The sequence below is a fragment of the Bosea vestrisii genome (assembly GCF_030144325.1).
Classification (GTDB): domain Bacteria; phylum Pseudomonadota; class Alphaproteobacteria; order Rhizobiales; family Beijerinckiaceae; genus Allobosea; species Allobosea vestrisii_A.
Genome location: NZ_CP126307.1, coordinates 2,416,418 through 2,528,656, shown reverse-complemented (window position 1 = coordinate 2,528,656; position 112,239 = coordinate 2,416,418). Strand labels below are relative to the sequence as shown.

Genomic DNA, 112,239 nt, shown 5'->3' with positions numbered 1-112,239 from the left:
CGCGCCGGCATCGAGACGGCTTTGCTCGACCACGGCTTCACCACGGTCTGGAACGACAACAACGAATACGAGATCTGGGACGAGGACGCGGTCTGCGACGGCGATGGGCGGCCCTTCCGGCAGGCGCTGGCACGCCCGGCGCAGCCGCTCTTGATGACCAAGCTGTCCTATGAGGCGCAAGCCGCGCGCGAGCCGGGCAAGCGCCAGTACTCGATCACGCGCGGCGGCTGCGCCGGCATCTCGCGCTACGCCCAGACCTGGTCGGGCGACAACGAGACCGCCTGGAAGACGCTGCGCTACAACCTGACCCAGGGGCTCAACATGAGCCTGTCGGGTATGTTCTCGATCGGCCACGATGTCGGCGGCTTCCATGGCCCGACGCCCGGTCCCGAGCTCTTCGTCCGCTTCAACGAGTTCTGCGCGCTCTGGCCGCGCATGGTGATGAACTCCTGGAACGATGACGGCGTCGTCAACCTGCCCTGGATGTATCCGGAGATGGTGCCGCAGGTGCGCGAGGCGATCTCGCTGCGCTACCGGCTGATGCCCTATCTCTACACCCAGATGTGGCGGGCGAGCCGCGACGGCATCCCGGCCGTGCGCCCGCTGCTCTATGATTTCCCGCAGGATGCGGCGGCTGTGGCGGTGGACGATGTCTTCATGCTCGGCCCGGACGTGCTGGTCGCGCCGGTGCTGGAAGAGGGCGCGCGCGAGCGTGCGGTCTACCTGCCGCAGCATGAGGGCGGCTGGTATGACTGGCATGATGGCAAGCACTATCCCGGCGGTGTCACCGTGACGGTTGCGGCGCCGCTCGGCCGGCTGCCGCTGTTCGTGCGGGCCGGCGCGCTGATCCCGCTCGGTGATGCCAAGGGCATCAGCAATGAGCGCGAGGTGCTGGTCTGCGGCGTGGTCGAGGGCGCCTCGGGCGAGCTCTACGAGGACGACGGTGAGACCGCCGACTGGCGCGGAGCGGGGGCGACGCTGATCCGCTTCCATGTCCGCAATGGCGAGGTCGCGATCGAGCAGCAGGGCGAAGCCAAGCCGCGCTTCAACAAGATCGCGATCCGGCAGATCGGCGGCTGAACGCGCCCAGCGACGCCGGCTCGGCCAGCCGGCGCTGTTGCGCCGTTAGGTGCAATCTGTATTTGTCATGTCGACAATGGATGGCGACATGACCGACAGGACCACGGCGGCTCCGGCCGAGCGCAAGCGGGGCGAGGGCGTCAAGCTCGTCTACGACATCCTGCGCGACGACATCATCGACCTCGTGCTGCCGCCCGGCAGCCCGATCGACGAGATCCAGCTCGCCGAGCGGCTGTCGATGTCGCGCACGCCGATCCGCGAGGCACTGGTGCGCCTGGCGAGCGAAGGGCTGGTGACGACGCTGCCCAACCGCTCGACGGTGGTGTCGAACATCGACTTCCTCAACCTGCACACCTTCTTCGACGCGATCACACTGATGTATCGCGTCACCACAAGGCTGGCGGCGCAGTTCCATGTGCCGGCCGATCTCGACGCCATCCGTGCCCGGCAGGCCGCCTTCGCTGGGGCTGTCGCGGCGCAGGACGCGCTCGCCATGATCGCCACCAACCGCGATTTCCATGCCGCGATCGCGAAAGCCGGGCGCAATCCCTACTACACCGGACTGTTTTGCCGCCTGCTCGACGAAGGCCGGCGCATCCTGCGGCTCTACTACTCCTCCTTCGACGACCGTTTGCCGCAGCGCTATGTGGCGGAGCATGAGGAGATGATCGCGGCGATCGCGGCCCGCGACGTCGAGGGCGCCGACCGGCTGGCCAAGGCCCATGCCGACCAGATCGTCCAGCAGATCCAGCAGTTGATCGCGCGCGACCGCCGCCAGACGGTAGCGCTGTAGCACCGAACCGTCCGTCATTCCGGGACTTCGCGTAGCGAAGGGCCCGGAATCCAGAGCCGATGCCGGCGGTCCAGAAACCGCGGCAAAGGCCAGGCTCCCTCTGCCATGGCATCGGTTCTGAGTTCCGGGCTCAGGCCTTCGGCCTGCCCAGGAATGACGGGCTCTTGCGTGTCAAAATTTCTTGTCGACAAATAAAATACAAAGAGTATTATGGCTGTCGATCAAGGCGGCGAGACAGGCCGCCCATGGAACCGCCAGCCCGAGGAGCGCGTGATGAAGGCCCAGATCTTTTCCGGCTGCATGCCGGCGCTGATGACCCCCTGCAAGGATGACCGCAGCCCCGATTTCGAGGCGCTGGTGCGCAAGGGCAAGGAGCTGATCGCCGCCGGCATGTCGGCCGTGGTCTATTGCGGCTCGATGGGCGATTGGCCGCTGCTGACCGATGCGCAGCGGATGGAAGGCGTCGAGGCCCTGGTTAAGGCCGGCGTGCCTGTGATCGTCGGTACCGGCGCGGTCAACACCGCCTCCGCCGTCGCCCACGCCGCCCATGCCCAGAAGGTCGGCGCCAAGGGGCTGATGGTGATCCCGCGCGTGCTCTCGCGCGGCTCGGTGGTCGAGGCGCAGCGCCACCATTTCAAGGCGATCCTCGCCGCCGCGCCTGACCTACCGGCGGTGATCTACAACAGCCCCTATTATGGCTTCGCTACCCGCGCCGACCTGTTCTTCGCGCTGCGGGCCGAGCATCCGAACCTGATCGGCTTCAAGGAGTTCGGTGGTGCCGCCGACATGCGCTATGCGGCCGAGACCATCACCAGCCGCGACGACGACGTCTCGCTGATGATCGGCGTCGACACCTGCGTCTTCCACGGCTTCGTCAACTGCGGCGCGACCGGCGCGATCACCGGCATCGGCTGCGTGCTGCCCAGGGAAGTGCTGCACCTCGTCAGCCTGAGCCGGGCGGCGGCGACGGGCGATGTCGAGGCGCGCCGGCTCGCGCTCGAGCTCGAGGCGGCGCTCGCCGTGCTCTCTTCCTTCGACGAGGGGCCGGACCTCGTCCTCTATTTCAAGCACATGATGGTGCTGAAGGGGGATGCAGAATATGCCCTGCACTTCAACCCGACTGACGCGCTCGGCCAGGGCCAGCGTGGCTATGTCGAGGCGCAGCTGAAGCTGTTCGACGCCTGGTATGCGCAATGGTCGAAGCAGGCCGGCGCGATGCAGAAGCGCGCTGCCTGAGGGTTGTTTCGCGAGAGGTTGATCGCCTCAGCTCCTCCCTTCCCCCTTGTGGGGAAGGGTATGGGGATGGGGGCGAACGACCGGGTGCGAGGCAGATTATAGGAACAGGCTGGTTCTATCGATCAAGGAGAGCTCTGACTTTCCGCCCCCCACCCCTGCCCCTCCCCACAAGGGGGAGGGGTTTGCGCGTGCGCTCGTCGCAGTCTTTCTCAAGCGACCGCGTCGAGGCCTAGCGCCTCCAGCCGGTCCAGTTGCTCGACCTCGGCGGAGGTCAGGGCGATGCCATCCGCCAGCGAGCCCTCGCGGGCCTTGAAACGGCGCTGCGAGGGCAGGCGCGCGCCCTGTCCGGCGATCGCCTCGAACAATGTCTCGGCGCGCGCGAACGGATCGCCGGGACGTCCGGCGGCGAAGCGCTCCGGCGAGAACGCCAGGATCAGCTCGCCATGCTGCGGCGCCAGCGTCGTGGTTCCCAGGAAATCGAGCGCGCCCTGGCTGGTCAGGTCGCCGATCATCACACCGGCGAGCAATTCGATCATGGTCGAGATCGCCGAGCCCTTGTGCCCGCCGAAGGGCAGCATCGCCCCGGCGAGCGCCGCGGTCGGATCGGTGGTCGGCTCACCCTGGGAGTCGAGCGCCCAGCCCTCCGGCAGGGGCTTCCCGGCGCGGCGATGCAATTCGATCTCGCCGCGGGCGGCGACGCTGGTGGCGAAGTCGAAGACGTAAGGATGGCCGTCCTTGCGCGGCCAGCCGAAGGCGAGCGGGTTGGTGCCGAGCAGGGCGGTCGTTCCGCCAGAAGGGGCGACGGTGGCGTAGCTCGGGCACATCGCCAGCGCGGCGACGCCCATCCCCGCGAGCGCCTCGACCTCCGGCCAGAGTGCCGAAAAATGGGTGCAGTCGTTAATCACCAAAGCGGCGAGGCCGAGCTTCCTGGCACGCTCGGCCAGCACCGGTGCGCCAAGTTCGAAGCCGGCGCAGGAGAAGGCGCCGCCTGCCGCGACGCGCAGCACGGCCGAGCCGTCGTCATGCAGGATAGGCTCAGCGTCGGGCGAGACCTTGCCCGCCTTGATGGTGCGCAGGCAACCCTCGACCCGGAAGACGCCATGCGACTTGCAGCCGTCGCGTTCGCCGGCTGCGATCACGCGGGCCAGCGCCGCGGCATGAAGCGGCGACAATCCACCCTTGCGGAAGACCGCCTCGATCCGGCGCGTCAGCGCCTCCATGCTGAGGATCGTCATCTCGCTCATGGCGCGCTTCCCGCTCGTTGCAAATCTGCATACTTGCTGTATTCAAAAAGCCGACACGACTTCAAGCAGGCTTTGCGCATCTCAGGAAAGTTCTGAACCATGGCCAGCCATACCTTCTCCTGCATTGACGGTCATACTTGCGGCAATCCGGTCCGGCTGGTCTCGGGCGGCGGCCCGCGCCTCGAGGGCGCGACCATGCTGGAGAAGCGCGCCCATTTCCTGCGCGAGTTCGACTGGATCCGCACCGGCCTGATGTTCGAGCCGCGCGGGCACGACATGATGTCGGGCTCGATCCTCTATCCGCCGACACGGCCCGATTGCGATGTCGGCGTGCTGTTCATCGAGACCTCCGGCTGTCTGCCGATGTGCGGCCATGGCACGATCGGCACGATCACCATGGGCATCGAGAACGGGCTGATCACGCCGCGCGAGCCGGGCAGGCTCTCGATCGACGCGCCGGCTGGCAAGGTCGACATCAGCTATCGCCAGGAGGGTCGCTTCGTCGAGGAGGTCCGTCTCACCAACGTCCCGGGCTTCCTCTACGCGGAAGGCCTGACCGCCGAGGTCGAGGGCCTCGGCGAGATCGTGGTCGACGTCGCCTATGGCGGCAATTTCTATGCGATCGTCGAGCCGCAGAAGAACTTCCTGGATATGGCCGATCATACGGCCGGCGAGCTCGTCGGCTGGTCGCCGAAGCTGCGGGCGGCGCTGAACGCCAAATACGAGTTCGTCCATCCGGAGCACCCGGAAATCCAGGGCCTCTCCCATATCCAGTGGACCGGCAAGGCGACGCAGGATGGCGCCCATGCCCGCAACGCGGTGTTCTATGGCGAGAAGGCGATCGATCGTTCGCCCTGCGGCACCGGCACCTCGGCGCGGATGGCGCAGCTCGCCGCCAAGGGCAAGCTCAAGGTCGGCGACGAGTTCGTACATGAATCGATCATCGGCTCACTGTTCAAGGGCCGGGTCGAAGCGGCGACGACGGTCGCGAACCGCCAGGCGATCATCCCCTCGATCGCCGGCTGGGCCCGGATGACCGGCTACAACACCATCTTCATCGACGACCGCGACCCGTTCGCGCATGGCTTCGTGGTGAAGTAGAGCGGGGGCGCCCGACGCGCTGGCTGCTCGCGGCCCCGACGATGTTGGCGGGTCGGCGCGATCCCATTCCAGACTTCGACCTGCTCAGAACCTGATTGCGACGTGTCGCTTGACACGCCGGAGGCATCGTCATACCCCTATTAGAAATAGATACCAGTATATGAAATAAATTTCAAGCTGGTCATGACGACGCCGGAGATCGGTCCAGCGTCAAGCTCTGGAGGGGAAACATGCGCATCAAGGCACTGGCTCGTAATCTGACGCTGACGGTTGCTGCGGGCCTCGGCCTGTCGCTCGCTCTGGGACATGGCGCGACAGCGCAGACCCCGGCGCAGTTTCGCTGCAAGGAAGGCGAAACCTACTACATGAACGTGATGGTCTCGGGGGTGGAATACTGGTTCCCCGTCTACGAGATGTTCAAGCAGGCGGCGCAGTCGCTCGGCTGCAAGACCGCCTACACCGGCACGCCGGAATACGACGTCACCAAGCAGATCGCGAGCTTCGACCAGATCCTGGCGAAGAAGCCGGCCGGCATCCTGGTCCACCCGATGAACTCGGACCCGTTCATCGAGCCGATCAACCGGGCGACCGCATCCGGCGTTCCGGTCGTGACCTTCGCGGCCGACTCGCCGAACAGCAAGCGCGTCTCCTACGTCACCTCCGACAATGATCGCGAGGGCTCCTATGCCGCCGACGTGATCGCCAAGGCGATGGGCGGCAAGGGCGAGTACGGCATTCTCGAGAACCCCGGCCAGGACAATCACGACCGGCGCGTCGCCGCCTTCGTCAAGCGGATGGGCGAGAAGCATCCGGGGATCAAGCTGGTCGCCCGCGCTCCTTCGAACCAGGATCCGACCAAGGCTTACAACGCCGCGCTGAGCATGGCGCAGGCCAATCCCAATCTCGGCGCGCTGTTCATGCCGGAGGCCAATTCCGCCCTCGGCGCGGCGCAGGCGGCGCAGGAGCTCGGCGGCAAGATCAAGGTCATGAACGCCGACGTGAACGGCAAGATCCTCGACATGATCAAGAGCGGCCAGGTCTTCGGCGCGATCAACCCGAACCAGGGCATGCAGGGCTATATGGGCTTCATGCTGCTGTTCATGGCGGCCCATCCCGAGCTGATCGACCCTATGAACGATTACAAGCGCTCGGGCTTCAACCCGATGGGCGTGCCCTTCGTCGACAACGGCTTTGCGGTGGTTACCAAGGACAATGCCGACGACTTCTACTGGGACGCCTATCTGAAGCGTCGTGGCACCAAGGGCATCAAGGAATAAGCTTGACCCCTCTCCCGGCGGAGCGCGCTGCGCTCCGCCGATCTCTTCCCTCGCGCCGAGCCGAGCCATGCAGCCTCTCGCTCTCGAAGTCCGCAGCGTCAGCAAGAATTTCGGCCCGGTGCGTGCGCTCGACGGCGTCAGCTTCTCGCTACGCAAGGGCGAGGTGCATGCGCTGATGGGCGAGAACGGCGCCGGCAAGTCGACGCTGATGAATATTATCGACGGCATCCTGAGACCCGACGGAGGCGAGATCCTCGTCGATGGCCGCCCCGTCGAGATCGCCTCGCCGCAGAAGGCGCATGAGCTCGGCATCGGGCTGGTGCATCAGGAGATCGCGCTCTGCCCGGACATCACGGTCGCCGAGAACATCTCGATGGCGGCGACCAACAGCCGGCGCGCCTGGCTGATGGATTATCGCGATTTGCGCCGCCGGGCCGACCAGGTCCTCGCCTCGCTCGCTGAGATCGATCCGCAGGCGCTGGTCGGCGAGCTCTCGATCTCGGAGCAGCAGATCGTCGAGATCGCCAAGGCGCTGGCGCTCGACTGCTCGATCCTGATCCTGGACGAGCCGACCGCGGCGCTGACCGAGCGCGAAGCCGGCAAATTGTTCGGGATCATCGCGCAGCTCAAGGCGCGCGGCATCAGCATCATCTATATCAGCCACCGCATGGCCGAGGTCTTCGCCCATTGCGACCGGATCAGCGTGCTCCGCGACGGGCGCTATATCTGCACCGAAGAGGTCGCGACCACCACGCAGGAGGAGATCGTCCGGCGCATGGTCGGTCGGCATCTCGGCGACATCTTCCCGCCGAAGAATCCCGGCAGCGCCACGGCGCCGGTCCTGATGTCGGTCGGCGGTCTCAGTGACGGCGACCGCGTCCGCGACGTCTCCTTCGAATTGCGCCGCGGCGAGGTCCTCGGCATCGCCGGCCTGATCGGCGCTGGCCGGACCGAGATCGCGCTTGGCATCTGCGGCCTCAGCCGGCTGACCGCGGGCAAGATCGTGTTCGAGGGCAGCGAGGTGACGCCGAAGAGCTATGCGCAAAGCATCGCCAACGGCATCGTCTACCTCTCCGAGGATCGCAAGGGTGCCGGCGTCTTCGTCGACCTGCCGATCGCGATGAACATCTCGGCACTGGACATCCACCGCGTCTCGGCTGCCGGCTTCGTCAGCCGGGCCAAGGAACAGGCGCAGGCGAAGAGCCTCGCCGACCAGCTCCGCCTGAAGCGCGGCTCGCTCGACGATGCCGCATCGACCCTATCCGGTGGCAACCAGCAGAAGGTCGCGCTCGCCAAGCTGCTCTCGGTCAACCCGAAGGCGATCATCCTGGACGAGCCGACGCGCGGCGTCGATGTCGGCGCCAAGGCCGAGATCCACCGCATCCTGCGCGAGCTCGCCAGCGGCGGCACCGGCATCATCGCGATCTCGTCGGAGCTGCCGGAGCTGATCGGCCTGTGCGATCGCGTTCTCGTCGTGCACGAGGGCAGGGTCGCAGGCGAGGTTTCGGGCGAGGATCTCAACGAGGAAACGATCATGCGGCTCGCCTCCGGGCTTACGATCGCGACCTGTCCTCTCCACCCTTGTGGGGGGAGAGTTAGAGAGGGGGGTAGTCAGCTGTGAGGCTGATCGCGAGCAGGCAAGCGACGCCGCTCACCCAGTCACCCCCCTCCCAACCCTCCCCCACAAGGGGGAGGGCTAGAGTCTGCCGGCAACGGCGATGAACGCTTTCAAGCAATTGCCCTGCGAGAAGAGAGATGAGCGTGGCCAGCGGATTGGACGAAGAGCTGCGCCCGACCGCAGCGCGGGAAGCGACCAGCGGCGGCTGGCGCAGCATCGCCAGCATGCGCGAATTCGGCCTGGTGCTGATCATCCTGGCGCTCTGCGTCGCGATGAGCTTCGCCTCGCCCTATTTCCTGAGCTGGGGGAACTTCCGGGCGATGCTGATGTCCTTCTCGATCGAGGGCATCGTCGTGGTCGGCATGACGGTCCTGCTGATCGTCGGCGCGATCGATCTCTCGGTCGGCTCGGTCGTCTGCTTTGCCATGGTGGTCGCCGGCACCGCGTTCCTCGCCGGCATCGATCCCTGGACGGCGAGCCTCGCCGGCATTGTCGCCTGCGCCCTGATCGGCGTGGCGATGGCTTCCTTCGTCACGCTGATCGGGCTGCACTCCTTCATCGTCTCGCTCGCCTTCATGGTGATCGTGCGGGGCTTGTGCCTCGCCATCACCGACGGCAGACCTTTATCGCTGTTCTCCCTGCCGCCGGGCTTCAAGTTCATCGGCCAGGGCACGGTACCGCTCGACCTGCGCTCCCTCGGCTTCGCCCAGGTCTACGACGTGCCGGTCGTCATCCTGATCTTCCTCGCCGTGGTCGTGGTCTTCGACCTGCTGCTGCGCAAGGCGACCGTGTTCAGGAAGGTGTTCTACACCGGCAGCAACGAGAAGGCGGCGCAGTATTCGGGCATCCGCACCAACCGGGTGAAGTTCTTCTGCATCGTGCTGTGCTCAGGCCTTTCCGGCGTCGCCGGGGTCCTCTACATGGCACGCTTCGGCGCTGCGCCGCCGACCTTCGGCGTCGGCATGGAGCTCAACATCATCGCCGCGGCGGTGATCGGCGGCGCCAGCCTCAAGGGCGGTTCCGGTACCATTCTCGGCGCGATCCTCGGCATCGCGCTGCTCTCGGTGGTCTCGAGCTCGCTGACCCTGCTCGACGTGCCGCCGGTCTGGCAGGACGTGATCCGCGGGATGATCCTGCTCGCGGCGGTCACGATCGACCACCTGCTCCATACCCGCAAGCGCGCTCGCGGCGCCGTCCGCGCCGGCTGAACGAGCTCGTCATGGCCTCCCATTCCAACGACGATTTCGAGCGGCTGCGGAAGATCCACCGCGTGCTGGTGATGCATTACGTGGAGGGCCTCAGCCAGGCCGAGATCGCCAAGCGCACCGGCCTCTCGCATCCGACGGTCAACCGGCTGGTCAAGGAGGGGCATGAGCGCGGCTATGTGCAGATCTCGGTGCGCTCGCCGCTGCAATCGCTGTTCGCGCTCGAAGGTGAGCTTGCGGCAGCGGGCGCGCTGAAGGAGGCGATCGTCACGCCGACGGTCTCGGATCAGGAAGAGGTCAACCTGACCACGGTGGGCCGGGCGGCGGCCGAACACCTGCTGTCGAACCTCAAGGACGGTGACACGATTTGCGTTTCCGGTGGACGCGGCGTCGATGCGATGATCCAGGCGCTGGCGCCGAACCGGGCCTATGACGTCACCGTCGTCCCCGCGACCGGCGGCATCCAGGGCGAATACTTCACCGATGTGAACCATCTGGCGGCGCAGCTCGCCCACAAGCTCCAGGGCAAGGCCTTCCAGATCCATGCCCCGGTCTTCGCTGCCTCGCGCGAGGAGCGCGACGTCTTGCTCTCGCTGCAGTCGGTGCGCGAGGTCCTGGCTCGGGCGCGCGACGCCGCGATCGCTGTGACCGGGATCGGCTCGGTCCTGGCCGACCGCTCGACCTATCTCAGCCTGCGCGCCACCGGTCCCGGCACCGAGAGCGAATTGTCGCGGCTGGGTGCGGCCGGCGAGCTCGTCGCGCATCTGCTCGATCGCCGCGGCCGGCTCTGCGACTACCCGCTCAACGAGCGCGTGATCGGACTGACGCTGGACGAGCTCAAGGCGATCCCGCTGGCGATCGGCGTCTGCGCCGGGGCCCGCAAGGCGGCGCCGGCCGCCAGCGTCCTGCGCGGCGGTTTTCTCGACGTGCTGGCGACCGACGAAGCGACCGGCAACGCGATCCTCGACGTATTGAAGGACGAAACCAATGGGAATTAACCAGCAACTGCGCCCGATGGGCACAAGCGCGGTAAGCGCGAGCGCCGTCGGTCTCGGCACCTGGGCGATGGGCGGCTGGATGTGGGGTGGCACCGACGAGGCCAAGGCGGTCGAGGCGATCCGCGCCTCGCTCGATGCCGGGGTCAGCCTGATCGACACCGCGCCGGCCTACGGTCTCGGCAAATCCGAGGAGATCGTAGGTGAGGCCATTGCCGGCCGACGTTCCGAGGTGGTTCTGGCGACGAAATGCGGCCTCGTCTGGCATACCGACAAGGGCAACCATTTCTTCGACGAGCATGGCCAGCGCGTCCATCGCCATCTCGGGCGCGATTCGATCCTGCATGAGCTCGAGCAGAGCCTGCGCCGCCTGCGCACCGACTATATCGACCTCTACATCACCCATTGGCAGGACCCGACGACGCCGGTCGCCGAGACCATGGCCACGCTGCTGGAGCTGAAGCGGCAGGGCACGATCCGGGCGATCGGGGTAAGCAATGTCAGTCCCGAGGAGCTCAAGGCCTATCTCGCCATCGGCCCGGTCGATGCCATCCAGGAGCGCTACAACATGCTCGATCGCGAGATCGAGACGACGCTGCTGCCGATCTGCCGGGCGCATGATGTTGCGACGCTGAGCTACTCCTCGCTGGCGCTCGGCCTGCTCTCCGGCAAGATCGGTCCGGAGCGGGTCTTCTCCGGCGACGACCTGCGCAAGGACGATCCGCGCTTTTCGCCTGAGAGCCTGAAGCGCATCGCCGCTTTCCTTGCAGAGATCCGTCCGATCGCCGAAGCCAATGACGCCACCCTCGCGCAACTGGTGATCGCCTGGACCATCGCCCAGCCTGGCATCACCTACGCGCTGTGCGGCGCCCGCGACCGGACGCAGGCCGTCGAGAACGCTGGCGCCGGCAGGATCGCATTGTCGGCCGCGGAACTGCGGCGCATCGGCGAGGCGATCGTGCGGCACCTCGGCAAGACAGCCTGAGAAACGTCCAGAGACCGTCATGGCCCAGGATCGTGCAGAGCGGATCGATGCCTTGCGTCGCAAGGGGCGGGTGCAGGTGCTCGTCATCGGCGGTGGCATCAATGGCATCAGCACCTTCCGCGAGCTTGCGCTGAACGGCGTCGATGTCGTGCTGGTCGAGCGCGGCGACTTCATGAGCGGTGCGAGCTCCGCGCCCTCGCGGATGATCCATGGCGGCCTGCGCTATATGGAGAACGGCGAGTTCGCGCTGGTGAGAGAATCGCTGCGCGAGCGCAATCTGCTGCTGGCAAACGCCCCCCATCTCGTCAGCCCGCTGCCGACGCTGATCCCGGTGGTCGACCGCTTCTCCGGCTTGGTCGGCGCCGTGCGTCGCTTCCTCGGCGGAAAGGAGACGGCTGGCGCCCGTGGCGCACTGATCATCAAGCTCGGTCTCTGCCTCTACGATCTCTACGCCGGGCGGGCTAGCGGCGTGCCGCGCCACAGCTTCTTCGGCGGCCGCGAGACGCGGCGGCGCTGGCCGGCACTGCGCTCGGACATCGTCGGCAGCGCGCTCTATTACGATGCCAGGATCAGCCATCCCGAGCGGCTCGGCGTCGAGCTCATCCTCAACAGCGAGCAGGGCTCGCCCAAGGCGCTGGCGCTCAACCATCTCGGTCTCGTCGGGCTGGAGCCGGGCGGCGCCGTGCTCGAGGATAGCCTGACCGGCGAGCGCTTCACCCTCGACGCCGAGATCATCGTCAACGCCACCGGCGCCTGGATCGACCTGACCAACCAGGAGCTGGCCGGCAAGGCGCCGCGCCTGATCGGCGGCACCAAGGGCTCGCATCTCGTCATTGCCAACCGCAAGCTCTATGAGGCGATCGGCGAGACGATGATCTACTTCGCCAATCGCGAAGGCCGCGTCTGCATCCTGTTCCGGCATCTCGGCCAGGTGCTGGCGGGCTCGACCGATATCAGCGTCGAGACGCCGGACGGGGTGCGCTGCGAGCCTGACGAAGCGGCCTATATCCTGGCCTCGATCGCCGAGGTCTTCCCGGACATCCCGATCGCGCCGGACGAGCTGATCTATCGCTTCTCCGGCGTGCGGCCGCTGCCGCGCAGCGACCATAGCCTCACCGCCAGCATCTCGCGCGACCATAGCTGCGAATGGCTCGACCCAGCTGCGAGCGCAGCCCAGCCGGTGCTCAATCTCGTCGGCGGAAAATGGACGACTTTTCGCGCCTTCGGTGCCGCCGCTGCCGACATGGTCCTGACCAAACTGGGCCTTCCGCGCCGAATGGCGACCGAGCACAGCGCCATCGGCGGTGGTCGCGACTACCCCGCATCTGAGCGGCGGCAGGCCTGGATCGAGGGGCTCGCCGAGGCGACAGGGCGGGCGCGAGAGACGGCGGAGCGCCTGCTGGCGCGCTACGGCACAAGAGCGGTCGAGTACGCACACACGCTTGCCGGAGGCGGCGACGAGGCTCTGCTCTCGCTGCCAGCCTATGGCCGCGGCGAGATCGCCTGGATCATCGAGGAGGAGCATCCGGAGACGCTGGCCGACCTCGTCCTGCGCCGCCTGACCATCGCCTTCACCGGCGAGCTCTCGCATGCCGCAGTGCTCGAATTGTCGAAGGTGATGGCCGCGGCCCGCAATTGGGACGAGCGCCGGCGCGCAGCCGAATGCGCCGCCCTCTTCGCCGAACTCAACACCAACCACGGCGTCAGCGAAGCGATGCTTCGCCGGCGCGATACCGACCAAGGGAACAGCGATGTACGATTCGAAGAAGGCCCGCATGAACCGGCTGTTCCACAACGGCAGATGTCTTGATGTCGCGATCGACCACGGCGTCTGCAACGAGCCGTCCTTCCTCGGCGGGCTCGAGGATATGGGCGGGATCGTCGACGTGCTGGCGCAGGCCGGACCGGATGCGATCCAGATGAATTACGGCCAGGCCGACCTGCTGCAGGGACGGCCCGGCAAGAACAAGCCGGCGTTGGTCATGCGCATCGACATGGGCAATCCCTATAATGCGCTGCGCCATCGCGAGATGTGGGCGGTGCTGCAGAACGCGCATGATCCGGTCGTGCCGGCCCTGAAGCTCGACGCCGCCTGCGTCGTGGTCAACCTGTTCATGCTGCCGGACGAGCCGGCGCTGTTCCGGCAATGCGTCGAGAACATCGCCCGGGTCCGGCAGGATTGCGAGCGCTATGGCATGCCGCTGATGATCGAGCCCCTGGTGATGCAGCCCAATAGCGGGCGCGGCGGCTATCTCGTCGATGGCGATGCCGAGAAAATCGTCACGCTGGTGCGCCTCGCCCGCGAGATGGGCGCCGACATCATCAAGGCCGATCCGACCAGCGACCCGGCCGATTTCGGCCGCGTCGTCGAGGCGGCGCGCTGCCCGGTCCTGGTCCGCGGCGGCGGAAAGGCCGATCTACGCCAGGTCTTCGCCAACTCCTATGCGCTGATGCGGCAGGGCGCGCATGGCATGGTCTATGGCCGCAACATCTATCAGCATGCCTCGCCGAGCCGGGTCGTCAGGGCACTGATGGCGATGATCCATGACGGCATCGACGACAAGGCCGCCTGGCGGCTCTATGAGGACGGCGAATGACCGAGCTGCTTCTCGGCCTCGATGCCGGCAACACCGTCGTCAAGGCGGTGCTGTTCGATCGAAGCGGCAGGGTCGTTGGCAAGGCGGCGCGCGATGGCCGTTCGAGCAAGCCTGAGCCCGGCCATGTCGAGCGCGAGATCGGCGAACTCTGGGACAATGCCGGCGAGGTGATCGCCGCCTGCCTGCGCGATGCCGGGGCAAAGGGCAGCGATGTCGCGGCCATCGGTACGGCCGGCCATGGCAACGGCCTTTATCTGCTCGACAAGCAAGGCGGCCCGCTGCTCGGCATCCAGTCGCTCGACACGCGCGCCGCCGAACTCGCGGCCGAGTGGCGGGCAGATGGCACTGCCGACACGCTCTATCCGCTCTGCCTGCAGAAGCCCTGGCCCTCGCAGACGGCGACGCTGCTCGCCTGGGTCAAGCGCAACCGGCCGGAGATCTATGAGCGGGCCGGCACCGCCTTCCTGTGCAAGGATGCGCTGACCTTCATGCTCACCGGCCAGCGGGTAAGCGACTATTCCGACATGAGCGGTTGCGGGCTGATGCGCCTGCCTGAGCGCGATTACGACACCGAGCTGCTCGCGGCCTATGGTCTCACCGATGCGCGGGCGCGGCTGCCCCCGCTGGTGCAATCCGATGCTGTCGCCGGGACGGTGACGGAGGAAGCAGCCCGGCGCACGGGACTTGCCGTCGGCACGCCGGTCGCCGCCGGCTTCTTCGACATCATCGCAAGTTCCGTCGGCGCCGGGGCGGCCGAACCGGGGCAGGCCGCGATCGTGGTCGGGACCTGGGGCATCAATCAGATCATTCTCGACCGGCCGCTGGTCGACGAGCGCATCTTCCATGCCTGCACCTGGCGACCGGACCGCTATGTCGCGGTCGAGTCCAGCGCGACCTCGGCGGTCAATCTCGAATGGTTCGTGCATGAGATTCTGGGCGATCATGGCCCCGAAGCCTTCGCGCGCTGCAACGAGCTCGTCGCCTCGGTGCAGCCGAGCGCCGACAGCCCGCTGTTCCACCCCTTCCTCTACGGCTCCGGGCCTGAGCCCATGGCGCGTGCCGCCTTCCTCGGCGTCGCCGGCTGGCATGGTCGGGCCGAGATGCTGCATGCGCTCTATGAAGGCGTCGTCTTCGAGCATCGCCGCCATATCGATCGCTTGCGCGCCAACGGGGTGAGCTTCGACCGCGCGGTCCTGTCGGGTGGCGGCTCGCGCAGCACGGCCTGGTGTCAGATGTTCGCCGACGGCATCGGCGTGCCGGTCACGGTCGCTGAATGCGAGGAGACCGGGGCGCTCGGCGCCGCCATCGCCGCCGGCGTCGCGGCCGGGCTGTTCCGGGATATCGAGGCCGGCGTCGCGCAGATGGTCAGGCCGAAGCGCAGCTTCGTGCCGATCTGCCAAGACCGGACCTTGAGCGATGCGCGCTACCGGCTCTACGCCGATCTTGCTACGACTCTGGCAGCACAGTGGCAGCGTTATCGATCGGAGGTCGCGTGAGCGTCCGTCGCCATCTCGGATCCTGGGATTATGTCATCGTCGGCGCGGGCTCGGCGGGTTGCGTGCTCGCCAATCGCCTCAGCGCCGATCCCACCAAGCGCGTGCTGCTGCTCGAGGCCGGCGGCTCCGACAATTATCACTGGATCCATATCCCGGTCGGCTATCTCTACTGCATGGGCAATCCCCGGACCGACTGGGGCTACAAGACGGCGCAGGAGCCGGGCCTCAACGGTCGCTCGCTCGCCTATCCGCGCGGCAAGGTGCTTGGCGGCTGCTCCTCGATCAACGGCATGATCTACATGCGCGGCCAGGCCGCCGACTATGATGGCTGGCGCCAGCTCGGCAATCCGGGCTGGGGCTGGGGCGAGGTCCTGCCGCTGTTCCGCAAATCCGAGCGGCATCACAGCCTCAATGAGCCGTTCCATGGCCGGGATGGCGAACTGCATGTCGAGCGCCAGCGTCTGTCCTGGCCGATCCTCGATGCCGTGCGCGAGGCCGCCGAGGAGATCGGCGTGCCGAAGATCGACGACTTCAACGGCGGCGACAATTTCGGCTCGTCCTATTTCGAGGTCAATCAAAAGGCTGGGTTCCGCTTCAATGCGGTGCGTGCCTTCCTCAGCCCGGTGCGTGGCCGCAGCAACCTGACCGTGCTGACCAAGGCGCAGGCCGAGCGCATTCTCTTCTCGGGCAAGCGCGCGACCGGGCTCGAACTGCGCCTCAACGGCGAACCCGTCCAGGTCGATGCTGCCGGCGAATTGATCCTCTCGGCCGGGGCGATCGGCACGCCGCAATTGCTGCAGCTTTCCGGCGTCGGTTCCGGCGAGCTTCTGTCGCAGCACGGCATCGCCGTTCAACATGAACTGCCAGGCGTCGGCGAGAACCTGCAGGACCATCTCCAGATCCGCACGGTCTTCAAGATCACGGGCGCGTCGACGCTGAATGAGCGGCAGGCGAGCCTGCGCGGCAAGATGGGCATCGCGCTCGAATATGCGCTGCGCCGCTCCGGGCCGATGGCGATGGCGCCGAGCCAGCTCGGCATCTTCATGCGCTCCGACGAACGCTTCGCCACGCCGAATATCGAGTTCCACGTCCAGCCGCTGTCGCTGGAGCGTTTCGGCCAGCCGCTCGACGCCTTTCCGGCGATCACGGTCTCGGTCTGCAATCTCCGCCCGGATTCGCGTGGCCATGTCCGGATCGCCTCGGCCGATCCGTCGGCACATCCCAGCATCGCGCCCAATTATCTTTCGACGCAGAGCGATCGCGAGGTCGCCGCCGCCTCGATCACGGCGGCGCGCCGGCTGATGCAGACGCAGCGGATGCGCGCGTTCCAGCCGGAGGAGCTTAAGCCCGGTGCCGACATCCAGGACGCCGCAGCGCTGGCACAAGCGGCGGGCGACATCGCAACGACGATCTTCCACCCGGTCGGTACGGCCAAGATGGGCACCGATGCGATGGCGGTGGTCGATCCCGAGCTGCGCGTGCACGGTCTCGAAGGCTTACGCGTCGTCGACTGCTCGATCATGCCGACGATCGTCTCGGGCAACACCCACGCCCCGGCGGTGATGATCGCCGAGAAGGCGGCGCAGCTGATCGCCGCTACGGCGGCGACCGTCCCAGTCGGGCGCTCATCGGGTGCCGGCCTTTCGCTGGCGGGCGCTTAGCTCCGCCAGGGTAGGGGGCACAGCCAGTCCGGCTCAATCGACGTCGGCTGGCGTGAGGCGCTGGACGTAGCGCCGCAGCAGCGTTTCGAACGTCGCAAGCGCGGGTGTCACCGAGCGGCCGCTGGGCCGGATCATGACGATGTCGCGTGCGATCGTCGGATTAGCCAGCGGCCTGGCGATGACCCTGCGATGTGGCGCCGCGGCGCGTGCATAGGTCGGCAGCACGGCGACGCCGAGCCGTGCCTCGACCAATGCCAGCGCCGTCGTGATCTGCGAGACCTCATAGGCCGGCGTCAGCGGCATTCCGACCGTCTCGTAGGCGACCTCGACCAGGAGGCGGATGCCGCTGTCGCGCGTCAGGGTGATCAGCGGCTCGCCTTGCAGCTCGCGCCAGTCGACCGTCGCCGTGGCGAAGCGGCTGCTGGGGCTGCAGAACAGCATCAGGCTGTCGCGCGCCATGGGGATGCGCTCGATGCCGTCCTCCACGGCTGCGAAGGTTCCGAGGCCGCAATCGGCCCGGCCGATCCGGACGGCCTCGACGATCGTGTCCGTGCGCGCATCGATCAGGGCGATCCGGATGCCGGGATAGCGCTCGCGCATCTCCGCGATCGCCTCGGGCAGGATCGCCGCGGCGAGCAGTGGCGGGGCGGCCACGGTGATCCGGCCGCGCCGGCGCTCGGCGAGGTCGTTGGCGTTCTGGATGGCGAGGTCGAGATCGTGGACGATCTTGGCCGATGCGCCCTGGAACTCCCGCCCGCCTTCCGTCAGCTCGACCCGGCGCGTCGTGCGGTCGAAGAGACGGACGCCGAGGGCGTGCTCCAGGTCGCGTACCAGCTGTGACAGCGCCGGCTGCGCCATGTGCAAACGCTCAGCCGCCTTGGTGAAGGTGCCCAGCTCGGCAACGGCGAGGAAGGCCTGGATTTGTCGCAATGTGACTGCCATGGCCAATTTATAATCAGATCATCTGAATTAAGACAAATAAGCTGAATTCCATATGATCCAGGCTCCGGACATCATGCCTCGACATCGCGCCGCTGGCCGCTTCGTTCGAGGCTCTTCATGACCGCCTATCCCGATCTGCAGCTCTATATCGGCGGCGCCTGGCGCAAGACCTCCGACAGCCTGCCGGTGCTCAATCCGGCCGATGAGAATGTGATCGGGGCCGTCCCTGTGGCGACGCGCGCCGATCTCGATGACGCGCTCGCGGCGGCCAAGGAAGGTTTCAGGGTCTGGAGCCGGACCTCGCCGCGCGCCCGTGGCGAGATCATGCTCAAGGCGGCGGCGCTGATGCGGGGCCGCATCGACGAGATCGCCCATGCGATCACGCTCGAGCATGGCAAGCCCTTCGCCCAGGCACAGCTCGAGGTCATCCGCGGCTGCGAGTTCTTCGAATGGGACGCGGCCGAGGGCCAGCGCACCTATGGCCGGGTCATCCCGAGCGAGCCCGGCATCAAATACGTCGTGATGCACCAGCCGATCGGCATGGTTGCGGCGTTCTCGCCGTGGAACTTCCCGATGAGCCAACCGGCGCGCAAGATCGCCGGCGCGCTGGCGGCCGGCTGCTCGATCATCCTGAAGGCGGCGGAGGAGACGCCTGCCGGCGCCATGCACATCGCTCGCGCTTTGCACGATGCCGGCCTGCCGCCCGGCGTGTTCAACCTGGTCTTCGGCATCCCGGCCGAGATCTCGCGATATCTGATCCCGCAGGAGCAGACCCGACTCATCGCCTTCACCGGCTCGACGGCGGTCGGCAAGCATCTGACCCGGATCGCCGCCGACCATATGAAACCGGTGCTGATGGAGCTCGGCGGCCATGCTCCGGTGATCGTCTGCGACGATGTCGATCCGGTCGCGGCCGCAACGGCCTCGGCGATCCGCAAGTCGCGCAATACCGGCCAGGTCTGCACCTCGCCGACACGCTTCTTCGTGCAGAAGCCGATCTACGAGGCTTTCGCCAGGACCTTCGCCGAGAAGGCGCGCTCGGTCGTCGTCGGCAACGGTCTCGACGCTGCGACGCAGATGGGCCCGCTCGCCAATCATCGCCGCATCGAGGCGATGGAGACGCTGGTCGCCGACGCCAAGGCCAAGGGCGCGCGCGTGCTGGCCGGCGGCGAGCGCATCGGCAATCGCGGCTATTTCTTCCCGGTCACGGTCCTTGCCGACGTGCCGGACGAGGCCCGTGCCATGCGCGAGGAGCCATTCGGACCGCTCGCCCTGATCAGCCCGGTCTCGTCGCTCGACGAGGCGATCGAGAAGGCGAATTCCTTGCCTTTCGGCCTGGCGGCTTATGCCTTCACACACTCGGCAAGCAATGCCGACCGCATCGCGGATGGGATCGAGGCCGGCAACGTCTCGATAAACACGCTCGAGGCCTCGGTCGCCGAGACGCCCTTCGGCGGCGTCAAGGATAGCGGCTATGGCCGCGAGGGCGGCGCCGAGGGGCTCGCGCACTACACGGTCATCAAGAACGTCTCGCATCGCATGGCGATCTAGCCAGCGAACGCGGAGGAGGCAGTCGCATGAACTACGCCAGGAAAGACGCCAAGGCTTACGCCCGCGCCAATATGAAGGGCATCTGGGCGGCGGCGCTGACGCCCTTCACCCAGTCGCTCGCCATTGACGAGGATGGCGTGCGCGAGAACATCCGGCACTGGACCGAGGACCTGAAGATCGACGGCCTGTTCATCGCCGGCAAGCAGGGTGAGTTCTTCTCGATGTCGGTCGAGGAGCGCAAGCGCAGCTTCGAGCTCGCGGTCGAGGCCTCGGCAGGCAGAGGCCAGACGATCATGTCCTGCTCCGACCAGAACATGGACGTCGTCATCGACCTCGCCAGGCACGCCCAGAAGGTCGGCGCCGATTACATCGTCGTGCACGCGCCGCTGCTGCACTTCTTCAAGGCGCAGGACGAGACACTCTACGAATACTACCGGACGATCGCCGAAAAGGTCGACATCGGCATCGCGCTCTGGAGCCATCCGGATTCGGGCTATCTGATGAGCCCGCAGCTCTGCAACCGCCTCGCCGACATCGAGAACGTCGTCGCGATCAAGTACAGCGTGCCGCGCGCCATGTATGCCGAACTGACCCGGCTCGCCGGCGACCGCATCCTGGTCAGCACCGCCTCCGAGGAGGAATGGCTCGACAACATCGTCGAGCTTGGCTGGCAGCTCTATCTCTGCTCCTCGCCGCCCTATCTGATCCAGAGCGCAAATGATCTGCGCATGCGCGAATACACTGATCTCGCCTTTGCCGGCGAGGTCGAGAAGGCGCATGCCGTGCGCGACAGTCTCCATCCCGTGCGCGAGGCACTGCGCGTGACCCGGCCGGCCGAGAAGCCGCACGCGCATCAGAAATACTGGCAGGAATTGCTTGGCCAGGTCGGCGGGCGCGTACGGGCGCCCCTGCTCGAGCTGACAGAAACCGAGAAGGCGGCGACGCGTGCTGCCTTCGAGAGCTGCGGGCTGAAGCTCGCCGCGGGCCGGCCGTTGGCGAAGGCCGGCTGAAACTCAGGCAGGACGGCATTAACGGGAGAGTGAAGCGATGGCGACCGAAGGACGGCTCAAGGCCTTCAACTTCAAGAAGTGGATCGAGGAGAACGAGCACCTGTTGAAGCCGCCGGTCGGCAACAAGAAGGTGTTCTCCGACGGCCAGATGACCGTGATGGTGGTCGGCGGTCCGAACCAGCGCGCCGATTTCCATGACGACCCGGTGGAAGAGTTCTTCTACCAGCTCAAGGGCGACATGATGCTGAAGCTCGTCGACAACGGGAAGCATTACGACGTGACGATCCGCGAGGGCGACGTCTTCCTGCTGCCGCCGCATGTGCGCCATTCGCCGCAGCGCCCGCAGGAGGGCTCGATCGGGCTCGTGGTCGAGCCGGCGCGCCATGCCGACCAGGTCGATGGCTTCGAATGGTACTGCTTCGAGTGCAACGGCCTGGTGCATCGCATCGAACTGAAGGTCGGGGATCTCGTGAAGGACCTGCCGCCGCTCTACGAGGCCTTCTTCGCTGACGAGAAGGCCCGCACCTGCAAGCAGTGCGGCGCCCTCCACCCCGGCCGGAAGCCGCCGGCCGGCTGGGTCGCGCTCTGAGCGATGAGAGAGGCGCCGGTCCGCCCGGCGCCTCGACGCGCTTGCGCTGCGATCCAAAATTGTTTTAAGCTTAAAATAATTTCGTACATTCCGACGCACAATGATCGGAGGAGGGGAACCATGCAGCACCGCAAATCAGTATGCCTGGGATTGATGCTGGCAGCCGTCGCCTTGCCGGCGCTCGCCCAGCAAGCGCCGGTCAAGATCGGCATGGTCACCACGCTGTCGGGGCCGGGCGGCTATCTCGGCCAGGACATCCGCGACGCGTTCAAGCTGGCCATCGACATGAACGGCGGCAAGCTCGGCGGCGCGCCGGTCGAGCTCGTCGTCGAGGACGATGCGCTGAAGCCCGGCCAGGGCAAGCAGATCGCCGAGAAGATGCTGAAGACCGACGGCATCAAGATCATGACCGGCATCGTCTTCTCGAACGTCGCCGGCGCGACCGTGCCCGATATCGTGGATGCCGGGGCGCTCTATGTCAGCCCCAATGCCGCGCCGTCGAACTTCGCCGGCAAGGAGTGCAACGAGAACTATTTCGTTGTCTCCTGGCAGAACGACAGCCTGCACGAGAGCGCCGGCCAGCACGCCACCAATCTCGGCTACAAGAAGGCCTTCATCCTCGCCCCGAACTACCAGGCCGGTAAGGATGCGCTCGCCGGCTTCAAGCGCCTGTTCAAGGGCGAGGTCGCCGGCGAGGTCTATACCAGGCTCGACCAGACCGATTTCGCGCCGGAGATGGCGCAGATCCGCGCGGCCAATCCGGACGTGGTTTTTCAGTTCCATCCGGGCGGGCTCGGCATCGCCTTCCTGCGCCAGTACCAGCAGGCGGGTCTGCTCGGCAAAACCCCGATGGTGCTGGCCGAGCCGTCGCTCGACGCCACCACGCTGAAAGCCGTCGGCGACGCTGCGCTCGGCCTCAGCGTCACCGCGCACTGGAACACCGACTTCGACAACGCCTCGAACAAGGCTTTCGTCGAGGCCTTCACCAAGGCCTACAATCGCGTGCCGACCTATTACGCCAGCCAGGGCTACGACACCGCGCTCGCCATCGCCTCGGCGCTGAAGGCGACCGGCGGCAAGACCGACGTGCCGGCGCTGCGCAAGGCGCTCGCCAAGGCCGATTTCCAGTCGGTGCGCGGCGCCTTCAAGTTCGGCACCAACCAGCACCCGGTCCAGGATTGGTATGCGCTCAAGGTCGAGAAGGGGGCCGACGGGACGCCGGTGCTGAAGACCTCGGGCAAGGTGCTGAGCAATCACGGCGATGCCTACGCCAAGGATTGCAAGCTCTGAGTCAGCGCGTCTTGCGTACTGACCACGGCGAATAGGGCGCGGGAACCCCTCTCCTGGAAGGAGAGGGGTAGGGGTGAGGTGTTCGGGAGAGACATCATGAGCCTGAACTCAACCACACCGCTCGCGTCGCTGGTCCAACGGCCTACACCTTGCCCTGCCCTCTCCTTACAGGAGAGGGTTCCCCGCGCCCTTGTCGGGGCTGTCCGGTTCCCGCAACCATGACCCTCGTTCTCGAACAATTGCTCAACGGCCTGCAGTTCGGCGTGATGCTGTTCCTGCTCGCGGCCGGGCTGACGCTGATCTTCGGCATCATGGGCGTGATCAATCTCGCCCATGGCTCGCTCTACATGGTCGGCGCCTATGCCGCCGCCTTCGCCGCGGCGCAGACCGGCTCGGTCCTGCTCGCGGTACTGGCTGGCCTTGCGGCGGCCGCCCTGGTCGGTATGGCGATGGAGCTTTTCGTGCTGCGCCGGCTCTATACCCGCGACCATCTCGATCAGGTGCTGGCGACCTTCGCGCTGATCCTGATCTTCAACCAGAGCGTGACCATCCTGTTCGGGCGCCAGCCGCTCTTCGTCTCGGTGCCCCCGGCGCTCAACGGCTCCATCGAATTGCTGCCCGGCCTGATCTACCCGGTCTACCGGCTCATCATCATCGCCGTCGGCCTCGCCGTCGCGCTCGGGCTCTATCTGCTGATCAACCGCACACGCATCGGCATGCTGGTCAGGGCCGGCGCGACGCATCGCGAGATGGTCCGGGCGCTCGGTGTCGATATCCGCCTGCTCTACACTGCCGTCTTCGGCCTGGGGGCTCTGCTCGCCGGCCTCGCCGGGCTGATGGCCGGGCCGATCCTGGCCGTGCAGGTCGGCATGGGCGAGCAGATCCTGATCATGACCTTCGTCGTGGTGGTGATCGGCGGCGTCGGCTCGATCCGCGGCGCCTTCTTCGGCGCCCTGCTCGTCGGTCTCGTCGACACCTCTCTGCGCGCCTTCCTGCCCGGCCTGCTGCGCCAGGTCATGGCCGGCTCGGAGGCCGATGCGCTCGGCGCCGGCCTCGCCTCGATGGGCATCTACATGCTGATGGCCGTGGTGCTGCTGGTGCGGCCCAAGGGACTTTTCCCCGCCAATGTCTGAGGACGCCATCATCCACACCGGCTCCCCCGCGCCGAGCACTGGCCGCGCCCTGGCGCTGCTCGCGCTGGCCCTCGGCCTCGTCGCACTGCCCTTCCTGGTCCAGGCGCTCGGTCAACCCGCGCTGGTGCCGCTCGCGACCCGCGTGCTGATCTATGCGATCGCCGCGGCCAGCCTCAATCTGGCGCTCGGCTTCGGCGGCATGGTCTCGTTCGGGCACGCCGCTTTCTTCGGCGTCGGCGGCTATGTCGTCGGCATCCTTTATCGCAATTACGTCGACGACAGCCTCTTCCTCGGCCTGATCCCGGGCACGAGCCAGCTTCTGATCACGCTGCCGGCTGCGATCCTGGTCGGCGGCCTGCTGGCCCTGACGATCGGCGCGCTATCCTTACGCACCAGCGGCGTGCAGTTCATCATGATCACGCTCGCCTTCGCGCAGATGCTGTTCTTCCTCTTCGTCTCGCTCAAGGCCTATGGCGGCGATGACGGCATGACGATCCGCCGCCGCAATGAGCTCTTCGGCCTCAACACCCGCGACGACATCACCTTCTATTTCATCTGCCTTGCGGTCGCGGCGCTGATTTTCCTCGCTCTCTGGCGCATCATCGGCTCGCGCTTCGGCATGGTGCTGGCCGGTATCCGCCAGAACGAGCGGCGCATGGCGGCGATCGGCATCGCGCCCTATCGCTACAAGCTCGCCGCCTTCGTCATCTCCGGCATGGGCACCGGCCTCGCCGGCGCGCTGATGGCGAATTATCTGCGCTTCGTCAGCCCGGACATGCTGCATTGGACCAAGTCGGGCGAGCTGATGATCATGGTCATCCTCGGCGGCGTCGGCACCTTGCTCGGGCCGCTCTTCGGCGCCGCCGCCCTCGTCATCCTGGAGACGGTGCTGACCTCCTGGACCGAGCATTGGCAGCTCATCCTCGGGCCAATCCTGCTGCTGGTGGTCCTGTTCACGCAGGGTGGGCTCAACGGGCTGTTCAGCCGCCTCGGCATCGGCAGGAGCGAGCGATGACCCAGCCGCTCCTCTCGGTCCGGGGCCTGCGCAAGCGCTTCGGCGGCCTCATCGCCACCGACAGTGTCGACCTCGATGTCGTCGAAGGCGAGATCCACGCGCTGATCGGCCCCAACGGCGCCGGCAAGACCACGCTGCTGACCCAGCTCTTCGGCGAACTCAGCCACGATGCCGGGCAGATCCGGCTTGACGGCGAGCCGATCGACGCGCTGGCGACGCCGCAGCGCGTCCACCGCGGTCTCGCCCGCACCTTCCAGATCAACCAGCTGCTGCCGGATTTCACCATGCTCGACAATGTCGCGCTCGCGGTGCAGGCGCGGCAGGGACACAGCTTCCGCTTCTTCGCCGATGCTCGCCACGACAAGCGCCTGCGCCAGCGCGCCCGCGAGCATCTGACCGCCGCCGGCCTCGCGCACCGGGCCGAGGTCAAGGTCGCCGACCTCTCCCATGGCGAGCAGAAGCAGCTCGAATTCGCCATCGCGCTCGCCTGCGAGCCGCGTTTGCTGCTGCTCGACGAGCCGATGGCGGGTCTCGGCCATGCCGAGAGCGAGCAGATGGTCGCGATGCTCCTGGGGCTGAAGGGGCGCGTCACCATGCTGCTGGTCGAGCACGACATGGACGCCGTCTTCGCGCTTGCCGACCGGATCTCGGTGCTGGTCTATGGCCGGATCATCGCGACCGGCACGGCGCAGGAGATCCGCGACAACGCGGACGTCCGCACCGCCTATCTCGGCGAGGGGGACGCCTGATGCTGAGCGTGCGCAACCTGCAATCGGCCTATGGCGCGAGCCAGGTGCTGTTCGATGTCGGCCTCGACATCGGCGAGGGCGAGGTCGTCACCCTGCTCGGCCGCAACGGCATGGGCAAGACCACGACGGTGCGCTCGCTGATGGGGCTGCTCGCGCCCAAGGGCGGCGAGATCAGATTCGACGGCCGCGCGCTCAAGGGCAATACGCCGGAGGCGATCGCCCGCTGCGGCATCGGCCTGGTGCCGGAGGGGCGGCAGGTCTTCCCGACACTCACCGTGCGCGAGAACCTCGTCGCCACCGCCGCCAACCGGCTCGGGCGCTCTTCGCCCTGGACGCTGGAGCGGGTTTACGCCCTGTTTCCGCGCCTTCAGGAGCGCGCCGGCCAGTCCGCCCGCACCCTCTCGGGCGGCGAGCAGCAGATGCTCGCGGTCGGCCGGGCGCTGATGACCAATCCCAAGCTCCTCATCCTCGACGAAGCGACCGAGGGGCTGGCGCCGGTGATCCGGGCCGAGATCTGGCGCTGCATCGAGGCGCTGAAAGCGCAGGGCCAGTCGATCCTGCTGATCGACAAGAACATCGCCGTGCTCAAGCGCCTCGCCGACCGGCACTACATCATCGAGAAGGGGCGCACGGTCTGGTCCGGCTCCGGCGCCGAGCTCGCGGCCCAGGCGGAGATGGTGCATCGCTATGTCGGCGTCTGAGACCAATGTGCTGGAGCTCGTGGCGGAGAGCGCCGAGGCGGATCCCGTCGAAGCCCTGCGCGATGCGCTGAGTGCCCTTCTCGACGGCATGATCGCAGCCGGCCGCGGACCGCATCATCTGCTCGAGATGAGCTGGGCCTCGGAGCAACCCGCGGCGTTTCATCTGTCCCGTCACGAGATCGAACTGGCCTATCGCGAGGTCCTCATCGGCTTCCGGCCGCCGATCCGGCTGCTGCCTAAGGACGGGCCCGGCCTGACGGTGCGCGCGCGCCTTGCCGAGCCGGGGCCGCTGCCGGATGTCGAGGTCGACGGCTATGGCCTGCGCGAGCTCGCGCGCCAATACAGCCCACGCCTGCAGGCCAACATGACCGCACTGTTCCGACAGTGGAGCCGCGACGGCGCGGCCTTCCGCGCCGGCCATGCCGGGCTTGATCTCGCCTATGGGCCGGGCCGTTTCGAGACGCTTGATCTCTATCGCCCGGCCGGCGTGCAGCGCGCTCCGATTTTCATATTCATCCATGGCGGCTACTGGCAGGCTTCCGACAAGATCCAGCACGCTCAGTTCGCGCAAGGCCTGCTCGACGCGGGTTTTGCAGTCGCCCAGCCGAATTATGGGCTGGCGCCGGATACGCCGCTCGAAGCGAGCATCGCCCAGACCGTTACCTCGCTGAACCTCCTCGTTCGCGAAGCCGATGCGCTCGGCCTCGATCCGACGCAGTTGCATCTCTGCGGCCATTCCGCCGGCGGCCACCTTGCCGCGATGGCGCTATGCGATCCGGCGGCGCCGCCGATTGCCTCGGCGCTGCTGCTCTCGGGGCTCTATGATCTGAAACCGCTGGGGCATCTGCCGATCGGGCGGTTGCTCGGCCTCGACGATGTCGAGCGCGCCGTGCGCCTCAGCCCGCTCGGGCGGCCGCGCCCAACCGGCACTCGCATCGCCTTTGCCGTTGGCGAGGGCGAGAGCGAGGCGTTCAAACGGCAGTCGGCGATGCAGGCTGCTTCCTGGCATGCGCCTGAGCCGCTGATCTGCGCGGGGCATCATTTCAGCATGCTCGACGGGCTGAACGGCGGCGCGCTGCTCGATCTCGCCTTGCAGACGGCGAAGAGCTGATGGTGAGCCGCATGCGCAAGCCGCTTCGGATCGCACTCATCGGTTGGGGCGCGATCAGCCGGCGTGTCGCAGAACTGCTGGCGAGCGCGCAGGACGCTCGCGGTATCGCCATCGTCGCTGTCGGCGTACGTTCAAGCGCGCGAGCACACGATATCCCCGCTGGTGCGGAGCTCGTGACCGATCCTGGGCAGCTTGCCGGATTGGAGCTCGATCTCGTGGTGGAGGCCGCCGGCCGGGAGGCGGTGGCGATCTGGGGCGAGGCGGCTCTGCGCTCCGCTCCGGCTTTCGCGATCGCATCGGCCAGCGCGTTGACCGATGCCGCATTGCTCGAGCGCCTCCTGGCGACGGCAGAGGCCAACGGTAGCCAGCTCATTCTTCCCCCGGCGCGCTTGCCGGGGTCGACGCCATCGCGGCGGCATCAACGCTGCCGCTCGACGAGGTCGTCCACAGCATCGTCAAGCCGCCCGCGGCCCGGCGCGGCACGCCGGCGGAAGAGATGGTCGCGCTCGACGAACTAACCGCAGCGGTCACCTTCTTCACCGGCTCGGCCCGCGAGGCGGCGGTTCGTTTTCCTCAGAACGCCAATGTCGCGGCGATCTCGGCGCTCGCCGGCATCGGACTGGACAGAACCCGTGTCGAGCTCGTCGCGGACCCCGGCGTAGCCACAAACTGTCATCGCCTGAGCGTCTCCGGCGCCTTCGGGCGTCTCAACCTCACGATCGAGAACAAACCGCTCGCCGGTAACCCGAAATCGTCGGAGATGGCGGCACTCAGTCTCGTCAGGGCGATCAGGAATAGGATCAGCCCGCTTTCTCAATGATCTGCCCGCCTAGATTGGGATTCGGCCCGTCCCGCAGCGGTCAACCGGATCGAGGCGACATCTGTGCCTCGATCAGTTCCGCTGTCCTGCGATAATGCGCGGCGAGAAGATCCTGGGCCTTGTCGGCATCTCTCGCGAGAGCCGCGTCCATGATCTGCCGATGCTCGAACGCGACGTCGCGCGGGCCCGTCGGCATCTTTCCGGCGAGCGCTGGCAGGCGATAGCGCTGGGTCTCGACATGGAGCTGGTCGGACAGGTTGATCAGCCGGCGCGAGCCACATTTGGCGATGAGCGCCCTGTGGAACTCCTGATGGCGGATCTCGAGCGCTGAAAGCTCGTCGACGCTGAGCTCTCGGCCAAGCGGCGCGAGCCGGCGCACCTGCAGGTCGAGGGCGTGGAAGGCCGCGACGATGCCCGCCTCCCAGTCATCGTCGCCGCGAGCGATGGACCGCTTCAGTGCCTCGCATTCGATCAGCGTTCTTGTCTCCGTCACATCCCACATCTCCTCGATCGAGACCGGAGCGACTGAAAAGCCGCGCAGTGCCGCCGCGAGGACGAGCCTTTCGGTCTGCAGGCGGTTCAAGGCCTCGCGCAGGGGCGAGAAGCTCAGCCCGTAGCGCTGGCGCAGGAATTCGAGCCGTAGCGGCTGCCCGGGCTCGAAGACGCCCGCGACGATGTCGCTCCGCAGCTTCCGATAGGCGGTTTCGGCGGCCGTGAACGACGCCTCGGGGGACGCCGTCTCCTCATGGCTCGCCATAGCTGCCGCATTCCGCTTCACGCGCACGATTCGATCCCATTCCTCGGTTCCGGGTCGACCGTACACGAATACACATCTAACGCAAAAACATCTTTCTTTCGAAAATCCTGCATGCTAACCAAAATCAATAGTTTGAGAGGAGGTCGCCATGTCAACTCCGAAGCAGAACCACCGAGAGGACGTCGCCGGCCGGGCGAACGTCGAGGACACGCCAGAGCTGCTGGCCTATTACGAGCAGCTGGAGGCGCTCGAAGCAGGCGCGCTCTGGACCGTGGCCAACAAGATCGAGCCTTGGGCGCCCAAATCGGCCTCTGTCCCCGTGCTCTGGCGCTATCGCGACCTGCGCGAGCATGTGCTGCGCTCGGTCGAGCTGGTCACGCCCGAAAAGGCCGGCCGCCGCGTGATCTATCTGAACAATCCCGGCCGTCGGGACGTCTCCGCCGCCGTCGGCTGGCTCTATTCGGGCCTGCAGGTCATGCACCCCGGCGAGACGGCGTCCGCCCACGCGCATTCAGCCTCGGCGCTGCGCTTCATCATGGAAGGCGCCGGCGCGTACACGATCGTCGACGGCCACAAGATGACGCTCGGAGCCAATGACTTCGTGCTGACGCCGAACGGCACCTGGCATGAGCACGGCGTCTCGTCCGATGGCTCGACCTGCATTTGGCAGGACGGTCTCGACATCCCGCTGGTCAACACGCTCGAAGCAAATTTCTACGCGGTCCATTCCGATCTGCGCCAAGCGGTCGGCTATCCCGTCGACGACATGACCGGCGCCTGGGGCAATCCCGGCTTGCGGCCGGCCGGCCATGACTGGGGCAAGCCCTATTCGCCGCTGCTGAAATACGAATGGGCTCCGACCTACGAGGCGTTGACGCGGTTTTCCAAGGTGACGGACGGCTCGGCCTTCGACGGCGTCCTGATGAACTACGTCAATCCCGTCACCGGCGGCCCGGTGATGCAGACGATCGGCGCCTCGATGCAGATGCTGCGGCCGGGCGAGAAGACCAAGGCGCATCGCCATACCGGCAGCTTCATCTACCAGGTCGCCAAGGGCAGCGGCCACTCCGTCATCGACGGCAAGCGCTTCGATTGGCAGGAGCGCGACATCTTCTGCGTGCCATCCTGGGCCTGGCACGAACACGCCAACGCATCTGCCAGCGACGATGCCTGCCTCTTCGCCTTCAACGACATGCCGGTGATGAACTCCCTCGGCCTCTATCGCGAGGAAGCGTTCGGCGACCATGGCGGCCACCAGCCGCTCGCACTCTGAGGGCTGCCGATCATGCGTCTTGTAACCTATCGCAGCACGATCGAGGCCGCAGCGCGGCTCGGCGTCATCGAGGGTGATCTCGTCATCGACGTCGCCACGCTCGGCGCCGGTGCCGGCCTCGATCTGCCCTCGACGATGCTCGGCCTGATCGATCTCGGCCCCGCCGGGCAGGCGTCGCTGAGCGCGCTGCTGGACCAGCATCGTGGGCGCTGGCCTGCCCATTTCGCCTTCCCGCTCGCCAATGTCAGGCTGCTGGCGCCGATCCCGCGTCCGCGGAAGAACATTTTCGGCATCGGTCTCAACTATGTCGAGCACGTCGCGGAATCGGCCGCCGCGCTCGACACCTCAAAGGACCTGCCGAAGCAGCCCGTGATCTTCTCGAAGCCGCCGACCAGCGTCGTCGGCCCCGGCGAAGCGATCGAGCACAACGCCAAGATCACGCAGCAGCTCGACTGGGAGGTCGAGCTCGCGGTGGTCATGGGCCGGACCGCGCGCCGCGTCACGGAGGCCGAGGCGATGGGCTTCGTCTTCGGCTACAGCGTGATGATCGACGTCAGCGCCCGCGACAACCGCCGGGCCGGCCAGTGGATCTACTCGAAGGGGCAGGACACCTACGCGCCCTTCGGCCCCTGCATCGTGACGGCCGACGAGATCACCGATCCGCATGCGCTCGACCTCTGGCTGACCGTCAACGGGCAGACCAAGCAGCGCTCCAACACGCGCCACATGCTGTTCAAGATCCCGACCCTGATTGCGGACATCAGCGCGGCGATCACGCTGGAACCCGGCGACATCATCGCCACCGGCACGCCGGACGGCGTCGGGGCGGGCCGGACGCCGCAGGAGTGGCTCTGGCCGGGCGACGTGGTCGAGGCCGGCGTCGACGGCATCGGCCAGATCCGCCACCCCGTCGTGGCGGCCTGACATCCAAACGACAAAGGGCAGCGGCGACAGCCGCGCCGCAACGGAGGGGAATTCGATGAACAGGTCAGCATTTACGCGCCGGATGATCGTCGCCAGCCTCGCATCGGCAGCGGCAATGCCGATGACGCAATCGGCCTTCGCCCAGGCCGGCGCGAGCGCCCCGGTCACGATCGGCTTCATCACCACACTGTCGACGCCGGCCGGCTATATTGGCGAGGATATCCGCGCCGGCTTCCAGCTTGCCTTGACCGACGGCAAGCTCGGCGGCGTCCCTGTCAATCTCGCGATCGAGGACGACGCGCTGAAGCCGGCGAACGCCAAGCAGGCCGCCGACCGGCTGATCCAGTCCGGCGTCAAGCTCTTCACCGGCGTGAACTTCTCGAATGTGCTCGCTGCCGTGGTTCCGGGCGTGCTGGAATCCGGCGGCTACTATGTCAGCCTCAATCCGGGCCCCTCTTCCTTCGCCGGCGAACGCTGCCACCGAAACTATTTCGTCGCCTCCTACCAGAACGACGCTTTCCACGAGGCGGCCGGGCTCGCCGCCAACCGGCTCGGCTACAAGCGGGTCGCACTGCTGGCGCCGAACTATCAGGCCGGCCGCGATGCGCTTGAGGGCTTCAAGCGCACCTTCAAGGGCGAGATCACCGGCGAAATCTACACCAAGCTCGACCAGACCGACTTCTCGGTCGAGCTTGCACGCGTCCGCTCGCTCGCGCCGGAGGCGATCTACCAGTTCCACCCGGGCGGCGCCGGCATCAACTTCGCCAAGCAATATGCCAATGCCGGCCTGGCGAAGAGCATTCCCATGCTGATCCCGGCCTTCTCGATGGATGCGCACATGGTCGGCGCGACCGGCGATGCCGCAGACGGCATCTACGCCTCCGCGCTGTGGACGCCGGAGGCCACCACGCCTGCCTCCAAGGCCTTCGTGGAAGCCTTCCGCAAGGCCTATTCGCGGACGCCGACCATGTATGCCCAGCAGGCCTACGATACGGCCAACCTGATCGGCAGCGCCCTCAAGGCGGTGAATGGCGATATCGCCAAGCAGGACGAATTCCGCAAGGCGCTGCGGGCGGCGCAGTTCACGGCCGTGCGCGGGAAGTTCTCCTTCGGGCCCAATCAGCACCCGGTCCAGGACTACTACCTGACGAAGTTCGAGAAGCTACCGTCCGGCGAGATCGTGCAGACGATGGTCCGCAAGATCGCCGAGGACTACGGCGACGCTTATGCAGCGCAGTGCAAGCTCAACTGAGCGCTGCGAAACAACCGACAGTTTTTGACGCCTGATTCACCGCGCAACAAGGGCGTGTGGAGATGATCCTCTTTGTCGAGCAGGCTCTCAATGGCCTGCAATACGGATCGATGCTGTTTCTTCTGGCATCGGGGTTGACGCTGATCTTCGGCATCATGGGAGTGATCAACCTCACCCATGGCGCCTTCTACATGGTCGGCGCCTATAGCGCGGCTTTCGCCGTCCTCTCCACCGGCTCCTTCCTGGTCGGCATCGCGGCCGCCCTGATCGGCGCCGGGCTCTATGCGGTGCTTGTCGAGGTCGCGGTGGTGCAATGGCTCTATCGCCGCGATCACCTCTACCAGGTGCTGGCGACGCTCGGCCTGATCCTGTTCACCAACGAAGCGGTGAGCCTGATCTTCGGGCGCCGTCCGCCGCTGATGGACATTCCGCCCTTCCTGCAGGGCTCGGTTCCGCTGCTTCCTGGCCTCGACTACCCGCTCATGCGCATCGCCTTCATCGTGACCGGGGCGCTGGTCGCGATCGGCCTGTGGGCGCTGGTCAATCACACCCGCGTCGGCATGTTGATCCGGGCCGGTGCAGACGACCGCGAAATGGTCGATGCGCTCGGCGTCAACATCCGCCGGCTCTACACGCTGGTCTTCGGCCTCGGCGGCGCGCTGTGTGGCCTCGCCGGTGTCATGGCGGCGCCGCTGCTGGCCATCGAGATCGGCATGGGCGAGCGGGTGCTGATCACCACCTTCGTGGTCATCGTCGTCGGCGGCGTCGGCTCGGTTCGCGGCGCGCTCGTCGGAGCCCTGCTCGTCGGCATGGTCGACAGCCTGGGGCGGGCCTACATTCCGCAGCTCCTGCAATTATCGCTGCCGGCCTCGACCGCCGACACGCTCGGCGCCGGGCTGGTGTCGGCCAGCATCTACGTGCTGATGGCGATCGTCCTCCTCGTGCGGCCGAACGGCTTGCTGCCGGCCAGGGGATGAGCGCGATGATGACCTCCCGTCTCCGCCTCGCCGTCATCACCGGCGGACTCCTACTCCTGCTGACGGCCCCTTTTCTCGCGCAGCTGACCGGCTCGGCAGGGCTGCTCGGCCTCGCCAACCGTATCGCCATCTACGCCATCGCCGCCGTCAGCCTCGATCTCATCCTCGGCTATGGCGCGCTGGTCAGCTTCGGCCACGCCATGTTCTTCGGGCTCGGCGGCTACGCCGTCGGCATCATTGCCTTCCACACCGGCGCGGGCGAGCCGCTCCTTGGTTGGCAGGGCTCGAATGCGGCGCTGATCGTCTGGCCGCTGGCGCTGGTGGCCTGCGCGCTTCTGGCCGCGATCGTCGGGACGCTCTCGCTGAAGACCAGCGGCGTCCAGTTCATCATGATCACGCTGGCCTTCGCGCAGATGGTCTTCTTCGTGCTCGTCTCGCTGCAGAGCTATGGCGGCGATGACGGCCTGCTCCTCGACCGGCGCAATACGCTGCCTTTCGTCGACCTCTCGCGGCCGACGACCTTCTACTATGTCTGCGTCGCGCTGCTGATCGGCTGGACGGCCTTCTGCGCCCGGGTCGTGAACTCCCGTTTCGGCTTGGTTCTCCAAGCGCTGCGGCAAAGCGAGCGACGCGCGATCAACCTTGGCGTCGATCCGTTCCCGTTCCGGCTCACCGCCTTCGTCATCTCCGCGATCGGGACCGGCCTCGCCGGCGTGCTCTGGGCCAATTACGCCCGCTTCGTCTCGCCCGACATGGCCGCATGGAGCAAGTCGGGCGAGTTCATCGCCATCGTCGTGCTCGGCGGGCTCGGCACGCTGCTCGGCCCGATCGCCGGGGCCGCCGTCTTCATCGCGCTCGAACAGATCCTCTCGATCTGGACCGAGCATTGGATGATCGTGATGGGCCCGATCCTGACGCTGGTCGCTCTGTTCGGCCGCCGCGGCATCGCCGGGCGCCTGTTCGGAGAGCGCAATGGCTGAATTGTCCTCTCAGCAGCAGGCGCCGATCCTGGCGATCGACGGGCTGCGCAAGGCCTTCGGAGCCCTGGTCGCGACCGATGACGTCACACTCGACATTCGCGCAGGCGAGCTCCACGCGCTGATCGGCCCGAACGGCGCCGGAAAATCGACGCTGATCACCCAGATCTGCGGGGAATTGAAGCCGGATGCCGGCCGCATCCTGTTCGACGGGCAGGACGTCACCCGGCTGCGCCCGCATCTGCGCTCGCGGCTCGGGCTTGGGCGGACCTTTCAGATCACCCAGCTCTGCCCGGACTTCAGCGCCATCGAGAACGTGCTGCTGTCGATCGAGACCCGCCGCGGCGGCTCGTTCGACATGATTTCGAACCCGCGCGGCAATGCCGGCGCGATCGCCAGCGCGCGGGAGCGGCTCGCCGAAGTCGGCCTCGGGGATCTCGCCGACAGGCGGGCGGAGACGCTCGCCCATGGCCGGCGCCGGCAGCTCGAGATCGCGGTCGCGCTCGCACGCGAACCGAAGCTGCTGCTGCTCGACGAGCCGATGGCCGGGCTCGGACCGGAGGAATCGGCGGCGATGACCCGCCTGCTCGACGGGCTGAAGCGGCGCTACGCCATCCTTCTGGTCGAGCACGACATGGCCGCCGTGTTCGCGCTGGCGGACCGTGTCAGCGTCCTGGTCTATGGGCGCGTCATCTTTACCTGCACGGTGGCGGAGGTACGCAGCGACGCGCAAGTCCGCGCCGCCTATCTCGGGGAGAGCCGGCATGCTGAGCGTACGCGACCTCGCGGCGGGCTACGGCCAAGCGCGGGTCCTGTTCGGCTTGTCCTTCGAGGCCCGCGCCGGCGAGGTCGTCTCGCTCATCGGGCGCAACGGCATGGGCAAGACCACCACCATCCGCGCCATTATGGGGCTGACGCAGCCCACCGGCGGCGAGATCGTCTTCGACGGCCGGCGGCTGTCCGGCCTGGCGCCGAACGCGATCGCCCGGCTCGGCATCGGCCTCGTGCCGGAGGGGCGGCGAGTGTTCCCCTCGTTGACGGTGGAGGAGAACCTGGTCGCCACTGCGCGCGGCAGCAGCGCCGGGCACTGGACGCTGCCGCGCGTCATCGACCTGTTCCCGCGCCTCGGCGAAAGGCGGCGCCAGTCGGCGAGGACCTTGTCGGGCGGCGAGCAGCAGATGCTGGCTGTCGGCCGGGCCCTCATGACCAATCCGCGCCTGCTCATCCTCGACGAGGCGACCGAGGGGCTCGCGCCGCTGATCCGCGCCGAGATCTGGCGCTGCCTGCAGATGCTCAAGCAGGCCGGGCAGACCATCGTCGTCGTCGACAAGAATCTGGCGGAGATGGCGTCCCTGGTCGATCGCCACCACGTCGTCGAGAAGGGGCGGATCGTCTGGGCCGGCACGCCGGCCGCGCTCCACGACGATCCCGATTTCGCCAGCCGCTATCTCGGTCTGTGAGGACACCGCCATGGCACAAACCGCCAGCGAACCGGTCTATCGCGGCTTCGACCGCGCCACGCTCGACCGTGAATACAATGCCCGCGAAAGCGTCGCCTCCTTCGACGCGGAATATGCCAAATACGTCTCCGTCAGCGCAGAGGTGCAGCGAGAGAACGAACGCATCGCCGACATCGTCTATGACGAGGCCAGCGGCGAGACGCTCGACTTCTATCCTGCCGAACCCGGCGCACCGCTCTTCCTCTGGGTCCATGGCGGCTATTGGCGGGCGAGCTCGAAGGACGACAACGCTTTCGTCGTGCCGGGTCCGAAGGCGCATGGCTTTGCCGTCGCGGTGATGAACTACACGCTGGCGCCGCAGGCTTCGCTCGACGAGATCATCAGACAGACGCGCGCCGCCGTCGCCTTCCTCCATGCCAGGAGCGCGCAATACGGCATTGGTAGCCTTGCCGTCGGCGGCTCCTCGGCCGGCGGTCATCTCGTCGGGATGCTTCTGGCCGGCGGCTGGCAGGCCGGTTTCGGGCTGCCGGACGACGCGATCACGGTCGGCCTTGCTTTGTCGGGACTGCACGACATCGCGCCGCTGCGCGCCACCCATGTCGATGCCTGGCTCGGGCTGGACGATGCCGCGATCACCCGCAACAGCCCGATCCGGCACATCCCCGAGAGCTCGGCCACGACGTTGCTGGCCTCGGTCGGCGGCCTGGAAACCAGCGAGTTCCGGCGACAGACCGCCGATTACGCCGCGGCCTGGATGGCGGCGGGGCACGCCGGCAAGGTGATCGCCATGCCGCGGCACAATCATTTCGACATCGCGCTGGACCTGGCCAGGCCTGATGGCGTGTTGGCGCCCGCCCTCGCAAAGGCGATGGGCAGCTCCGGACCGAAGGACTGAGGCCCGGACATGTTCTTCGACATCGGCGCGCTGCCACCGCAGGACCGCTACAAGATCATGACGGCGACGATCGTGCCGCGGCCGATCGCCTGGATCACCACACTGTCGCGCGATGGCGTGCTCAACGCCGCTCCATTCAGCTTCTTCAACATGATGGGCAACGATCCGCCGACCGTCGCCATCGGCATCATGCCGAGGGCCGGCCTGCTCAAGGATACCGCCGCCAACATCCTCGAAACCGGAGAGTTCGTCGTCAACCTGGTGGCGGAAACCGACGCATCGGCGATGAACACGACCTGCATCGATGCGCCGCCTGAGGTCGACGAGCTGGCGCTGGCCGAGCTGGAGGCTGCGCCGTCACGTTTCGTCGCTCCGCCGCGTATCGAGACAGCGCGGGTCGCGTTCGAATGCCAGGCTCTCACCTCGCTGGTCACCGGACCGCTGCAGACCATCGTTATCGGCCGCGTCCTGTGCGCCCATGTCGAGGACCGCTTCGTGCTGGATGCCGAGCGCTGCCATATCGATACCCCCTCACTCGAGCTGATTGCCCGCATGCATGGCGGAGAGGCCTATCTCCGGACCTCCGACCTGTTTCACCTGAAGCGGCCGATCTGGGCCGAATGGCGAGAGCGGGTACTGCGAGACGAGGCCGGTGCCGAATCCTGAACGTTCGAGCGCTTGGGCAGGTCGATCGCGCAACTAGCGCTCAAGCCTTGTGTTGCGGTGCTGCGTCTCGCGCATATCTACCGGTGATGGTCATAATTCCCTTCGACAATTCCTATGCTCGCCTTCCGGAGCGCTTCTACGCACCGGTCCGTCCGACCGGCGTCGCAGCGCCCCGGCTCGTTCGGTTGAATATTCCCCTGGCATCCGAACTTGGTCTCGACCCCGATTGGCTGAGTGGGCCCGAGGGCATTGCGATGCTGGCAGGCAACAGCGTTGTCGCGGGGGCTTTTCCGATCGCGACAGCTTACGCGGGTCACCAGTTCGGCGGCTTCAGCCCACAGCTTGGCGATGGGCGTGCCATCTTGCTTGGGGAGGTGGTGGACCGCCACGGCCAGCGCCGCGACATCCAACTCAAAGGCGCAGGCCCGACCCCGTTCTCCCGGCGAGGAGACGGCCGGGCCGCATTGGGCTCGGTTCTGCGCGAGTATATCGTCAGCGAGGCGATGGCAGGATTAGGCGTGCCCACGACGCGAGCCTTGGCTGCGGTCCTAACGGGCGAGGGCGTCAGGCGAGAGACAGTTTTGCCAGGCGCGATCCTGACCCGCGTCGCCTCCAGCCATATCAGGATCGGCACTTTCCAGTTCTTCGCAGCGCGCGGCGATGTCGAGGCTTTGCGCCTTCTCGCCGATCACGTCATCGCTCGGCACTATCCGGACCCGGCCGGCAGTGGCAATCCGTACCTTGGCTTGCTTGAGGCCGTCATCGCCGCGCAGGCCGCACTCGTCGCACGTTGGATGTTGATCGGTTTCATCCATGGCGTGATGAACACGGACAACATGTCGATCGCGGGCGAGACCATCGACTATGGGCCGTGCGCCTTCATGGACACCTACGACCCAGGTACCGTGTTCAGCTCCATCGATGAGTACGGACGTTATTCCTATGGCAACCAGCCACCGATCGCGCGCTGGAATCTGACCCGGTTCGCCGAAGCGCTGCTGCCGCTCCTGGCGGACGACCAGGACAAGGCCGTGTCGATCGCGCAGGATGTGCTCAACCATTTCGATGGGCTGTTTCAAAGTAGTTTGGTCGCTGGGTTTCGCCAGAAGCTCGGCCTTGTCACCGACGACCCTGACGACGTCGAGCTCATCAAGGCGTTGCTCGAAACGATGCAGCGCGGGCAGGCCGATTTCACACTGGTGTTCCGGCGGCTGAGTGAGGATGCCCTACAGGCCGCGAATGGCTCCGCTTGCCGCGACCTGTTCGGCAACCCCGCCGAGTTGGACGACTGGGAGAGCCGGTGGCGCGAGCGCTTGCTCAAAGAGCCCGTCCCAGCCGAGACGCGGCAGAATGCGATGTGCCGAATCAATCCGCTGTTCATTCCAAGAAATCACCGCGTGGAAGCGGCGATCCAGGCAGCCGTCGAGCAGGGTGATCTCGGCCCCTTCGAGGAACTGATTGCTGTTCTGGCCAGGCCATACGACAGGCAGCCAGGACGCGAGGACTACGCGCTGCCCCCAGCTTTCCATGAACGAGTGACGGCGACGTTCTGCGGTACGTAGCACTCGGCCAACCGTGGCAATACGAGCGACCGTCAGGGTTCGCGCGCGACCCGGAAACCGTTTGTGTAGAAACGCACATCGGCCTCGTATTTGAAGCGGGCCGCCGAGCGCAGATAACGGGGATCGTTGTTGAAGGAGCCGCCGCGCAGCACGCGCTCGCGGCAACCGGGCACCACTTGGACGCTGCCGTCGCGTGGTGCGGCACGATAATTCTCGCTCCAGCAATCCGCGACCCATTCGGCCGCGTTGCCAGCCATGTCGTAGAGGCCGAAGGCGTTGGGCGGATACTGGCCCGAGGCGACGGCGCTGCGGCGCGGCTGATCGTTGCAGCCCAGGCAGTTCGCGCGGTCCTTCTCCACGGCCTGGCCCCAGGGATAGGTCGTCGCCGTGCCGGCACGCGCGGCATATTCCCATTCGCTCTCGCTCGGCAGCCGATAGCGCTTTCCCGTCTTGGTCGATAGCCAGGCGAGATAGGCATTGGCGTCGTTCCAATGAATATCGGTGACGGGGCGCTTGCCACGCCCCAGCCCGCGATCGTCAGGCCGGTAGTTGCAGCCGCCCTCGTTTACGCAGCGGTCCCATTCCTCGAAATTCACCTCCCGCGTGCCGAGATAGAAGCCGCGCACGGCAACGGGGTGAACGGGCTTCTCGAACTCGTAAAGATCGTTCGAACCCATCTGGAAGGAGCCCGGCGGTATCGCCGTCAGTTCGGGACAGTCGCTGCAATCGCGGATCGAGCCTGTCTTCGGCCCCGGTGCGGCGGGCGTTGCAGCAGGTGGTGGGCGACTGGCCGAGGCTGCAGGCGAAGCCACTCCGGGCTTGCCGCGGTAGAGCTGCTCGCGGGCGCGCGCCAGCGCCGAGAAACGGCCATTCGGATAGGCGTCGAGATAGGCGCGGTATTCGCTGGCGTTCTCGCTGTTGCGGATCGATTCCCAGAAGGCGAGTTCAAAGGCGTCCGGCGAGGTCTCGGAACCAGGTGGTGACAGGATGACGGCGCGGTTCGCCTGCGCGACTGCGACAGGCTGGCCAACAGGCGTCACGACGAGCCCCTTCGGTGGCGCGGATGAGAGCCAGATTTGCTGGCTGCGCCGGCTCGCCTTCGCCACCGCGTCGCGTACGCGCTCGACTGCCGCCGCCATGTCGAGACCGGGCGTGCGGATCGCCTTCAGCCATTCCTCGACCGCTGGGTTGCCACGGGGGCCGGAGTCGGCGACGGTTTTTCCCGGCGAGGCGGTGAACATCACAGCGACGGTCTCGAGCCGCTCGGTCGCACGCAGGCCCTTGCCTCGCGCCTGCCAGGGATTGTCGCGGCTGGCGTCGATCAGCACGAGCGCACTGGACGGCTTGGCAATGATCAGGGGGTCGATGATCTCGTCGAGATCGACTGCATCCTGTACCGGATTGGGCGAGATCGGCACGAGGAAATCGCGGTCGCGCTGCTGCACGGCGTGGCCGGAATAGAACACCACGGCCGCAGCGCCGGGGCGCAGCTTGCCGGCAAACTGGGCGATGGCCTGCCGCATGTCCGCCCGGGACCCATTTTCTACCGCGATCACCTCGAAGCCGCCTTCGCGCAAGGCGGCGGCAACGGCACGGCCCTGCGCCGGCACTTGGGCGATGGCCGCGTCGGGGTAGGTACCGTTGGCGATCACCAGCGCAATGCGGGTGGGCAGCGCAGTCTCCTGCGGCAGGGCAGGGATTGCCGCGAGCGCGACGAGCGGGACGGCGAGGAGGAAGGAGCGCAACCAGCCCATGTAGCGACCATTCGTCATCGGTAGCACCTCGGGGCGCGGGCTGCCGCAGTCTCAGCGCACATAGATCGTGATCTTCGGCGACATCACGGGCGGATCATGCGGCGTATGGGTGTGGTCCCCCAGCAATAATTGCAGCGTATGAGGCCCTTTCGGCAAGGTGACGACAACCTCCGTTTGACCGTTGCCAAGATGGATATTGTTGTAATCGGACGGGATCGGCTGGCCGGGCGGGCCGGGATCGGTATCGATCAGCAGATGGTGATGGCCGGTCGCCGTGTGCTCGACACCAGCCGGCGCGACACCCATGTTGCGCAGCCCGATCCGGACGGTGAAGCGCTCCGGCACGCGCAAGCCGTCGAGGGGATAGTGAAAATAGACGAGCGCGCCGGGTGGCGGCTTCTGCCGCTTCACGGCCTGCGCCAGCCCATCGGCTGACCGGAAGGGGCCGGCCATTACGCAAGAGGCGGCCAGGAGGCCAACCAAGCTACGGCGCGAAGGTCTCATCGGCGCCTCGCCGGTCTGCGGCCGCCCGCCATCACCGTGACGGTGATGCGCTCCGTCATGACTGGGGGATCGTGCGGCACATGGTTCGCGTCCGCGAGAAGGAGCTGCAGCGTATGCTTGCCGGGCGGCAAGGTGATGCGCCGCTCCGTCTGGCCGCCGCCAAGATGAATGTGGTTGAGGTCGGACGGTATCGGCTCGCCGAGCGCAGGTGTCGGCACGTCGACCAGCAAATGATGGTGCCCGGTGTTCGGTTTGGCGACACCGGCCGGAGCGACGCCCATGTTGCGCAGTCCGAAGCGGATCGTGGAACTCGGGAAGATCGTCGCGCCATCCTTCGGATAGATGAAGTAGACGGCGGCGTCGTTCGGTGCAGCCGTACGCGGGCGGCCCGCTCCAGCCGCCGGGGCTGCGGATGCCACGGAGCCAGCCTGCGCGGTGTCGACGACGCGCACGCGGATCCGCTCGGACATCACCGGAGGATCATGTGGGACATGCTCATGATCGCCCAGGAGAAGCTGTAGCGTATGCTCGCCGGGCGGGAGCGAGAGCTCGACCTCGGTCTGGCCGCGCCCGAAATGCAGATGGTTGAAATCGCTGGGGATCTCGCGGTCGAGCGCCGGCACCTCCGCATCGACCAGCAGATGGTGATGGCCGCCATTGGCGCTCACCGTGCCGGCGGGCGTGATGACGATGCCCTCGATGCCGAAGCGGATCTTCGCGCGGGTGGGAATCGTGGCGCCGTCCTTGAGGTCGACGAAGAAGACCCGGCCGCCACGGGCCGCAGCGGAGCGCGGCTTGTCTGCCGGATCGGCCGCGACCTCGACGGTTATCCGCTCGGACACGACCGGCGGGTCGTGCGGCACATGGTTATGGTCGGCGAAGAGAAGCTGGAGCGTGTGCCGGCCTGGCGTCAGCGCAATCTCGGCCTCGGTCTGTCCGCCGCCGAAGTGGATGTGGTTGAAATCGCTCGGGATGGGTTGGTCGAGCGCCGGTAGCCCGGTGTCGATCAGCAAATGATGGTGCCCGGCATTGCGCTTGGCCTGCCCGGCGGGCGCGATCTCCATGCCGCTGATCGCAAAGCGGACCGTCAACTTGCCGGGAACTCGGTCATTGTCGGCGAGGCCGATGAAGCTGAGCTTGGCGGTTGCCGGGGCCGGGCTGCGCTGCATTGCGCGCGCCTGGGCCACAGCCTCGCCAACCGGAAGAGCAATGGCCATGGCGCACGCCAAAGCCGCCGGTACCAGGGCGGGTATAAGGCGAAGCGCCCTCGATGGCATTGACGTCCCCCCATCCATGAGACGAATGCAGGCAGGCTACCAGCGCGGCTGCATGTCTACAAGCGGAACACTTGGTGCTGACGTAGCTGGAGTGGCTTTGTTCTGGCGTCCGGCGAAGTCATGCGGTAGCTTGTGACGGTAGGAAGGGGGCCATGATCCTCATCGCCAGACTCTGCGGGCTGATCATGCTCATGCTGACGGGGCTGGCCATGGCCGCGCCGGCTTCAGAGCGCCGCGTTGCGCTCGTCATCGGCAATTCCAGCTATCGTAATGCGCCCGTCCTGCCGAATACGGTCAACGACGCCCGCGACATGGCTGCGGCGCTGCGCAAAGTCGGCTTCGAGGTGATCGACGGCCTCGATCTGGACAAGCGCGGCATGGATGCGGCGCTGACCCGCTTCGCCCGGCTGGCGCAGGATGCCGATTCCGTGATGTTCTATTTCGCCGGCCACGGCTTCCAGTTCAACGGCGAGAATTATCTCGTGCCGGTTGAGGCCAAGATCGAGGACGAGGCCGGCGTCCAGTACGAGACGACGCGGCTGAACGACGTCGTCACGGCGCTGAACTTCGCCAAGGGCGTCAAGATCATGGTGCTGGACGCCTGTCGTAACAATCCTTTCGTCAATCAGCTCGCCAAGAGACAGGCGACACGCGGCTTCTCGGTCGGCTCGGGCCTTGCCCCCGTGGCGCGGGCACAAGGCATGGTCATCGCCTATGCGACGCAGGCCAACGATGTCGCCGCCGACGGCACCGGCCGCAACAGCCCGTTCACGGCGGCGCTGGTGCACGAGATCGACCAGCCGGGACTCGAGGTGGCGGCCCTGTTCCGCCGCGTCCAGAAGAGCGTCTATGATGCAACCGCAGGACGGCAAACGCCGGAGCTCTCGCTGTCGTTGCTCGGCGATTTCTACCTTAATCTCGCGGAGACCGATGCCAGCGTCTGGCAGCGCATCCGCTCTGCTGACGAGCCCGACGTTCTCCGGGATTTCATGCAGCGCTATCCCACCAGCTCTTTGTCCATCGACGCACGCACGCGCCTCGATCTGATCGAGCGCCGCTCGGGTGCGGCCACTGAACGCGACAGGTTGGTGCGCGAGTTCGCAGAGCGCGAGCGGGCGCTGCTTGAGCGGCTCGAACAGGCCGAGCAGGGGCGCAAGCAGGCCGCGACCGACCTTGCCCGGCAGGAACCCGGCGAGCCGGTGCGGCCGCCGGCCGCGACCAACGACACCACACAGGTGAAACCGGTCCCGAGCCCGCCCAAGCAAGCGGCCAGGGATCCGGCCGAGCGCTCCCGTCTCGCGGACGAACTGGCCCGCCGCGAGAAGGAGCTGGCCGCGCTCGAAGTCGAGAAGCGGCGCCTGGCCGAAGAACGTCGCAATGTCGAGCAGGCGATGGCGGCGCGACTTGGCACGCTGACGCCCTCGCCGCCCGATCGCTCGACACAGCCCCAGGCCGCGCCGGCGAGTGCACCGCGTCCGGTCGAGCGTCGCGTCGATACTCCGGCTGCGACGATGCAGACCAAGACGCAGTGCAGCGAACTTCTGCTCCGGGCTCAGCTCGGAGAACTGACGCCGGCAGCGCGCGAACAGCTTCAGCAATGCCGTTGAGCGGTGCTGAGAGGTCGGCGGACGCCTGACACGGGGAGGAATGAAGCATGTCGATCCTCACGCGCTTCGGCCGCATTCTGATTCCGCTGACGCTTCTGGCGAGTGCCGCCGCCGCATCGGCCCAATCGGCGCCGCCACCCACGCCAGTGCCCTTCCAACAAGCTTTGCAGAAGGCGGCCGACGACCTCTTCGGCAAGGCGGCGCTCACTGACCAGCAGGTCGATCTCGTCATCGATCCGCTGATCGACGCGGCTTCCGGCTCGCAATCGACCGCCACCCGCTCGATGCAGCAGACGCTGATCGAGATCGTCCGCAAATCCTATCCGCGTTTCACCGTGCGTTCCTTCGACAGCGGTTGGCTGGCGCGCAAGCCGGTCGTGCTGGTCGGGACTTTCACGGCGGTGAACAACAACGGAGCGACGGACGGCGCGCGTGACGCCTACCGGATCTGCCTGACGCTTGCGGACCTGAAGTCGAACAGCGTCGTCTCGAAGGGCGTGGCACGTGCCCGGATCGAGGGCGTCGACACAACGCCGACCCTATACTATCGCGACGCGCCGCTCTGGACGAAGGACCAGGCCACCGACGTCTATATCAAGACCTGTCAGGGCACGAAGCTCGGCGAGACCATCGACCCGGCCTATGTCGAACGGCTGACTGCCAACGCCTTTGTCAATGACGGCATCCTTGCCTATGAAGCCCAGCGCTTCCGCGAGGCGCTGGCCTATTATCGGGCAGCGCGTACGTTGCCGGGCGGCGAGCAGCACCGGGTCAGGATCGGGACCTATCTCGCCGCCAGCAAGCTCGCGAGGCGTGACGACATGGTCGATGCCTTCGGGGATCTCATCGATTACGGCCTGGGCGCCAACCAGCTCATGGTGAAGCTGCTGTTCAAACCCGGGACCACGCAGTTCATCGATGATCCTGGGATCACCGAACCCTATCCGATGTGGCTCAGCCAGATTGCGACGCGCGCGCGCCAAAAGGGAGCTTGCCTGGAGGTCGTCGGGCACACCTCGCGCACCGGGCCACCTCAGGTGAATGAGCGTCTCTCTGCGCTTCGCGCCCAGTTCGTCATGGATCTGCTGTTGACCGGCATGCCGGAAGACCGCACCCGCATGATCGCGAGCGGGCGCGGCTTCAAGGAAAACCTTATCGGAACCGGCAAGGACGACGGCAGCGACGCGCTCGACCGGCGGGTAGAATTCAAGGTGATCGGCTGCTGACAGATACGAAGCAGTTTGGGCAAGCCCGGTGCTTTTCGCTCACCCGCTATCTTAATGGCACTCGGTTTCGAGCCACCGGCTCTCGCCTGGCTAGGCATTCGCGATTTGATGGATTGCGAGCGGCTCTATTCAGCCGGAAGTCATGCCTGAAGGGTTGATAGAGATCTAGCGCTGACAGATAAAGTTGAAATCAGGTGCCTTGGAGAGCTCATCCGCTGCCTTCAACCACGGTATATTATGTGCCCCTCTCCAGCCTTGCCGGAGAAGGTAAAGCCTCCTGTAGGCGCCGCGGCAATGATACGGAACGCTGAGGCCGGCACCATCATCGACCTGCAGAAGTGGGCGCTCAGCGCTCATGAAGCTGAACTCCAAGTTCGCCGGTCATTTGCCGAGCCGGCCAAACCCGCGCTCAAGCCGCCGTCAGGAAGCCTGTTACTGCGCTGAGGAACTCTGCCGGCTGCTCTACATTAAGCATATGCACACCTGGCAGCAGTATTAGCTTGGCACCAGGAATAGTCGCCGCGATCTCTTCGCTGTGGCTGGCCAAGGTGACTTTGTCATCCTTGCCGCCGATCACCAGGGTCGGTGCCTTGATCAGTGCGATCGTCCGGCGCAGGTCGCTATCACGCAGCGCCGCATAACATCCCGCGAGGCCTCGCGGTGGCGTCGCCAAGACCATGGCGCGGAACGTATCGACAATCTCGTTCGGGCCCGCCAGCATCGAGGCCGGAAACCAGTTGCGCATGAACTGGTCCGCCGTGTCCGACATGTCCTCGACCGCAAGCACGGTTCGGATCTGCTCGTCGAAATTGGACGGCGGCCCAAGATACGGCGTGGTGTTGGAGAGAATGAGCCGCGCGATGCGGTCCGGTGTATGGACACCCAACCACTGCCCAACCCATCCACCCAGCGACAGGCCACAGAAATGCGCCCGTGCGATCTCAAGTGAATCGAGCAACTCGATCACATCACGACCCAGTCGGTCGATCGAGTAAGCACCGATCGGTGTATCGGACTTGCCGTGACCACGAGAATCGTAACGCAGTACACGGAATTGCTTCGAAAGCTCCTTAACCTGCCCGTCCCACATGCTGAGGTTTGTGGCGATGGAATTCGAGAGAACGAGCACGGGGAGGTTTTTTGCTCCCTCCAGGCTATAGGCGATCCGGCAGCCGTCTCCAGCCGTGAAATGACGCAAGTCAGTCATTTTATCCTCTTTCTTCTGCGGGTTTGAGTTGGCGACCTTCTGGATCGCGCCGATCCCCGGAGATCGGTTGTCGGCTTGGGCGATTGCAGGGCGCGGAAAAAACAAGGCCGAGCCGCCGAGCGCCATTGCGCCGCGTCGCGTGACGAGAAATGTCATGCTTCGTGTCCTCCGCTGCTGACAAGACGAATGCTCCAGCGCGGTGGCCCGGAGATCGGCTTCCCGTGGACGCTGGGCAGTACAGCTAGACCACGCCAGCGTTGGGTAATATTACTATGGTGCGACAATCTCTGTAGGATTTAGCAACAATGAATGGCCTTAAACACCACGACCTGCGGTGTTTCGATGCTGTGGCGATCAAAGGCAGCTTCCAGGCCGCCGCCCTTGCCCTGAATCGGTCGCACCCATCCGTCTTCGCCGCTGTCGCGCGCCTCGAGCACGTCCTGAAGCTGACCTTGCTCGACCGCAGCGGCTATAGGGTGAGCCTGACCGAGGCGGGAGAGCTGTTCCATGCGCGCACTCGGCTGACGCTCCGCCAGCTCGACCATCTGCACAGCTATGCCGAGCAACTGGCGAGCGGGGAGGAAACGATCCTCCGCGTGGTCCTGGGCGATGTCTGCCCGCGGCCACCTGCTCTGCGCCTACTCAGCCAGTTCTTCTCCAGCCGCAACCGGACACGCCTGCACCTAGATTATGAAACGATCAATGGGCCGATCGAGCGCCTGCTGGATGGCCAGGCGGACCTGATCTTCCACCGCGCTGACCCGTCGGACCCGCGCCTCGAGCGTGTCGATCTTTGCGCAGTGGAATTCTTGCCAGTCGTGGCACCAGGGTTTCTGTCGTTCGCCCCGGGAGCTGCAGTCACACCCGAGCAGATGCGGCCCTACACCCAATGCGTCATCCGGGACACGGCGCGGCGGCCCTCGCCGGACGGCTATTTCCTGGTCGAGGGCTCACAGCGCTGTTCCGTTCCAGACCATCAGATGAAGAAGGAGCTGATCCTGCATGGGCTGGCCTGGGGACATCTGCCGGCATGGCTCATCGCAGATGAGCTCCGGGACGGCAGGCTGCTGTCGATCACTGGCATAGATCTGCCCGGTCGGGCCGAAACCGTAGCGGCCATCCGCCGGCGGGATCGGCCGCATGGCCCTGTTGCGGAATCGCTGTGGCAGCACCTGCAGATGCAGGCTCTGTCGATCACGGGCGACTTCTAGGGGCGGGCAGGGCGTCACGCACGCTCGGCCGTCTCGAAGCCCGACAACGGAAAAGCGGGCAACTCCAGATTGGCGCGGAAAGGTCGGCGCTCGGCATCTAGCGCATCCAGGAAAATTGGGGCAGCTTTCCTCCGAGTTTAAGCACGAAGGGCGGCACGAACTCGGCAAGAGAAACCAGGCAGTCAGTCGAATTCTTTGCGGAACTTCTCGCTAATCGTCGCTGTGGAACGAAAGCGCCCGATCGAGAAGGGCTCCAGAGGCGTCTGTGTCGCTCCGTCCATGATCATCTCGCTCAGGCAGAGCCCGACGCCTGGGCCGATCTGGAAGCCATGGCCGCAGAAGCCGAAGGCATGGAACAGTCCGGCCGTCGTCTCGCTTTGCCCGATCACCGGGATCATGTCGGGCAGATAGGCCTCGATGCCGGACCAGACGCGGATGACATGGCACTGCGCGAGCATTGGCGCGACACGCGCCAATGCCCGCATCGCCGCGAGCGTCTTGGCGGGAGGGACCGGCGCGCGGTTGTTCACCGGATCTGCCGCCGTACGTGGATAGCCGGCCAGGATGATGTTGCCGCGCGGGATCTGGCGGAAGATCACCGAACCGTCGATCGCCTGGACCGACGGGCCGATCAGATAGGGAAACGGCTCCGTCACGAACTGGGGCGGGCCGGCCGGAAAGACCGGCGCCGTTTCGCCGAACCTCTCCGCGATCTCGAGTGCCCAGGCGCCGGCGCAGTTGACGAGCGCGCCACAGCTCAACTTTTCTCCGTCGGCCAGTGTCAGCACAAAACCGTCGCCCGAGCGCTCGACTGCCGTGACAGGCGTGTTCTCGCGGATGACGGCTCCGTGCCTTGCGGCGGCCCGCGCAATGGCCGGGGTGGCGAGACGCGGATTGGCGGTGGCGTCGCGCGCCGAGAAGGTCGCCGCGACCGCGCGCTCGCCGAGCCAGGGCCAGCGCCGCTTGAGCTCGGTAGATCCAAACCGTTCGATGGCGAGTCCGTGGGATTCGGAGACCTTGGCGTAGCCTTCGAGCCTAGCGTGCTCGTCTTCATCATAGGCGAGATAGAGGTGGCCGGTCTGCTCGAACTCGCAACCCTCGCCGATCAGTGCCTCGAAATCCTCCCAGAGCGCCTGAGAGCGCAGGGACAGCGGATACTGGCCCGGAAAGCGGCCCTGGAGACGCAGGTTCCCGAAATTGACGCCGCTCGACTGCGCGCCGACCACGCCCTTCTCGATCAAGGTCACGCGTTGTCCGCGCCGGGCGAGGAAGAAGGCGGTCCAGGCGCCGATCAGCCCGCCACCGACGATCGCGACATCGCTGGTGTGGCCGCTCATGCCGGGTTCCCGGCGGCGGCGAGCGCGATTGGCTTGATCGGAGCCTGGCCGCGCAATCGCCCGACCGCAGCGCCGTCACACCCAGCCTTCGCCGCGACGATCTCCTGCAAGGCAGGACCGCAGACCCGGCCCTGGCAGCGCCCCATCCCGCAGCGCGTCATCGCCTTGACCCGGTTGACCTCGATCGGGCCGAGTTCCTTGGCCATCACCGTGCGGACCTCGCCGATCCTCACGTTCTCGCAGCGGCAGAGCATGACGGAATCCGGCAGGGCAGCGATCTGCGCCGCCGGCCAGGCGAAAGCACGCGCCAGGCCACGCTGGAAAGCGCGCAGGCGCTCGACCTGTCGTGCCAATCGCCTCACAACCGCGATATCCTGCGGCTGGCCGAGATCGGCGAGGATCGCGTGAGCGGCGAGCGCGCCGCTCGCCTCGGCTGCGTCGGCGCCGCCGATCCGCACCCCGTCTCCGGCGAGATAGAGGCCGGGCCGGGCCCGTCCGAGGCCGTCGATCTTCGGCAGATACAGCCTGAAATCCAGATCATAGGCGAACTCGGCCTGCGCCAGGTCAGCGAGCTGCGTCTCCGGCTTCAGGCCGTAGCCGAGCGCGACCGCATCGCAGGCGAAACGCCGTTCGCGGCCCTGCGCATCGCGCAGCAGCAGGGCCTCGACGCGGCCTTCGCCCTCGACGGCGACCGGCGTCACGCCGTGCAGCATATGCGTCCCGGCACGCAGCGACGCGCCCATATACGAGATGCCACGCAGCAGCGTCCGCGGCGAGCGCAGCAGCGCCGGCAGCGTGGCGACCTTGGCGGCAAACGGCGTCGTATCGGCGATCACGGCGATCTCCGCACCCATGTCGCGATACTGCTTCGCCGCCAGCGCCAAGAGAGGCGATGAGCCCAGGAAGGCGACGCGGCTTCCAATCAGGCAGCCCTGATCCTTCAGCGCGACCTGCGCGCCACCGAGGGTGAACACGCCGGGCAAGGTCCAGCCGGAAAGCGGCGCCACCCGGTCCATCGCCCCGCTGGCGATCAGCAGCTTGTCGAAGGCGAGCGTCTCGGCCCGCCCCTCCTGCAGTAGGTGCAGAGTGTGGCCGTCGACGGCCCAGACCAATGTCCGCGGACGATAGTCGATTTTCGGCCTCAGCGCCTCGAAGCGGCGATGCAGCGCCGCGTATTTCCCGGCCTCCGAACCCATCAGCCGGTTCATGTCGAGCGCGAGATCGTCGGCCGGCCGGCGATAGCCTTGGCCGCCCGCCCGTGCTCCCTCGTCGATCAGGACCGGCCTCAGCCCCTTCGCGCACAGCACCTCGGCAGCGCTGATGCCGGCCGGGCCGGCTCCGACGATGACGATGTCAGCCATCTGCACCGACCAATGGCTGCGGCTCGGCGAACAGGATCATGCCGTCGGCGACCTCGGTGGTGCACGCCCTGATCCGGCCGCCTTCGGCACTCCAGACCCAGCAATCCTGGCAAGCGCCCATCAGGCAGAAGCCGGCACGCGGCTCAGCCCCGAACTCCAGCCGCCGGATCAGGGCACCGCTCTCCAGCAGCGCGGCAAGGACGCTATCGCCGGTCGTCGCACGGATCGCCGCGCCCTCGAAGCTGAGCTTCACCTGTCGTCCCGCGCGGGCCGCGACACGGCGGAACTGGGCCCTCGGAGCGTCCATGCGAATCTCAAAGTTATTTCAATGCGATAATAGTTCTCGAATATTGATAAAACAGCGGCCGACGCTGTCAAGCACCTCCTGCTTGCGGCTCAGACCCGCGAGATCGCGTGCGCGGTGGCGATGACCAGGGAGGAAAAGCGCGAGACGACCTCGGCATGGCTGAAGCGCGAGGTCGAGGTCGCGATGTTCACGGCGCCTTCCGGGCGGCCGTGGTGATCGACGACGACGGCGGCGATCGAGGCATCGCCGAGATAGACCTCCTCGAAGGCGGTGGCGTAGCCCTGCGCCGCGGACTGGCGCAGTTTCTCGCGCAGCGCATCGCGCTGCCAGGTCGTCGAGGGCGTGTGCGCCTTGAGATCGGAAGCGTCGATGATCGCCATCGCCTCCTCCTCGGGCAGGCGCGAGAGCATGGCGATGCCGGGCGCGGTGCAATAGGCCGGCATCCGCGTGCCGATGATGACGTCGGTGTTCAGCACATGGCGGCTGAGGAAGCGCGAGACGAAGATGATCTCCGGCCCCTCGCGCACGGTGAGATTGACCGTCTCCTCGGTCTCCTTGCTCAGATGCATGAGATAGGGCATCGCCCGGTCGAGCAGGCGGCTGCTGCGGACGAAGTGGTAGCCGAGATCGAGCGTCTTCGCGGTCAGCTCGAAGCGCTTGGTCTGCACGTCCTTGCGCAGATAGCCGAGCTTGGCGAGCGTGTGGGTGAAGCGCTGCGCGGCGCTGACGTCCATCCCCGTCTCTGAGGCGACCTGCGACAGGTTGAGCGTCTGGTGTTGGCGGCCAAAGGCGGACAGCACCCGGAACGCCTTCTCGACCGAGTTGACCATCAGCGCGTCGTCCTTGCGCCCGGCCGGGTCGGCCGGCGCCGCGGCATTCCTGCGGCCGTTCTGTTTCGCTTCGGGCATCGTCATCGGGGCCTGTTCTCCTGGCTCGATCAATGGCTGCGGCCAACGCCCTTGACAAGGTGAGCCTTTCGCGCAGAATATTCAATAGAACTTATCGTATTGTAACAAAAACTCATCGGAGGGCGGTATGAAGGACTCTGTTCTGGTCGAGGTGCGCGGCGCGGTCGGCATCCTGACCCTCAACCGCCCGCAGATCCTCAATGCCTGGAATGCGCCGATGCGGTCCCGGCTCGTCGAGGGCCTCGACGAGCTCGAGGCGAATGAGGCCGTGCGGGCCATCATCCTGACGGGCGCCGGCGACCGCGCCTTCGGAGCCGGCCAGGACCTCAACGAGACCAAGACCTTCGATCCCGACCGCGCCGAATTGTGGATGGGCGAATGGGAGCGGCTCTACGACCGCATCCGCTCGCTCTCAAAGCCGATCATCGCCGCCTTGAACGGGGTCGCCGCCGGCTCGGCCTTCCAGGTCGCGCTGCTCTGCGACCTGCGCATCGGCCATGACGGCGTCACCATGGGCCAGCCCGAGATCAACTCCGGCATCGCCTCGGTGACCGGCCCCTGGATCATGCGCGAGATGATCGGGATCGCCCGCACCATCGACCTGACCCTGACCGGGCGAATGATGGATTCCGACGAATGCTACCGGATCGGCCTGATCAACCGGATCGTGCCGAAGCAGAAGGTGATGGAGGCGACCCTGGCACTGGCCGGGGAACTCGCCGGAAAGCCGCCCGTCGCCATGCGCCTCAACAAGGCCCGCTTCCGCGAGGTCACGGAGGAGAGCTTCCGCGAGTGCCTCAAGGCCGGCATCCGCAACCAGCGCGAGGCCTACGGCACCGGCGAGCCGGCGCGGATGATGGAGCAGTTCCTGGCCGTTCGCGCCGCGCGCAAGAGCGCCTGACGAGACCATGCGCCTGACGGGAAAACGCGCCTGACGATCTGATCACCCACGGGGAAATGCGGAAAACCGCTTGAAAGGGGAGAAGACGATGACGACCGAAACGACGAAGCCGACCCGACGCACCCTGCTGCAGCTGGCCGCTGGCGCCCTCGCAGCGCCCTATCTCACCGGGGCCGCACGAGCCGCGACCCAGATCACGGTCGCCGATCCCGGCGGGCCGTTCGGGCCCGCCTTCCGCAAGGCCTTCTACGACCCCTTCGAGAAGGCGACCGGCAACAAGGTCGTCAACGTCGCCCGCGAAGCGGAGCCGACCGCCCAGTTCAAGGCGATGGTCGAGACCAAGTCCTATACCTGGGACGTCTGCACGCTGACGCTCTCGGCCCGCGACATCCTGAAGACGCAAGGGCTGCTCGATCCGATCGGCTTTGCGCACGCCGATGTGCCGAAGTTGATGCCGCAGGCGATCTCGCCCGAGTTCATGGGCACGGACGTCTATTCGACGATCTTCGCCTACCGCACCGACCGGGTGAAGAATGCCCCGGCGAGCTGGGCCGATTTCTTCAATGTCGAGAAGTTCCCGGGCCGGCGCGCGCTGCGCAAGAATCCGATCGACACGATCGAGCAGGCGCTGCTCGCCGACGGCGTGCCGCTCGACAAGCTCTACCCGCTCGACATCGACCGCGCCTTCAAGGTTCTCGACAAGATCAAGCCGCATGTCGCGGTCTGGTGGACCGGCGGCGCGCAGTCGACCCAGCTGCTGCAGAGCGGCGAGGTCGACATGCTGCCGGGTTGGAATGCGCGCCTGCAGGCCGCGATCGACGGCGGCACGCCCGCCAAGATCGTCTGGAACCAAGGCCTCTACTCGATCGAGGGCTGGGGGCTGCCGAAGGGCGGACCGAAGGCGGATGTCGCCCGCCAGTTCATCCGCTTCTGCTCGGACCCGAAGGCACAAGCCGCCTTCACCGAGGCTCTCGCCTATGGCCCAACCAATCTCGACGCCTATCAGACGATCTCGCCCGAGCGCGCCAAAGTGCTGCCGACCTCGCCGGAAAACCTGAAGCAGATGGCGATCGCCAACGAGGATTGGTGGAGCGCCAATCGCTCGAAGGTCACCGAGCGCTTCAACTCCTGGCTCCTGACCTGATGCCGATGGCGACGAGCGCCGAGATGTCCGCAATCGAGCCGAAGACAGCCAACCTCGTCGTCGAGGGCAAGCTCGTCATCGAAGGACTTTGCAAGCGCTATGGTGCGACCACGGCTCTCGAGCCGAGCTCGCTCAGCGTGGCCGAGGGCGAGTTCCTCACCTTGCTGGGGCCTTCGGGCTCCGGCAAGACGACACTGCTGCAGCTGATCTGCGGGCTGGTCGAGGCGAGCGAGGGGCGGGTCGTGATCGACGGCCGCGACCAATCGGCCACGCCGGTTCACCAGCGCGATATCGGGCTCGTCTTCCAGCATTATGCGCTGTTCCCGCATTTGACCGTGGCCGAGAACATCGCCTTCCCGCTGAAGATGCGCGGACGCCCCGGTGCGGAGGTCGCAAGCCGTGTCTCGGCGACGCTGGAAATGGTCCATCTCGGCCATCTCGCCGGGCGGTTCCCGCGCGAACTGTCCGGCGGTCAGCAGCAGCGCGTCGCGCTGGCCCGCTGCTTCGTCTACCAGCCCTCGATCATCCTGATGGACGAGCCGCTCGGCGCGCTCGACAAGAAGCTGCGCGAGCACATGCAGATCGAGATCAAGCGGCTGCATCGCGAGAGCGGCGCCACCATCGTCTACGTCACGCATGACCAGGAGGAGGCGCTCGCAATGTCCGACCGCATCTGCCTGATGAACCATGCCAGGATCGAGCAACTCGGCACGCCACGCGAAATCTACGAGCGCCCGCGCACCGCCTTCGCGGCCGATTTCATCGGCATCTCCAACATCTTCCGCGGCCGTTGGGACGGCAACGGCGCGATCGACACGGCGCATGGGCGCTTCGCCCTGCCGATCGGCGCGCGCTGCCAGAGCAAGGATGCCACCCTCGTCATTCGGCCGGAGAACCTGCGTCTCGGCGCCCGCGACGGCAACGCCGTGAGCGGCCGCGTCAGCGAGGTCGTCTATGCCGGCTCCGAGACGCGTGTCATCGCCGCGCTCGACGACGGCAGCCCGCTGGTGCTGCGGCTCGGCCCCGACGATCTGGTGCCCGCGATCGACGAGAGGATCGTCGCCGGCTGGTCGCGCGACAAGGCGGTGCTGGTCGCATGAGCGCGGTAACCCTCAGCAGCGCGCCGGCGCGCCCCAGAAAATTGCGGTTCGGCGCGCTCTGGCTGGCCGTGCCCGGCCTCCTATTCCTGGCGGTCTTCTTCGTCTATCCGGTCGCGCAGCTGCTCGGCCTGAGCATCGTCGATCCGGAGAGCGGCGCCTTCTCGGCCGGCGCCTATCAGCGCATCGCCGCGACGGACGTCTATCTCCGCGTGCTCGGCATCACCTTCCGCATCGCCGGCTGGACGGCGGTCTGGTCGCTCCTGATCGGCTACCCGCTCGCCTACTGGATCGCACGCCTGCCCGACCTGTTTCGCGGCCGCATGCTGCTCTTCGTCATGGTGCCGTTCTGGACGAGCTATCTCGTCAAGACCTTCGCCTGGATGATCGTGCTCGGGCGCAGCGGCATCATTAACTCGCTGGCGACCGGCTCCGGCATCGTCGACCAGCCTTTGCCGCTACTGCACAACCAGTTCGGCGTCATGGTCGGTATGGTGCACGCGATGGTGCCGCTGGCGGTGATGACCATGCTCCCGGTGATGACCGGCATCGACCGGCGGCTGGTCCAGGCGGCGCAGACGCTCGGCGCCGCACCGGCACGCTCCTTCTGGCTGGTCTATTTCAAGCTCTCGCTGCCGGGCGTGGCGGCGGCGGGCCTGCTGGTCTTCATCTCCTCGCTCGGCTTCTTCATCGTGCCGGCCTTCCTCGGCGGTCGCCAGGAGACCATGCTCGCGCAGCTCATCATCACGCAGGTGCAGGAGCTGCTGAACTGGTCCTTCGCCGGCGCGCTGTCTGCGATGATGCTGGCGGCAGCGCTGGTCTCCTGCGTGATCTATGACCGGCTCTTCGGGCTCTCGACCATCGCCGGCGGCTCTGCTCAGGTCGGCACCGGGCGCATCCGCGACCTCGGCCTGGCGGTCCTGTCGGGCGTCGCGACCCTTGCGGGCCATCTCGCGACGCTGGCGCGATCCCTGCTCGGCAAGCGCGCTTCTGCGCTTCTGCTGCCCGGCTTCTGCTGGCTGGTCATCGCCTTCCTCGTGCTGCCGACGCTGCTCGTGATCCCGCTCGCCTTCACCTCCTCGCAGTTCCTCGAATTCCCACCGCCAGGCTATGGCCTGAGCTGGTTCCAGGCCTATTTCAGCTCGCCGCTCTGGATCCAGGCGACGATCCGTTCCTTCGCGGTTGCCTTCGTCACGGCAATTGCCGCAACTGCCATCGGTGGCTTTACGGCTCTGGCGCTGGCGAACAGCCGCACGCGCTGGGGCGGGCTGATCTTCGCTTTCTTCCTCGCGCCGATGATCGTGCCGCGCATCGTCATCGCCGTCGGGCTGTTCTACCTCTTCGCGCGGCTCGGGTTGATCGCCACCGATCTCGGCCTCGTCATCGGTCATACCGTGCTGGCGATCCCGTTTACGTTGGTCACCATCGCCGCCGTGCTCAAGACCTACGACCAGCGCCTCGATCAGGCGGCGGCGACGCTCGGCGCCAACCGGCTGCGGACCCTGACCGGCGTCACCATCCCGCTCGTGAAGGGCGGTCTCGTCGCGGCCTTCCTGTTCGCCTTCATCACCTCCTTCGACGAGCTGACGATCGCGATCTTCGTCTCGGGCGGCATCAAGACCACGCTGCCGAAGCAGATGTGGGACGACATGATCCTGCAGCTCAACCCGACGCTCGCGGCGGTCTCCGTGGTCGTCTTCGTCGTGGTGACGGTGATGCTGCTGCTCGCGGAACGCTTCCGCTCCTCTTCCTGATCGACCGAGCATGACCTCCTTCAACGACGACGGCTTCGTGAGCCTTCTGACCACGCGTGCTGCCGCTGAGCCAGACAGCGTCTATGCGCGCTTCTGCGGCAAGCCCGTGACCTATGCCGGGCTCGAACGCCGCTCGGCCGCCTTCGCCGCGCATCTCAGGGCGCGCGGCATCAAGCCTGGCGACAGGGTCGCCGTGATGATGCGCAATTCGATCGCCACGATCGCGGTGGTGTTCGGCTTGGCGCGCGCTGGCGTCGCGTGGGTGCCGGTCAACGCGCAGCAGCGCGGCGAGGGGCTGCGTTACCTGTTGACGCACTCGCAGCCGCGGCTCGTCGTCGCCGATGCGGAGCTGGCGCCGCAGATCGCCGAGGCGATGGGTTCGGAGCCGGAGCTGCCACAGCTATTGCATGCGCCGGGCGGCGGGCTCGACGGTGTTCTGGCCCGCAACGAGCGCTTCGACGAGCCGGCGCCGGCCGCCGACGCGGTCTTCGCCATCATGTACACATCGGGCACCACCGGCCGGCCGAAGGGTGTGATCGTCTCACATCGCATGCTCCGGCTCGCGGCGGAGAGCGTCGCGCGGCTGTCCGATGCGAGACCAGCGGATGCCTTCTTCGTCTGGGAGCCGCTCTACCATATCGGCGGCGCTCAACTCCTGCCGCTACCGATGATCAGCGGCATCACGCTCGCCATGGTCGAGCGCTTCAGCGCCAGCCGCTTCTGGGATCAGGTCAGGGATGAAGGCGCCAGTCATATCCACTATCTCGGCGGCATCCTGCAGATCCTGCTGAAGCAACCGCCGTCGCCGCGTGATCGCGAGCATGGCGTGCGCATCGCCTGGGGCGGCGGCTGTCCGCCCGACATCTGGCCGCAGTTCCGCGACCGCTTCGGCATCGATATCCGCGAATGCTACGGCATGACCGAGGCCTCCAGCCTCACGACCTGCAATGTGACCGGCGTGCCGGGCTCGGTCGGCCGGCCGTTGCCCTGGTTCACAGTGAAGCTCCTGGGTACCGACGGCAGGCCGGTGGCCACTGGCGAGCGCGGCGAGATCGTGGTCGAGACCAGCATCCCCGGTGCGATCTTCCCCGGCTATCTCGACAACCCGGAGGCGACGACGAAGGCCCTGCGCGAAGACGGATTCCACACCGGCGACCTCGGCTCCTTTGATGCCGACGGCAATCTCTATTTCCACGGCCGGATGACCGACAGCGTGCGCTGCCGGGGCGAGAATGTCTCGGCCTGGGAGGTCGAGCACGTCGCTGCCGAATACGAGGCGGTCGAGGATTGCGCGATGATCGGCGTCGCTGCCGATGTCGGCGAGCAGGACATCAAGCTTTTCGTCAAGCCGCGCGACGGCATCGTCATCGATCCCCACGCGCTCTCCGGCTGGCTCGGCCTGCGCCTCGCGCCCTACCAGAACCCGCGCTACATCGCCGTCGTCGACGAATTCGAGCGCACGGCGAGCCAGCGCATCATGAAGCACAAGCTCTCGCCCCGGCTCGATGATTGCTGGGACCGGGCGGCGATGGCGGCGAGGCTCTGACATGGCCGGCTGCGACATCCTGATCTCGGGGACCGGCGGCTTTGCCGCGCGCATCGCCTTCGACATCGCCGCAACGGCCGACGAACCGGTCGAGGTGATCATCGCCGGGCGCAACCGCGAGCGCCTGAACTGGTTGCGCACTGCTGCGAACGCCCGCAGCGCGCTGTTCGGCAAGAAGGCGCGCTTCACGACACATGCGGTTGATCTGCTCGTTCCGAACGCGTCGGACGAGATGCTCGCGGCGACCGTTCCGCACATCGTTGTGCAGGCGGCCTCGATCCAGACCTCGCAGGTCATCGCCCAGAGCGGGAACGCCTGGACGCAGCTCGTCGCCGAAGGCGGCCTGAGCGCTACGGCTGTCTTTCAGGCCCTGCTCAGCTCGCGGGTCGCAGCGGCGATCACGCGCAGCGGCAAGCCCGTGACGCTGGTCAATTGCGGCTTCCCCGACGTGGTCAACGGCATGATCCGGGCGATGGGCCACGAGGTCGCGTGCGGCATGGGCAATGTAGCGATCCTCTCCAATGTCTTCGCCGGCTCAGCCGCCACGCCGCCGGGGGCCGAGGTCAAGGTCCTCGCTCACTACCAAAACCTTGCCGCCTGGCGCCGCCGGCCGGAAGAGCGCCGGGGGCGGCCACCGCGCGTCTGGCTCGACGGCGTCGAGATCGAGGATGTCTATGCACGCTTCGCCGATATCCAGCTCACCCCAGAACCAGTCATCGAGATCTCGGGCGCAAGCGGTGTTCCCATGCTGCTCGCCATGGCGGTCGGCCGCCCTTGGCGTGGCCATGTCCCTGGCCCGAACGGCCTGCCGGGTGGCTATCCAGTCCGGCTCGTCGACGGTAGCCTCGAACTGGAGCTTCCGGATGGCGTCAGCGAGGCTGAGGCGATCGCCTGGAATGCCTCCTTCGAGGAGCAGAATGGCCTGATCGTCTCTCCCGATGGTTGGATCAAGTTCACGGGCATCCTGAACACCAAACTCGGCGAGCACGTTCCCGGCCTTCGCATGGGATTTGCGGTACGGGAGCTGGAATTAATCTGCGATGAACTGCTCAAGCTACGCGCCGCGCTGATTAACGAGGCCTAGGCAAAGCTTGCATCCACGCACCATTCGTACCGTGGTGAGTCCGCTTCCAGGAAGGACGCGAGAGTCAGCTCTTGACGCAGATCGGTAGCTTCAGAGCTCTCAATACGCAGCTACTCGTTGGCCTGGCGAGACGCAGATCCGCAGGCTACTCAGTGCCTGCCTGCACCGACGAAGTTGCGCAGCTCGGGCGTCTGCGGTTCGGCAAAGAGCTGCGCCGAACGGCCACTCTCCCAGATCTTGCCCTGATGCATGAACACCGTGGTGTTGGCGACCGTGCGAGCGAAATTCATCTCGTGGGTGACGAGCAGCATGGTCATGCCGTCGCGCGCGAGTTTCTCCATCACCAGCAACACTTCGCCGGTCAGCTCCGGGTCGAGCGCGGAGGTGACCTCGTCGAACAGCATCACCTTCGGCTTCATTGCCAGCGAGCGGGCGATCGCGACACGCTGTTGCTGGCCGCCGGAGAGATTGTCCGGGTAGCTGTCGAACTTGTCGGAAAGCCCGACCTGGGCGAGCACGTCCTTCGCCAGCGCTAGCGCCTCCGCCTGCGGCACGTTCTTGGTAATGCGCGGCGAGAGCATGATGTTCTGGCCGACTGTCAGGTGCGGGAACAGGTTGTAGCTCTGGAAGACGATGCCGACGTCCTTGCGCAGCTCGCGCAGCCGTTTCTGATCCTGGTCGACCGCATGGCCGGCAACCTCAATGCGCCCCGACTGGAAGGCTTCGAGCCCGTTGACGCAACGCAGCAAGGTCGACTTGCCGGAGCCCGAGCGGCCGATGAGCGCGACGACCTGGCCGGGCTCGACGTCGAGCGAGACGCCTTTCAGGACCTCGAGCGAACCGTAGCTCTTGTGGACGTCTTCAATGAGGACGGCTGGCATTCATCACCTTTTCGAGATGGCGGCTGAGCCGGGACAGGGGGAAGCAGATGGCGAAGTAGATCGCCGCCACCAGCGTGAATATCTGGAAAGGCTGGAAGGTCGCGTTGTTGACGAGTTGCCCGGCCCGCGACAGTTCGACGAAGCCGACCACCGAGACGATCGAGGTATTCTTCACGAGCTGAACCAGGAAGCCGACGGTCGGCGGCAGCGAGATGCGGATCGCCTGGGGCAGGATCACGTAGCGATAGGTCTGCGCCGGCGAATGGGCCAGCGAGGCCGAGGCCTCCCATTGCTGAAATGGCACGGATTCGATCGAACCGCGCCAGATCTCGGCGAGGTAGGCCGAGACATAGATCGCGAGCGAGGCCGAGGCGGCGAGGAAGGGCGGCAGCTCGATGCCGAACAGCGACAGCCCGTAATAGCTCATGAACAGGACCATGAGCACCGGGATCGACTGGATCACCAGGATGTAGCCGGCTGCGAAACGGCGCAGCAGCTTGATCCGCGACAGGCGCAGGATGGCGAGGACGCCGCCCATCAGGCCGCCAATCAGGAAGGCGATCGCGGTCAGTAGCAGCGTCCAGCCTGCGGCGCGAAAGATGAAGAGGGCCTCGGGCCAACCGAAGGTCACCATCACGCAGCCTCCGCCTTGGCGTCGAGCCGGTCGAGACTGGAGAGGCGCGGAAAGATCCGCCGGCCGAGCCAGAGGAGCGAGACCTTCAGGCTGAGCGCCAGTGCCAGATAGATCAGCGTGACGACGATATAGGTCTCGAAGCTGCGGAAGGTGTTCTGCTCGATGATCGCCGCCGTGCCGGAGAGCTCCGGCACCGAGATGAAGGAGCAGATCGAGGACGCCAGCAGCATCAGCACGAACTGGCTCGACAGCGCCGGCCAGACCCGCGCCAGCGCCGGCATCAGCACGACATATTGAAAGACCTGGCGTTTCGTCATGGCGAGCGACAGGCCGGCCTCGATCTGCGAGCGGTGGATCGAGTCGACGCCGGCGCGGATGATCTCAGTCGCGTAGGCGCCGAGATTCAGCGTCATGGCGAGCAGCGCGGCTTCAGTACCCGACATGCGGATGCCGATCAGCGGCAGCCCGAAGAACATCATGAAGAGCTGCACCAGGAAGGGCGTATTGCGCATCAGCTCGACATAGGCATCGACGAGCATGCCGACCCAGCGGCCGAACAGGCTCTTGGCGGCGACGAGCAGTACGGCGAGGGCGAGGCCCAGGACGATCGCGCCGAAGGACAGCCCGATCGTCAGGAGCACGCCGTTGAGGATGCGGTCGGCTTCGGCGAAGACCGCTTCGAACTGGAACTGATACCGCATGATCCCTTCCCTGCAGGTCGCGCAAAGCCGGCGGAGGAATGCTCCGCCGGTAGCTCAGGGACTGGTCAGAAGGTCGGCAGCTGCGGCAGCGGCGAGCCGACCCACTTCTCGGAAATGGCGTTCAACTCACCGTTCTGCTTGATGTAGTAGATCGTGTTGTTGAGCCATTGCCTCAGCTCATAGGCGTCCTTGCGGACGGTCATCGAGTTGGGCTGCATGCCGAAGACAAACTTCAGCTCCGTCTCGGTCTCGCCGCGCGCCTTGATCGCGGCGTTGGCTTGCGCGTCGGGGCCGGCGATCGCTTCGACCTGGCCGGAGAACAGCGCCTGCATGGTGGTGGCGTCGTCCTCGAAGCGCAGGATGGTGAGGTTGAGCTCCTTCTCGCGATTGGTGAATTCGCGCTCGACGCTGGAGCCGCGGTTGACACCGACCTTGCGGCCCTTGAGGTCGGCCCAGTCTTTGATCGGCGTGCCCTTCTTGGCATAGATGCCGGTCTGGAAGGCGCTGTAGGGGATGGTGAACATCACCGCCTTGGCTCGCTCGGGCGTCGGCGCCAGCGTCGCGATCAGGAAGTCGACCTTGCCGGCCTCGAGCGCCGGAATGCGCGAAGGCGGGGTGAGCGGCACGATCTCGACTGGCACGGCGAGATACTTTCCGACGAGTGCCGTGACGTCGGCATCGTAGCCGATCGCGTTGCCCTGGGCGTCGACGGAGCCATAGGGCGGGGCGCCGATGAGCACGCCGATCTTGACCTTGCCGCGCTTGACGATCTCGGTAACCGTCTGAGACGAGGCCTGGCTCGCCGCCAGCATGCCTGCGCCGAGTGCCAGCAGCGTGCCGGCGATCTTGAGATGCCTGAAGAGTTTCATTGGACGTTTCCCTGGTTGGCGGCTTGCCCGCCTTCGTTGTTTCCGGCTTCGTCCGGCCGGCTGCTGGAGAGGGTTCAGGCCTGTGCGGCCCTGACGAGATTGACGAGCGGCTCGCCCGCCGCTCTGCGGCGGATATTGTCGGCGATGGTCTGCTGGCGGCGCCGGATCGTGCCACTGGTCCAGCCGGACATGTGCGGCGTCATCACGATGTTCGGCAGTTCGTGGAAGGGGAGCGTCGCCGGCAGGGGATTGGCGTCGGCCCGCCCCGGATAGCGATACCAGGTGTCGATCACGGCGCCGCCGATCCGGTTCTGCTTAAGCGCCGCATAGAGCGCCGCCTCGTCGATCGTCGGACCACGCCCGACATTGAAGATCACGGCATCGCCCCGCATCGCCGAAAGGGCCGTGGCATCGACCAATCCTGTGGTCTCAGCCGTCAGCGGCACGGAAACCACGATCGCGTCGCAACCGCCCCAGAAGTCCGCCAGCCGGTCGAGGGTGAAGCTGGCATCGACCAGCTCGGACGTTTCGACCGGGCTGCGATTGGCGATATGAACCCGCATCTCGAAGGCCTTGGCCCGCCGGGCGATCGCCTTGCCGATATGGCCGAAGCCGAGCAGGCCGATCGTCTTGCCGGCAATCTCGCCATGGACGCGGTCCGGCGCTCCGGCCCAATAGGCCCAGTCGCCCTGGCGCAGGCGCCGGTCGGCATCGGCCAGCGGAACATGGCGGGCCAGCAGCGCGCTCATCACGTATTCGGCGATCGCCTGCTCGTGGCCGAAGCAGTTGCAGACGCTGGTACCGGCCGGCAACGCGTTCAGATCGACCGCGTCATAGCCTGCGCCGGGGACATGGAAGAGCTTGAGGTCATGCGGCCTGGGGAGCGTGCTGTCGAACTTGACGCCGACGATGACGTCGGCCTCGGCATAGGCGCGCCGGTCGGCCTCGTCGCCCAGGGCATCCGGCAAGATCCGGATGTCGGCCTCGCCGCCGACGAGCTCCCCGAAATCCTGGCTGAAGGACGCCGCGTTCTCGCCGTGAAAGATGATACGCATGAACTCATCCGATGTCGCGTTAGGAGGCCGGGCAGGCTTGGCGCCCCGGCCGTGATGAGGCTCAGAGGGTCGAGCGGCGGACGGTCAGGTCGGAGCGCTCGAAGACGGCGGGCAGCAATTCGACGCCGAGCCCCGGACCTTCCATCGGCAGCACATAGCCGTCCTTGAACACCGGCATGGTGGTGACGAGCTCGTTGTACCAGCCGGTGTAGAAGGCCCGGACGGACTCCTGGATCAGCGTGTTGGGCTGACTGAACGAGGCATGGATCGCCGCGATGAAGCCGACGGGGCCGATGCAGTCATGCGGCGCGAACGGCCGGTGATAGGTTTCGGCCATCGCCGCGATCTTGCGGCCTTCGGTCAGGCCGCCGGTCCAGCACAGATCAGCCATGACGATGTGCATGGCATCCCGGTCAAGCATGTCCTTGTAGGGGAAGCGCGAGCCCAGCGTCTCGCTGGCGCAGACCGAGACGGTGGTCGAGCGCGCATATTCGGCGAGCGCCTGCGGCGAGTTCATCCGGATCGGATCCTCGTACCAGGTCGGGCTGTAGGGCTCGAGCGCGCGGGCGATCTTGATCGCGGTCGGCAGATTCCAGAGCGAGTGGAACTCGACCATGATCTCCATCTTGTCGCCGACGGCCTTGCGGATCTTCTCGAAGGGCTCGATCGCCTTCTTCATCTGCGCCGGGGTGATGTGGACGCCCTGGTTCTCGATCGCCGGGGGTCGAACGGCCAGATCTTCATGGCGGTGATGCCGCTCTCGAGCAGGCTTTCGGCGACAGCGTCGGCGCGGTTCATGAAGCCGTCGAGGTCTTCGTAGGGGCCTGCGGATTCGCCGAGATTCCAGGTCGAGACCGGCTTGATGTTGTGCGAGCGGACATATTTGTAGCCGGCACAGGTGTTGTAGATGCGCTGCTTGTCGCGGCAGAGGCCGCCCAGCATCTGGTGCACGGGCTGGCCGCAGACCTTGCCGAAGATGTCCCAGAGCGCGATGTCGACGGCCGAGGTCGCGCGCGATTCCACACCGGTCGAGGCCTGCGCCATCGGCAGGTTCGACATCTCGCGATGCAACGCCTCGATATGCAGCGGATTCTTGCCGAGCAGGCGCATCGACAGCGTGTCGTGCAGGTGCGACTCGACCGCCCCGGCGCCATAAAAGGTCTCGCCCAGGCCGATGATGCCGGCATCGGTGTGGACGCGCACCCACAGGACGTTGGCGAACTCCTCGGTCCGCATCGTCTCGATGGCGGTGATCTTCATGACGCTTTTCCCTGAATTCTATTCTTGCAGGCGGCCGCGCGATCGGCGCGTCGGCCCTCGTGATCGGACAGCCGAGTGGCCTACAGCACCGAGATCATGCCGCCATCGACATAGATGATCTGGCCGCTGACATAGTCGGAGGCTGCGGAGGCGAGGTAGACGCAGGTGCCGACGAGTTCGTCCGGCCTGCCCCAGCGCCGGGCCGGCGTGCGGCCCTTCACCCAGGCGTCGAAGGTCGGGTTGTCGATCAGCGCCTGGTTCATGTCGGTCAGCATGTAGCCGGGGCCGATCGCATTGGCCTGGATGCCGAGTTCGCCCCATTCGGCCGCCATCGCCTTGGTCAGCATCTTGATGCCGCCTTTCGCCACCGTGTAGGGCGCGACGGTGGCGCGGGCGAGCTCGCTGGTCAGCGAGCCGATATTGATGACCTTGCCGCGGCCGCGCCTGGCCATGCGCCGGGCGGCCTCGCGGCCAGTTACGAAGGCGCTGGTCAGGTTGGTGTCGATCACGCGCCGCCAGTCGGCCGTCTCGAGCTCGAGCATCGGCTTGCGGAACTGGATTCCGGCATTGTTGACGAGGATGTCGACCGCGACGCCGTCCGCATCGAGCGCCTCGAACGCGGCGACGATCGCGGCCTCGTCGGTCACGTCGAAGCGCAGGCCGCGTGCAGCATGGCCGGCGGCCGTCAGAGCGGCGACGGCCTCGTCGAGCCGACCCTTGTCGGCACCGTTGAGGATGATCGTAGCGCCCGCTGCGGCGAGCCCTTCGGCCATGGCGCGGCCGAGCCCGCGCGACGAGCCGGTCACGAGCGCGGTGCGCCCGGAAAGATCGAAAAGCCTGTTCACGTTCAGCGTTCCTGGGGCGCTATCGTCTGAAGCGCGGGATGGACCGGCGGCGGGCCGCCTGTGGTGATCTGCGAGGCGTAGCGGCGATAGGATTCGCCGATGTGCTTGCGCATCGCTTCTCCGGCTCCGGCCGGATCGCGCGCCCGGATGCGGTCGAGAATCGCGGCGTGATCAGCACGGCGGATCGCGATGTTCGAGGCTTCGCCACGGTCCTTGTTGCGCATGCTCTGGATCGAATTGAGCAGCGGGCCCGACACGAACTGCAGAACATTCAGGAACAGCGGATTGTGCGCGGCTGCGGCAATGGCGAGGTGGAGCGCCAGATCGTGCTGGGCGCTCTCCTCGCCGAGATCGTCGGCCGCATTCAGTGCAGCGTCGGCCGCCTCCATCCGCGCCAGATCCTCGGGCGTATGGCGCAGGGAGGCGAGCTGCGCCGCCTCGACCTCCATGCCGAGGCGAAATTCGAGGAACTGCAGGATCGACTGTTCTGATGCCTCGATCTCGGTGCGTCGCAGGCGCAGCGAATCCTGCTGGTTGACGAAGAGGCCGAGGCCGCGCCGGCTTTCGACGATGCCGTCGGCCCGCAGATAAGCGATCGCCTCGCGCACCACGGGGCGGCTGACGCCGAGCTGGCGCGCGAGCTCGGTCTCGGATGGCAGGCGCGCGCCCGGCTGCAGCGCGCCGGTCCTGATCGACTTCGCCAAAGCGGCGGCAGCGTCGCTGGCGAGATTTGGCCTGGATCCGATCGATGACAGCTGCATGGCGTTTCCCGATGTCGCCTTACATTGTCATGCTGTCAGTTGTTTGACAACCTGACATCTGCAGCGTTATGGGGACTTATCGGCGCCGCCAGCAGAGCGAAGTCAAGCGCGCCCCACGGGAGGTCTCCATGCTCTACCAAACGCGCCGGACCGTGCTCGCCAGCCTCGCCGCCGGGGCGGCCATCGCTACGGCTCATGTCGCGCCGGTTTCGGCTCAGGATGTGAAGACCGCCAAGCTCGGCCATTCCTTCGCCGATGCTCATCCGCGCGCCACAGCGATGAAGCGCTTCGCCGAGGAGGTCGCCAAGGCGACCAATGGTAGCGTCAAGGTCGAGGTCTTCGGCAATGCGGCACTCGGCTCCGAGGAGAAGATGCTGATCGCCACCCAGTCGGGCACAATCGATTTCTACATGGGCGCGCTCTCGCCGATCGCGGCGCGCAAGAAAGAACTCCAGATCTTCGATTTCCCGTTCCTGTTCGCGAGCGATGCGGAGGCCGCGGCTGTGCTCGACGGGCCGGCAGGCCGTCGTCTGCTCGACAACCTCGCCGATATGAATCTGCAGGGCCTGGCCTGGTCCGGCGGCGCCTTCCGCAACCTGTCGAACAGCAAGCGCCCGATCGCCTCGCTCGCCGACATGAAGGGGCTGAAGGTCCGGGTCATGCAGAGCCCGATGGCGCTGGCGAGCTTCAACGCCATGGGCATGAACGCCGTGCCGATGGCCTTCACCGAGGTCTATACGGCGCTGGAGACCAAGGCGCTCGACGGCTACGAGCATCCCTTCGTCGACATGTACGCGAACAAGATGTTCGAGGTGCAGAAGCACCTGACGGTCACCAACCACGTCTACACGCCGGTGGCGCTACTCGCCTCGAAGCGGTTCTGGACCTCACTGACGCCCCAGCAGCAGGCCGCCGTCCAGGCGGCCGCGGAAACCGCGCGCGCCTTCCAGAGGGAGGCAGAGCTGCGCGAGGCCGGGGAGGTCCTGAACGAGCTCAAGGCCAAGGGCATGGTGGCGGTCGAAATGCCGCCGGCCGAGCTCGATGCGATTCGCAAGGCGATCCAGCCCGTGATCGAGAAGAACACCGAGGTGATCGGCGCCGCCTTCGTCAGCGACTTCTACGCCGAGATCAGGAAGCAGCGGAAATGAACACTGCCACCTCGCGGTGGAAAAACCTTGCGGGTCCATTGAACCGGCAAGCGCTCAAATGGCAAACCCCCGCCTAATCGATTTAGGAGACGAGAGCCGTGACCCAATTCCGCCCGACACGCTTTGCTTTCATCGCGACCTTGACCGCTGCGCTGCTGGGCTCGGTCGCCGCCATGGCCGAGGTCAAGGCCAAGATCGGTCATGCGATGCCCGACACCCATCCGCAGGCGACGGCGGTCAACAAGTTCGCCGAGCTGGCCGCGACCTACACCAAAGGCAATGTGAAGGTGCAGGCCTTCCACTCCGCCATGCTCGGCAGCGACGAGAAGCAGCTCCAGGCGGCCCAGGCGGGCACGCAGGAGTTCTATATCGGCACGCTGGCGCCGCTCTCGACCCGGGTGAAGGAAGTACAGGTCTGGGACCTGCCTTTCCTTTTCCAGAACGAGAAGGAGGTCTACGCGGTGCTCGACGGCGCCTCGGTGAAGAAGATCTTCGACAAGATCGAGCCGAGCGGACTCGTGGGCCTGACCTGGACCGGCATGGGCTTCCGCAACCTCTCGAACAGCCGCCGTCCGGTGAAGACCGCCGAGGACGTCTCCGGCCTCAAGCTGCGCGTGATGGCGAATCCCGTCGCGCTCGACACCTGGAAGTCGATCGGCGCCAACGCCGTGCCGATGGCATTCTCCGAGGTGTTCACCGCACTCGAGGTGAAGGCCCTCGACGGGCAGGAGAACCCGCTGCTGCACATGTGGTCGAACAAGATGCAGGAGGTGCAGAAGTACATCTCCATCACCAATCACGTCTACACGCCGGTCGCGCTGGTCGCCTCGAAGAAGTTCTGGGACACGCTCTCGGCCGATGACAAGGCCGGCATCCAGAAGGCCGCGACCGAGGCGGGCCTGCTCCAGCGCAAGTTGCTCGACGAAGGCGACCGCGACGTCATCGGCAAGTTCAAGGAAGCCGGCGTATCGGTCAACGAGGTCTCGGCGGACGATCTGCGCAAGGTCCAGGACAAGGTCAAGTCGGTCGTCGAGAAGTTCAAGGGACAGATCGGCGACGAGTTCGTGACCGGCTTCGTGGCCGAGATCGAAAAGGCACGCGCCGCCAAGTAAAGGCACGCGCAGCGGCGGCTGGCCTTGCGCTGGCCGCCCGTTCTGGCCCGGCGCGAAGCCGGCACCCTCACATAATGCCGGCGAGGTGACTGATGAGCAGCCTGCTCAAGACCGCGGTCGACGGGTTCTACCGCATCATCGAGATCATTCTCGTGGCCTGCATGACCGTGATGCTGGTCATGGTCTTCGGCAACGTGGTCCTGCGGCTGTTCTTCAACACCGGCATCGACCTGTCGGAGGAAATCCCGCGCTTCGCCTTCGTCTGGATGACCTTCCTCGGCGGCATCATCGGCCTGCATCGGCGCAGCCATCTTGGCGTCGACATGGTCGTCCAGGCCCTACCGGTGCTCGGCCGCAAGGTCTGCTGGGCGATCAGCCAGGTCATCATGCTGATCTGCTCACTGTTCATCTTCTACGGCACCTGGCTTCAGCACGACATCATCGCCGGCAATGCCTCGCCGGTCGCCCAGCTCAGCATGCTCTGGGTCTATGGCGTGAGCTACGTCACCGGGGCCGCGATCGCGCTGATCTGCCTGTCGAACCTCATTCGCCTCGCGCGGGGCGAAGTCGCCGATAACGAGCTGATCGATGTCCACGAGGAGGGGCTGGCGGAAGGCCTCGAGGCCGAGCGCGATATGAAGGCGCACATGGCTGGAGGAGCCAAGCCATGATCGTCTTCGTCTTCATCGCCTCGCTACTGGGCCTGATGGCGCTCGGCATGCCCGTGGCTTTCGCGCTGATCGGCTGCGGCCTCGCCATGATGCTCTACATGGGCATCTCCGATCCGCAGATCATCATCCAGAACATGTGGGATGGCGCCAACAGCTTCCCGCTGCTCGCCGTGCCCTTCTTCATGCTGGCCGGCGAGCTGATGAATGCCGGCGGCATGACCCGCCGGATCATCACGATGGCGATGGCCTGGATCGGCCATATCCGCGGCGGCCTCGGCTATGTCGCCGTCATCGCTGCGGTGATCATGGCCTCGCTTTCGGGTTCGGCAGTGGCCGACACGGCGGCGCTGGCCTCGGTGCTGATCCCGCTGATGCGGAATGCCGGCTACGACATCAACCGCTCCTGCGGCCTGATCGCCTGCGGTGGCATCATCGCGCCGGTGATCCCGCCATCGATCGGCATGATCATCTTCGGCGTCACCGGAGGCGTCTCGATCACCAAGCTCTTCATCGCCGGCATCGTGCCGGGCGTCCTGATGGGCGTGGCGATCATGCTGGCCTGGCGCTGGAGCATCCAACGCGACAAACCGCGCGTTGAACCCAAACGCAGCATGGCCGAGAGGCTGACCGAGACCCGCAATGCACTCTGGGCGCTGGTCCTGCCGGTGGTCATCATCGGCGGCCTTAAGTTCGGCCTGTTCACGCCGACCGAGGCCGCGGTCATCGCCGCCGCCTATTCGCTCTTCGTCGGCCTGGTGATCTATCGCGAGATCAAGATCAGCGACCTGTTCGGCCTGATGTACCGCGCGGCCGAGACGACGGCCGTCATCATGTTCCTGGTCGCCGCTGCCGGCGTCTCGGCCTGGCTGATCACCACCGCGAACATCCCGCAGCAGCTCGCCGAGATGGTCGAGCCCTTCATGGGCAACAAGATGCTGCTGACAGCGGTGCTGATGCTGCTGGTGCTGATCGTCGGCACCGCGCTCGATTTCACCCCGACGGTGCTGATCATGACGCCGGTGCTGATGCCGGTGGTCAAGCAGGCGGGCATCGACCCCGTTTATTTCGGCGTGCTGTTCATCATGAACAACGCGATCGGCCTGGTGACGCCGCCGGTCGGAACCGTCCTCAACGTCGTCTGCGGCGTGGCGAAGGTGCCGATGACGGGCGTGATCAAGGGCGTCATGCCCTTCATGATCGCCCAGATCACCGTGCTCGTACTGCTCGTGGTCTTCCCGCAGATCGTGATGTGGCCGCTTGCGATGATGTCCCGCTGAGATGGAAGCAGCGGATTTGCGGGTACCCGCTTCGGATATCAGCACTTCGCCTGCGCCCGGTTCGACCTCCCGTTAGCCGACGACTAAACGGCCATCGGATATCAGCTGGGTGAATCAAGGATGTTCGCTTTCGGGGTGTTTCACCCTGACGAGCGATCGGCGATAGTGGTCCATAGCCAGCCTGGCGACGATCCGATCCGGACATTCTAATGCGAGCCGGGGCGCGCTTAGCCGGCTAATCTGAGGTCTGGTTCAGGCCACATGTGGCTAAACCCAGACCCGATGCGAGCAGTGCCCGGCCTGCCTTGTCCATCATCAACCTTCGTGCGGTTTCGCGCCGCTTAGCTTGATGGCATTAAGGCAGGCGAGAAATCAATTCCTCGCCTGCCGCTCACGAGCAGCGGCGCTCAGCGGCGCAGCAGTGGGCGGATGACAGTGAGATTGTCGATGGTATGCGAAAGATGGAGTCGTAGACGTTCTGCGGCCTCGGACTGCTTGCCGTGCGCCAGGCTGTCGAGAATCGCGAGATGCTCCTCGCATTGCTGGCGGTAGCGCTTGCGGTCGAGCATGGAGCGGTAGGACAGTAATCGCCTCACGCGGTTTATCCGGCGGATCGTGTCGAGAAAGAACGGATTGCCTGAGCCTGCCACGATCGTTTCGTGGAAGCGGACGCCGCGCTCGTGCAGGGCATCGGCTGTATCGGTCTCGATGGCGCCCGCGAGCAGCCGCTCCTCGGCAGCCCGGCACGCTGCAATGCTCTCGGGCGCCAAATGGTATCCAGGTTCCAGAAGCGCTGCGGGTTCGAGCGCCAGGCGCAGTCGGTAGGTCTGCTCGAGGCTTTCTGGCGTGTTCAACACCGGCGCGAAGGTCCAACCATAGCCAGCGCGCCGCTCCGCCCAGCCTTCCTGGCTGATGCGGGTCAGGACCGCATTGAGCTCGGCGCGTGTGAGGTCATAGCTCTGCCGCAAATCGGCTTCGCTGACCTGCTCCGGAAGGCTGCCGCGGAGATGGTCGTCTGCAATCCGGAAATAGGCCTGGGTCACTCCATCCGGCTCGGAAAGCCCAAGTGTCTCACTCGAAGGCGGCGACGCCTGTTCAACGAAATAGCCCCGATTGCGTTCGTGACGCAGCACACCCTTATCAGCCAGAAGCTGGAGTGCCTGGCCTACAGGAAACCGCGACACGCCGAGACGTGTCGCAATGTCCTGAGAGCGGAGATGGGTTCCGACGCCCATGGCACCATCCCGGATTTCGCCGAGGATGCGCGCCGCAAGAGGTGTTGCGAGCTCTCGTCTTCCGCTGCCAGCCATGACCTGCACCTCGGCGGCATTCCCGCGCCCGAAATTTGGTCTATGGCCGGCATGGTCGCGCGGCAAGCAGGACCTATTTCACGAGGCCGATGGTCTTGAGGATGTCGCCGACGCGGACCTGTTCCTCCTTGAGGAAAGCGGCGAAAGGCTCGCCGGCGAGATAATAGTCGTCCCAGCCGCGCGCCTTGAGCAGTGCCTTCCACTCGGCGCCGGCGACCAGAGTGTCAAATATCTTCGTCAGCTGCCCCTTCTGGTCGGCGCTGATGCCAGGGCCGGCCATGACCGCACGCCAGTTCACCACCTCGACGTCGTAGCCGAGCTCCTTGAGCGTGGGTACATCGACGCCTTCGAGGCGCTTGCCCGACGAGATCGCGAGTGCCCGCAGCTTGCCGGCCTTGATCTGGCCCTCGAACTCGCCATAGCCGGAAACGCCCGCAGTCACGCGGCCGCCGAGCATCGCCGCTAGAGCTTCGCCGCCTCCGGAGAAGGCGACGTAGTTGACCTTGTCGGCATCAGCTCCCGCCACCTTGGTGACAAGCGCAGCCAGGATGTGATCGGCGCCACCGGCCGATCCGCCCGCCCAGGTGACGCGCGCCACATCGGCTTTGATGGCGGCCACGAAGTCCTTCACCGACTTGTGAGGCGACTCGGCGGGAACGACGATGACGAGCGGGTCACCGGTGAGGCGCACAAGCGGCGTCACCTGATCCAGGCTGACAGGGGATTTGTTGGTCAGGATGGCACCGACCATCGTGATGCCATTGACCATCAGCTGGCTCGGGTCGCCCTTGGCGCCGTTGATGAACTGGGCCAACCCGATCGTGCCGCCGGCGCCCGTGACGTTGTTGACCTGGACGCTGCGAACGGCCTTGGTCTCGGTCAGAACCTGCTGAATCGAACGCGCGGCGCCATCCCAGCCACCGCCGGGACCGGCCGGCGCCATGATCTTCAGTTCCTGGATCGGCGATTGAGCCAGCGCGAGGCCGGGCGAGATCGACAGAGCTGCGATGCTGGCGGCCAGAAAAGCTCTGCGCGTCGTCATGGTGATCCTCCCAAGGGTGATAGTTGGTTGCGTTTCTTGCGCTGTTCAGGCTTCCCGCAGGGTTGCGGGTGGTGTTTCACCGGTCGCGGTGAAAGGCGAAGCGGGCGCCTGCAGCAAGCGCCCGAGGATCAGTGAAATGATGCCGCCAGCACGCAGCGTCTCGCATTCGAGTGCGGTCTCGACGGCGGCCTGCAGAGGCAAGGCCTCGATGCAACCGCTGACGCGATGGATGCGCGCCATGACGGCGCTCCGGGGAGAGATGATATCGCCTGCAGCCGCGATCTCGATAGTGTCGCCAGGCGCGAGTTCAAGCGAGCCTGGACCCACTCCCGCCGGGAGTTGAAGCGGCAGGATGCCCATGCCGATCAGATTGGACCGGTGGATGCGCTCGAAGCTCTGAGCGATGACGGCATTGACGCCGAGGAGCGCAAGCCCCTTGGCCGCCCAGTCGCGCGACGAGCCCGTGCCGTAGCGCTCGCCGGCGACGACGATCATCGCATCGCCCGATGCGCGGTAGCGCTCCGCGGCGCGCCACAGGGCCAAGGTCTGACCGGTTGGGACGTGAAGGGTGGAGCCTGCTGGCAGGTCTGCGGCGAGCCGGTTCACCACCGTGCGGTTGGTGAAGAGACCGCGCAGCATGACCTCCCAGTTGCCACGGCGGGAGGCGTAAACATTCAGGTCCTGCGGATCCTCGCCTCTCTCGATCAGCCATTGTCCGGCTTCGCTCGCCGCAGGGGTCTGACCCGCCGGCGAGATATGATCCGTGGTGATGTCGTCGCCGAGAACCAGCAGCGGATGAGCGCGATGATGGCCAAGCCTGTCCGGCTGTATCGCCTTGGCAAAGGGCGGTGGCCGGAGCGCGGTCGAGGCAGGGTCCCATGGGAAGAGCGGCGAAGATGGCGCGTCCAAATCAGCCCATTGGCGGCTTGTCGCGGCCTCGGCGAAAGCGCGATTGAAATCTGCGGGGTCGAGGGCAAGCGCCAATGCTGCGTCGATCTCGGCTCGGGTCGGCCACAACTCGGCCAGCAACACTGGTCTACCGTCGGCAGTAGAAGCCAATGGATCATGGAGGACGTCGCGATCAGCATCGCCGGCCAGCGCATAGGCCACCACTAGCGCAGGCGACGCCAGGAACCCCGCCTCGACTTGACCATGGACGCGGCCGGGAAAGTTGCGGTTGCCTGACAGAATCGCGACCGGAAGAACCTCATCGGCGCGGACAGCTGAATCCATAACCGGTAGCAGCGGTCCCGAATTGCCGATGCAGGTGGTGCAGCCATAGCCGACGATGCCGAAGCCGAGGGCCTCGAGATCGTCAAGCAATCCCGCCCGCCTGAGATAACGTTCCGCGGCAGGCGATCCCGGCGCCAGAGAGGTCTTGACCCAGGGCGGTGGCTTCAGCCCAAGACGGCGCGCTTTTCGGGCGACCAGGCCGGCCGCGACGACGAGTCGAGGATCGGAGGTGTTGGTGCAGCTCGTGATCGCGGCAAGGGCGACGGGAAAACGCGGCAACGAGGCAGATGGCGTTTCGGGTTGCGGCATCGCGACCAGTGCCGGCAGCACGGTCTCGGGAGCGAGCAGATCCTGTGGCCGGCGCGGTCCAGCAAGGCTGATGGCGATCGCAGCGAGATCGATCTCGACGACGTCGGTGTAACGAGGTTGTGCCTGCGGATCGAACCAGAGCTGTTGCTCCTTTGCATAAGCCGCGACCAGAGCAATGTGTTGGGGCGGCCGGCCCGTTTGCGCCAAGTACTCCAGCGTCGCGTCGTCGATTGGAAAATAGCCGGTCGAGGCACCGAATTCCGGCGTCATGTTCGCGACCACGGCCCGCTCGCCTGCAGACAGGCTGGACACGCCTGATCCGGAAGAACTCGACGAACGCGCCTGTGACGTTGCGGGCCCGAAGGCGCTGCGTCACCGTGAGAGCGAGATCGGTTGCGCTGACGCCCTCGCGCAGCCGGTTCGTCAGGCGAACGCCGATGACGTTGGGAATCCGCATCATCACGGGCATGCCGAACATCACGCTCTCGGCCTCAAGCCCGCCGACGCCCCAGCCCAGGACGCCGATGCCATTGATCATCGGTGTGTGGCTATCGGTGCCGATCAGCGTGTCAGGCACCGCCCAGAGCCGGCCGTCGATCCGGCAAGTGGTCACGACGGTCGCAAGTTGCTCCAGGTTGATCGTGTGCATGATGCCGGTGCCCGGCGGATGGACTCGGACACCGTCCAGTGCCTGCGTCGCCCACTTCAAAAAGCGATAGCGCTCACCATTCCGGCGATACTCGTGCTCCAGGTTGACCCGCATGGCTTCCGGTGAGGCGGAAAGGTCGACCCCAAGCGAGTGATCGACCGACACATCGACCGGCAGGACCGGGCTGAGGCGCTCAGGATCTCCGCCTGCTGCGGCAATGGCATCGCGCATCGCCGCTATGTCGACCAGCGCGGGCGTGCAGGTCGTGTCGTGCATCAGCACACGGCCCGGTCGGAAGGCGATCTCAGCCTCGGATGTCCCGCATTCGAGCCAGCCGCGGAGGGCCGCCAGGGCCTGGTCGCGCTTCCGGTCGCCCGTGGAGTCGCGCAGCACGTTCTCGGCGATGATGCGCAGAACATGCGGCAGCTTGCAGAGGCCGTCGCCAAAAGCGGCCGTCAGATCGGCGACGATGTAGACGCTGCCGGCGAGGTGGGCAGTTCGATAAAGCGATGCAACCGACAGGCTCATGCCTGATGTATGTATAATAACGACAAAAAATGCAATACACGGCAACGATAATGCTATCTCCCACCTCCCACCTCCGGCTTCGTGAAACCCCAATCGCGGTGCACGAAGCGGCGTGTCGCGCTCCAATCCCGCTCGCGCAGGCGCGATCACGCACGCGGACGACGCCGATCAAACGACACTCGCGCCGCAATGTAGATGAAACTGAGAATTACCTATTGCCTGGAGCACTGTGATATTCGAGCGGTCTATCGATCGAATTGCCGATAGCCCATCCGAACTGACTGGGCCGACATGAGTGCGACTCACCGCCCAAGCACCACCGGTCTGCGTCGATTTCTGGATCTCCAGCAGCAGCGCGATTGGATGCAGGGCGAGACGACCCTGCGCGACGCCGACGAGCGCTCGGAGTCCCTGGAACTGCGTCTCAAATACGTCGCGCGGTTAGGGAAGCTGCTGCGCCGGCCGCAGGCGCATGAGCTCCTGGACATTCTCCGCCGATACGGCAGCGACTGCATCCCGATCCCGCGCCGGACCGAGCGGCATTACTGGTCTGTTTCCTGTCTGCCGTCGACTCCGGGCAAAGCGCTCGTTCGCGTCAATGCGAGCTGGATGGAGCTTTTCTCGCTCTATGCGGACGGCGAGGGCATCCGCGCGCTATTTCTGGTGCATCTTTCCGATTTCACCACGGACCATTCGCTCGATCAGGGCCAGGTGGATGACGCTTTCCTCGAGCGCTGCGTGATGACGCCGGAAGATGTCAGCTATTTTTTTCCCCGCGGCCAGGACATTTTCGGCATCAAGGTCCGGGGCTTCTCCTCGATCGGCAAATTCCTCGCGGCGCGTGATGCGTTGCGGGCCATCCGGGCGTTCAACCTGACCCACATGAACCGGGGCCGGAACGCGTATCAGGCAAGCCATTGCTACAGCCTGGCTGATTACATGCTGAATGGTCATAGGGGCTGAGCGAGGACAGTTCGAATCGTCGACTGTGAAATGGCGCGCCCGACACGATTCGAACGTGTGACCTTTGCCTTCGGAGGGCAACGCTCTATCCAGCTGAGCTACGGGCGCAAACCGTGAAGGCTGGATAGCTGATCCCAGCTGCTTCGGCAACGAGGGAATTTGCGACCGAGCAAAGCTCGAGGCGGCAAAGGTCAATCATTCGAATCATGCCGGGCGCGCCGCGGCCGTGGCTGCTCATCAGCGAGCGGTAGATCGTCGAACAATTCGATGCGTAGTGATCGCCTGCACTGCGATCCGCATGGCAATAGAAGCATTCGAGGCGGCGAGCTTGCGAACTTCGTCCGCAGGGAGTTGGCGGCTCAGCACAGACTTTGCGCCGGCTGATCGACTGTCGGCCCTGGGCCGGCGTCAGCCGCTACGCGGTCATTTCTCGGCGGCACGCAGGCGCGCCGATTTCGTCGCGCCCCTGATTGCCCGCGCCAGCCAGGGCGCGCACACGCTCAACGCCGTCACCACGAACAGGGCGACCACGATCGGCCGGGTAAAGAACAGCAGCCAGTTGTGGTCGAAGATCAGCAAGGACTGCTTCAACGTCTCCTCGACCATGGTGCCGAGCACCAGGCCCATCACCAGCGGCGCCGGCGAGAATCCGTAGCGGCGCATCACATAGCCGATCACGCCGAAGCTGAGCATGACCCAGACATCGACCAGCGACTGGTTGGGGCCGTAGGCGCCGACGATCGCGAAAACCAGCACGCCTGGCCACAGGATGGCATCGGGGATCAACGTGATCCTGGCAAAGAGCTTGGCGGCGAACAGGCCGAGGACGACATAGATCAGGTTCGAGGCCAGCATCGAGGCGAAGACGGCATAAAGCAGGGTCGGCTGCTCGTTGAACAGATGCGGGCCGGGCCGCACGCCCTGCACGATCAGGCCGGCGAGAATGATTGCCGTTGTCGCGCTGCCCGGGATGCCGAGCGCCAGCGTGGGCACCATGCTGCCGCCGACGGCGGCGTTGTTGGCGGCCTCGGGGCCGGCGATGCCCTCGATCGAGCCCTTGCCGAACTCGTCCTTGTATTTCGACCAGCGCCTGGTCTCGTTATAGGAGATCAGGGCGGCGGTGGTCGCTCCCAGCGCCGGCAGGATGCCGATGAAGGTGCCCAGCACGCTCGACAGGCCGATCGCCTTGGCGCATTTGCGATAATCGGCCATGGAGGGCAGCTTCATCGCGCTGAGGCCGAGCCGTTCGGGAATAATCTGCAGTCGGCCGACCTGCACCAGCAATTCGCTGATCGCGAACAGGCCGGTGAGCACCGGCACCAGCCCGAGACCCTCGCTCAGTTCCGGCACGCCGAAGGTGAAGCGGTCGACGCCTGTCATCAGGTCCAGCCCGATCGTCGCCAGCAGCACGCCGAAGGCTCCGACCATCAGGTTCTTGAGGCCCGTCGAGCTGCCGACGGCAGCCAGCATCGACAGGCCGAAGATCGCGAGCGCGAAATATTCAGGAGGGCCGAAACTGTAGGCCGCCTTCGCCAGCAGCGGGGCCGCGACGATCAGCACGAAGACGCTGAAAATGCCGCCGATCGCGCTGGCGATCGTCGACATGCCGAGGGCTCGCCCGGCTTCGCCGCGCCGCGCCATCGGATAGCCGTCATAGGCCGTCGCCGAGGCTGAGGGATCACCGGGCGTGTTGATCAGGATGGCAGTGATCGAGCCGCCGAAATTGGCGGCGCAATAGATAGCGCCGAGAAAGGCGATGCTGGCAACCGGGCTCATCGTGATGGTGATCGGCAGCAGAAGCGCCGCCGTCGTGCTGCCGCTGAGGCCGGGCAGCGCGCCGACGATGACGCCCAGCACCGTTCCCGCGAGGATGATGCCGACCATGTAGGGGTCGGCGAGGATCGCCATGCCGGCGAGAAAAGCGTCCATCTGATCCTCGTCGTAGGTTGCGCAACGCTCTGGCAGGCGCGATGCGCGGGCTGCTCAGCTCAGCCAGGTCTGGAGAAGTCCGCGGGGCAGGCCGATGCCAAAGCCGCGCACGAAGGCGAAATGGAGAGAGAGCGACATGCCGACGGCGATCGTCGCCAGCAGCAGCAACCGCCGCTCGCCCCAGAGACGCCCGATGCCGATGACGGATGCGACGACCGCGCCGTGGATCCCGAACATGGCCATGGCCGCCATCACGCCGCCGAGCGCGGCCGTCGTGGCGTAGACCATCGGATGCACCGCCTCGATCTCCGGCTGGCAGCGGCTGCTGGCGGTCAGGGCAAGCCAGCAGGCCAGTACGATGATGACGCCGAGCACAAGCCGCGGAAAAGTCGCCGGACCCATGCCCGTGGAGATCGCCGCGGGCACATCGTCGAAGGCCAGTGTCAGGCCCCAGACCGCGAGGCATAGCGCAATGATGACGAGGCCGGTCACGACATCCGGGTGGACACGGTCAGGCACGGGCCCGGCCGAGGTGGATGTTTCGTCGCCAGCCTCCGTCGTCGACGCTGCAAGCGTGGTTGCCGGCGACGGAAGCTGCCGGGTCATCATTTCTTGATCCCAAGCGAGGTCAGCGCGGCGTCGCCGGTTTTCAGGAATTCGTCGATCTCCGCCTGCCAGTCGGCGCGGCCAACGACGCTGCCCTCGGACTGACCAGAGCTCTTCAGGTAATCCTGGTAGATCTTGCCCTGCATCGACTTGACCAGGCCTTCTTCCAGCAGCTTGATCCGGTCTTCCGGCGTGCCTTTCAGGACGGCGAAGCCGCGCGTCGTCGAATAGACTGCCGGGATGCCGATCTCGGCTGCCGTCGGGGTCTGCGGCAGCGAGTCCATCTTGCTCTTGGCGAAGACGATCAGCGCCCGGACCTCGTTCGCCTTTATCTGCGATTCGGCTTCGGCGTAGTTCAGCAGCGCGCCGTCGAGATTGCCGCCAACGAGGTTGACGACGATGTCACCGCCGCCGCGGAAGGGCACGACGATCGGCTTCCAGAGGCCGGCCTTCTCCGCGAAGCCGACGACGGCGATGTGGTCGACGCTGCCGATCTGCGTGGTGCCGAACTTCATGGACTTGGTCTTGGCGGCGGCGATGAAGTCCTGCGCCGTCTTGTAGGGGCTGTTAGCCCCGACCATCAGGACCTGCGGGTCCTCGGTGGCGCGGGCGATGCCGACGAGATCGCCGACCTTTACCGTCCCGCCCTTGCCTTGCAGCAAGGTCAGCAGATGGGTCTGCGTGATCAGCATGATGGTGTGGCCGTCCTTGGGACGGGAAGCGGCATATCCGAACGAGGCCGATCCGCTGCCGCCGGTCTTGTTGGCGACCACGAGCTCGGTCTTCAAGGCGGCGGGCGCCTGGACCATCATCATGCGGGCGGTGATGTCCGTGCCGCCGCCGACACCGGCATGGGTGACGACCTCGATCGGCTTGGACGGAAACGCCTCCTGGGCCTGGACTGCTCCCGCGGCCAGGACAGCGAGGCCGAAGCCCAGCGCAAGGCACGTCTTCTGGTGTGCTGGCATAGTCGTTTCCTCCTCCGTTGCTGGGCCGGCCCATTCGGGCTCGTTCCCGTCTCGTATTCAGGTCTCCTTGCGCTCCTCAGCTTCCTGCCGCGAGAGCAGCCAGCGGCGCTTGCCGCCATGAGCGTGATCTTCGGCGAGCAGGCGAGCGCGATCGGCATCGCCGGCAGCCATGGCCGCGACGATCGCCTTGTGCTCGGCATTGGATTCGCGCATGCGCGGCGCCGCGCTGAGCGCGCTCTGACGCAGGAGATGGGTCTCCTTGATCAGCGCTTCATAGGTCTGCCTGGCGCGGCCATGAGCGGCGAAGTCCAGGATGGCATCGTGGAATGCGAGGTTGAGGCGGTAGTAGTTTGCCCCGTCGTCCCGCTCGATGGCGTCGTCCATCTCTGCGATCAGCCCCGACAGCGCCGCGAGCTGTTCCGGCGTGATCAGCCCCGCCAGTCTCTGGCAGACGAAACCGAAGACGACGGCGCGCACATCGTAGATCTCGTTGGCCTCGTCGTCCGGAATCTGGCGGACGAACACGCCGAGATTGACGACCGAGTTGAGCAGTCCGGAGCGGACCAGCCCGCGCGTCGCCTCGCGGATCGGCCCGCGGCTGACGCCAAGGCGGACAGCCAGCGCCTGCTCGTTGATGCGCTCGCCGGCCTCAAGCTCGCCGCTCAGGATCATGCGCTCGATCTCGTGCTGGACGATATCGGTCAAGGTCTGCGTGCGGCGCTGGGCGATGGCTGACATCACGTCGTTCATGGCCTGATCGTTGACCCGCAAAACGCAACTGTCAACAGTTGGCGAAACATTGTTGACAGTTTGCATCCTGCTCGGCAGGTTGCGGCGAAGGAGAAGGCCATGCCTTTCAAACCCGCCTCACGAGCACTGTCCCGCTTCACAGTGCTTGATCTCACCCGTGTCAGGTCCGGACCGACCGCTGTGCGTCAGCTCGCCGACTGGGGTGCGAACGTCATCAAGATCGAGACGCCGCCGGAGCTTGAGCCGGGCGAAGGGCCGGGCGGTCCGCGCCATGGTCCCGATTTCCAGAACCTGCATCGCAACAAGCGCAGCCTGACGCTCAATCTCAAATCGGAGGAGGGCAAGGCGATCCTGCACAGGCTTGTCGAAAAGGCCGACGTGATCGTCGAGAACTATCGCCCCGATGTGAAGCATCGCCTTGGCATCGCCTATGAGCAGCTGGCCGCGCTCAACCCGCGCCTCGTCTATGCCAGCATTTCGGGCTTCGGGCAGGACGGGCCCTATGCGGCGCGGCCCGGCTTCGACCAGATCGCGCAGGGCCTTGGCGGGTTGATGTCGATCACCGGCCTGCCCGGGCAGGGGCCGGTGCGCGTCGGCATCCCGGTGGCCGACCTGACGGCCGGACTTTACTGCTCGCTCGGCATCATGGTCGCGCTCCTGGCGCGCGAGGAAACCGGCAAGGGCCAGTGGGTCCAGACCTCACTGCTCCAGGCCCAGATTGCGATGCTCGATTTCCAGGCGGCGCGCTGGCTGATGGATGGCGACGTCCCCAAGCAGGCCGGCAACAACCACCCGACCAGCATCCCTACCGGCGTCTTCCAGACGGCCGACGGGCATATCAATATCGCCGCGACCGGACAGGCGATCTGGGAGCGCTTCTGCCGCTCGGTCGACCGCGCCGACCTGATCACACATCCGGATTACGCCACTGCGACGCTGCGCTCCCGCAACCGCGACGCGCTGGGTCAGGAGATCAACGCGATCCTCAAGACGCAGAATGGCAGCTACTGGATCGCGCGCTTCAGCGAGGTCGGCGTTCCCTGCGGCCCGATCAACAGCATCGACGAGGTCTTTGCCGACCCGCAGGTCCAGCATGTGGGAATTGCGCAGAGCATCCATTCGCCCGCGCTCGCTCGCGACATCACACTTGTGGGCCAGCCGGTCCAGCTCAGCGACACGCCGAGCTCGATTTGCGTGCCGCCACCGGAACAGGGCGAGCAATCCGACGAGATCCTGGGCGAGATCGGCTTCTCGCCTGCCGAGATCGCCGCCTTCCACGCCAATGGCACGATCTAGGCTCTTGTTTTGCCGCGTTTTCTTCACGCGAACCGGTGTCCACTTCGCTCGAAAACGCTCTAACCGAAGCCACCACAGTCAGGATTTTCATCGATGACCGACAAGATGATCGCCCGCAAAGCCGATGGTATCGGCTGGCTGGTCTTCAACAATCCTGAGCGCCACAACGCCGTCTCGCTGGAGATGTGGGAGGCTGCGATCAGGATCATCGCCGATTTCCGGGCCGATCCGGAGGTGCGGGTCGTGGTGGTGCGTGGGGCGGGCGAGAAATCCTTCGTCTCCGGCGCAGACATCTCAAAATTCGACGACGAGCGCGCCCAGGAAGCGGCGGTCAAGCGCTATGAGGACGCGACGGAGGGCACCTACAGCGCACTGCGCGCCATCGAGAAGCCGACCATCGCGATGATCCAGGGCTATTGCATCGGCGGTGGCGCGAACCTGGCGGTCTGTTGCGATCTGCGCATCTGCAGCGAGACGGCTAAGTTCGCCATTCCCGCTGCCAAGCTCGGCCTCGGCTACGGTTATGCCCGCATCCGACGGCTGATGGAGGTGGTGCGGCCCTCCTTTGCCAAGGAGATCTTCTTCACGGCCCGCCAGTTCGATGCCGAGGAAGCGCGGGCCATGGGGTTGGCCAACCGCATCGTTCCCCAAACCGAGCTCGAAATTTATGTCACCGACTATGCCCGCACCATTGCCGGCAATGCGCCGCTGACCGTGACGGCGATCAAGCAGATCGTGAACGAGGCGCTGAAGGACGAGGCGGACCGCGATCTCGCTCTCTGCGACAGGCTGGTGAAAGCCTGCTTCGACAGCGAGGACTATGCCGAAGGCCGGCTCGCCTTCGCCGAGAAGCGCAAGCCGAACTTCAAGGGACGCTGAGCGAGGGAACGACGATGTCCGACAGCGCCAAGACGGAAGTTGCGCCGACGATCCTCTACGACGTTGCGGACGGCATCGCGACGGTCACCTTCAACCGCCCCGAAGCCCGCAACGCCTTCACATTCGAGATGTATGAGCGGCTCGTCGAGATTTGCGAGACGGTGAATGCCGACACCTCGATCCGGGCGGTGATCCTCACCGGCGCCGGTGGGCGGGCCTTCGCTGCGGGCACCGACATCGCGCAGTTCCGCGCGTTCAGCACCCCGGAAGACGCGCTTGGCTACGAGGCACGCATCGACCGCGTGCTCGGCGCGCTGGAGACCTGCCGCGCGCCGACCATTGCGGCGATCGCCGGCGCCTGCACCGGTGGCGGAGCGGCGATTGCTGGCAGCTGCGACCTGCGCATCGCGGCAAGCAATTCCAGGTTCGGCTTCCCGATCGCCCGCACGCTCGGCAACTGCCTGTCGATGTCCAACTACGCCCGCTTCGCCGAGCTGCTCGGGACCGCGCGGCTGAAGGAGCTGATTTTCACGGCGCGGCTGTTCGAGGCACCGGAGGCGCTCTCGATCGGACTCGTCAGCGAAGTGGTGGCTGAGCCTGCCGACGTCATGCCTCGTGCGCAGGAACTGGCGCGCCTCGTCGCCGGGCATGCGCCGCTGACGCTGCAGGCAACGAAGCAGGCGCTGCGCCGTCTCAGACCTGCGATCCCGCGTGACGAGGGCGATCGCCTGATCCTGATGTGCTATATGAGCGACGATTTCAGGGAAGGCATGAATGCGTTCCTCGAGAAGCGGGCGCCGTCATTCTCTGGAAAGCATCCTTAGGGCGATCCCACCGATACCTCCGGCAAGAAGCGTCGAAAGCGCTCCGAAGAGGCCACCTCGGTGGCGGCCGCGACAATTGAGACAAGTTCGGCCGGACTGAACCGACATCGAATGACGGTCAGAGTCTGTTCAGGGTGAGCGTCGGCGTGACCCAAAAGTCGCGCCGACGCCATGAACCGGCTCAGGCGGCTTGAAGAGCTGCCATAAGATCGGGTCCGCTCGTTCCAATCAGATCCTTCGATAGGTCCGCCACGAGGGCGACTTCGAGCTGCTTGTGATAATGCCTTCGCATCTCGCCCAGGGTCCGCGGCGAAGCGACAATGATCAGCTTCTGAATCTTGTGGCCGAGGACCTGCTGATTAAGCCATTCGGTTGCAGCGGCAGCGTGGGCATCCTCATCGATCTGGTGGCCTGTCGGATTGGCAGAACTCGAGTCCCGTCCAGCGCCCCCACCCTTATTGCTCTCGTCCAGATCGGGCGACGCCATCGATGAGAGAATTGGGCTCGCTTCGTCTCCGCTGTTGCGATGAAGCTCGAAATGCTTCCCATCGACCAGCGCGACAACGGCACCATGTGGTAGCTGCATCAGTGTCTCCTCAAGCAGACGATCTTCCCAGACGTGAAGCGGCAGCGTGTGCGGACGATCGTGGGACGGAGCCCGAGGACCGGAGAGCTTCACCTGGGTCAAAGTCAAACCAGACAGAGAGCGTATCGTTCCACCGAGGCGCGCCTCATGTCGGGTTTTAGACCTGCTCCTCCTTGGGCCGGGTCGATGGCCGCAGGCGCTCGCGCAATCCCTGGAAGACGACATAGAGCGCCGGGATCACGAAGATACCGAGGAAGGACGCGAACAGCATGCCGCCGAAGACGGGCGTGCCGACATCGCGCCTGGCGAGTTTTGACGGCCCTTCGGCGATGACGAGCGGCAGCAGGCCGAGGATGAAGGCGAAGGACGTCATCATCACCGGGCGGAAGCGTAGCCGCGCGCCTTCCGTCGCCGCATGCAGGAGCGGGTGTCCCTTCTCGCGCAGTTCCTTGGCGAACTCGACGATCAGGATGCCGTTCTTGGCGGCGAGGCCGATCAGCACGACGATGCCGATCTGGGCATAGAGGTCGAGCGTCAACCCGGCGATGACGATCGCGACGAAGGCACCGAGCACAGCGACCGCCACCGAGAGCAGCACCGGCACAGGGATGGTCCAGCTTTCATAGAGCGCGACCAGGAAGAGGTAGGCGAAGAGCAGCGCGAAGGCGAGGATCATCCCCGTTTGTCCCTCGGCCCGCTTCTCCTGGAAGGAGACATCTGTCCATTCGCCGCGATAGCCCTGGGACAGCGTCTTGGCCGCGACCGTCTCCATCGCCTTCAGCGCCTGGCCGGAGGAGACGCCCGGGGCGGGCGAGCCCTGCAGCGTCACTGCGAGGCGGTTGTTGTAACGGATCAGCGCTTGCGGGCCGACGACAACCTTGGCCTCAACGAAGCTACGCAGCGGCACCATGTCGCCGGATTTGCTGCGGACATTGATGCGGTAGATGTCGTTGACGGAGGCGCGATCGGTGCCCTCGGCCTGGACCTGGACCTGCCAGGTTCGGCCGAACAGATTCATGTCGTTGACGTAGTAGCCGCCGAGCGAGGCCTGCAGGGCCTGGAAGACGTCGCTCAGTGCGACGCCGAGAATCTGGACCTTGTCGCGGTCGATGTCGAGATAGATCGAGGGCGCCGAGTCGGAGAAGGTCGAGAACACCCGCCGCAATTGCGGGTCCTGATTGGCGGCAACGGTGAGGCCGCGCAGTGCTTGGCCGAGCGCCTTGGGATCGGACGAGCCCATGTCCATCAGGACATAGCTGAAGCCGCCGCCGCTGCCGAGGCCGATGATCGGCGGGGGCGCGACCGGAACGACGTTACCGTCGCGCACCGAACGGAATTTCTGCGCGAGCCGGGCGATGACCGCCGAAGCCGAATCCTCCGCGCTTTTGCGCTCGTCGAACGGCTTCAGCGTCACCACGAAGAAGCCGGCATTGGGCTGGGAATAGTTGTCGATGAAGTTGAGGCCGATGACCGTGGAATAATCCGCGATCGCCTTCTCCGTCTTCAGGATGGCCTCGACTTCGGTGGCGAGGGTCGACGTACGCCCGATCGAGGCGCCGTCAGGCAACTGGGCGACGACGAAGAAGGCGCCCTGGTCGTCCTCCGGCAGGAAGCCGGTGGGGGTGATCCGTCCCATCGCATAGATGCCGGCGCCGAAGGCTGCGGTCAGGGCGATGCTGATGAGCGCGACGCGCACGAGACGCGCCACGGCGGAGCCGTAGCGGTCGCGCGTCCAGTCGATGCCGCGCATGACATAGCCGATCGGCCCTCGCCGCGGCCCATGGTGAGGCTTCAGCAGGATGGCGCAGAGCGCCGGCGACAGGGTCAGCGCGTTGATGGCGGACAGCACCATCGCGACCGCGACGGTGACAGCGAACTGCCGGAAGAGCTCGCCGGAGATGCCAGGGATGAAGGCGACCGGCACGAAGACCGAGAGCAGCACCAGCGTGATCGCGATGATCGGGGCGACGATCTCGCCCATGGCGCGCTTCGTCGCCTCGGCCGGCGTCAGCTCGGGGTGCTCCTCCATCACGCGCTCGACATTCTCGATGACGACGATCGCGTCGTCGACGACGATGCCGATGGCGAGAACCACGGCGAGCAGCGAGACGGTGTTGGCGGAATAGCCGATGGCGTTGAGCACGATGAAGGCGCCGACCAGGCTCACCGGCACGGCGATGGTCGGGATCAGCGTCGCCCGCAGATTGCCGAGGAACAGATAGACGACGAGGACGACGAGGACGAAGGCCTCGATCAGCGTCTTCTGCACCTCGTGGATCGTGGCGGTGACGAAGGCGGTCGGGTCGTAGGTGACCTTCCAGGCGAGGCCATCGGGGAAGGATTTCTCGAGGTCGCCGATCGTCTTCTTGACCGCGTCGAGGGCAGTGAGGGCGTTGGCGCCGGGTGCCTGGTAGACGCCGATCAGCACGGCCGGGCCGCCGTTCAGCCTGGTGTCGCGGTCGAGATTGGCGGCGCCGAGTTCGAGGCGAGCTACGTCCGAGAGCCGCAGCACCGAACCGTCGGCGTTGGTGCGCAGCACGATCTTGCCGAACTCCTCCGGCGAGGTCAGGCGACCCTTGGTCTGGATGTTGAGCTGCAGTTGCTGGTCGTCCGAGATCGGGCGCGCACCGATGCGCCCGACAGCGGCTTGTGCGTTCTGGCCCTGGATGGCGGCGATGATGTCGCCGGTTGTGAGGTTGAGGCCGGTCAGGCTGTCGGTGCGGACCCAGGCCCTGATGGCGTAATCCTGCGCGCCGAACAGCGCGGCATCGCCGACGCCGGTGGTGGACTTGATCGCGTCGAGCAGGTTGATCGTGACGTAGTTCGAGACGAAGAGCGTGTCGTAATTGCCCTTGGGCGCATAGACGGCGATGACGCCGAGCAGGGCCGAGGACTGCTTCTTGACGACGACGCCGCTGCGCTGGACCTCCTGCGGTAGCTTGGACAAAGCGAGCTGCACGCGGTTGTTGACGTTGACGTTGTTGATGTCGGGGTTGGTGCCGAGCTCGAACGAGACCTGCAGCGAATAGCTGCCGTCATTGCCGCTGACGCTCTTCATGTAGAGCATCTTGTCGGTGCCGACGATCTGGGCCTCGATTGGCTGGGCCACGGTCTGCTCGACCACGGCAGCCGAGGCGCCCGGGTAGGAGGCCCGTACCGAGATCTGCGGCGGCACGATGTCGGGATACTGCGCCACCGGGATGGCGAAGAGCGAGATCAACCCGGCGATTGTCGTGATGAGCGCAATGACGATGGACAGCCGCGGGCGGTCGACGAAGACGGAGCTCAACATCGGCTCAGCTCCGGCCGACCGGCGGGGTCACGGGCGAAGCCAGCACCGGCACGCCGGGCCGGAGGTTCTGCAGGCCCTGGATGATGATCTGCTCGTTGCCGGCGAGCCCTTGATCTATCACGACATAGGCACCCGCCTCGGCGCCGACTTTGACGCGTTTGGCCACCGCCTTGCCGTCCTCGACCGCGAAGACATAGGAACCCTGCTGGTCGGCGATCAGCGCCGATTGTGGAACCAGCACCTTCTCCTCGCTCTTGTCGGCCTGGACGGCGACGCGCACCAGCGTGCCGTCGAGGAGCTTGCCTGTCGGGTTGGGCAGGGTGGCGCGCACCAGCACGGTATCGGTGGCGCGCTCGACCGAGACGTCGACGAAGTCGACGCGGCCCTTCTGGTCATAGGTCGAGCCGTCCGAGAATTTGAGACTGACGAGCGGGGCGGCGCCGTCGGCCGGCAGCCGGTTCGTCTTCAGCGCCAGGAATTCGCGCTGGCTGACCGGGAAGGTGACGTACATCGGATCGTCGCTGACGATCTGCGCCAGCACGCCGCTATCGGGCCCGACGACATTGCCCTTGGTCAGCTTCGTCCGGCCGATGCGGCCGGAGATCGGCGCCTTGATCTCGGTGTAGCCGAGGTTGATCTGTGCGGTCTTCAGATTGGCGGCGGCAGTGGTCTCGTCGCCCTGCGCACCCTTTTCCTCGGCGACGCGCTGGTCGCGGATCGCGACCGAACCGGCGCTGGTGCGCAGCAGGTCCTCGGCGCGCTGGCGCTGCAGGCTGGCGTTCTGCAGGGTGCCCTGGGCCCGCTCCAGCGCGCCCTGCGCCTGCTCGACGGCCGCTTCGAACGGCGGGCGCTCGATGCGGAAGAGCGGCGTGCCCTCGGTGACGGTCGCGCCATCCTTGAACAGAACGTCCTCGAGATAGCCGGTGACGCGGGCGCGGATGTCGACGCGGTTGACGGCTTCGATGCGCCCGACGAAATCGGCTGATTGCGTGATCGCGCGCTTCTCGGCGGTGACGGTGCCGACCGGGACGGCTGCGGGCGCAGGCTGTTGGGCGAGGGCGCTTGTCTCCGGTCCGAAGACGAAGGCGGCTGCGAACGCCATGACGGGGAGATGCAAGGCCGAAGAGATCCGCTTCAGACGCGCCATCCGTGAACGCTCAGACATAGGCCACTCCTCTTCGCCGCCTCGCTCGGCCGCGATCGCCAACTGCAGCACGCGCAACTCTATCCCGCGTCGATACTGTGCACTTTCTGCCGGGAAGGCTACGGTCTTGTTACGGACCTGCACTCCGGGCCGGATGTTTTTTCTTGTTCTTGCGTGAACCTGTTCACGACAATCTGTCGAAACTGTCGGCGCGGGCGAGATCCCAGTTGCGGCGATAGAAGGCGTGCTCGCAGTGCCCGCTCACCAACTCGCCGGGCTCGAGGAAGACATGAAGGTCGGAGAAGAGCCGGATCTCGGTGGCGCTGACGCGGCGGACGAGATGGTGCGGGCCGAGCTCTTCGGGATGGGTCAGGCCGGCGGCCGCCAGCATGTCGGCCAGCGCGTGCAGCGTGTTGGCGTGGAAGCGGTGGACGCGCTGCGCTTTGTCCGGCACGACCAGCGCGCGTTGGCGGACGGCATCCTGGGTGGCGACGCCGGTCGGGCAGCGATTGGTGTTGCAGGACAGGGACTGGACGCACCCGAGTGCGAACATGAAGCCCCGCGCCGCATTGGCCCAGTCGGCGCCTATCGCGAGCACGCTGGCGATGTCGAAGGCGCTGACGATGCGCCCGGCCACGCCGATCTTGATCCTGTCGCGCAAGCCCGCGCCGACCAGCACATTGTGGACGAAGAGCAGGCCCTCGCGCATCGGCAGGCCGATATGGTCGCTGAACTCGACAGGGGCGGCGCCGGTGCCGCCCTCGGCGCCGTCGATGACGATGAAGTCGGGCACGATGCCGCTCTCCAGCATCGCCTTGACCATGCCCATGAACTCCCATGGGTGGCCGAGGCAGAGCTTGAAGCCGACGGGCTTGCCGCCCGAGAGCTCGCGCAATTGCGCGATGAAGGCCATCATCTCGAGCGGGGTCGAGAAGGCACTGTGGCTCGGCGGCGAGATGCAGTCGCGCCCGACCGGCACGCCACGCGTCGCCGCGATCTCGGGCGTAACCTTCGGCGCCGGCAGGATGCCGCCATGGCCGGGCTTGGCGCCCTGGCTCAGCTTGATCTCGATCATCTTGACCTGCGCGTCGACGGCCTGTCGGGCGAAGCGCTCGGGATCAAAGCGGCCCTCATCGTCGCGGCAGCCGAAATAGCCGCTGGCCACCTCCCAGACGATGTCGCCGCCACCTTCGCGGTGATAGGGGCTGATGCTGCCCTCGCCGGTGTCGTGGCTGAAGCGGCCGAGGCGGGCGCCGGTGTTGAGCGCCCGGATCGCATTGGCCGAGAGCGAGCCGAAGCTCATCGCCGAGATGTTGAAGACCGACGCCGAATAGGGCTGGCGGCACTGGTCGTTGCCGATGGTGATGCGGAAGCTCTCGGGGTCGGAGACCGGCGCCGGCCGGGTCGAATGGCCGATGAACTCGTAGCCCTCGCGATAGACGTCGAGCAGCGTGCCGAACGGGTGATCGCCGGCGAGGTTCTTGGCGCGGCGATAGACCAGCGAGCGCTGCGAGCGCGAGAATGGCGCAGCTTCCTCGTCCGCCTCGAACAGGTATTGGCGCAGTTCGGGCCGGACCAGCTCGGCGAACCAGCGGATATGGCCAATCACCGGATAGTTGCGCCGGATCGCGTGCTCGCTCTGGGCGAGGTCCCAGAGCCCGAGCAAGGCCAACACCGTCGCCAGCAGGCCGGGCAGCCAGAGCCAGTGATAACTGAAGGCCAGCGGAACCGCGATGAGCGCAACCAGAAGGCAGAAGACGAGCGTGGTGAACCGGCTCAGTCGCAACGTCATATCCGACACCTGTCCGAACGAGGTTCCCTTCTTCTAGCTTCGACAGATTCGAAAGACGACCGGTCAGAAGAGCGGCCGACCCTGCCGGCTAGGCATGCCCATAGGCGTCGGCGCCGTCTTCGCTCGCCGGTTCCTGCCGGTCGAAGGCTTCGAGCCAGCGCGACAGGCCGGGCAGCGTAGAAGCTGCCCGCAATTGCCGGAGTGCGACCCGAACGGTGTGGCGAGCGAACTTGTTCGCCGGCTCCCGAAAACCGGCTGGGTCCGAGCCGGAGCGGATCGCCTCCAGAAGCCGCTGCTTCAGTGCCGTGAGCTCGGGATCGCCGGTGGCGGCGAGTAGCGCCTGAAAGCGCTCATGCGCCGCGGCATCCCATGGCCTCGGCCGGGCCATCGCGTCCTTGAGCGGATGGGCCGGTACGAGATGGGCGACAGGCACCCAGCCCTCCGGAACCGGCTCGGTCGCCGCATGGGTGCGTCCGCTGCGCAGCAATTGCGGTAGCACATGGGTATGCGGCCCCTCCGGGCCCTTGCCGTCGGCGGGTGGGATCGGCTGGTAGACCTCGCAGCGGCCGGCCCGCGTGATGAAGACACGATGCGGTCCCTTGGCCACGATTGCTCCCATCGCCGGATTGCCGGCTTCGAACAGGCTCCTGCCGGCGATGGAGCGCAAGGTCGCGACCAGCGCGGGATCGTTGGTGCGGATGCAGATGTCGACCTGCAGCGTGCCGAGCCCCATGTCGAAGAGGATGCCGGCACGGTCCTGCGGCCGCAGCGCTGCCGCGTCGGGACCGAGCTCGGTCAGGACGCTGCGCCGGTTCATTGCGCAGGCCGCTTCCGGCAGACAGAGCGCGACGCGATGGCTCCAGCCCTGGCCGACGGCGGTCTCCGAGGCGAAAGGCTTCACCTGCGAGAGATCATCGAAACCGATGCCGCCGCGATCGGTGACGGCGAAGAGCCGGCTCTTTCCATCGCCGAGTTCGACCGGCTCACCGGGATCGCGCAGGAATTCGGCGATGGCGCCGAAAGTGCCGAGATTCCACTGCGTCGTCACGGTAGCGAGCTCGTCGCGGATCAGGCCGGTCACGTCGTCTGCCGTCATCGGCGGGATTCTCCATGGTTCAGAGCCTGCCAGGGCAGGACGAATTGTTCGCCGCCGCGCTCGCCGCGTGCGACCTCGATGCCGAAGGCGCGGGCAAGATTGCCGTCGTCGAGCACGGCGGCGGGCGGCCCGTCCGCAAGGATCCGTCCGCCAGCGAGGAGGGCGAGCCGGTCGCAGAAGCGCCCGGCGAGCGAGAGGTCGTGCAGCACGACGACGACGCCGGTGCCGGCGGCGGCGATGCGCCGGAACAGCGCCATCGCCTCGAGCTGATGGCGCGGGTCGAGCCCGACCAGCGGCTCGTCGGCGAGCAGCATCTCCGCCTCGACCGCCAATGCCCGCGCCAGCAGCACGCGCATGCGCTCTCCGCCGGAGAGGCTGTCGAGGCTGCGCTCGCGGAAGGCGGTCGCGTCGGTCGCGGCGAAGGCATTGCTGATCGCGGTCTGGTCGGTTTCGCTGAGATCGGCGAAGGGGCGGCGATGCGGCAGGCGCCCGAGCGCGACGACGGCCTCCGCCCGCATCTGCCATTGCACGCTGCCGCCCTGGGCGAGGAAGGCGAGCCGCTGCGCGAGGGCGCGGCGTCCCAGGGTTCTTGCGGGCTTGCCATCATAGAGCACCGTGCCCGCCGCTGATGGCAGCAGGTCGGCGAGGATGCGCAGCAAGGTGGTCTTGCCGGCACCGTTGGCTCCGATCAGGCCGACGAGCTCGCCGGGGCGCAGCGTAAGGTCGATCCCGGTGAGGATTGGCTTGCCGTCGAAGGCGATCGCAATGCCGTTCGCTTCGATACGCATCACGCCTCCCGCCGCAGGCGCTGGATCAGGCTGAACAGGAAGGGCGCACCGATCAAGGCGGTGACGACGCCGAGCTTGAGCTCGGGCCGGATCGGCATCAGCCGCAGTGCCGTGTCGGCAGCCAGTAAGAGGATTGCACCGCCGAAGCCGCTGACCAGCAGGAGCCGGCCGGGCTTGTGGCCGACCAGAGGGCGCAGGAGATGTGGCACGACGAGGCCGACGAAGCCGATCGCCCCGGTGACGGCGACAGCGCTGCCGACGGCGAGAGCTGCACCGCCGATAAGCCGCACCCGCAGCCAGGTCAGGTCGAAACCGAGGCTGCGCGCTGTGTCCTCGCCGAGCGTCAGCCCGTCGAGCGCCGGCGCACTGGAGAGGAGCAGGGCCCAGCCGACAAGCATCAGCGGCAGCACCAGCCAGACATGGATCAGGCTGCGATCGGCGAGCGAGCCCATCAGCCAAAACACGATCTCCAGCGCGGCATAAGGATTGGGCGCGAGGTTGAGTGCGAGCGAGGTCATCGCCCCGGCGAAGCTGTTGATCGCGACGCCAGCGAGGATCAGCGTCATCGTACCGGCGCCGCGACCGTTGAGGGCAAAGAGCATCAGCACCGCGAGCAGCGCCCCGGCGATGCCGCCAAGCGGCAGAGCGAGCGCGAAGGCGCCGGCGAAACCGGAATAGAACACCGTGACCGCGCCGAATGCGGCGGCACTGGAGATGCCGACGATGCCGGGCTCTGCCAGCGGGTTGCGCAGCAGGCCCTGCATCGCCGCGCCGGCGAGGCCGAGGCTGAAGCCGACGAGAGCACCGAGGATGGCGCGCGGCAGGCGCAATTCGACGAGCACGAGCGCAGGCAGGCTCTGTCGGCCGGCGATCCAGTCACTGAGCGCGGCGAAGATATCGAGCCGGGCATAGCCGACCGCGAGCGACAGCACGGTCATGGCGAGCGTGGCGGCAGACAGGAGGGCGACGAGGCGCCAATAGGACATCCTGTCGGATGCGGATGATGGCATGGCCGCGGTGCTCATGGTCGGCTTCCGGTCGGCGTCGGCGCTGCCGCATCGAGCAGCAATTCGATCGCGTCGATCACCGCCGGACCGGCGCAGGTCCAGAGCTTCGACGGCAAGGCGACGAGTTTCAGCCGGTCGCCGAGCCGGGCGAGGATGGGATGATGCAGGATCTCATGCGCCAGCGAAGGCGGGCCGTCGGGCGTGGTGTTGAGGATCAGGATATCGGCCTGCCCCAACGCGACAGTCTCGAGCGCGATCTGGCCGTAATTGTCGATGCCGAGCTCGGCGGCGAGGTTGGTCAGCCCCGCTGCCGTCAAGATCTCGTCGACGAGCGAGCCGCGCCCGGTGGTGAAGCCGTTCGGGCGCAGCACGATCGCGCGCCGATTCGTGGGGCGAGGGCGGTCGGCCAGCGCCGCGAGCCGCGCATCGATCCCGGCGATCAGGGCTTCGCCGTTCTGCTGCTCGCCGAGGAGCTTGGCCATGTCGCGGATCTGCGCGCGCATCTCGGCGAGGGTACCCGGCACGCCGAACTCGCGGACGGGCACGCCTACGCGCTTCAGCAGCGCGACGGTCGAGCGCGTCGTATAGGCGCCGGCGACGACGAGGTCGGGCTTGTACGCCAGCACCTCCTCGACCAGCCCGTGATTGGCGGGAATGACGAGGGCGCGCGCAGCCATATTGGCGTTGCGCGGGTCCTGCGACAGCCAGGTCACCGAGGCGACGTGCTTCGGTGATGCCAGCCGCAGCACCAGCTCGTCGGTGCACATGTTGAGCGAGACGATGCGCTGCGGCTTCGCCGGCGCATCGTCCGCGCTGGCGAGGCCGCCGGACGCCGCCAGCCAGAGACCGAGCGCGAGGGCGGCCAGTCGCCTCACAGGCTCATCCTGATCCCGCCGAAGGCGCTGAGGCCCGGTACCAGGAAGCCGACAGGGTTCTCGTAGCGCTTGTCGAACAGGTTATCGACGCGGCCGAACACGGTGAAACGCTCGTCGACCTTGTAGTCGGCGGCGAGGTTGACGATCGCGGCTCCCGGAGCGCGCAGGCGCGCAATCGAGAAGTCGCGATTCCCGTCCATGCGTTCGCCGAGATAGATCAGCGTCGCCGACAGCGTCAGCTTCTCGATCGGCATCCAGCTCGCGGTAACGCTGAGCTTGTGTCGCGGCCGGCGCAGCAGTTCCTGGCGCGCGGTCTCGTCCTTGGCGAGCGTGAAGGTGTAGTCGGCCCTGACCTTGAACTGAGGCGTCAGCTCGAGCGCCGCGAAGGCCTCGACGCCCTTGGTCGTGGCGCGCCCGATATTCGTATAGGAGGTGCGCGCGGCGTTGGTCAGGATCAGGTTGTCGATGTCGTTGTGGAAGTACGTCGCACCGACATTCAGCTGCCCGTTCAGCAGCGGCTGCTCGAAGCCGACATCCCAGCCGCGGCTTTCCTCCGGCTTGAGGGCCGGGTTGCCGTAGAAGTTGAAGGCCGGGCGGGAATCGCTGAAGCGTTCGCTCAGCGTCGGCGCCTTGAAGCCGGTGCCGTAGCTCGCCTTCAGCTTGGTTTCGCTGCCTGGCACGATGAGGACCGGTGCGATGCGATAGGTGGTGTGACCGCCGAACTTGTCGTCGTCATCGTAGCGGATGTTGGCGACGGTGAAGAAGCGGTCGGTCCAGTTCGATTGCAATTCGACGAAGGCGCCCCTGTTGCCGTTCGAGACCGTCTTGTTGGGCGTGTCGAAGCGCTCGTTCTCATATTGCAGGCCCATCATCAGGGTCTGGCTCTGGGTGAGCTTCAGGTCGCCGCGCCAGTCGTATTTGATGCGCTCGCCGAGGTTCTCGCTGGGCAAACCGAGGATGCCTGCGGCGTTCGGCCGGCGGTTGGAGCGATCCTGGTTGCTGTAGGAGACGCCGAAGCGGTTGACGAAGCGCCCGTCGAGCGGATCCCAGACGATCTCGCCGCGGGTGAAAGCCTGACGGTAGTTCTGACTGGAGCGGAAGGCATCCGGCAGGCTTGGGAAGCCGGAATCATTGGTGAACAGCAACTGCCCGTCGATATAGCGGCCGACCCAGTTGACGCTCAGCGTGTCGGTCAGGCGGGCGCCGAGGCGGGCGGAATAGCTCCAGTTGTCATAGGAATTGGGGTTGCGCCGCCTGCCGGCGGGCACGAGCTCCGGCGGCGTCACCGGCGTCGAATCAGCACGGAAATGACTGATGCCGAAAGCATAGTCGAAGCGGTCATCGCCGCCGCTGAGCCCGATGCTCTGGTTGAAGGTGCCGTGAGAGCCGGCCTCGACCGAGCCCGTGACTTTCGGCGGGCCTTCGCCGCGCTTGCTGATGATGGAGATGACGCCGCCCAGCGCATTGGCGCCATAGAGGCCGCTCTGCGGGCCGCGCAGCACCTCGATCCGCTCGATGTCGGCGGTCAGCATCTGGCCGAAATCGAAGGAGCGGTTCGGCGTCGAGGGGTCGTTCACCTCGATGCCGTCGATCAGCACCTTGACGTGGTTGGAGTTGGCGCCGCGCATGAAGACCGAGGTCAGCCCGCCCGGGCCGCCGGTCTGGACGAGGTTGAGGCCGGGCACTGCGGCGAGCGCCTGGGGCAGGGTGCGGCGCTGCTGGCGTTCGATCTCCTGCGCGGTGACGACGGTGACGGAGCTGGCGATTTCCCTGGCCGGGGTCGGCACGCCGGTCGGGCTGACGACGAGCTCGTCGAGCGCGATTGGCTTCTCGCCCGATTGCGCCAGTGCAGAGGGCGATATCAGCGTGGTCGAAGCGGCAAGCAGGGAGAGGGCAAGGCGCGAACGCCCGCTCTTGGCGGGCTTTGGCAAACGGAACACGGGAAACCTCGGCGGTAACGTCAGTGGCACGTCACCGCGAACGAGATGTCCCCACCCGCTCCCGAAACCGGGGGCGCATGGCTCTACCACCCATCAGCGCACCCCGGCCGATGTGTTCGCGTGTGACCACGGCTGACGGCAGGTCTCCTGGCTCGCGGGTCACCGCCTTTCACCGCCTTCCCAGGGCCGAGGTCCCAGTGGCGTATGGCGAAAGGCTCGCCGCTTACAGTTGCGGGGGCAGCCGCAGCATGAGGTGGCGAACCACCCGCACTGCGTTCCCTTTTGATCCCGTGAGGGAACCGTCGCGTTAACGACTAGGGCGGAAATGCGGCGGGGTCAATTCGGCCGGCCGATGGTGCCCTCGAATGGGCCGTTCAGAAGCTGTAGGCGGCTTTCACCTTGACCAGATGCTGGCTGAAATTGGTGATGTCGAGATCGCCCGGCACGCCCTTGGCCTTGCCGGCGATCTGGACATTGTAGGCCGCCGAGATGGCGAATTGCTTGGTCGCCTGCCAGAAGATGCCGGGGCCGGCGAAAGTGGCGTAGCCCGCGTTATCGCCGAAGCCGAGCTCGTTCTGGCGGCGCTGATGACGGACTTCACCGCTGAGATAGAGCCCGTCGATCAGCTGCCAGGCGAGCGAGCCGCCGACCGTGAAGGTCGAGGAGCGCAGATAGGGGCTGGGACCCGTCCAGGTCAGGTCGTGCGAGAGGTTGAGCGCGGCGTAGAGCTTGCCGGGGACCAGTGTCTTGTCGGCGAAAATGCGGATGCCGGTGTTGTAGGTGGTGAAGTTGCCGGCGCCGCTCGGGTCGTTGCGGTTGAAGCTTGGGTCGACGACGACGGTCAGGCCGATGCCGTGCAAATCGCGTCCGAGCAGGCGGTACTTTATCTCGACGCCGGCACCGAAGCTGCGGCTGTCGGCGCCCGTGCCCGCGATGGTGGCGTCGGTATAGCCGCCGAGCAGATAGGGGCCGATCTCGAAGCAGGGGAAGAGGCCGTAGGAGCCCTGGAGCTGGAGGCCGTGCGCGGCCTGGCGGCCGTCGCGGACGCCGAAGCCGCCGCCATAGGTCAGACTAGCGCCGAAGGAGCCGACTTCGGCGACGTCCGAACCAGTGGTGAAGCCGAAGGCGTCGGTCGGGATGCCCTCGCTCTCGGTACAGGCGGAGAGCACGGGCGGAGCAACCGGCGCGCCCTTGCGCGAGGGAAGATCGGCAGCAAGCGCCGGCGAGAGCAGGCTGGAGACGGCAAGGGCGAAGGCGGCGGGCTTGAGCATGACTGGCGATCCTGTTGACGAACCCACCCTACGCAAATGCGAATGAGTCGCAATATTGAATCGCCGATCACGGGATCATAACGTTACAATGTTGCAAATGGGTAACAGCGAGCCGGCTCAGCCTCGCGAGTTCACGGCATGCAAGCGCGTGAACGCCACCGGCGCGATCTCGGCCAGCGTCGCGATCGGCTTCCAGGCCGCGGCGTGCACTTCCTCTTCCTGGGCCGTCAGGGGCAAAGCCGGATCGGCGATGAAGAGATATTGCAGGTCGTGGTGGATATGCGGCGGTTCGCTCCGGCGCGGATTGCCCGGCACCTCGTGGCTGTCGATGGCGAAAGGCAGGTCGCCGCCGCGATGCCAGGGATGCAGCGTCGGGCTCGCGACGCCGGTCTCCTCGACCGCCTCGCGCAGCGCCGATTCGTGGAAGGTCGCGGCCGGTTCGTAGTGCCCGCCGGGCTGAAGCCAACGGCCGATCACGACATGGTCGATCAAGAGGATTTGCGCATGGTCGGGCGAGAGCACGAAGGCGCTGGTGGTGACATGGCCCGGCATGGTCTCGCGCTGGTCGAGCGCGTGGCGCTCGGCCATCTGCCAACGCAGCAGCGCCAGCCGCTCGCGCGGGCCAGCGACCTCGGCGAGATAGCGGGAGACGAGCGAATTGAGGCGGGGAAGGAAGCTCATGGCCTTGTGCTTCGCATCTCCGGCAGCGGCAGGGAAGGTGCCTGCCTCCGCCTCAGCGCAGCTTCAGCCGGTACTCCTCGAACTCGCCGTTCTTCACCCCGTCATAGCCGACGAGGACGCGTAATTCGTCGCGTTCCTCGGTCAGGACGGTGAGCGCCTCTGCCTTGGCATTCTTGCGCTGGCGCAACTCGCCGAGCTCGCGGGTAGCCGATGGATCGGCCGGGTCGAGCAGGACGATCGCATAGGGCACCTCCTGGTCCTGAGCCGGGCCGACGAGGACGAGGAGGCGGCCATCGGCGAGCGGGGCGAGGTCGCGCACGCCGCGCTGCGCTCCGGCCGAAAAGGCCAGGAGCTGCGGTTTAGTGGTCGCCGACTCGCTGCCCGGCTTGAACAGCTCTTTGAGGCTGCCGCCGACGAGGAAGGCGCGGCCATCGAGCGAGGGTGCGCGCAGGCCGAGCCAGAGCTGGTCGCCGACAACGGCGAGGCCTTCGATGTTCAGCCCGTTCGTGTCGGCATCGAGCGGCTTGCCGAGATAGGGCGCGACCTCGCCGGCCGCGCCGAGGAGGTCGGAGACACGCCAGCTCAGCTCGGGCGCACCGGCCTGGCCATTGCCGGGCGGGATGCGCGCCAGCAGGAAGGAGGAGGGGCGGTACTCGCCGCCATGGCGCGAGCAGCCATGCGAGCCGACGACATAGAAAGCGCGGTCGGCATAGGCGACGCCCTCGCCGTCGAACTCGCCAAAGCTGCCCGGCTTGGGGCAACCGATCGCCGGCTGGCGCCCGCTCACGGCGGGGGCGGTGTCGCCGACGAGCGGCAAGGAGCGCTCGGGCCGGATCGTCGTCTGCGTCAGCGTCGCGAACTGGGCGGCCCTGCTCTCGTCGTTGACGATCAGGCAGCGCCATTCGCCGCCGGCAGGCGGGCGGCAGGCGATGCCGCTGATGTCCTTGGCGGCCTTGCCCTTCTTGCCGGCGAAATCCGAGGTCGCCTCGATCTTGCGTTCGGGATTCAGTGGTTCGGCGCGGGCGGGGGCGGGGGCGAGCAAAGCGAGGGCGCAAAGGGTGGGCAGGATCGAAAGCCGCATGGCCTTGCTCCAGTGGAAAGAGGCGAGATAGGCGTGGCGGCGACGAGTTTCAAAGGCCGGAGTGCCGATTCTTGCGCCGGGCAAGGACATCCTGTTGCAGGAGCGATCCTCTTCCTTCGGGATGAGGGGGCAGTTCCTACAGCCTCCTTCTCCCCTCGGGGAGAAGGTCCGGCAGGGGATGAGGGCGGAACGACTGGGTGGAGACGCGGCGCTGCCCTCATCCGTCAGCGCTTCGCGCTGCCACCTTCTCCCCCGAGGGGAGAAGGGTTCGCGTTCCGCTTCCCGCGCCCAAGCATCTTCTTCGCCCGCAGGCTGATCCCGCGGGCGTTGTCGCGATCGAGGGGCAGCGGAGCGCCGCGAGGCGCGTTTGGTATCCGCTTCCATTGAGCCAGGAAGCGGCGCGGATGGATTACATCCGCACGCCCCGTGGCGCTCCGCCTCCGGCGATTTTAAAGCTCCGGGCCGCGCTTCTTTCGGACGCACCGCCGATCCCGCCCGCCGCCTTCGCCAGTTCCCCTCATCGGGTCGTCGCGTCGGCGGCCGGGCGGCTGGTCATCGAGGGTAAGTCCAGCTAGCGAGCTCCTCGCGCAGGGGCCGTAGTACCCCCAGGTCGGTTCCCGAAGCCTCCCGGGAGCGAGGCGCAACCCTCGCCCGCAGGCGCCGCACCCACCCCGCCAAACGACATGCCTCCGGATGGCCGCCCCTCGGGGATGGGATGCCGCGGATTATATGGGAGGTTGGGAGGGCGGGGATAAGGTTGCGGGCTGTCCCCGCGAGCGAGCGTTAAGTGTCGGCTTCCGACCCATGTCGGACACGCTTTTGCATCGAAATGGCAGTTCGCGACTGGCTGGACGTCCCGTCAAACGCCGGATGTAGGCGCTGACCGGGATGCCTCTTCCGCTAAGCGCTTCTCGACTTCCGCTTTGAAGTGTTCAGTGGGTTCGCGCGTCGCTTCGTCAAAATCGGCGGGCAAAAATTGATATTGAATGGCAAAACAAACTATGAGCGTATAGATCATCAATAACATGAACACTGCCGCGTAGCTGATTGCTTTTCCTAACATTCGCACGTCGGAATTATATATCTCATACGCGGAGGTCATTATCGCGGCAGATGGGTATGCCAACATTAGCGCTAGAAATATAAACATTAATTTACCAATCAGATCGAATACAAAATGATGTACTCGCCCCGATTTTTCGCCGAAATATGAGGGCACGAGCGCATCAGATCAGTTTCCGGGTGACTTTCTGTTGATAAATATGATATTAAATTGATTAACATTAATATTCTGGCCAAGTCTAATCATGATCTGATTGATGACTTGCAGGTCCAACATTAAGAGTGTCGTGCGCAGAAGCAGTGACGCTGTAACGAAACTGAGTATCGGCGAAAGATCTTTGCTAAAGTCGACACTTAATCCCGATCCGATCGTCACTTTTCCGGAAACGAGATCGAAAAATGTGATCAGGGAAGCGGCAAGAAATGTGGCTCCTGCACTCTTGCCCATCTCCGCATCGACGGCCGCTTTTTTGTCGACGATCTCGTTAAGAAATTCAGGAGTGTAGAAGCGTTGCCCAAATTCTCGCCTGAGCAAAGCGTCAAAGGATCGCCCCAGACGCTCTATCAGTGACATTTTGAGTAGATCAGGTGCATCCGGAATTTTGCTCACTGGCGAATCTCCGTTGATCTGATGATCCGTCAAAATGCGTTGCTGCAATTGGCGCTAGGGCAAGCAGCAGCCGGAAACGATGGGCGGCGCGATGAAACTCACCGAAAATCGGTTAAATGCCAATCATGTTCCCGGATCGTTCGTGGGAGTTGTCCACGCCTGATTCGGTCAGGCCTTCGGAGAAGCGCCTGCAAACGACGCGACTGTGCTCTCTCGCCAACGAGGTCCGTTTATTGGCAGTGGTCCAATGTTTGGTTGTGGCGCTCTGTCGATAAGAGGACGTTCGCCGATCGGGCGTCATTGTCCGCTTGCGACCCAAAGCGGACAAAGGCCGAAATCCACGGCCAAGCGTGAAAGGGTAAACCCGCGCCACCCTTGAGCGGCGCGGGTGTCGATCAGCCCAGCTTCCCATAAGCCGGCACGGTCAGGAACTCCTCGAACTCCGGCGCCAGCGAGAGTTTTGAGAACAGCTCGATCGCCTCGGGGAAGCGGCCCTTGTCGTAGGCTTCGGCGCCGAGCTCTCCCTTTACCCGCGCCATCTCCTCGGGCAGGCAGCGCTTGAACAGTTCGGCGTCGACCTTGGCCCCGCCCTCAAGCTCTGCGCCGTACTGGACGAACTGCCAGATCTGGGCGCGGCTGATCTCGGCGGTCGCGGCGTCCTCCATCATGTTGTAGATCGGCACCGCACCGCGGCCGCGCAGCCAGGCTTCGAGATACTGCACGCCGACGCGGATGTTCTCGCGGAAGCCGGTCTCGGTGCGGGTGCCCTCGTGGACCTCCAGGAGGTTCTCGCGGCTGACCTCGACGTCCTCGCGTTTCTTGTCGAGCTGGTTCGACTGCGGCATCAGCCGGTCGAACACTTCCATCGCCACCGGCACGAGGTCCGGATGGGCGACCCAGGTGCCGTCATGGCCGTCGCCGGCCTCGCGCTCCTTGTCGGCCTTGACCTTGGCGAAGGCCGCGGCATTGGCCTCGGGGTTGTTCTTGACCGGGATCTGCGCCGCCATGCCGCCCATGGCGAAGGCGCCGCGGCGGTGGCAGGTCTTGATCAGCAAGAGGGAATAGGCGCGCAGGAAGGCCTTGGTCATCACCACCTGCGAGCGATCGGGCAGGACGAAGGCCTTGTTGCGGGCGAGCTTCTTGATGAAGGAGAAGATGTAGTCCCAGCGGCCGCAATTGAGGCCGGCCATGTGCTCGCGCAGCTCGTAGAGGATCTCGTCCATCTCGAAGGCGGCCGGCAGGGTCTCGATCAACACGGTCGCCTTGATCGTCCCTAGCTTGAGGCCGAGCGCGGTCTGCGCCGCGACGAAGACGTCGTTCCAGAGCCTGGCCTCGAGATGGCTCTCGAGCTTGGGCAGGTAGAAATAGGGGCCAGAGCCCTGCGCCAGCGCTGCCTTGGCATTGTGGAAGACATAGAGGCCGAAATCGACCAGCGCGCCGGAGGCGATCTCGCCATCGATCTCGATATGGCGCTCCGGCAGGTGCCAGCCGCGCGGGCGGACGATCAGGACGGCCGGCTTGTCCTTGAGCTTGTAGGCCTTGCCCGAGGTCGCATCGGTGAAGTCGATCCTGCCGGCCCAGCGGTCTTTCAGGTTGATCTGGCCTTCGACCATGTTGGCCCAGACCGGCGAGGAGGCATCCTCGAAATCGGCCATGAAGACCTTGGCGCCGGAGTTCAGCGCGTTGACGATCATCTTGCGGTCGACCGGCCCGGTGATCTCGACGCGTCGATCCTGCAGATCGGCCGGGATGGCTGCGACCTTCCAGTCGCCCTCGCGGATATGGCGGGTCTCGGCCAGGAAATCCGGGGTCTCACCGGCGTCGAAGCGCTTCTGGCGCTCCTTGCGCACGGCGAGCAGGCGCTTCCTGGTCTCGTTGAAGCGGCGCTGCAGCCCGGCGACGAAGGCGAGCGCGTCATGGCTCAGGACCTCGTCATAGCGCTCGGCGAGCGCGCCCTTGACGACGACGCCGGCGGGAAGATTCAGGCTGGTCGGGGCTGTCATGGCTCTTGTCTCTCTCACCTACATCAGGTGGGCGCAGTATGCAGCTTTCCGATTTTATCGGGAATAGCAGAGGATGTCAGATGATCTGATCCAAAACAGAAACAATGCCGTTTCACCGCGAAAGCGGCCCTGACTACGCCATTGCAAGTGCGTGTCACGGCGCGGGGCGTGCCGGTTGACGATCAGGGGATTTGTTCATGACCGCCACCCGCCTCGGCCTTTTGACCGCCGCGCTTGCGACCTGCCTGTCGGCCGCACCGGCCATCGCCCAGAACCGCTGCGCCGTCACCGACCCGACCGGCACGCCGCTCAACATCCGCGAGACGCCCAATGGCGAAATCATCGGCTACGTCAGCAACGGCGCCGGCATCAGGGTGATGAACACGTCCTTCGACGAGCGCGGCCGGCCCTGGGCCCTGATCAGCCCGCGCGGTCGCAACCATGTGGTGGGCTGGGTCTATCGGGAGTTTGTCTCCTGCTACTGAGACAGGCCGCTATGACTAGTTGGCGATAGGACCGCGGGAAACCCTCTCCCGTAGGGAGAGGGCAGGGTGAGGGGTAGGCCCTGTGACCAGTTCCGCGAGACCTGACCGCGCGGGTGGGTTCAGGCTCACGATTTCTCTCCCGAACACCTCACCCCTACCCCTCTCCTTCCAGGAGAGGGGATCCCGCGACTTATCCCGTCAACTCGCCGAACCGCTTCAGGAACGCCGCCTGCGCCTGTTCCGTCGCCTGCGGCTCGAGTAGCGCCAGCACCTCGCGCGGCAGGGCCTGAGGTCGACCGAAGAAGCGCAGGGCTTCCTCGCGCTCGAAGCCGGCGAGCTCGGTCGCTTCGAGGAAGGCCGATATCTTGTCGGCGTCCTTGGTCTTGCGCTTGAGCGCCGCCGGCGTTGCGGCCGGCAAGCCGAAACGCAGATGGATCGCCGCCAGCAGGCGCAGTTCGACGCCCTTGTAGGCGTCGCCCATCACTGCCTTGAACGGCGAGATCATGTCGCCGATGACGTATTCTGGTGCATCGTGCAGCAGCGCCATCAGCCGCCACTCGCGCGGCCAGTCCGGATTGAGATGGCCGGCGATCGCCTCGACCAGGAGGCTGTGCTGCGCCACCGAGAAGGAATGGGCGCCGCGCGTCTGGCCGTTCCAGCGGGCGACGCGGGCAAGGCCGTGGGCGATGTCCTCGATCTCGACATCGAGCGGGGAAGGATCGAGCAGGTCGAGCCGCCGGCCCGAAAGCATGCGCTGCCAGGCGCGCGGCGGGACAGGCAGCTTCGCCATCAGGCGGCGGGGCGCGTGTCGCGCGCCAGCGCCGCGCATTCCTGCCAGCGGAAGCAGCCGGTGAGATGGTCGTTGACCATGCCGCAGGCCTGCATCACCGCATAGACGATGGTCGGGCCGCAGAAGGTGAAGCCGGCGGCTTTGAGTTCCTTGGAGATCGCCTTCGACACCGCGGTCTCGGCCGGCACGCCCTCATGGGTCCGGAAGCTATTCTGGACCACCCGCCCGTCGAGATGCTTCCAGAGAAATTCGGTGAAGGGGCCCTTCTCGCTCAGCCTGAGATAGGCCTGCGCATTGCGGATCGTGCCCTCGATCTTGCCGCGATGGCGAACGATGCCGGCATCGGCGAGCAACCGCTGGACATCGGCCTCGCCGAAGCGGGCGACCGTTTCCGGCTCGAAACCGGCGAAGCCGGCGCGGAAGGCGTCGCGCTTCCTCAGAATGGTGATCCAGGACAGGCCGGCCTGGAAGCCGTCGAGCATCAGCTTTTCCCAGAGCGTGCGGGAATCATATTCCGGTACGCCCCATTCGGTGTCGTGATAGGCGAGATAGAGCGGATCGCTCCCCGGCCAGATGCAGCGATATTTGCCGTCCGGACCCTCGACCGCCTCGCGCCCGCTCATGCTGCCGCTCCGAATTCTGGCTCACCGGGATAGGGAAACCGGATGAAGGACGGCTTGCTCGCCAGCGTGAAGGCGAGACCACCAGCATCGAGCGTGTGACCGGCGGCGAGCGCATCCGCCACGCGATCGAGCCGGAGCAAAGCAAGGCCGCGGCCGCCGGCACAGGAACCGACGCGGCCGATCAGCTTGCTCCCGGCGCTGGCCTCGACACCGTCCTCCGGATTCAAGCCCTCGCTGAAGACGATCGGTACGACGCGCGAGCGGGCGGTGCCGCGATGCTGCATGCGCGAGACGACCTCCTGGCCGATATAGCAGCCCTTCTTGAAGGAGACGCCGCCGAGCTGATCGAACAGCGCCTCGTGCGGGAAGGTGTCGCCATAGAGGAAGTCGCGGCCGCCATCGGGGATGCCGAGGCCGATGCGGTGGGCGTGGTAATCGTCCAGACTGGCATCCACGAGCTCGTCGGCGCCATCCAGGTCGACGATGGCGCGCTCGCCGAGCTCAGGGACGCGCGGATCGGCATAGACCAGCCCGGCATCGGCGGGCAGCTTGCCGCCATCGGTCGCAGCGATCACCGTCGCCGTCTCGCTGAGATCGCCGAGCGTGACCTTGGCGCGCAGCTTGTAGAGCTTCAGCTTCTTCATCAGGTCGGCGGTCTGGAGCAATGGCGTGTCGAGCAGGAAGCCGCCGCCCTCGGCATCCGGAACGGCGATGACGAAGAAATCGCCGATGATCTTGCCTTGCGGTGTCAGCAGTCCGCCATAGCCGGCGCGTTCGGCCGTGACGGTCTCCATCGCGTTGGTGACGATGTTCTCGAGGAAATCGCGGGCGTCGTCGCCGCTGACGCGGATGACGCCGCGGTCGACCAGTCTGGTTGCCGGCATGGCTGAGCTCTTTCAGCGATCGCTGTTTCGGCGCGGGCGCCGTTCGCCCCGATAGTTAGGGTGCTTCGCCCCGGGGCTCAACCGGTGTGGCGAGCGAGCCAGGATTCGGGTGCCGTCCTCCGCCAGGAGTCGATCGCAGATTTTTTCGGGAGGCTGTCGATCCCGGCTTTTCTCGTTCGACGTGTCAGCAAGAAGCAGCGGAAGGCCGCAGATCATTGCGGCGCCCGCCCGAGCTTCGGAGACGTGCTGCGGGACGAGGCTCCCGCGAGTTCGGGAGAATGATCATGAGACAAGTCGTTGCCGCCACTTTCGTGTCCCTCGACGGCGTCATGCAGGCACCAGGCGGCCCGCAGGAGGATCCGCAAGGCGGCTTCAGCCATGGCGGCTGGACCTTCCACCATTGGGACGATGCGATGGGCAAGGTGATGGACAAGGTCCTGACCGACGAGTTCGACCTGCTGCTCGGGCGCCGGACCTACGACATCTTCGCGGCGCACTGGCCCTATGCCGGCGACGATCCGATCGCGGTCAAGTTCAACGCGATCACCAAATATGTCGCGACCTCCGAGCCGCAGTCGCTGACCTGGCAGAACACCGTCGCGCTGCGTGGCGATCCCGCCGCAGAAGTCGCGGCGCTGAAGCGGCAGGATGGGCCGAAGCTCCTGCTGCAGGGCTCGAGCGAGCTGATCCAGGCGCTGCTGGCCAAGGACCTGATCGACGAGATCACGCTGCTGACCTTCCCGGTCGTGCTCGGCAAGGGCAAGCGCCTGTTCGGCTCGGGCGCCATGCCCGCCGCGTTCAAGCTCGCCCGGAGCAGCGTCTCGAGCACCGGCGTGCTCATGGCGACCTATCGCCGCGAGGGCGAGGTCACCACCGGCTCGTTCGAATTCGCGGAGCCGAGCGCCGCCGAAATCGCTCGCCGCGAAAAATATGCGGCCAAGGGCTGAAAATTCTTTCGGAGCCTGTCGATCGCGGCGTTCCTCGTTCGACGTGATGACAGAGGGCGGGATTTCTCCCGCCCCATACCGAAGCAAAACCAACCCCGACAGACAGGAGAAGACCGATGCGCGTGATGGTTCTGGTCAAGGCCGACAAGGATAGCGAAGCCGGCGTGATGCCGAGCGAAGGCCTCCTCACCCAGATGGGAGCCTACAATGAAGAGCTGGTGAAGGCCGGCGTGATGCTGGCGGGCGATGGGCTGCATCCGAGTTCGAAGGGGTTGCGCATGCGCTTCTCGGGCTCGCAGCGGACGATCACCGACGGCCCCTTCGCCGAGACCAAGGAGCTGCTCGCCGGCTTCTGGATCTGGCAGGTCCGCTCCTTCGACGAGGCGGTCGAATGGCTGAAGCGCGCGCCCTTCGACGGCGGCACCGAGATCGAACTGCGCCCGATCTTCGAGATGGAGGATTTTGGCGAGGCGCTGACGCCGGAATTGCGCGAGCAGGAGGAGCGCCTGCGTGCCGAGACGGCGAAGCGCACCGGCTGACGTTCCAAGGCAAATCGAACCGAAACGGGCGGCGCGAGGCGTCGCCTCTGCCCTTCTGCTTCAAGGAGAAGACCGATGCGCGTGATGGTTCTGGTCAAGGCCAGCAAGGACAGCGAAGCCGGCGTGATGCCGAGCGAAGACCTCTTCACCCAGATGGGCGCCTATAACGAAGAGTTGGTGAAGGCCGGCGTGATGCTGGCGATGGATGGGCTCCATCCGAGCTCGAAGGGGCTGCGCATGCGCTTCTCTGGCTCGCAGCGGACGCTCACCGACGGCCCCTTCGCCGAGACCAAGGAACTGCTGGCCGGCTTCTGGATCTGGCAGGTCCGCTCCTTCGACGAGGCGGTCGAGTGGCTGAAGCGCGCGCCCTTCGACGGCGGCACCGAGATCGAGCTGCGCCCGATCTTCGAGATGGAGGATTTTCGGCGAGGCGCTGACGCCGGAATTGCGCGAGCAGGAAGAGCGCCTGCGCGCCGAGACGGCGAAGCGCGCAGGCTGACCGATCAAAAAGCCCGAATATCCCATTCAATCCGGAGGGGTGCGAGGCGAGGCCTGCACCGCTCCAACTCAACGGAGAAGACCGATGCGTTTCATGGTGATGGTCAAGGCGACCAAGGACAGCGAAGCCGGCGCGGCGCCGACCCGCGAGCTGGTCGATGCGATGATGGCCTACAATGAAGAGCTGGTGAAAGCCGGCATCATGAAGGGCGGCGACGGCCTGCAGCCGAGCGCGAAGGGCGCGCGCGTGCAGTTCGACGGCGCCAGGCGCTCCGTCGTCGACGGGCCCTTCGCCGAGACCAAGGAGCTCGTCGCCGGCTACTGGATCTGGGAATGCAAGTCGCTCGACGAGGCGATCGAATGGGTCAAGCGCTGCCCCAATCCGATGCCTGGCCCGTCCGAGATCGAGATTCGCCCGGTCGTCGACTTCGCTGATTTCGGCGACGCGGTCTCGCCCGAAGCCGATGCGGCCTGGAAGCGCCTCAAGAGCGAGGTCGGCGACAACGGCTGAGCCGCTTGCCAGAGACGATCGCTGATGGTGTGTATCGCAGCCGATGACGGCAAGCGATGCACACCGCGCGATCGAGACGGTCTTCAGGATCGAGGCCCCCAGGCTGATCGCGGGCCTCGCCCGCGTCACCCGCGATGTCGGCCGGGCCGAGGAGCTGGCGCAGGACGCGCTCGTCGCCGCGCTCCAGCAATGGCCGGACGAGGGTGTGCCGCGCAATCCCGGCGCCTGGCTGATGCAAGCCGCCAAGCACCGTGCGCTCGACGGCCTCAGGCGCGCCAAGATGCTGCAGCGCAAGCATGACGAGATCGGCCGCGATCTCGACGAGGAGGCCGATCCGACCGCCGGGATCGAGGAGGCGCTCGACGACGAGCTCGGCGACGACCTGCTGCGCCTGATCTTCACCGCCTGCCATCCGGTGCTCGCGGTCGAGGCGCGGCTTGCGCTCACCTTGCGCCTGATCGGCGGCCTCACCACCGAGGAGATCGCCCGCGCCTTCCTGGTGCCGGAGCCGACCATGGCCCAGCGCCTGGTTCGAGCGAAGAAGGCGCTGGCCGAGGCCAGGGTGCCCTATGAGGTGCCGCACGGGCCTGAGCTTGGCGAGCGCCTCGCCTCGGTGCTCGAGGTGGTCTACCTGATCTTCAACGAGGGCTATGCCGCGACCGGCGGCGAAGACTGGGTGCGCCCGGCCTTGTGCCAGGAGGCGATGCGGCTTGGGCGCATCCTCGCTGGTCTCGCGCCGCAGGAACCCGAGGTGCACGGCCTTGTCGCGCTGATGGAGTTGCAGGCTTCGCGCCTGCGCGCCCGCATCGGGCCGGATGGCGCGCCGGTGCTGCTGCTCGACCAGAACCGGGCCCGCTGGGATCGCCTGCTGATCAACCATGGCCTCAAGGCGCTGGAGACCGCGCGGAGGCTTTCCGCCACGCCTAGCCCCTATGTCCTGCAAGCCGAGCTCGCCGCCTGCCATGCGCGCGCCCGCACTGCTGACGAGACCGATTGGCGCCGGATCGCGGCGCTTTACGGCGCGCTCGGCACGCTGACGCCATCGCCGGTGATCGAGCTCAACCGGGCTGTCGCGGTGTCGATGGCGGACGGGCCGGCGGCGGGGCTTGCGCTGGTCGATGCGCTCGCCGGCGCTCCGGCGCTGAAGAATTACCATCTCTTGCCGAGCGTGCGCGCCGATTTCCTGCTCAAGCTCGGCCGCCATGGCGAGGCGGAGGCCGAGTTCACCCGCGCCGCCGAGATGACCCGGAATCGGCGCGAGCGCGAGCTACTGCTCAGCCGGGCACAAACGGCGCGGCAGGCACGCGCGGCTGGCTGAGCCGGGTCACTCAGCCCTCGGCGACATCGTCGGCGAGGCGATACCAATCGGGCTGGTGCGACCGGTTATGGATCGCGGCCGGCGGCGAGAAGCCGGGATCGTCGAAGCTGCCGACCGAGACCGAGATCGCGCCCGGCATCGCTTCCGCCCGCATGAAGACCAGGCCGCCACAGCCGGGACAGAAGACCTGCTCGATCCAGCGGCCGGCATCGCTGCCGCGCCGCCAGACCGAGCTCTCGCCCTCGACCGCAACGATCGCACTGTCCGGGAAGATGGCGCGCCAGGCGAAGACCGAGCCGGTGGCGCGCCGGCACTCGCTGCAGGCGCAGAGATAGACGCGGCGCGGTTCGCCCGAGACGGTGAGCTTGAGACGCCGGCAGCCGCAACGGGCAATGCGTTGTGTGTGGGCTTCGGTCGCGGTGGTCGTAGCGGGGGGCAAGCGGATTTCTCCTGACAAGACGCGTGGCCGGCTCGGCTAGAAGGGCGTGCCCTTCAGCCGTCATTCGCTGCGCGAAATTCGAAAGGTTGGCGGCTTCGGTTCGAGCCGATGCCGCACTTGCCGGATATTTCGGGGTTTATTTCCAGAATTCAATTACTTACACGAAGGTAAGTGGCCGGGGAGATTCGATGCCCATCAGGATCAACTTGCCGGAGACATGCGGCCTCGGTCTGGCTCTGTCGGTAATCGGCGGCCGCTGGAAGTCGGTGATCCTGTGGGAGCTGCACGAGCGACCGCTCCGCTTCGGCGCGTTGCGCCGGCGTCTGCCGGGGATCAGCGAAAAGGTGCTTTACGAGCAGCTGCGCGAAATGGAGCGCGACGGTGTCGTCAGGCGCGAGGTCTTCGAGGAAGCGGTGTTGCGGGTCGAGTATTCACTGACGTCGGCGGGAGCCGCGCTCAACGACGCGGCCCATGTGCTGGCCGAATGGGGGCTCGCCCATGCCGGGCGGAGCACGCTTCAGGCTGCGGCCGAATAGTCAGTGGCGCGTGCCGATGGTGAAGCTGCCGTTGCGGATCTTCTCGGGCAGGGCCTCGGCGAAGACGGCGGTCGCTTCCTCGCCATAGGTCTCGACCAGCGTGCGCATCGCCGCGAACAGGGCGGCATGGGCGAGCGCGTCGGAATCGAGCCCATCCTGCCGCGCCTCGGCGAAGGCGTCCTCGACATAGCTATAGGCGACGTGACGGGCGTCCTTGACGTCCTCGGCGAGGGTCGGGTCGAGTGGCAGGTCGTCTGAGAGAGCGGACATGAAAGCAGCGGAACCCGGCGTCGAAAATAGCCCGTCGGACGGAACGATGTGGGCGCAAGCCGTAACCGTTCCAGTGATTTGCACGCCAAGGATACGGTTCATAGCCGGCGGGCGCCATCACGGTCTTTAAGAAAGGTTAATTCACGGGGGACAATTCTGCCTAAGAATGGCGCAGGCTCGTGCCGAAACTGGATAGCCGTGCGTCCTGTCGGACGCAAATGGCGATCCATCTCTTTGCCGGAGCATCGGATTGTTCCGAAAAGTGGCATCCACTTTTCGGTCCGAGGCTTTAGCCACCGAAGCGGCTGGCGAGCGCCTTGGCGAGCTTCTCGCCCTCCTGAGCGAGGCGGGCCGAGGCCTCCTGGCTGCCATCGCTGCAGGTGCGATGCGTCGCCGAATAGGCGCGGTAGCCGCGATTATAAGCGCCGGCCAGCCGCTCGCGTCGTTGCGGGCTGCGACCTTCCGATTCGAGCAGCGCGGCCATGCGTTCGCGCCAGTCCTGTGCCTCGCGGGTTTCGCAAAGCGTGCGCAGATAGGCGAGCGAGCCGATGATCTCGGCGAGCTTCAGCAATTGCGGCTCATAGGGTGGCGGCGGCGCTTCGGGCTCTGCCGGAGGCGGCTCGGCGGGCCGCTGCTGCGGCGGGGCCGGCCGCCGTGCCTGCGCCAGCAGCGTCTCGGGGCTCGCGGCCAGCACGGCCAGAAGCAGGGCGAGCGCTCGTTTCGTCATGCGCCGCCGTCGCTCGCGGCAATGGCGGCGGCGCGGCGCAGCACGTCGCCGAGTTCGCGCGTCGTCGGCAGGCCGCCCAATTTCAGCGGATCGGCCCACATCACCGCGCCTGCCTCGGGGCCGGGCTGCGGCTCGCCGGATATCCACTGCCCGACATAGGAGGCGATGACGAAATGATGGGTGACGACGCCCTTCGGATCGCGGCCGACGATCTCGACATGGCGGTTGAAGCCCAGGATGCGGGCGGTGACGCCGACCTCCTCCTCAAGCTCGCGCAAGGCCGCTTCCTCGAGGCTCTCGCCGGCCTCGACCTTGCCGCCGGGCAGCGACCAGAGCTGGTCGGCCGGCGGCTTGGTCCGCGTCGCCAGCAGGACCTTGCCGTCGCGGAAGACGGCGATCGAGGCGGCGAGCACCGGGCGCGCTGCCGCACGGGCGGGGTTGGGGAAGCGGATGACCTGCCCGCTGTCTTGCCCGCCGCCTTCGTCACTCACACGTGCTGTCCGCCATTGATGTGGAGCTCGGCGCCGGTGACATAGCTCGAGGCGTCGGTGCAGAGGAAATAGATCGCCTTGGCGACCTCCTCGGTCTTGCCGAGCCGCAGCAGCGGCAGTTTCTCGACGATCTTCTCGGTGCCGGGCGAGAGGATCGCGGTGTCGATCTCGCCGGGCGAGATCGAGTTCACCCGGATGCCGAGCGGCCCGAAATCGGCCGCCATCTCGCGGGTCAGGCTGGCGAGCGCGGCCTTCGAGGTCGCATAGGCGGCGCCGGCGAAGGGGT

104 protein-coding genes, 1 tRNA gene, 3 pseudogenes and 1 riboswitch (2 of these 109 only partly in view) are annotated in these 112,239 nt (G+C 66.1%); of the genes and pseudogenes, 58 read left to right on the top strand and 50 right to left on the bottom strand.

All coding sequences use genetic code 11. From position 1 onward, the window contains the following. From QO058_RS12555 to QO058_RS12545, 3 genes are all read left to right on the top strand, one after another. A protein-coding gene (locus QO058_RS12555) for a TIM-barrel domain-containing protein (RefSeq protein ID WP_284172363.1) crosses the window boundary here: on the top strand, nt 1-1,080 show its 3' end. 1,197 nt of this gene lie to the left of the window's left edge; 1,080 of the gene's 2,277 nt are visible here — the last part of the coding sequence; its start codon lies beyond the left edge, outside the window; its stop codon occupies nt 1,078-1,080. Nucleotides 1,081-1,168: 88 nt separating this feature from the next. After that, a complete protein-coding gene (locus QO058_RS12550; RefSeq protein WP_284172362.1) occupies nt 1,169-1,873 on the top strand; it encodes a GntR family transcriptional regulator in 705 nt (234 codons plus the stop codon). 273 nt (nt 1,874-2,146) lie between these two features. Further along, nucleotides 2,147-3,109: a dihydrodipicolinate synthase family protein gene (locus QO058_RS12545; protein WP_284172361.1), complete on the top strand. Its 963-nt coding sequence runs from the start codon at nt 2,147-2,149 to the stop codon at nt 3,107-3,109. 209 nt (nt 3,110-3,318) lie between these two features. On the opposite strand, the gene QO058_RS12540 is transcribed toward QO058_RS12545, so the two are convergent. Further along, on the bottom strand, nt 3,319-4,353 hold the full coding sequence (locus QO058_RS12540) for an Ldh family oxidoreductase (protein ID WP_284172360.1): 1,035 nt from the start codon (nt 4,351-4,353) through the stop codon (nt 3,319-3,321). 99 nt (nt 4,354-4,452) lie between these two features. On the opposite strand from QO058_RS12540, the gene QO058_RS12535 reads away from it, so the two are divergent. The 10 genes from QO058_RS12535 to QO058_RS12490 all read left to right on the top strand — a co-directional run bounded on the left by QO058_RS12535 (nt 4,453) and on the right by QO058_RS12490 (nt 17,288). Next, complete coding sequence (locus tag QO058_RS12535; RefSeq protein WP_284172359.1) at nt 4,453-5,454, top strand: 4-hydroxyproline epimerase; 1,002 nt, start codon at nt 4,453-4,455, stop codon at nt 5,452-5,454. Nucleotides 5,455-5,819: 365 nt separating this feature from the next. Further along, entirely contained in the window at nt 5,820-6,731 is a 912-nt protein-coding gene (locus QO058_RS12530) for a substrate-binding domain-containing protein (RefSeq protein ID WP_432212060.1), read from the top strand. Nucleotides 6,732-6,798: 67 nt separating this feature from the next. After that, the gene (locus QO058_RS12525) at nt 6,799-8,352 is read left to right on the top strand and encodes a sugar ABC transporter ATP-binding protein (protein ID WP_284172357.1); all 1,554 of its coding nucleotides are present in this window, start codon (nt 6,799-6,801) and stop codon (nt 8,350-8,352) included. 221 nt (nt 8,353-8,573) lie between these two features. Further along, nucleotides 8,574-9,557 (top strand): ABC transporter permease, encoded by a 984-nt coding sequence (locus QO058_RS12520; RefSeq protein ID WP_284172878.1) that lies wholly within the window; start codon nt 8,574-8,576, stop codon nt 9,555-9,557. An 11-nt stretch (nt 9,558-9,568) separates the two neighbouring features. After that, on the top strand, nt 9,569-10,552 hold the full coding sequence (locus tag QO058_RS12515; protein ID WP_284172356.1) for a sugar-binding transcriptional regulator: 984 nt from the start codon (nt 9,569-9,571) through the stop codon (nt 10,550-10,552). Further along, nucleotides 10,542-11,534 (top strand): aldo/keto reductase, encoded by a 993-nt coding sequence (locus tag QO058_RS12510; RefSeq protein WP_284172355.1) that lies wholly within the window; start codon nt 10,542-10,544, stop codon nt 11,532-11,534. The genes QO058_RS12515 and QO058_RS12510 overlap by 11 nt, the downstream gene beginning before the upstream one ends. A 19-nt stretch (nt 11,535-11,553) precedes the next feature. Beyond that, nucleotides 11,554-13,344, top strand: coding sequence for a glycerol-3-phosphate dehydrogenase/oxidase (locus QO058_RS12505; RefSeq protein WP_284172354.1), 1,791 nt, complete (start codon nt 11,554-11,556; stop codon nt 13,342-13,344). Next, nucleotides 13,286-14,131 carry a class I fructose-bisphosphate aldolase gene (locus QO058_RS12500; protein ID WP_284172353.1) on the top strand — a complete coding sequence of 282 codons (846 nt, stop codon included), beginning with the start codon at nt 13,286-13,288 and terminating at the stop codon, nt 14,129-14,131. The genes QO058_RS12505 and QO058_RS12500 overlap by 59 nt, the downstream gene beginning before the upstream one ends. Next, on the top strand, nt 14,128-15,627 hold the full coding sequence (locus QO058_RS12495) for an FGGY-family carbohydrate kinase (RefSeq protein ID WP_284172352.1): 1,500 nt from the start codon (nt 14,128-14,130) through the stop codon (nt 15,625-15,627). The genes QO058_RS12500 and QO058_RS12495 overlap by 4 nt, the downstream gene beginning before the upstream one ends. Then, complete coding sequence (locus QO058_RS12490; RefSeq protein WP_284172351.1) at nt 15,624-17,288, top strand: GMC family oxidoreductase; 1,665 nt, start codon at nt 15,624-15,626, stop codon at nt 17,286-17,288. Before QO058_RS12495 ends, QO058_RS12490 begins: the two co-directional genes overlap by 4 nt. Before the next feature lie 33 nt (nt 17,289-17,321). Here QO058_RS12490 and QO058_RS12485 read toward each other — a convergent pair whose 3' ends face one another. Beyond that, nucleotides 17,322-18,230, bottom strand: coding sequence for a LysR family transcriptional regulator (locus QO058_RS12485; protein ID WP_284172350.1), 909 nt, complete (start codon nt 18,228-18,230; stop codon nt 17,322-17,324). Between the two features lie 117 nt (nt 18,231-18,347). Here QO058_RS12485 and QO058_RS12480 point away from each other — a divergent pair, with 117 nt between their 5' ends. From QO058_RS12480 to QO058_RS31080, 11 genes are all read left to right on the top strand, one after another. After that, nucleotides 18,348-19,781 (top strand): NAD-dependent succinate-semialdehyde dehydrogenase, encoded by a 1,434-nt coding sequence (locus QO058_RS12480; protein ID WP_284172349.1) that lies wholly within the window; start codon nt 18,348-18,350, stop codon nt 19,779-19,781. A 26-nt stretch (nt 19,782-19,807) separates the two neighbouring features. Continuing rightward, on the top strand, nt 19,808-20,791 hold the full coding sequence (locus QO058_RS12475; protein ID WP_284172348.1) for a dihydrodipicolinate synthase family protein: 984 nt from the start codon (nt 19,808-19,810) through the stop codon (nt 20,789-20,791). Between the two features lie 37 nt (nt 20,792-20,828). Next, on the top strand, nt 20,829-21,380 hold the full coding sequence (locus QO058_RS12470; protein WP_284172347.1) for a 3-hydroxyanthranilate 3,4-dioxygenase: 552 nt from the start codon (nt 20,829-20,831) through the stop codon (nt 21,378-21,380). Between the two features lie 120 nt (nt 21,381-21,500). Next, entirely contained in the window at nt 21,501-22,670 is a 1,170-nt protein-coding gene (locus QO058_RS12465) for an ABC transporter substrate-binding protein (RefSeq protein ID WP_284172346.1), read from the top strand. Between the two features lie 218 nt (nt 22,671-22,888). Continuing rightward, on the top strand, nt 22,889-23,803 hold the full coding sequence (locus QO058_RS12460) for a branched-chain amino acid ABC transporter permease (protein WP_284172345.1): 915 nt from the start codon (nt 22,889-22,891) through the stop codon (nt 23,801-23,803). Beyond that, a complete protein-coding gene (locus tag QO058_RS12455; RefSeq protein ID WP_284172344.1) occupies nt 23,796-24,818 on the top strand; it encodes a branched-chain amino acid ABC transporter permease in 1,023 nt (340 codons plus the stop codon). The genes QO058_RS12460 and QO058_RS12455 overlap by 8 nt, the downstream gene beginning before the upstream one ends. Then, on the top strand, nt 24,815-25,567 hold the full coding sequence (locus QO058_RS12450) for an ABC transporter ATP-binding protein (protein WP_284172342.1): 753 nt from the start codon (nt 24,815-24,817) through the stop codon (nt 25,565-25,567). Before QO058_RS12455 ends, QO058_RS12450 begins: the two co-directional genes overlap by 4 nt. After that, the gene (locus QO058_RS12445) at nt 25,567-26,268 is read left to right on the top strand and encodes an ABC transporter ATP-binding protein (protein WP_284172341.1); all 702 of its coding nucleotides are present in this window, start codon (nt 25,567-25,569) and stop codon (nt 26,266-26,268) included. The genes QO058_RS12450 and QO058_RS12445 overlap by 1 nt, the downstream gene beginning before the upstream one ends. Further along, nucleotides 26,255-27,379, top strand: coding sequence for an alpha/beta hydrolase (locus QO058_RS12440; RefSeq protein WP_284172340.1), 1,125 nt, complete (start codon nt 26,255-26,257; stop codon nt 27,377-27,379). Before QO058_RS12445 ends, QO058_RS12440 begins: the two co-directional genes overlap by 14 nt. An 11-nt stretch (nt 27,380-27,390) precedes the next feature. Next, nucleotides 27,391-27,897 carry a hypothetical protein gene (locus tag QO058_RS31085; RefSeq protein ID WP_347976398.1) on the top strand — a complete coding sequence of 169 codons (507 nt, stop codon included), beginning with the start codon at nt 27,391-27,393 and terminating at the stop codon, nt 27,895-27,897. After that, complete coding sequence (locus QO058_RS31080) at nt 27,786-28,199, top strand: aspartate dehydrogenase domain-containing protein (protein ID WP_347976564.1); 414 nt, start codon at nt 27,786-27,788, stop codon at nt 28,197-28,199. Before QO058_RS31085 ends, QO058_RS31080 begins: the two co-directional genes overlap by 112 nt. 40 nt (nt 28,200-28,239) lie before the next feature. Here the strand turns inward: QO058_RS31080 and QO058_RS12430 are convergent, their stop codons facing one another. Continuing rightward, nucleotides 28,240-28,983, bottom strand: a complete 744-nt coding sequence (locus QO058_RS12430) for a GntR family transcriptional regulator (RefSeq protein ID WP_284172339.1) — start codon at nt 28,981-28,983, stop codon at nt 28,240-28,242. Nucleotides 28,984-29,104: 121 nt separating this feature from the next. Between QO058_RS12430 and QO058_RS12425 the strand changes: the two genes are divergently transcribed. The 10 genes and pseudogenes from QO058_RS12425 (at nt 29,105) to QO058_RS12380 (ending at nt 38,942) form a co-directional block, all read left to right on the top strand. Further along, entirely contained in the window at nt 29,105-30,229 is a 1,125-nt protein-coding gene (locus QO058_RS12425) for a cupin domain-containing protein (protein ID WP_284172338.1), read from the top strand. Nucleotides 30,230-30,241: 12 nt separating this feature from the next. Continuing rightward, a complete protein-coding gene (locus QO058_RS12420) occupies nt 30,242-31,153 on the top strand; it encodes a fumarylacetoacetate hydrolase family protein (protein WP_284172337.1) in 912 nt (303 codons plus the stop codon). Nucleotides 31,154-31,208: 55 nt separating this feature from the next. Next, the gene (locus QO058_RS12415) at nt 31,209-32,405 is read left to right on the top strand and encodes an ABC transporter substrate-binding protein (RefSeq protein ID WP_284172336.1); all 1,197 of its coding nucleotides are present in this window, start codon (nt 31,209-31,211) and stop codon (nt 32,403-32,405) included. A gap of 62 nt (nt 32,406-32,467) precedes the next feature. Then, nucleotides 32,468-33,382 (top strand): branched-chain amino acid ABC transporter permease, encoded by a 915-nt coding sequence (locus QO058_RS12410; protein WP_284172335.1) that lies wholly within the window; start codon nt 32,468-32,470, stop codon nt 33,380-33,382. Between the two features lie 8 nt (nt 33,383-33,390). Next, on the top strand, nt 33,391-34,362 hold the full coding sequence (locus tag QO058_RS12405; protein WP_284172334.1) for a branched-chain amino acid ABC transporter permease: 972 nt from the start codon (nt 33,391-33,393) through the stop codon (nt 34,360-34,362). After that, nucleotides 34,355-35,116: pseudogene (locus QO058_RS12400) on the top strand (ABC transporter ATP-binding protein); the annotation flags it as partial. The gene QO058_RS12405 and the pseudogene QO058_RS12400, both read left to right, overlap by 8 nt. A 7-nt stretch (nt 35,117-35,123) precedes the next feature. Next, on the top strand, nt 35,124-35,819 hold the full coding sequence (locus QO058_RS12395) for an ABC transporter ATP-binding protein (RefSeq protein ID WP_284172333.1): 696 nt from the start codon (nt 35,124-35,126) through the stop codon (nt 35,817-35,819). A 10-nt stretch (nt 35,820-35,829) separates the two neighbouring features. Next, on the top strand, nt 35,830-36,714 hold the full coding sequence (locus tag QO058_RS12390) for an alpha/beta hydrolase (protein WP_284172332.1): 885 nt from the start codon (nt 35,830-35,832) through the stop codon (nt 36,712-36,714). Nucleotides 36,715-36,723: 9 nt separating this feature from the next. Further along, nucleotides 36,724-37,380 (top strand): flavin reductase family protein, encoded by a 657-nt coding sequence (locus tag QO058_RS12385; protein ID WP_284172331.1) that lies wholly within the window; start codon nt 36,724-36,726, stop codon nt 37,378-37,380. An 83-nt stretch (nt 37,381-37,463) separates the two neighbouring features. Next, entirely contained in the window at nt 37,464-38,942 is a 1,479-nt protein-coding gene (locus QO058_RS12380) for a protein adenylyltransferase SelO (protein ID WP_284172330.1), read from the top strand. Between the two features lie 32 nt (nt 38,943-38,974). Here QO058_RS12380 and QO058_RS12375 read toward each other — a convergent pair whose 3' ends face one another. The 3 genes from QO058_RS12375 to QO058_RS12365 form a co-directional block, all read right to left on the bottom strand. Next, complete coding sequence (locus QO058_RS12375) at nt 38,975-40,714, bottom strand: SUMF1/EgtB/PvdO family nonheme iron enzyme (protein ID WP_284172329.1); 1,740 nt, start codon at nt 40,712-40,714, stop codon at nt 38,975-38,977. Nucleotides 40,715-40,747: 33 nt separating this feature from the next. After that, on the bottom strand, nt 40,748-41,107 hold the full coding sequence (locus QO058_RS12370) for a DUF4399 domain-containing protein (protein WP_284172328.1): 360 nt from the start codon (nt 41,105-41,107) through the stop codon (nt 40,748-40,750). An 89-nt stretch (nt 41,108-41,196) separates the two neighbouring features. Further along, nucleotides 41,197-42,417, bottom strand: a complete 1,221-nt coding sequence (locus QO058_RS12365; protein WP_284172327.1) for a DUF4399 domain-containing protein — start codon at nt 42,415-42,417, stop codon at nt 41,197-41,199. A 212-nt stretch (nt 42,418-42,629) separates the two neighbouring features. Between QO058_RS12365 and QO058_RS12360 the strand changes: the two genes are divergently transcribed. Beyond that, entirely contained in the window at nt 42,630-44,084 is a 1,455-nt protein-coding gene (locus QO058_RS12360) for a caspase family protein (protein WP_284172326.1), read from the top strand. Between the two features lie 47 nt (nt 44,085-44,131). Further along, nucleotides 44,132-45,310, top strand: a complete 1,179-nt coding sequence (locus tag QO058_RS12355; RefSeq protein WP_284172325.1) for an OmpA family protein — start codon at nt 44,132-44,134, stop codon at nt 45,308-45,310. Between the two features lie 409 nt (nt 45,311-45,719). Here QO058_RS12355 and QO058_RS12350 read toward each other — a convergent pair whose 3' ends face one another. After that, nucleotides 45,720-46,517, bottom strand: coding sequence for an alpha/beta fold hydrolase (locus tag QO058_RS12350; RefSeq protein ID WP_284172877.1), 798 nt, complete (start codon nt 46,515-46,517; stop codon nt 45,720-45,722). Nucleotides 46,518-46,822: 305 nt separating this feature from the next. On the opposite strand from QO058_RS12350, the gene QO058_RS12345 reads away from it, so the two are divergent. Continuing rightward, nucleotides 46,823-47,728 carry a LysR family transcriptional regulator gene (locus tag QO058_RS12345; protein ID WP_284172324.1) on the top strand — a complete coding sequence of 302 codons (906 nt, stop codon included), beginning with the start codon at nt 46,823-46,825 and terminating at the stop codon, nt 47,726-47,728. A 182-nt stretch (nt 47,729-47,910) separates the two neighbouring features. Here the strand turns inward: QO058_RS12345 and QO058_RS12340 are convergent, their stop codons facing one another. The 4 genes from QO058_RS12340 to QO058_RS12325 all read right to left on the bottom strand — a co-directional run bounded on the left by QO058_RS12340 (nt 47,911) and on the right by QO058_RS12325 (nt 51,647). Beyond that, the gene (locus QO058_RS12340) at nt 47,911-49,065 is read right to left on the bottom strand and encodes an NAD(P)/FAD-dependent oxidoreductase (protein ID WP_284172323.1); all 1,155 of its coding nucleotides are present in this window, start codon (nt 49,063-49,065) and stop codon (nt 47,911-47,913) included. Beyond that, complete coding sequence (locus tag QO058_RS12335; RefSeq protein ID WP_284172322.1) at nt 49,062-50,426, bottom strand: FAD/NAD(P)-dependent oxidoreductase; 1,365 nt, start codon at nt 50,424-50,426, stop codon at nt 49,062-49,064. Before QO058_RS12335 ends, QO058_RS12340 begins: the two co-directional genes overlap by 4 nt. Beyond that, nucleotides 50,419-50,733, bottom strand: a complete 315-nt coding sequence (locus QO058_RS12330) for a (2Fe-2S)-binding protein (protein WP_284172321.1) — start codon at nt 50,731-50,733, stop codon at nt 50,419-50,421. Before QO058_RS12330 ends, QO058_RS12335 begins: the two co-directional genes overlap by 8 nt. An 89-nt stretch (nt 50,734-50,822) precedes the next feature. Further along, nucleotides 50,823-51,647 (bottom strand): IclR family transcriptional regulator, encoded by an 825-nt coding sequence (locus tag QO058_RS12325; protein ID WP_284172320.1) that lies wholly within the window; start codon nt 51,645-51,647, stop codon nt 50,823-50,825. Nucleotides 51,648-51,768: 121 nt separating this feature from the next. Here QO058_RS12325 and QO058_RS12320 point away from each other — a divergent pair, with 121 nt between their 5' ends. The 6 genes from QO058_RS12320 (at nt 51,769) to QO058_RS12295 (ending at nt 59,167) form a co-directional block, all read left to right on the top strand. Further along, nucleotides 51,769-52,542 carry an enoyl-CoA hydratase/isomerase family protein gene (locus QO058_RS12320; protein WP_284172319.1) on the top strand — a complete coding sequence of 258 codons (774 nt, stop codon included), beginning with the start codon at nt 51,769-51,771 and terminating at the stop codon, nt 52,540-52,542. A gap of 88 nt (nt 52,543-52,630) precedes the next feature. Continuing rightward, nucleotides 52,631-53,686, top strand: a complete 1,056-nt coding sequence (locus QO058_RS12315) for an ABC transporter substrate-binding protein (RefSeq protein ID WP_284172317.1) — start codon at nt 52,631-52,633, stop codon at nt 53,684-53,686. Between the two features lie 23 nt (nt 53,687-53,709). After that, nucleotides 53,710-54,786: an ABC transporter ATP-binding protein gene (locus tag QO058_RS12310; RefSeq protein ID WP_284172316.1), complete on the top strand. Its 1,077-nt coding sequence runs from the start codon at nt 53,710-53,712 to the stop codon at nt 54,784-54,786. Continuing rightward, a complete protein-coding gene (locus tag QO058_RS12305; RefSeq protein WP_284172315.1) occupies nt 54,783-56,537 on the top strand; it encodes an ABC transporter permease subunit in 1,755 nt (584 codons plus the stop codon). The genes QO058_RS12310 and QO058_RS12305 overlap by 4 nt, the downstream gene beginning before the upstream one ends. A gap of 10 nt (nt 56,538-56,547) precedes the next feature. Continuing rightward, entirely contained in the window at nt 56,548-58,083 is a 1,536-nt protein-coding gene (locus tag QO058_RS12300) for an AMP-binding protein (RefSeq protein ID WP_284172314.1), read from the top strand. Between the two features lies 1 nt (nt 58,084). Continuing rightward, on the top strand, nt 58,085-59,167 hold the full coding sequence (locus QO058_RS12295) for a hypothetical protein (protein ID WP_284172313.1): 1,083 nt from the start codon (nt 58,085-58,087) through the stop codon (nt 59,165-59,167). 149 nt (nt 59,168-59,316) lie between these two features. Here the strand turns inward: QO058_RS12295 and QO058_RS12290 are convergent, their stop codons facing one another. The 8 genes and pseudogenes from QO058_RS12290 to QO058_RS12255 all read right to left on the bottom strand — a co-directional run bounded on the left by QO058_RS12290 (nt 59,317) and on the right by QO058_RS12255 (nt 66,173). After that, on the bottom strand, nt 59,317-60,048 hold the full coding sequence (locus tag QO058_RS12290; RefSeq protein WP_284172312.1) for an amino acid ABC transporter ATP-binding protein: 732 nt from the start codon (nt 60,046-60,048) through the stop codon (nt 59,317-59,319). Beyond that, nucleotides 60,029-60,682 carry an amino acid ABC transporter permease gene (locus tag QO058_RS12285; RefSeq protein ID WP_284172311.1) on the bottom strand — a complete coding sequence of 218 codons (654 nt, stop codon included), beginning with the start codon at nt 60,680-60,682 and terminating at the stop codon, nt 60,029-60,031. The genes QO058_RS12290 and QO058_RS12285 overlap by 20 nt, the downstream gene beginning before the upstream one ends. Continuing rightward, nucleotides 60,682-61,383, bottom strand: a complete 702-nt coding sequence (locus QO058_RS12280) for an amino acid ABC transporter permease (RefSeq protein WP_284172310.1) — start codon at nt 61,381-61,383, stop codon at nt 60,682-60,684. The genes QO058_RS12285 and QO058_RS12280 overlap by 1 nt, the downstream gene beginning before the upstream one ends. Nucleotides 61,384-61,448: 65 nt before the next feature. Further along, nucleotides 61,449-62,252 carry a transporter substrate-binding domain-containing protein gene (locus QO058_RS12275; RefSeq protein ID WP_284172309.1) on the bottom strand — a complete coding sequence of 268 codons (804 nt, stop codon included), beginning with the start codon at nt 62,250-62,252 and terminating at the stop codon, nt 61,449-61,451. Nucleotides 62,253-62,326: 74 nt separating this feature from the next. After that, nucleotides 62,327-63,307, bottom strand: coding sequence for a 2-hydroxyacid dehydrogenase (locus QO058_RS12270; RefSeq protein WP_284172308.1), 981 nt, complete (start codon nt 63,305-63,307; stop codon nt 62,327-62,329). A 61-nt stretch (nt 63,308-63,368) separates the two neighbouring features. Next, a pseudogene (locus tag QO058_RS12265) lies at nt 63,369-64,567 on the bottom strand (mandelate racemase/muconate lactonizing enzyme family protein). A gap of 80 nt (nt 64,568-64,647) precedes the next feature. Further along, the gene (locus tag QO058_RS12260) at nt 64,648-65,412 is read right to left on the bottom strand and encodes an SDR family oxidoreductase (protein WP_432212039.1); all 765 of its coding nucleotides are present in this window, start codon (nt 65,410-65,412) and stop codon (nt 64,648-64,650) included. A 2-nt stretch (nt 65,413-65,414) separates the two neighbouring features. Then, the gene (locus QO058_RS12255; RefSeq protein WP_284172307.1) at nt 65,415-66,173 is read right to left on the bottom strand and encodes a FadR/GntR family transcriptional regulator; all 759 of its coding nucleotides are present in this window, start codon (nt 66,171-66,173) and stop codon (nt 65,415-65,417) included. A gap of 128 nt (nt 66,174-66,301) precedes the next feature. Here QO058_RS12255 and QO058_RS12250 point away from each other — a divergent pair, with 128 nt between their 5' ends. From QO058_RS12250 to QO058_RS12235, 4 genes are all read left to right on the top strand, one after another. Continuing rightward, the gene (locus QO058_RS12250; RefSeq protein ID WP_284172306.1) at nt 66,302-67,321 is read left to right on the top strand and encodes a DctP family TRAP transporter solute-binding subunit; all 1,020 of its coding nucleotides are present in this window, start codon (nt 66,302-66,304) and stop codon (nt 67,319-67,321) included. Between the two features lie 98 nt (nt 67,322-67,419). Further along, nucleotides 67,420-68,433 (top strand): TRAP transporter substrate-binding protein, encoded by a 1,014-nt coding sequence (locus QO058_RS12245; RefSeq protein WP_284172305.1) that lies wholly within the window; start codon nt 67,420-67,422, stop codon nt 68,431-68,433. A gap of 92 nt (nt 68,434-68,525) precedes the next feature. Continuing rightward, nucleotides 68,526-69,104: a TRAP transporter small permease gene (locus QO058_RS12240; RefSeq protein ID WP_284172304.1), complete on the top strand. Its 579-nt coding sequence runs from the start codon at nt 68,526-68,528 to the stop codon at nt 69,102-69,104. Then, nucleotides 69,101-70,381, top strand: a complete 1,281-nt coding sequence (locus tag QO058_RS12235; protein WP_284172303.1) for a TRAP transporter large permease — start codon at nt 69,101-69,103, stop codon at nt 70,379-70,381. The genes QO058_RS12240 and QO058_RS12235 overlap by 4 nt, the downstream gene beginning before the upstream one ends. 407 nt (nt 70,382-70,788) lie before the next feature. On the opposite strand, the gene QO058_RS12230 is transcribed toward QO058_RS12235, so the two are convergent. The 3 genes and pseudogenes from QO058_RS12230 to acnA all read right to left on the bottom strand — a co-directional run bounded on the left by QO058_RS12230 (nt 70,789) and on the right by acnA (nt 75,452). Beyond that, nucleotides 70,789-71,757: a GntR family transcriptional regulator gene (locus QO058_RS12230; RefSeq protein ID WP_284172302.1), complete on the bottom strand. Its 969-nt coding sequence runs from the start codon at nt 71,755-71,757 to the stop codon at nt 70,789-70,791. A 7-nt stretch (nt 71,758-71,764) separates the two neighbouring features. Beyond that, entirely contained in the window at nt 71,765-72,733 is a 969-nt protein-coding gene (locus QO058_RS12225; RefSeq protein ID WP_284172301.1) for a Bug family tripartite tricarboxylate transporter substrate binding protein, read from the bottom strand. A gap of 45 nt (nt 72,734-72,778) precedes the next feature. After that, nucleotides 72,779-75,452: pseudogene (gene acnA, locus QO058_RS12220) on the bottom strand (aconitate hydratase AcnA). Nucleotides 75,453-75,743: 291 nt separating this feature from the next. Between acnA and QO058_RS12215 the strand changes: the two are divergent. Then, nucleotides 75,744-76,415, top strand: a complete 672-nt coding sequence (locus tag QO058_RS12215; protein ID WP_284172300.1) for a hypothetical protein — start codon at nt 75,744-75,746, stop codon at nt 76,413-76,415. 31 nt (nt 76,416-76,446) lie between these two features. Here QO058_RS12215 and QO058_RS12210 read toward each other — a convergent pair. From QO058_RS12210 to QO058_RS12190, 5 genes are all read right to left on the bottom strand, one after another. Next, nucleotides 76,447-76,523: transfer RNA gene (locus tag QO058_RS12210), tRNA-Arg, on the bottom strand. Between the two features lie 315 nt (nt 76,524-76,838). Then, the gene (locus QO058_RS12205) at nt 76,839-78,344 is read right to left on the bottom strand and encodes a tripartite tricarboxylate transporter permease (RefSeq protein ID WP_284172299.1); all 1,506 of its coding nucleotides are present in this window, start codon (nt 78,342-78,344) and stop codon (nt 76,839-76,841) included. Between the two features lie 54 nt (nt 78,345-78,398). After that, the gene (locus tag QO058_RS12200) at nt 78,399-78,863 is read right to left on the bottom strand and encodes a tripartite tricarboxylate transporter TctB family protein (protein WP_284172298.1); all 465 of its coding nucleotides are present in this window, start codon (nt 78,861-78,863) and stop codon (nt 78,399-78,401) included. A gap of 86 nt (nt 78,864-78,949) precedes the next feature. Beyond that, the gene (locus QO058_RS12195; protein ID WP_284172297.1) at nt 78,950-79,918 is read right to left on the bottom strand and encodes a Bug family tripartite tricarboxylate transporter substrate binding protein; all 969 of its coding nucleotides are present in this window, start codon (nt 79,916-79,918) and stop codon (nt 78,950-78,952) included. Between the two features lie 57 nt (nt 79,919-79,975). After that, nucleotides 79,976-80,668 (bottom strand): FCD domain-containing protein, encoded by a 693-nt coding sequence (locus QO058_RS12190; RefSeq protein ID WP_284172296.1) that lies wholly within the window; start codon nt 80,666-80,668, stop codon nt 79,976-79,978. A gap of 99 nt (nt 80,669-80,767) precedes the next feature. On the opposite strand from QO058_RS12190, the gene QO058_RS12185 reads away from it, so the two are divergent. From QO058_RS12185 to QO058_RS12175, 3 genes are all read left to right on the top strand, one after another. Beyond that, entirely contained in the window at nt 80,768-81,964 is a 1,197-nt protein-coding gene (locus tag QO058_RS12185; protein ID WP_284172295.1) for a CaiB/BaiF CoA transferase family protein, read from the top strand. Nucleotides 81,965-82,057: 93 nt separating this feature from the next. Further along, nucleotides 82,058-82,843: an enoyl-CoA hydratase gene (locus QO058_RS12180; protein WP_284172294.1), complete on the top strand. Its 786-nt coding sequence runs from the start codon at nt 82,058-82,060 to the stop codon at nt 82,841-82,843. Between the two features lie 14 nt (nt 82,844-82,857). Then, nucleotides 82,858-83,667, top strand: a complete 810-nt coding sequence (locus QO058_RS12175) for an enoyl-CoA hydratase (RefSeq protein ID WP_284172293.1) — start codon at nt 82,858-82,860, stop codon at nt 83,665-83,667. A 181-nt stretch (nt 83,668-83,848) separates the two neighbouring features. Here the strand turns inward: QO058_RS12175 and QO058_RS12170 are convergent, their stop codons facing one another. From QO058_RS12170 to aceB, 15 genes are all read right to left on the bottom strand, one after another. After that, nucleotides 83,849-84,253 (bottom strand): baeRF12 domain-containing protein, encoded by a 405-nt coding sequence (locus tag QO058_RS12170; RefSeq protein WP_284172292.1) that lies wholly within the window; start codon nt 84,251-84,253, stop codon nt 83,849-83,851. A 157-nt stretch (nt 84,254-84,410) separates the two neighbouring features. Continuing rightward, nucleotides 84,411-87,545: an efflux RND transporter permease subunit gene (locus tag QO058_RS12165; RefSeq protein ID WP_284172291.1), complete on the bottom strand. Its 3,135-nt coding sequence runs from the start codon at nt 87,543-87,545 to the stop codon at nt 84,411-84,413. A gap of 4 nt (nt 87,546-87,549) precedes the next feature. Then, nucleotides 87,550-88,710: an efflux RND transporter periplasmic adaptor subunit gene (locus QO058_RS12160; RefSeq protein WP_284172290.1), complete on the bottom strand. Its 1,161-nt coding sequence runs from the start codon at nt 88,708-88,710 to the stop codon at nt 87,550-87,552. Nucleotides 88,711-88,873: 163 nt separating this feature from the next. Next, nucleotides 88,874-90,481: an FMN-binding glutamate synthase family protein gene (locus QO058_RS12155; protein WP_284172289.1), complete on the bottom strand. Its 1,608-nt coding sequence runs from the start codon at nt 90,479-90,481 to the stop codon at nt 88,874-88,876. Nucleotides 90,482-90,569: 88 nt separating this feature from the next. Next, nucleotides 90,570-91,577: a DUF6925 family protein gene (locus QO058_RS12150; protein WP_284172288.1), complete on the bottom strand. Its 1,008-nt coding sequence runs from the start codon at nt 91,575-91,577 to the stop codon at nt 90,570-90,572. Continuing rightward, complete coding sequence (locus QO058_RS12145; protein WP_284172287.1) at nt 91,574-92,365, bottom strand: ABC transporter ATP-binding protein; 792 nt, start codon at nt 92,363-92,365, stop codon at nt 91,574-91,576. Before QO058_RS12145 ends, QO058_RS12150 begins: the two co-directional genes overlap by 4 nt. Next, nucleotides 92,365-93,351 (bottom strand): FecCD family ABC transporter permease, encoded by a 987-nt coding sequence (locus QO058_RS12140; protein WP_284172875.1) that lies wholly within the window; start codon nt 93,349-93,351, stop codon nt 92,365-92,367. The genes QO058_RS12145 and QO058_RS12140 overlap by 1 nt, the downstream gene beginning before the upstream one ends. A 35-nt stretch (nt 93,352-93,386) precedes the next feature. After that, the gene (locus tag QO058_RS12135) at nt 93,387-94,247 is read right to left on the bottom strand and encodes an ABC transporter substrate-binding protein (RefSeq protein ID WP_284172286.1); all 861 of its coding nucleotides are present in this window, start codon (nt 94,245-94,247) and stop codon (nt 93,387-93,389) included. Then, complete coding sequence (locus QO058_RS12130) at nt 94,244-96,187, bottom strand: TonB-dependent receptor plug domain-containing protein (RefSeq protein WP_284172285.1); 1,944 nt, start codon at nt 96,185-96,187, stop codon at nt 94,244-94,246. The genes QO058_RS12135 and QO058_RS12130 overlap by 4 nt, the downstream gene beginning before the upstream one ends. Before the next feature lie 120 nt (nt 96,188-96,307). Then, nucleotides 96,308-96,504: riboswitch (cobalamin riboswitch) on the bottom strand. Nucleotides 96,505-96,561: 57 nt separating this feature from the next. Beyond that, entirely contained in the window at nt 96,562-97,458 is an 897-nt protein-coding gene (locus QO058_RS12125; protein WP_284172284.1) for a hypothetical protein, read from the bottom strand. A gap of 117 nt (nt 97,459-97,575) precedes the next feature. Next, complete coding sequence (locus QO058_RS12120; RefSeq protein WP_284172283.1) at nt 97,576-98,139, bottom strand: NUDIX hydrolase; 564 nt, start codon at nt 98,137-98,139, stop codon at nt 97,576-97,578. A gap of 52 nt (nt 98,140-98,191) precedes the next feature. Further along, the gene (locus QO058_RS12115) at nt 98,192-99,220 is read right to left on the bottom strand and encodes a DUF3616 domain-containing protein (protein WP_284172282.1); all 1,029 of its coding nucleotides are present in this window, start codon (nt 99,218-99,220) and stop codon (nt 98,192-98,194) included. An 859-nt stretch (nt 99,221-100,079) separates the two neighbouring features. Continuing rightward, the gene (locus QO058_RS12110) at nt 100,080-100,247 is read right to left on the bottom strand and encodes a hypothetical protein (protein ID WP_284172281.1); all 168 of its coding nucleotides are present in this window, start codon (nt 100,245-100,247) and stop codon (nt 100,080-100,082) included. Between the two features lie 204 nt (nt 100,248-100,451). Then, on the bottom strand, nt 100,452-100,892 hold the full coding sequence (locus tag QO058_RS12105; RefSeq protein WP_284172280.1) for a hypothetical protein: 441 nt from the start codon (nt 100,890-100,892) through the stop codon (nt 100,452-100,454). Nucleotides 100,893-101,287: 395 nt separating this feature from the next. Then, nucleotides 101,288-102,895 carry a malate synthase A gene (gene aceB, locus QO058_RS12100; protein ID WP_284172279.1) on the bottom strand — a complete coding sequence of 536 codons (1,608 nt, stop codon included), beginning with the start codon at nt 102,893-102,895 and terminating at the stop codon, nt 101,288-101,290. A gap of 197 nt (nt 102,896-103,092) precedes the next feature. Between aceB and QO058_RS12095 the strand changes: the two genes are divergently transcribed. After that, on the top strand, nt 103,093-103,380 hold the full coding sequence (locus QO058_RS12095) for a peptide-binding protein (protein ID WP_284172278.1): 288 nt from the start codon (nt 103,093-103,095) through the stop codon (nt 103,378-103,380). Between the two features lie 190 nt (nt 103,381-103,570). On the opposite strand, the gene QO058_RS12090 is transcribed toward QO058_RS12095, so the two are convergent. From QO058_RS12090 to ygfZ, 3 genes are read right to left on the bottom strand one after another with little or no spacing between them, the layout of a single operon-like run. Further along, entirely contained in the window at nt 103,571-104,170 is a 600-nt protein-coding gene (locus QO058_RS12090; RefSeq protein WP_284172277.1) for a YfbR-like 5'-deoxynucleotidase, read from the bottom strand. Next, complete coding sequence (locus QO058_RS12085; protein ID WP_284172276.1) at nt 104,170-104,793, bottom strand: DNA-3-methyladenine glycosylase I; 624 nt, start codon at nt 104,791-104,793, stop codon at nt 104,170-104,172. The genes QO058_RS12090 and QO058_RS12085 overlap by 1 nt, the downstream gene beginning before the upstream one ends. Beyond that, nucleotides 104,790-105,677: a CAF17-like 4Fe-4S cluster assembly/insertion protein YgfZ gene (gene ygfZ / locus QO058_RS12080; protein ID WP_284172275.1), complete on the bottom strand. Its 888-nt coding sequence runs from the start codon at nt 105,675-105,677 to the stop codon at nt 104,790-104,792. The genes QO058_RS12085 and ygfZ overlap by 4 nt, the downstream gene beginning before the upstream one ends. Before the next feature lie 284 nt (nt 105,678-105,961). Here ygfZ and QO058_RS12075 point away from each other — a divergent pair, with 284 nt between their 5' ends. The 5 genes from QO058_RS12075 to QO058_RS12055 all read left to right on the top strand — a co-directional run bounded on the left by QO058_RS12075 (nt 105,962) and on the right by QO058_RS12055 (nt 109,490). Then, nucleotides 105,962-106,624: a dihydrofolate reductase family protein gene (locus QO058_RS12075; RefSeq protein WP_284172274.1), complete on the top strand. Its 663-nt coding sequence runs from the start codon at nt 105,962-105,964 to the stop codon at nt 106,622-106,624. Nucleotides 106,625-106,740: 116 nt separating this feature from the next. Beyond that, nucleotides 106,741-107,163, top strand: coding sequence for a YciI family protein (locus QO058_RS12070; protein ID WP_284172273.1), 423 nt, complete (start codon nt 106,741-106,743; stop codon nt 107,161-107,163). Between the two features lie 75 nt (nt 107,164-107,238). Then, nucleotides 107,239-107,841 carry a YciI family protein gene (locus QO058_RS12065; protein WP_347976376.1) on the top strand — a complete coding sequence of 201 codons (603 nt, stop codon included), beginning with the start codon at nt 107,239-107,241 and terminating at the stop codon, nt 107,839-107,841. After that, on the top strand, nt 107,747-108,172 hold the full coding sequence (locus QO058_RS12060; RefSeq protein ID WP_284172272.1) for a YciI family protein: 426 nt from the start codon (nt 107,747-107,749) through the stop codon (nt 108,170-108,172). Before QO058_RS12065 ends, QO058_RS12060 begins: the two co-directional genes overlap by 95 nt. A gap of 43 nt (nt 108,173-108,215) precedes the next feature. Next, a complete protein-coding gene (locus QO058_RS12055; RefSeq protein WP_284172270.1) occupies nt 108,216-109,490 on the top strand; it encodes an RNA polymerase sigma factor in 1,275 nt (424 codons plus the stop codon). A gap of 10 nt (nt 109,491-109,500) precedes the next feature. On the opposite strand, the gene QO058_RS12050 is transcribed toward QO058_RS12055, so the two are convergent. Continuing rightward, nucleotides 109,501-109,929 carry a GFA family protein gene (locus tag QO058_RS12050; protein WP_284172268.1) on the bottom strand — a complete coding sequence of 143 codons (429 nt, stop codon included), beginning with the start codon at nt 109,927-109,929 and terminating at the stop codon, nt 109,501-109,503. 188 nt (nt 109,930-110,117) lie between these two features. Here QO058_RS12050 and QO058_RS12045 point away from each other — a divergent pair, with 188 nt between their 5' ends. Continuing rightward, nucleotides 110,118-110,465, top strand: coding sequence for a winged helix-turn-helix transcriptional regulator (locus tag QO058_RS12045; protein ID WP_284172266.1), 348 nt, complete (start codon nt 110,118-110,120; stop codon nt 110,463-110,465). Here QO058_RS12045 and QO058_RS12040 read toward each other — a convergent pair whose 3' ends face one another. The 4 genes from QO058_RS12040 to QO058_RS12025 form a co-directional block, all read right to left on the bottom strand. Then, the gene (locus tag QO058_RS12040) at nt 110,466-110,735 is read right to left on the bottom strand and encodes a hypothetical protein (protein ID WP_110492788.1); all 270 of its coding nucleotides are present in this window, start codon (nt 110,733-110,735) and stop codon (nt 110,466-110,468) included. A gap of 289 nt (nt 110,736-111,024) precedes the next feature. Beyond that, the gene (locus QO058_RS12035; protein WP_284172264.1) at nt 111,025-111,462 is read right to left on the bottom strand and encodes a TIGR02301 family protein; all 438 of its coding nucleotides are present in this window, start codon (nt 111,460-111,462) and stop codon (nt 111,025-111,027) included. Further along, nucleotides 111,459-111,953: an NUDIX hydrolase gene (locus QO058_RS12030; RefSeq protein ID WP_284172262.1), complete on the bottom strand. Its 495-nt coding sequence runs from the start codon at nt 111,951-111,953 to the stop codon at nt 111,459-111,461. Before QO058_RS12030 ends, QO058_RS12035 begins: the two co-directional genes overlap by 4 nt. Next, a protein-coding gene (locus tag QO058_RS12025) for an SDR family NAD(P)-dependent oxidoreductase (RefSeq protein ID WP_284172874.1) crosses the window boundary here: on the bottom strand, nt 111,950-112,239 show its final stretch. The gene runs 433 nt beyond the window's last position; only the last 290 of its 723 coding nucleotides appear in the window; its start codon lies off the right edge, out of view — the gene reads right to left on this strand; the stop codon is at nt 111,950-111,952. The genes QO058_RS12030 and QO058_RS12025 overlap by 4 nt, the downstream gene beginning before the upstream one ends.

What these genes read in the sequence shown, in the direction of transcription:
- QO058_RS12450 (WP_284172342.1), top strand. Translation starts at nt 24,815, where the DNA reads ATGACCCAGCCGCTCCTCTCGGTCCGGGGCCTGCGCAAGCGCTTCGGC.
- QO058_RS12165 (WP_284172291.1), bottom strand. Translation starts at nt 87,545, where the DNA reads ATGTTGAGCTCCGTCTTCGTCGACCGCCCGCGGCTGTCCATCGTCATT.
- QO058_RS12390 (WP_284172332.1), top strand. Translation starts at nt 35,830, where the DNA reads ATGGCACAAACCGCCAGCGAACCGGTCTATCGCGGCTTCGACCGCGCC.
- QO058_RS12345 (WP_284172324.1), top strand. Translation starts at nt 46,823, where the DNA reads ATGAATGGCCTTAAACACCACGACCTGCGGTGTTTCGATGCTGTGGCG.
- QO058_RS12225 (WP_284172301.1), bottom strand. Translation starts at nt 72,733, where the DNA reads ATGACGACGCGCAGAGCTTTTCTGGCCGCCAGCATCGCAGCTCTGTCG.
- QO058_RS12285 (WP_284172311.1), bottom strand. Translation starts at nt 60,682, where the DNA reads ATGGTGACCTTCGGTTGGCCCGAGGCCCTCTTCATCTTTCGCGCCGCA.
- QO058_RS12175 (WP_284172293.1), top strand. Translation starts at nt 82,858, where the DNA reads ATGTCCGACAGCGCCAAGACGGAAGTTGCGCCGACGATCCTCTACGAC.
- QO058_RS12085 (WP_284172276.1), bottom strand. Translation starts at nt 104,793, where the DNA reads ATGAGCGGGCGCGAGGCGGTCGAGGGTCCGGACGGCAAATATCGCTGC.
- QO058_RS12330 (WP_284172321.1), bottom strand. Translation starts at nt 50,733, where the DNA reads ATGGACGCTCCGAGGGCCCAGTTCCGCCGTGTCGCGGCCCGCGCGGGA.
- QO058_RS12305 (WP_284172315.1), top strand. Translation starts at nt 54,783, where the DNA reads ATGAGCGCGGTAACCCTCAGCAGCGCGCCGGCGCGCCCCAGAAAATTG.
- QO058_RS12095 (WP_284172278.1), top strand. Translation starts at nt 103,093, where the DNA reads ATGACCGCCACCCGCCTCGGCCTTTTGACCGCCGCGCTTGCGACCTGC.
- QO058_RS12420 (WP_284172337.1), top strand. Translation starts at nt 30,242, where the DNA reads ATGCGTCTTGTAACCTATCGCAGCACGATCGAGGCCGCAGCGCGGCTC.
- QO058_RS12320 (WP_284172319.1), top strand. Translation starts at nt 51,769, where the DNA reads ATGAAGGACTCTGTTCTGGTCGAGGTGCGCGGCGCGGTCGGCATCCTG.
- QO058_RS12335 (WP_284172322.1), bottom strand. Translation starts at nt 50,426, where the DNA reads ATGGCTGACATCGTCATCGTCGGAGCCGGCCCGGCCGGCATCAGCGCT.
- QO058_RS12185 (WP_284172295.1), top strand. Translation starts at nt 80,768, where the DNA reads ATGCCTTTCAAACCCGCCTCACGAGCACTGTCCCGCTTCACAGTGCTT.
- QO058_RS12090 (WP_284172277.1), bottom strand. Translation starts at nt 104,170, where the DNA reads ATGGCGAAGCTGCCTGTCCCGCCGCGCGCCTGGCAGCGCATGCTTTCG.
- QO058_RS12520 (WP_284172878.1), top strand. Translation starts at nt 8,574, where the DNA reads ATGCGCGAATTCGGCCTGGTGCTGATCATCCTGGCGCTCTGCGTCGCG.
- QO058_RS12440 (WP_284172340.1), top strand. Translation starts at nt 26,255, where the DNA reads ATGTCGGCGTCTGAGACCAATGTGCTGGAGCTCGTGGCGGAGAGCGCC.
- QO058_RS12055 (WP_284172270.1), top strand. Translation starts at nt 108,216, where the DNA reads ATGACGGCAAGCGATGCACACCGCGCGATCGAGACGGTCTTCAGGATC.
- QO058_RS12410 (WP_284172335.1), top strand. Translation starts at nt 32,468, where the DNA reads ATGATCCTCTTTGTCGAGCAGGCTCTCAATGGCCTGCAATACGGATCG.
- QO058_RS12535 (WP_284172359.1), top strand. Translation starts at nt 4,453, where the DNA reads ATGGCCAGCCATACCTTCTCCTGCATTGACGGTCATACTTGCGGCAAT.
- QO058_RS12290 (WP_284172312.1), bottom strand. Translation starts at nt 60,048, where the DNA reads ATGCCAGCCGTCCTCATTGAAGACGTCCACAAGAGCTACGGTTCGCTC.
- QO058_RS12280 (WP_284172310.1), bottom strand. Translation starts at nt 61,383, where the DNA reads ATGCGGTATCAGTTCCAGTTCGAAGCGGTCTTCGCCGAAGCCGACCGC.
- QO058_RS12465 (WP_284172346.1), top strand. Translation starts at nt 21,501, where the DNA reads ATGCAGCACCGCAAATCAGTATGCCTGGGATTGATGCTGGCAGCCGTC.
- QO058_RS12060 (WP_284172272.1), top strand. Translation starts at nt 107,747, where the DNA reads ATGCGTTTCATGGTGATGGTCAAGGCGACCAAGGACAGCGAAGCCGGC.
- QO058_RS12075 (WP_284172274.1), top strand. Translation starts at nt 105,962, where the DNA reads ATGAGACAAGTCGTTGCCGCCACTTTCGTGTCCCTCGACGGCGTCATG.
- QO058_RS12325 (WP_284172320.1), bottom strand. Translation starts at nt 51,647, where the DNA reads ATGACGATGCCCGAAGCGAAACAGAACGGCCGCAGGAATGCCGCGGCG.
- QO058_RS12340 (WP_284172323.1), bottom strand. Translation starts at nt 49,065, where the DNA reads ATGAGCGGCCACACCAGCGATGTCGCGATCGTCGGTGGCGGGCTGATC.
- QO058_RS12540 (WP_284172360.1), bottom strand. Translation starts at nt 4,353, where the DNA reads ATGAGCGAGATGACGATCCTCAGCATGGAGGCGCTGACGCGCCGGATC.
- QO058_RS12205 (WP_284172299.1), bottom strand. Translation starts at nt 78,344, where the DNA reads ATGGACGCTTTTCTCGCCGGCATGGCGATCCTCGCCGACCCCTACATG.
- QO058_RS12350 (WP_284172877.1), bottom strand. Translation starts at nt 46,517, where the DNA reads ATGACTGACTTGCGTCATTTCACGGCTGGAGACGGCTGCCGGATCGCC.
- QO058_RS12040 (WP_110492788.1), bottom strand. Translation starts at nt 110,735, where the DNA reads ATGTCCGCTCTCTCAGACGACCTGCCACTCGACCCGACCCTCGCCGAG.
- QO058_RS12070 (WP_284172273.1), top strand. Translation starts at nt 106,741, where the DNA reads ATGCGCGTGATGGTTCTGGTCAAGGCCGACAAGGATAGCGAAGCCGGC.
- QO058_RS12195 (WP_284172297.1), bottom strand. Translation starts at nt 79,918, where the DNA reads ATGCCAGCACACCAGAAGACGTGCCTTGCGCTGGGCTTCGGCCTCGCT.
- QO058_RS12180 (WP_284172294.1), top strand. Translation starts at nt 82,058, where the DNA reads ATGACCGACAAGATGATCGCCCGCAAAGCCGATGGTATCGGCTGGCTG.
- QO058_RS12310 (WP_284172316.1), top strand. Translation starts at nt 53,710, where the DNA reads ATGTCCGCAATCGAGCCGAAGACAGCCAACCTCGTCGTCGAGGGCAAG.
- QO058_RS12495 (WP_284172352.1), top strand. Translation starts at nt 14,128, where the DNA reads ATGACCGAGCTGCTTCTCGGCCTCGATGCCGGCAACACCGTCGTCAAG.
- QO058_RS12405 (WP_284172334.1), top strand. Translation starts at nt 33,391, where the DNA reads ATGACCTCCCGTCTCCGCCTCGCCGTCATCACCGGCGGACTCCTACTC.
- QO058_RS12115 (WP_284172282.1), bottom strand. Translation starts at nt 99,220, where the DNA reads ATGCGGCTTTCGATCCTGCCCACCCTTTGCGCCCTCGCTTTGCTCGCC.
- QO058_RS12120 (WP_284172283.1), bottom strand. Translation starts at nt 98,139, where the DNA reads ATGAGCTTCCTTCCCCGCCTCAATTCGCTCGTCTCCCGCTATCTCGCC.
- QO058_RS12550 (WP_284172362.1), top strand. Translation starts at nt 1,169, where the DNA reads ATGACCGACAGGACCACGGCGGCTCCGGCCGAGCGCAAGCGGGGCGAG.
- QO058_RS12395 (WP_284172333.1), top strand. Translation starts at nt 35,124, where the DNA reads ATGCTGAGCGTACGCGACCTCGCGGCGGGCTACGGCCAAGCGCGGGTC.
- QO058_RS12375 (WP_284172329.1), bottom strand. Translation starts at nt 40,714, where the DNA reads ATGACGAATGGTCGCTACATGGGCTGGTTGCGCTCCTTCCTCCTCGCC.
- QO058_RS12235 (WP_284172303.1), top strand. Translation starts at nt 69,101, where the DNA reads ATGATCGTCTTCGTCTTCATCGCCTCGCTACTGGGCCTGATGGCGCTC.
- QO058_RS12510 (WP_284172355.1), top strand. Translation starts at nt 10,542, where the DNA reads ATGGGAATTAACCAGCAACTGCGCCCGATGGGCACAAGCGCGGTAAGC.
- QO058_RS12515 (WP_284172356.1), top strand. Translation starts at nt 9,569, where the DNA reads ATGGCCTCCCATTCCAACGACGATTTCGAGCGGCTGCGGAAGATCCAC.
- QO058_RS12170 (WP_284172292.1), bottom strand. Translation starts at nt 84,253, where the DNA reads ATGCAGCTACCACATGGTGCCGTTGTCGCGCTGGTCGATGGGAAGCAT.
- QO058_RS12255 (WP_284172307.1), bottom strand. Translation starts at nt 66,173, where the DNA reads ATGCAGCTGTCATCGATCGGATCCAGGCCAAATCTCGCCAGCGACGCT.
- QO058_RS12480 (WP_284172349.1), top strand. Translation starts at nt 18,348, where the DNA reads ATGACCGCCTATCCCGATCTGCAGCTCTATATCGGCGGCGCCTGGCGC.
- QO058_RS12425 (WP_284172338.1), top strand. Translation starts at nt 29,105, where the DNA reads ATGTCAACTCCGAAGCAGAACCACCGAGAGGACGTCGCCGGCCGGGCG.
- QO058_RS12215 (WP_284172300.1), top strand. Translation starts at nt 75,744, where the DNA reads ATGAGTGCGACTCACCGCCCAAGCACCACCGGTCTGCGTCGATTTCTG.
- QO058_RS12415 (WP_284172336.1), top strand. Translation starts at nt 31,209, where the DNA reads ATGAACAGGTCAGCATTTACGCGCCGGATGATCGTCGCCAGCCTCGCA.
- QO058_RS12160 (WP_284172290.1), bottom strand. Translation starts at nt 88,710, where the DNA reads ATGTCTGAGCGTTCACGGATGGCGCGTCTGAAGCGGATCTCTTCGGCC.
- QO058_RS12110 (WP_284172281.1), bottom strand. Translation starts at nt 100,247, where the DNA reads ATGTTATTGATGATCTATACGCTCATAGTTTGTTTTGCCATTCAATAT.
- QO058_RS12150 (WP_284172288.1), bottom strand. Translation starts at nt 91,577, where the DNA reads ATGACGGCAGACGACGTGACCGGCCTGATCCGCGACGAGCTCGCTACC.
- QO058_RS12250 (WP_284172306.1), top strand. Translation starts at nt 66,302, where the DNA reads ATGCTCTACCAAACGCGCCGGACCGTGCTCGCCAGCCTCGCCGCCGGG.
- QO058_RS12530 (WP_432212060.1), top strand. Translation starts at nt 5,820, where the DNA reads ATGAACGTGATGGTCTCGGGGGTGGAATACTGGTTCCCCGTCTACGAG.
- QO058_RS12460 (WP_284172345.1), top strand. Translation starts at nt 22,889, where the DNA reads ATGACCCTCGTTCTCGAACAATTGCTCAACGGCCTGCAGTTCGGCGTG.
- QO058_RS12455 (WP_284172344.1), top strand. Translation starts at nt 23,796, where the DNA reads ATGTCTGAGGACGCCATCATCCACACCGGCTCCCCCGCGCCGAGCACT.
- QO058_RS12125 (WP_284172284.1), bottom strand. Translation starts at nt 97,458, where the DNA reads ATGCTCAAGCCCGCCGCCTTCGCCCTTGCCGTCTCCAGCCTGCTCTCG.
- QO058_RS12445 (WP_284172341.1), top strand. Translation starts at nt 25,567, where the DNA reads ATGCTGAGCGTGCGCAACCTGCAATCGGCCTATGGCGCGAGCCAGGTG.
- QO058_RS12140 (WP_284172875.1), bottom strand. Translation starts at nt 93,351, where the DNA reads ATGTCCTATTGGCGCCTCGTCGCCCTCCTGTCTGCCGCCACGCTCGCC.
- QO058_RS12500 (WP_284172353.1), top strand. Translation starts at nt 13,286, where the DNA reads ATGTACGATTCGAAGAAGGCCCGCATGAACCGGCTGTTCCACAACGGC.
- aceB (WP_284172279.1), bottom strand. Translation starts at nt 102,895, where the DNA reads ATGACAGCCCCGACCAGCCTGAATCTTCCCGCCGGCGTCGTCGTCAAG.
- QO058_RS12240 (WP_284172304.1), top strand. Translation starts at nt 68,526, where the DNA reads ATGAGCAGCCTGCTCAAGACCGCGGTCGACGGGTTCTACCGCATCATC.
- QO058_RS12485 (WP_284172350.1), bottom strand. Translation starts at nt 18,230, where the DNA reads ATGGCAGTCACATTGCGACAAATCCAGGCCTTCCTCGCCGTTGCCGAG.
- QO058_RS12035 (WP_284172264.1), bottom strand. Translation starts at nt 111,462, where the DNA reads ATGACGAAACGAGCGCTCGCCCTGCTTCTGGCCGTGCTGGCCGCGAGC.
- QO058_RS12470 (WP_284172347.1), top strand. Translation starts at nt 20,829, where the DNA reads ATGGCGACCGAAGGACGGCTCAAGGCCTTCAACTTCAAGAAGTGGATC.
- QO058_RS12355 (WP_284172325.1), top strand. Translation starts at nt 44,132, where the DNA reads ATGTCGATCCTCACGCGCTTCGGCCGCATTCTGATTCCGCTGACGCTT.
- QO058_RS12475 (WP_284172348.1), top strand. Translation starts at nt 19,808, where the DNA reads ATGAACTACGCCAGGAAAGACGCCAAGGCTTACGCCCGCGCCAATATG.
- QO058_RS12190 (WP_284172296.1), bottom strand. Translation starts at nt 80,668, where the DNA reads ATGAACGACGTGATGTCAGCCATCGCCCAGCGCCGCACGCAGACCTTG.
- QO058_RS31085 (WP_347976398.1), top strand. Translation starts at nt 27,391, where the DNA reads ATGCGCAAGCCGCTTCGGATCGCACTCATCGGTTGGGGCGCGATCAGC.
- QO058_RS12365 (WP_284172327.1), bottom strand. Translation starts at nt 42,417, where the DNA reads ATGGCCATTGCTCTTCCGGTTGGCGAGGCTGTGGCCCAGGCGCGCGCA.
- QO058_RS12270 (WP_284172308.1), bottom strand. Translation starts at nt 63,307, where the DNA reads ATGCGTATCATCTTTCACGGCGAGAACGCGGCGTCCTTCAGCCAGGAT.
- QO058_RS12065 (WP_347976376.1), top strand. Translation starts at nt 107,239, where the DNA reads ATGCGCGTGATGGTTCTGGTCAAGGCCAGCAAGGACAGCGAAGCCGGC.
- ygfZ (WP_284172275.1), bottom strand. Translation starts at nt 105,677, where the DNA reads ATGCCGGCAACCAGACTGGTCGACCGCGGCGTCATCCGCGTCAGCGGC.
- QO058_RS12145 (WP_284172287.1), bottom strand. Translation starts at nt 92,365, where the DNA reads ATGCGTATCGAAGCGAACGGCATTGCGATCGCCTTCGACGGCAAGCCA.
- QO058_RS12505 (WP_284172354.1), top strand. Translation starts at nt 11,554, where the DNA reads ATGGCCCAGGATCGTGCAGAGCGGATCGATGCCTTGCGTCGCAAGGGG.
- QO058_RS12295 (WP_284172313.1), top strand. Translation starts at nt 58,085, where the DNA reads ATGGCCGGCTGCGACATCCTGATCTCGGGGACCGGCGGCTTTGCCGCG.
- QO058_RS12525 (WP_284172357.1), top strand. Translation starts at nt 6,799, where the DNA reads ATGCAGCCTCTCGCTCTCGAAGTCCGCAGCGTCAGCAAGAATTTCGGC.
- QO058_RS12275 (WP_284172309.1), bottom strand. Translation starts at nt 62,252, where the DNA reads ATGAAACTCTTCAGGCATCTCAAGATCGCCGGCACGCTGCTGGCACTC.
- QO058_RS12045 (WP_284172266.1), top strand. Translation starts at nt 110,118, where the DNA reads ATGCCCATCAGGATCAACTTGCCGGAGACATGCGGCCTCGGTCTGGCT.
- QO058_RS12300 (WP_284172314.1), top strand. Translation starts at nt 56,548, where the DNA reads ATGACCTCCTTCAACGACGACGGCTTCGTGAGCCTTCTGACCACGCGT.
- QO058_RS12155 (WP_284172289.1), bottom strand. Translation starts at nt 90,481, where the DNA reads ATGACGTTGCGACTGAGCCGGTTCACCACGCTCGTCTTCTGCCTTCTG.
- QO058_RS12360 (WP_284172326.1), top strand. Translation starts at nt 42,630, where the DNA reads ATGATCCTCATCGCCAGACTCTGCGGGCTGATCATGCTCATGCTGACG.
- QO058_RS12545 (WP_284172361.1), top strand. Translation starts at nt 2,147, where the DNA reads ATGAAGGCCCAGATCTTTTCCGGCTGCATGCCGGCGCTGATGACCCCC.
- QO058_RS12385 (WP_284172331.1), top strand. Translation starts at nt 36,724, where the DNA reads ATGTTCTTCGACATCGGCGCGCTGCCACCGCAGGACCGCTACAAGATC.
- QO058_RS12315 (WP_284172317.1), top strand. Translation starts at nt 52,631, where the DNA reads ATGACGACCGAAACGACGAAGCCGACCCGACGCACCCTGCTGCAGCTG.